110 protein-coding genes, 1 tRNA gene and 3 pseudogenes (1 of these 114 only partly in view) are annotated in these 112,233 nt (G+C 62.5%); 41 read left to right on the top strand and 73 right to left on the bottom strand.

Annotated elements, in window-relative coordinates:
• On the bottom strand, positions 1-748 hold a 748-nt coding region (locus tag ACT6VE_RS20545), incomplete at its 3' end, for a calcium-binding protein (protein ID WP_444800297.1).
• 631 nt (positions 749-1,379) lie between these two features.
• Here ACT6VE_RS20545 and ACT6VE_RS20550 point away from each other — a divergent pair.
• A complete protein-coding gene (locus ACT6VE_RS20550; protein ID WP_444800298.1) occupies positions 1,380-1,691 on the top strand; it encodes a hypothetical protein in 312 nt (103 codons plus the stop codon).
• A 96-nt stretch (positions 1,692-1,787) separates the two neighbouring features.
• Here the strand turns inward: ACT6VE_RS20550 and ACT6VE_RS20555 are convergent, their stop codons facing one another.
• Positions 1,788-2,030, bottom strand: a complete 243-nt coding sequence (locus ACT6VE_RS20555) for a hypothetical protein (RefSeq protein WP_444800299.1) — start codon at positions 2,028-2,030, stop codon at positions 1,788-1,790.
• A gap of 437 nt (positions 2,031-2,467) precedes the next feature.
• Here ACT6VE_RS20555 and ACT6VE_RS20560 point away from each other — a divergent pair, with 437 nt between their 5' ends.
• Positions 2,468-2,713 (top strand): hypothetical protein, encoded by a 246-nt coding sequence (locus ACT6VE_RS20560; protein ID WP_444800300.1) that lies wholly within the window; start codon positions 2,468-2,470, stop codon positions 2,711-2,713.
• 65 nt (positions 2,714-2,778) lie between these two features.
• On the opposite strand, the gene ACT6VE_RS20565 is transcribed toward ACT6VE_RS20560, so the two are convergent.
• On the bottom strand, positions 2,779-4,062 hold the full coding sequence (locus tag ACT6VE_RS20565; protein WP_444800301.1) for a hypothetical protein: 1,284 nt from the start codon (positions 4,060-4,062) through the stop codon (positions 2,779-2,781).
• Between the two features lie 722 nt (positions 4,063-4,784).
• Positions 4,785-4,874 (bottom strand) — tRNA-Ser (locus ACT6VE_RS20570).
• 303 nt (positions 4,875-5,177) lie between these two features.
• Between ACT6VE_RS20570 and ACT6VE_RS20575 the strand changes: the two genes are divergently transcribed.
• Positions 5,178-6,290: a calcium-binding protein gene (locus ACT6VE_RS20575; RefSeq protein ID WP_444800302.1), complete on the top strand. Its 1,113-nt coding sequence runs from the start codon at positions 5,178-5,180 to the stop codon at positions 6,288-6,290.
• 63 nt (positions 6,291-6,353) lie between these two features.
• On the opposite strand, the gene ACT6VE_RS20580 is transcribed toward ACT6VE_RS20575, so the two are convergent.
• Entirely contained in the window at positions 6,354-6,872 is a 519-nt protein-coding gene (locus ACT6VE_RS20580) for a MarR family winged helix-turn-helix transcriptional regulator (protein WP_444800303.1), read from the bottom strand.
• Between the two features lie 23 nt (positions 6,873-6,895).
• On the opposite strand from ACT6VE_RS20580, the gene ACT6VE_RS20585 reads away from it, so the two are divergent.
• Entirely contained in the window at positions 6,896-7,597 is a 702-nt protein-coding gene (locus ACT6VE_RS20585; RefSeq protein WP_444800304.1) for a glutathione S-transferase family protein, read from the top strand.
• Positions 7,598-7,670: 73 nt separating this feature from the next.
• Here the strand turns inward: ACT6VE_RS20585 and ACT6VE_RS20590 are convergent, their stop codons facing one another.
• Together ACT6VE_RS20590 and ACT6VE_RS20595 are read right to left on the bottom strand one after the other, a co-directional pair.
• Positions 7,671-11,015: a caspase family protein gene (locus ACT6VE_RS20590; protein ID WP_444800305.1), complete on the bottom strand. Its 3,345-nt coding sequence runs from the start codon at positions 11,013-11,015 to the stop codon at positions 7,671-7,673.
• Positions 11,016-11,112: 97 nt separating this feature from the next.
• Positions 11,113-12,234, bottom strand: a complete 1,122-nt coding sequence (locus tag ACT6VE_RS20595) for a Gfo/Idh/MocA family protein (RefSeq protein ID WP_444800306.1) — start codon at positions 12,232-12,234, stop codon at positions 11,113-11,115.
• Positions 12,235-12,433: 199 nt separating this feature from the next.
• Here ACT6VE_RS20595 and ACT6VE_RS20600 point away from each other — a divergent pair, with 199 nt between their 5' ends.
• The 5 genes from ACT6VE_RS20600 (at position 12,434) to iolB (ending at position 19,129) form a co-directional block, all read left to right on the top strand.
• Positions 12,434-13,291 carry a MurR/RpiR family transcriptional regulator gene (locus ACT6VE_RS20600; protein ID WP_444800307.1) on the top strand — a complete coding sequence of 286 codons (858 nt, stop codon included), beginning with the start codon at positions 12,434-12,436 and terminating at the stop codon, positions 13,289-13,291.
• A 120-nt stretch (positions 13,292-13,411) separates the two neighbouring features.
• Entirely contained in the window at positions 13,412-15,334 is a 1,923-nt protein-coding gene (locus tag ACT6VE_RS20605) for a bifunctional 5-dehydro-2-deoxygluconokinase/5-dehydro-2-deoxyphosphogluconate aldolase (RefSeq protein ID WP_444800308.1), read from the top strand.
• 74 nt (positions 15,335-15,408) lie between these two features.
• On the top strand, positions 15,409-17,259 hold the full coding sequence (gene iolD / locus ACT6VE_RS20610) for a 3D-(3,5/4)-trihydroxycyclohexane-1,2-dione acylhydrolase (decyclizing) (protein WP_444800309.1): 1,851 nt from the start codon (positions 15,409-15,411) through the stop codon (positions 17,257-17,259).
• A gap of 122 nt (positions 17,260-17,381) precedes the next feature.
• Positions 17,382-18,299 carry a myo-inosose-2 dehydratase gene (gene iolE, locus ACT6VE_RS20615; protein WP_444800310.1) on the top strand — a complete coding sequence of 306 codons (918 nt, stop codon included), beginning with the start codon at positions 17,382-17,384 and terminating at the stop codon, positions 18,297-18,299.
• A 35-nt stretch (positions 18,300-18,334) separates the two neighbouring features.
• The gene (gene iolB, locus ACT6VE_RS20620) at positions 18,335-19,129 is read left to right on the top strand and encodes a 5-deoxy-glucuronate isomerase (protein ID WP_444800311.1); all 795 of its coding nucleotides are present in this window, start codon (positions 18,335-18,337) and stop codon (positions 19,127-19,129) included.
• A gap of 206 nt (positions 19,130-19,335) precedes the next feature.
• On the opposite strand, the gene ACT6VE_RS20625 is transcribed toward iolB, so the two are convergent.
• Positions 19,336-20,364, bottom strand: a complete 1,029-nt coding sequence (locus ACT6VE_RS20625; RefSeq protein ID WP_444800312.1) for an extracellular catalytic domain type 1 short-chain-length polyhydroxyalkanoate depolymerase — start codon at positions 20,362-20,364, stop codon at positions 19,336-19,338.
• Positions 20,365-20,401: 37 nt separating this feature from the next.
• Positions 20,402-20,593, bottom strand: a complete 192-nt coding sequence (locus ACT6VE_RS20630) for a hypothetical protein (RefSeq protein ID WP_444800313.1) — start codon at positions 20,591-20,593, stop codon at positions 20,402-20,404.
• Here ACT6VE_RS20630 and ACT6VE_RS20635 point away from each other — a divergent pair.
• The 4 genes from ACT6VE_RS20635 (at position 20,592) to ACT6VE_RS20650 (ending at position 24,046) form a co-directional block, all read left to right on the top strand.
• Positions 20,592-21,815: an acyl-CoA dehydrogenase gene (locus ACT6VE_RS20635; protein ID WP_444800314.1), complete on the top strand. Its 1,224-nt coding sequence runs from the start codon at positions 20,592-20,594 to the stop codon at positions 21,813-21,815. The two genes, ACT6VE_RS20630 and ACT6VE_RS20635, sit on opposite strands and share 2 nt — an antisense overlap.
• A gap of 120 nt (positions 21,816-21,935) precedes the next feature.
• A complete protein-coding gene (locus ACT6VE_RS20640) occupies positions 21,936-22,292 on the top strand; it encodes a hypothetical protein (protein ID WP_444800315.1) in 357 nt (118 codons plus the stop codon).
• Between the two features lie 95 nt (positions 22,293-22,387).
• Positions 22,388-22,816: a PilZ domain-containing protein gene (locus ACT6VE_RS20645; protein WP_444800316.1), complete on the top strand. Its 429-nt coding sequence runs from the start codon at positions 22,388-22,390 to the stop codon at positions 22,814-22,816.
• A gap of 117 nt (positions 22,817-22,933) precedes the next feature.
• The gene (locus tag ACT6VE_RS20650; RefSeq protein WP_444800317.1) at positions 22,934-24,046 is read left to right on the top strand and encodes a pyridoxal phosphate-dependent aminotransferase; all 1,113 of its coding nucleotides are present in this window, start codon (positions 22,934-22,936) and stop codon (positions 24,044-24,046) included.
• A 104-nt stretch (positions 24,047-24,150) separates the two neighbouring features.
• Here the strand turns inward: ACT6VE_RS20650 and ACT6VE_RS20655 are convergent, their stop codons facing one another.
• Positions 24,151-24,420, bottom strand: coding sequence for an SEL1-like repeat protein (locus ACT6VE_RS20655; RefSeq protein ID WP_444800318.1), 270 nt, complete (start codon positions 24,418-24,420; stop codon positions 24,151-24,153).
• 468 nt (positions 24,421-24,888) lie between these two features.
• Between ACT6VE_RS20655 and ACT6VE_RS20660 the strand changes: the two genes are divergently transcribed.
• The 5 genes from ACT6VE_RS20660 to ACT6VE_RS20680 all read left to right on the top strand — a co-directional run bounded on the left by ACT6VE_RS20660 (position 24,889) and on the right by ACT6VE_RS20680 (position 27,744).
• Positions 24,889-25,227: a DUF2147 domain-containing protein gene (locus ACT6VE_RS20660; RefSeq protein ID WP_444800319.1), complete on the top strand. Its 339-nt coding sequence runs from the start codon at positions 24,889-24,891 to the stop codon at positions 25,225-25,227.
• Between the two features lie 196 nt (positions 25,228-25,423).
• Positions 25,424-25,588 (top strand): hypothetical protein, encoded by a 165-nt coding sequence (locus ACT6VE_RS20665; protein ID WP_171902357.1) that lies wholly within the window; start codon positions 25,424-25,426, stop codon positions 25,586-25,588.
• A gap of 26 nt (positions 25,589-25,614) precedes the next feature.
• Positions 25,615-25,791, top strand: a complete 177-nt coding sequence (locus ACT6VE_RS20670) for a hypothetical protein (protein WP_444800320.1) — start codon at positions 25,615-25,617, stop codon at positions 25,789-25,791.
• 69 nt (positions 25,792-25,860) lie between these two features.
• Positions 25,861-26,181 (top strand): YnfA family protein, encoded by a 321-nt coding sequence (locus ACT6VE_RS20675; protein ID WP_444800321.1) that lies wholly within the window; start codon positions 25,861-25,863, stop codon positions 26,179-26,181.
• Between the two features lie 60 nt (positions 26,182-26,241).
• Positions 26,242-27,744 carry an AMP nucleosidase gene (locus ACT6VE_RS20680; RefSeq protein WP_444800322.1) on the top strand — a complete coding sequence of 501 codons (1,503 nt, stop codon included), beginning with the start codon at positions 26,242-26,244 and terminating at the stop codon, positions 27,742-27,744.
• 55 nt (positions 27,745-27,799) lie between these two features.
• Here the strand turns inward: ACT6VE_RS20680 and ACT6VE_RS20685 are convergent, their stop codons facing one another.
• A complete protein-coding gene (locus tag ACT6VE_RS20685; protein WP_444800323.1) occupies positions 27,800-29,173 on the bottom strand; it encodes an aspartate aminotransferase family protein in 1,374 nt (457 codons plus the stop codon).
• 149 nt (positions 29,174-29,322) lie between these two features.
• On the opposite strand from ACT6VE_RS20685, the gene ACT6VE_RS20690 reads away from it, so the two are divergent.
• Entirely contained in the window at positions 29,323-30,681 is a 1,359-nt protein-coding gene (locus ACT6VE_RS20690; RefSeq protein WP_444800324.1) for a glutamine synthetase family protein, read from the top strand.
• A 6-nt stretch (positions 30,682-30,687) separates the two neighbouring features.
• Here ACT6VE_RS20690 and ACT6VE_RS20695 read toward each other — a convergent pair whose 3' ends face one another.
• Positions 30,688-31,626, bottom strand: coding sequence for a diacylglycerol/lipid kinase family protein (locus ACT6VE_RS20695; protein ID WP_444800325.1), 939 nt, complete (start codon positions 31,624-31,626; stop codon positions 30,688-30,690).
• A 371-nt stretch (positions 31,627-31,997) separates the two neighbouring features.
• Here ACT6VE_RS20695 and ACT6VE_RS20700 point away from each other — a divergent pair, with 371 nt between their 5' ends.
• Together ACT6VE_RS20700 and ACT6VE_RS20705 are read left to right on the top strand one after the other, a co-directional pair.
• Positions 31,998-33,221, top strand: a complete 1,224-nt coding sequence (locus ACT6VE_RS20700) for an MFS transporter (RefSeq protein ID WP_444800444.1) — start codon at positions 31,998-32,000, stop codon at positions 33,219-33,221.
• Positions 33,222-33,412: 191 nt separating this feature from the next.
• Positions 33,413-33,829, top strand: a complete 417-nt coding sequence (locus tag ACT6VE_RS20705) for a DoxX family protein (RefSeq protein WP_444800326.1) — start codon at positions 33,413-33,415, stop codon at positions 33,827-33,829.
• 112 nt (positions 33,830-33,941) lie between these two features.
• Here the strand turns inward: ACT6VE_RS20705 and ACT6VE_RS20710 are convergent, their stop codons facing one another.
• Positions 33,942-34,412, bottom strand: coding sequence for an Lrp/AsnC family transcriptional regulator (locus ACT6VE_RS20710; RefSeq protein ID WP_444800327.1), 471 nt, complete (start codon positions 34,410-34,412; stop codon positions 33,942-33,944).
• Between the two features lie 141 nt (positions 34,413-34,553).
• On the opposite strand from ACT6VE_RS20710, the gene ACT6VE_RS20715 reads away from it, so the two are divergent.
• A complete protein-coding gene (locus tag ACT6VE_RS20715) occupies positions 34,554-35,462 on the top strand; it encodes a DMT family transporter (RefSeq protein ID WP_444800328.1) in 909 nt (302 codons plus the stop codon).
• Between the two features lie 62 nt (positions 35,463-35,524).
• On the opposite strand, the gene ACT6VE_RS20720 is transcribed toward ACT6VE_RS20715, so the two are convergent.
• The 4 genes from ACT6VE_RS20720 to ACT6VE_RS20735 form a co-directional block, all read right to left on the bottom strand.
• A complete protein-coding gene (locus ACT6VE_RS20720; protein WP_444800329.1) occupies positions 35,525-36,412 on the bottom strand; it encodes an ABC transporter permease in 888 nt (295 codons plus the stop codon).
• A 164-nt stretch (positions 36,413-36,576) separates the two neighbouring features.
• On the bottom strand, positions 36,577-37,575 hold the full coding sequence (locus ACT6VE_RS20725; protein ID WP_444800330.1) for an ABC transporter substrate-binding protein: 999 nt from the start codon (positions 37,573-37,575) through the stop codon (positions 36,577-36,579).
• 359 nt (positions 37,576-37,934) lie between these two features.
• A complete protein-coding gene (locus tag ACT6VE_RS20730; protein ID WP_444800331.1) occupies positions 37,935-38,567 on the bottom strand; it encodes a L,D-transpeptidase family protein in 633 nt (210 codons plus the stop codon).
• A gap of 158 nt (positions 38,568-38,725) precedes the next feature.
• Positions 38,726-40,390 carry a 4Fe-4S dicluster domain-containing protein gene (locus ACT6VE_RS20735; protein ID WP_444800332.1) on the bottom strand — a complete coding sequence of 555 codons (1,665 nt, stop codon included), beginning with the start codon at positions 40,388-40,390 and terminating at the stop codon, positions 38,726-38,728.
• 263 nt (positions 40,391-40,653) lie between these two features.
• Between ACT6VE_RS20735 and ACT6VE_RS20740 the strand changes: the two genes are divergently transcribed.
• The 7 genes from ACT6VE_RS20740 to ACT6VE_RS20770 all read left to right on the top strand — a co-directional run bounded on the left by ACT6VE_RS20740 (position 40,654) and on the right by ACT6VE_RS20770 (position 47,449).
• Positions 40,654-42,057 (top strand): FAD-binding oxidoreductase, encoded by a 1,404-nt coding sequence (locus tag ACT6VE_RS20740; RefSeq protein WP_444800333.1) that lies wholly within the window; start codon positions 40,654-40,656, stop codon positions 42,055-42,057.
• Between the two features lie 24 nt (positions 42,058-42,081).
• Positions 42,082-42,870 carry an SDR family oxidoreductase gene (locus ACT6VE_RS20745; protein WP_444800334.1) on the top strand — a complete coding sequence of 263 codons (789 nt, stop codon included), beginning with the start codon at positions 42,082-42,084 and terminating at the stop codon, positions 42,868-42,870.
• Positions 42,871-43,012: 142 nt separating this feature from the next.
• Complete coding sequence (locus tag ACT6VE_RS20750; protein WP_444800335.1) at positions 43,013-44,305, top strand: Hsp70 family protein; 1,293 nt, start codon at positions 43,013-43,015, stop codon at positions 44,303-44,305.
• 55 nt (positions 44,306-44,360) lie between these two features.
• Positions 44,361-45,221 carry a uracil-DNA glycosylase gene (locus tag ACT6VE_RS20755; protein ID WP_444800336.1) on the top strand — a complete coding sequence of 287 codons (861 nt, stop codon included), beginning with the start codon at positions 44,361-44,363 and terminating at the stop codon, positions 45,219-45,221.
• A 212-nt stretch (positions 45,222-45,433) separates the two neighbouring features.
• Complete coding sequence (locus tag ACT6VE_RS20760; RefSeq protein ID WP_444800337.1) at positions 45,434-45,610, top strand: hypothetical protein; 177 nt, start codon at positions 45,434-45,436, stop codon at positions 45,608-45,610.
• A 29-nt stretch (positions 45,611-45,639) separates the two neighbouring features.
• The gene (locus tag ACT6VE_RS20765; protein ID WP_444800338.1) at positions 45,640-45,783 is read left to right on the top strand and encodes a hypothetical protein; all 144 of its coding nucleotides are present in this window, start codon (positions 45,640-45,642) and stop codon (positions 45,781-45,783) included.
• Positions 45,784-46,168: 385 nt separating this feature from the next.
• The gene (locus tag ACT6VE_RS20770; RefSeq protein ID WP_444800339.1) at positions 46,169-47,449 is read left to right on the top strand and encodes an MFS transporter; all 1,281 of its coding nucleotides are present in this window, start codon (positions 46,169-46,171) and stop codon (positions 47,447-47,449) included.
• Positions 47,450-47,492: 43 nt separating this feature from the next.
• Here ACT6VE_RS20770 and ACT6VE_RS20775 read toward each other — a convergent pair whose 3' ends face one another.
• On the bottom strand, positions 47,493-48,431 hold the full coding sequence (locus ACT6VE_RS20775; RefSeq protein WP_444800340.1) for a DMT family transporter: 939 nt from the start codon (positions 48,429-48,431) through the stop codon (positions 47,493-47,495).
• Between the two features lie 323 nt (positions 48,432-48,754).
• Between ACT6VE_RS20775 and pepN the strand changes: the two genes are divergently transcribed.
• Positions 48,755-51,403 carry an aminopeptidase N gene (pepN, locus tag ACT6VE_RS20780; protein WP_444800341.1) on the top strand — a complete coding sequence of 883 codons (2,649 nt, stop codon included), beginning with the start codon at positions 48,755-48,757 and terminating at the stop codon, positions 51,401-51,403.
• A 192-nt stretch (positions 51,404-51,595) separates the two neighbouring features.
• Positions 51,596-53,944, top strand: a complete 2,349-nt coding sequence (locus ACT6VE_RS20785) for a PAS domain-containing sensor histidine kinase (protein ID WP_444800342.1) — start codon at positions 51,596-51,598, stop codon at positions 53,942-53,944.
• A 238-nt stretch (positions 53,945-54,182) separates the two neighbouring features.
• On the opposite strand, the gene ACT6VE_RS20790 is transcribed toward ACT6VE_RS20785, so the two are convergent.
• The 24 genes from ACT6VE_RS20790 to ACT6VE_RS20905 all read right to left on the bottom strand — a co-directional run bounded on the left by ACT6VE_RS20790 (position 54,183) and on the right by ACT6VE_RS20905 (position 77,307).
• Positions 54,183-57,137 carry a bifunctional [glutamine synthetase] adenylyltransferase/[glutamine synthetase]-adenylyl-L-tyrosine phosphorylase gene (locus ACT6VE_RS20790; RefSeq protein WP_444800343.1) on the bottom strand — a complete coding sequence of 985 codons (2,955 nt, stop codon included), beginning with the start codon at positions 57,135-57,137 and terminating at the stop codon, positions 54,183-54,185.
• A 33-nt stretch (positions 57,138-57,170) separates the two neighbouring features.
• Positions 57,171-58,592 (bottom strand): ATP-binding protein, encoded by a 1,422-nt coding sequence (locus ACT6VE_RS20795; protein WP_444800344.1) that lies wholly within the window; start codon positions 58,590-58,592, stop codon positions 57,171-57,173.
• Between the two features lie 3 nt (positions 58,593-58,595).
• The gene (locus tag ACT6VE_RS20800) at positions 58,596-59,279 is read right to left on the bottom strand and encodes a response regulator transcription factor (protein WP_444800345.1); all 684 of its coding nucleotides are present in this window, start codon (positions 59,277-59,279) and stop codon (positions 58,596-58,598) included.
• Positions 59,280-59,396: 117 nt separating this feature from the next.
• Positions 59,397-60,962, bottom strand: coding sequence for a Do family serine endopeptidase (locus ACT6VE_RS20805; RefSeq protein ID WP_444800346.1), 1,566 nt, complete (start codon positions 60,960-60,962; stop codon positions 59,397-59,399).
• Between the two features lie 133 nt (positions 60,963-61,095).
• Complete coding sequence (locus tag ACT6VE_RS20810) at positions 61,096-61,554, bottom strand: cytochrome c-type biogenesis protein (protein WP_444800347.1); 459 nt, start codon at positions 61,552-61,554, stop codon at positions 61,096-61,098.
• The gene (locus ACT6VE_RS20815; protein ID WP_444800348.1) at positions 61,551-63,536 is read right to left on the bottom strand and encodes a heme lyase CcmF/NrfE family subunit; all 1,986 of its coding nucleotides are present in this window, start codon (positions 63,534-63,536) and stop codon (positions 61,551-61,553) included. Before ACT6VE_RS20815 ends, ACT6VE_RS20810 begins: the two co-directional genes overlap by 4 nt.
• On the bottom strand, positions 63,533-63,982 hold the full coding sequence (gene ccmE / locus ACT6VE_RS20820) for a cytochrome c maturation protein CcmE (RefSeq protein WP_069059390.1): 450 nt from the start codon (positions 63,980-63,982) through the stop codon (positions 63,533-63,535). The genes ACT6VE_RS20815 and ccmE overlap by 4 nt, the downstream gene beginning before the upstream one ends.
• Positions 63,979-65,118: a c-type cytochrome biogenesis protein CcmI gene (ccmI, locus tag ACT6VE_RS20825; RefSeq protein WP_444800349.1), complete on the bottom strand. Its 1,140-nt coding sequence runs from the start codon at positions 65,116-65,118 to the stop codon at positions 63,979-63,981. Before ccmI ends, ccmE begins: the two co-directional genes overlap by 4 nt.
• Positions 65,119-65,334: 216 nt before the next feature.
• On the bottom strand, positions 65,335-65,763 hold the full coding sequence (locus tag ACT6VE_RS20830; protein ID WP_444800445.1) for a hypothetical protein: 429 nt from the start codon (positions 65,761-65,763) through the stop codon (positions 65,335-65,337).
• A 109-nt stretch (positions 65,764-65,872) separates the two neighbouring features.
• Positions 65,873-67,291 carry an ATP-binding protein gene (locus ACT6VE_RS20835; protein WP_444800350.1) on the bottom strand — a complete coding sequence of 473 codons (1,419 nt, stop codon included), beginning with the start codon at positions 67,289-67,291 and terminating at the stop codon, positions 65,873-65,875.
• Complete coding sequence (locus ACT6VE_RS20840) at positions 67,281-67,952, bottom strand: response regulator transcription factor (protein WP_069059394.1); 672 nt, start codon at positions 67,950-67,952, stop codon at positions 67,281-67,283. Before ACT6VE_RS20840 ends, ACT6VE_RS20835 begins: the two co-directional genes overlap by 11 nt.
• A gap of 47 nt (positions 67,953-67,999) precedes the next feature.
• The gene (locus tag ACT6VE_RS20845; protein WP_444800351.1) at positions 68,000-68,251 is read right to left on the bottom strand and encodes a hypothetical protein; all 252 of its coding nucleotides are present in this window, start codon (positions 68,249-68,251) and stop codon (positions 68,000-68,002) included.
• An 81-nt stretch (positions 68,252-68,332) separates the two neighbouring features.
• A complete protein-coding gene (locus tag ACT6VE_RS20850) occupies positions 68,333-68,542 on the bottom strand; it encodes a hypothetical protein (RefSeq protein WP_444800352.1) in 210 nt (69 codons plus the stop codon).
• 15 nt (positions 68,543-68,557) lie between these two features.
• On the bottom strand, positions 68,558-72,394 hold the full coding sequence (locus ACT6VE_RS20855) for a baseplate multidomain protein megatron (protein WP_444800353.1): 3,837 nt from the start codon (positions 72,392-72,394) through the stop codon (positions 68,558-68,560).
• A gap of 3 nt (positions 72,395-72,397) precedes the next feature.
• On the bottom strand, positions 72,398-72,838 hold the full coding sequence (locus ACT6VE_RS20860; RefSeq protein WP_444800354.1) for an NlpC/P60 family protein: 441 nt from the start codon (positions 72,836-72,838) through the stop codon (positions 72,398-72,400).
• Positions 72,831-73,721 carry a DUF2163 domain-containing protein gene (locus ACT6VE_RS20865; protein ID WP_444800355.1) on the bottom strand — a complete coding sequence of 297 codons (891 nt, stop codon included), beginning with the start codon at positions 73,719-73,721 and terminating at the stop codon, positions 72,831-72,833. Before ACT6VE_RS20865 ends, ACT6VE_RS20860 begins: the two co-directional genes overlap by 8 nt.
• Positions 73,718-74,356 (bottom strand): phage distal tail protein, Rcc01695 family, encoded by a 639-nt coding sequence (locus tag ACT6VE_RS20870; protein ID WP_444800356.1) that lies wholly within the window; start codon positions 74,354-74,356, stop codon positions 73,718-73,720. The genes ACT6VE_RS20865 and ACT6VE_RS20870 overlap by 4 nt, the downstream gene beginning before the upstream one ends.
• A gap of 9 nt (positions 74,357-74,365) precedes the next feature.
• Entirely contained in the window at positions 74,366-75,001 is a 636-nt protein-coding gene (locus ACT6VE_RS20875; RefSeq protein WP_444800357.1) for a phage tail tape measure protein, read from the bottom strand.
• A 3-nt stretch (positions 75,002-75,004) separates the two neighbouring features.
• Positions 75,005-75,208, bottom strand: coding sequence for a rcc01693 family protein (locus tag ACT6VE_RS20880; RefSeq protein ID WP_444800358.1), 204 nt, complete (start codon positions 75,206-75,208; stop codon positions 75,005-75,007).
• Positions 75,205-75,567 carry a gene transfer agent family protein gene (locus ACT6VE_RS20885; protein WP_444800359.1) on the bottom strand — a complete coding sequence of 121 codons (363 nt, stop codon included), beginning with the start codon at positions 75,565-75,567 and terminating at the stop codon, positions 75,205-75,207. The genes ACT6VE_RS20880 and ACT6VE_RS20885 overlap by 4 nt, the downstream gene beginning before the upstream one ends.
• Entirely contained in the window at positions 75,567-75,974 is a 408-nt protein-coding gene (locus ACT6VE_RS20890) for a phage major tail protein, TP901-1 family (RefSeq protein ID WP_444800360.1), read from the bottom strand. The genes ACT6VE_RS20885 and ACT6VE_RS20890 overlap by 1 nt, the downstream gene beginning before the upstream one ends.
• A gap of 27 nt (positions 75,975-76,001) precedes the next feature.
• On the bottom strand, positions 76,002-76,409 hold the full coding sequence (locus tag ACT6VE_RS20895) for a DUF3168 domain-containing protein (protein ID WP_444800361.1): 408 nt from the start codon (positions 76,407-76,409) through the stop codon (positions 76,002-76,004).
• Positions 76,406-76,738 carry a phage head closure protein gene (locus ACT6VE_RS20900; protein WP_444800362.1) on the bottom strand — a complete coding sequence of 111 codons (333 nt, stop codon included), beginning with the start codon at positions 76,736-76,738 and terminating at the stop codon, positions 76,406-76,408. Before ACT6VE_RS20900 ends, ACT6VE_RS20895 begins: the two co-directional genes overlap by 4 nt.
• Positions 76,738-77,307, bottom strand: a complete 570-nt coding sequence (locus ACT6VE_RS20905; protein ID WP_444800363.1) for a head-tail connector protein — start codon at positions 77,305-77,307, stop codon at positions 76,738-76,740. The genes ACT6VE_RS20900 and ACT6VE_RS20905 overlap by 1 nt, the downstream gene beginning before the upstream one ends.
• Before the next feature lie 112 nt (positions 77,308-77,419).
• Here ACT6VE_RS20905 and ACT6VE_RS20910 point away from each other — a divergent pair.
• Positions 77,420-77,539 (top strand): annotated as a pseudogene (locus ACT6VE_RS20910) (endonuclease domain-containing protein); the annotation flags it as partial.
• Between the two features lie 29 nt (positions 77,540-77,568).
• Here ACT6VE_RS20910 and ACT6VE_RS20915 read toward each other — a convergent pair.
• From ACT6VE_RS20915 to ACT6VE_RS20960, 10 genes and pseudogenes are all read right to left on the bottom strand, one after another.
• Positions 77,569-78,819 carry a phage major capsid protein gene (locus tag ACT6VE_RS20915; RefSeq protein ID WP_444800364.1) on the bottom strand — a complete coding sequence of 417 codons (1,251 nt, stop codon included), beginning with the start codon at positions 78,817-78,819 and terminating at the stop codon, positions 77,569-77,571.
• A gap of 17 nt (positions 78,820-78,836) precedes the next feature.
• Positions 78,837-79,394: an HK97 family phage prohead protease gene (locus ACT6VE_RS20920; protein ID WP_444800365.1), complete on the bottom strand. Its 558-nt coding sequence runs from the start codon at positions 79,392-79,394 to the stop codon at positions 78,837-78,839.
• A gap of 40 nt (positions 79,395-79,434) precedes the next feature.
• Positions 79,435-79,743, bottom strand: coding sequence for a DUF6107 family protein (locus tag ACT6VE_RS20925; protein ID WP_444800366.1), 309 nt, complete (start codon positions 79,741-79,743; stop codon positions 79,435-79,437).
• 362 nt (positions 79,744-80,105) lie between these two features.
• Positions 80,106-81,269: a phage portal protein gene (locus tag ACT6VE_RS20930; RefSeq protein ID WP_444800367.1), complete on the bottom strand. Its 1,164-nt coding sequence runs from the start codon at positions 81,267-81,269 to the stop codon at positions 80,106-80,108.
• 101 nt (positions 81,270-81,370) lie between these two features.
• Positions 81,371-81,748 (bottom strand): hypothetical protein, encoded by a 378-nt coding sequence (locus ACT6VE_RS20935; protein ID WP_444800368.1) that lies wholly within the window; start codon positions 81,746-81,748, stop codon positions 81,371-81,373.
• Between the two features lie 2 nt (positions 81,749-81,750).
• Positions 81,751-82,374 (bottom strand): glycoside hydrolase family 19 protein, encoded by a 624-nt coding sequence (locus tag ACT6VE_RS20940; RefSeq protein ID WP_444800369.1) that lies wholly within the window; start codon positions 82,372-82,374, stop codon positions 81,751-81,753.
• A gap of 208 nt (positions 82,375-82,582) precedes the next feature.
• Positions 82,583-82,717, bottom strand: a pseudogene (locus tag ACT6VE_RS20945) (DNA-packaging protein); the annotation flags it as partial.
• Between the two features lie 10 nt (positions 82,718-82,727).
• Positions 82,728-83,834: a tyrosine-type recombinase/integrase gene (locus tag ACT6VE_RS20950; protein ID WP_444800370.1), complete on the bottom strand. Its 1,107-nt coding sequence runs from the start codon at positions 83,832-83,834 to the stop codon at positions 82,728-82,730.
• Positions 83,835-84,062: 228 nt separating this feature from the next.
• The gene (locus ACT6VE_RS20955; protein WP_444800371.1) at positions 84,063-84,323 is read right to left on the bottom strand and encodes a hypothetical protein; all 261 of its coding nucleotides are present in this window, start codon (positions 84,321-84,323) and stop codon (positions 84,063-84,065) included.
• A gap of 41 nt (positions 84,324-84,364) precedes the next feature.
• Entirely contained in the window at positions 84,365-84,559 is a 195-nt protein-coding gene (locus ACT6VE_RS20960) for an Arc family DNA-binding protein (protein WP_444800372.1), read from the bottom strand.
• Positions 84,560-84,677: 118 nt separating this feature from the next.
• Between ACT6VE_RS20960 and ACT6VE_RS20965 the strand changes: the two genes are divergently transcribed.
• Both ACT6VE_RS20965 and ACT6VE_RS20970 read left to right on the top strand, forming a co-directional pair.
• Entirely contained in the window at positions 84,678-85,511 is an 834-nt protein-coding gene (locus ACT6VE_RS20965) for an Arc family DNA-binding protein (protein ID WP_444800373.1), read from the top strand.
• Positions 85,512-85,513: 2 nt separating this feature from the next.
• A complete protein-coding gene (locus tag ACT6VE_RS20970) occupies positions 85,514-86,377 on the top strand; it encodes a hypothetical protein (protein ID WP_444800374.1) in 864 nt (287 codons plus the stop codon).
• Between the two features lie 197 nt (positions 86,378-86,574).
• Here ACT6VE_RS20970 and ACT6VE_RS20975 read toward each other — a convergent pair whose 3' ends face one another.
• From ACT6VE_RS20975 to ACT6VE_RS21025, 11 genes and pseudogenes are all read right to left on the bottom strand, one after another.
• Positions 86,575-87,045: a hypothetical protein gene (locus tag ACT6VE_RS20975; protein ID WP_444800375.1), complete on the bottom strand. Its 471-nt coding sequence runs from the start codon at positions 87,043-87,045 to the stop codon at positions 86,575-86,577.
• Between the two features lie 15 nt (positions 87,046-87,060).
• Complete coding sequence (locus ACT6VE_RS20980; RefSeq protein ID WP_444800376.1) at positions 87,061-87,390, bottom strand: STAS-like domain-containing protein; 330 nt, start codon at positions 87,388-87,390, stop codon at positions 87,061-87,063.
• Positions 87,377-88,447, bottom strand: coding sequence for a hypothetical protein (locus tag ACT6VE_RS20985; RefSeq protein ID WP_444800377.1), 1,071 nt, complete (start codon positions 88,445-88,447; stop codon positions 87,377-87,379). The genes ACT6VE_RS20980 and ACT6VE_RS20985 overlap by 14 nt, the downstream gene beginning before the upstream one ends.
• A gap of 83 nt (positions 88,448-88,530) precedes the next feature.
• Positions 88,531-90,798, bottom strand: coding sequence for a phage tail tape measure protein (locus ACT6VE_RS20990; RefSeq protein WP_444800378.1), 2,268 nt, complete (start codon positions 90,796-90,798; stop codon positions 88,531-88,533).
• Positions 90,798-91,127: a phage tail assembly protein gene (locus ACT6VE_RS20995; protein WP_444800379.1), complete on the bottom strand. Its 330-nt coding sequence runs from the start codon at positions 91,125-91,127 to the stop codon at positions 90,798-90,800. The genes ACT6VE_RS20990 and ACT6VE_RS20995 overlap by 1 nt, the downstream gene beginning before the upstream one ends.
• Positions 91,128-91,408: 281 nt before the next feature.
• Entirely contained in the window at positions 91,409-91,957 is a 549-nt protein-coding gene (locus tag ACT6VE_RS21000; RefSeq protein WP_444800380.1) for a hypothetical protein, read from the bottom strand.
• Complete coding sequence (locus ACT6VE_RS21005) at positions 91,954-92,349, bottom strand: hypothetical protein (RefSeq protein WP_444800381.1); 396 nt, start codon at positions 92,347-92,349, stop codon at positions 91,954-91,956. The genes ACT6VE_RS21000 and ACT6VE_RS21005 overlap by 4 nt, the downstream gene beginning before the upstream one ends.
• A gap of 166 nt (positions 92,350-92,515) precedes the next feature.
• Complete coding sequence (locus ACT6VE_RS21010) at positions 92,516-93,004, bottom strand: hypothetical protein (RefSeq protein WP_444800382.1); 489 nt, start codon at positions 93,002-93,004, stop codon at positions 92,516-92,518.
• A gap of 271 nt (positions 93,005-93,275) precedes the next feature.
• Entirely contained in the window at positions 93,276-93,746 is a 471-nt protein-coding gene (locus ACT6VE_RS21015; protein WP_444800383.1) for a hypothetical protein, read from the bottom strand.
• A 1,005-nt stretch (positions 93,747-94,751) separates the two neighbouring features.
• A pseudogene (locus ACT6VE_RS21020) lies at positions 94,752-95,861 on the bottom strand (DNA-packaging protein); the annotation flags it as partial.
• Positions 95,862-96,201: 340 nt separating this feature from the next.
• Entirely contained in the window at positions 96,202-96,750 is a 549-nt protein-coding gene (locus tag ACT6VE_RS21025) for a hypothetical protein (protein WP_444800384.1), read from the bottom strand.
• 204 nt (positions 96,751-96,954) lie between these two features.
• Here ACT6VE_RS21025 and ACT6VE_RS21030 point away from each other — a divergent pair, with 204 nt between their 5' ends.
• The gene (locus ACT6VE_RS21030; RefSeq protein ID WP_444800385.1) at positions 96,955-97,287 is read left to right on the top strand and encodes an MmcQ/YjbR family DNA-binding protein; all 333 of its coding nucleotides are present in this window, start codon (positions 96,955-96,957) and stop codon (positions 97,285-97,287) included.
• 7 nt (positions 97,288-97,294) lie between these two features.
• Here ACT6VE_RS21030 and ACT6VE_RS21035 read toward each other — a convergent pair whose 3' ends face one another.
• On the bottom strand, positions 97,295-97,777 hold the full coding sequence (locus tag ACT6VE_RS21035; protein WP_444800446.1) for a YcgN family cysteine cluster protein: 483 nt from the start codon (positions 97,775-97,777) through the stop codon (positions 97,295-97,297).
• Positions 97,778-97,956: 179 nt separating this feature from the next.
• Between ACT6VE_RS21035 and ACT6VE_RS21040 the strand changes: the two genes are divergently transcribed.
• Genes ACT6VE_RS21040 through ACT6VE_RS21050 form a run of 3 tightly spaced genes read left to right on the top strand, consistent with a single transcriptional unit; the run spans position 97,957 to position 101,299 of the window.
• A complete protein-coding gene (locus ACT6VE_RS21040) occupies positions 97,957-100,128 on the top strand; it encodes a transglycosylase domain-containing protein (protein WP_444800386.1) in 2,172 nt (723 codons plus the stop codon).
• A gap of 30 nt (positions 100,129-100,158) precedes the next feature.
• Positions 100,159-100,752, top strand: coding sequence for a DUF1214 domain-containing protein (locus ACT6VE_RS21045; protein WP_444800387.1), 594 nt, complete (start codon positions 100,159-100,161; stop codon positions 100,750-100,752).
• The gene (locus tag ACT6VE_RS21050; protein ID WP_444800388.1) at positions 100,745-101,299 is read left to right on the top strand and encodes a DUF1254 domain-containing protein; all 555 of its coding nucleotides are present in this window, start codon (positions 100,745-100,747) and stop codon (positions 101,297-101,299) included. The genes ACT6VE_RS21045 and ACT6VE_RS21050 overlap by 8 nt, the downstream gene beginning before the upstream one ends.
• A 114-nt stretch (positions 101,300-101,413) precedes the next feature.
• Here the strand turns inward: ACT6VE_RS21050 and ACT6VE_RS21055 are convergent, their stop codons facing one another.
• Positions 101,414-101,602: a hypothetical protein gene (locus ACT6VE_RS21055; protein WP_069059417.1), complete on the bottom strand. Its 189-nt coding sequence runs from the start codon at positions 101,600-101,602 to the stop codon at positions 101,414-101,416.
• A gap of 647 nt (positions 101,603-102,249) precedes the next feature.
• Between ACT6VE_RS21055 and ACT6VE_RS21060 the strand changes: the two genes are divergently transcribed.
• Positions 102,250-103,164, top strand: a complete 915-nt coding sequence (locus tag ACT6VE_RS21060; protein WP_444800389.1) for a DUF2336 domain-containing protein — start codon at positions 102,250-102,252, stop codon at positions 103,162-103,164.
• Positions 103,165-103,176: 12 nt separating this feature from the next.
• On the opposite strand, the gene ACT6VE_RS21065 is transcribed toward ACT6VE_RS21060, so the two are convergent.
• From ACT6VE_RS21065 to ACT6VE_RS21090, 6 genes are all read right to left on the bottom strand, one after another.
• Positions 103,177-103,308: a hypothetical protein gene (locus tag ACT6VE_RS21065; protein WP_276508797.1), complete on the bottom strand. Its 132-nt coding sequence runs from the start codon at positions 103,306-103,308 to the stop codon at positions 103,177-103,179.
• Positions 103,309-103,399: 91 nt separating this feature from the next.
• Positions 103,400-105,049: a hypothetical protein gene (locus ACT6VE_RS21070; RefSeq protein ID WP_444800390.1), complete on the bottom strand. Its 1,650-nt coding sequence runs from the start codon at positions 105,047-105,049 to the stop codon at positions 103,400-103,402.
• Between the two features lie 100 nt (positions 105,050-105,149).
• Entirely contained in the window at positions 105,150-105,521 is a 372-nt protein-coding gene (locus ACT6VE_RS21075) for a DUF1491 family protein (RefSeq protein ID WP_444800391.1), read from the bottom strand.
• Between the two features lie 44 nt (positions 105,522-105,565).
• Positions 105,566-107,008 (bottom strand): methyl-accepting chemotaxis protein, encoded by a 1,443-nt coding sequence (locus tag ACT6VE_RS21080; RefSeq protein WP_444800392.1) that lies wholly within the window; start codon positions 107,006-107,008, stop codon positions 105,566-105,568.
• A gap of 118 nt (positions 107,009-107,126) precedes the next feature.
• Complete coding sequence (locus tag ACT6VE_RS21085; RefSeq protein ID WP_444800393.1) at positions 107,127-107,855, bottom strand: peptidoglycan-binding domain-containing protein; 729 nt, start codon at positions 107,853-107,855, stop codon at positions 107,127-107,129.
• On the bottom strand, positions 107,827-109,356 hold the full coding sequence (locus tag ACT6VE_RS21090) for a sensor histidine kinase (RefSeq protein WP_444800394.1): 1,530 nt from the start codon (positions 109,354-109,356) through the stop codon (positions 107,827-107,829). The genes ACT6VE_RS21085 and ACT6VE_RS21090 overlap by 29 nt, the downstream gene beginning before the upstream one ends.
• Positions 109,357-109,860: 504 nt before the next feature.
• Here ACT6VE_RS21090 and ACT6VE_RS21095 point away from each other — a divergent pair.
• Complete coding sequence (locus ACT6VE_RS21095) at positions 109,861-110,286, top strand: DUF5330 domain-containing protein (protein WP_069059423.1); 426 nt, start codon at positions 109,861-109,863, stop codon at positions 110,284-110,286.
• A gap of 208 nt (positions 110,287-110,494) precedes the next feature.
• On the top strand, positions 110,495-110,914 hold the full coding sequence (locus ACT6VE_RS21100) for a SufE family protein (protein ID WP_444800395.1): 420 nt from the start codon (positions 110,495-110,497) through the stop codon (positions 110,912-110,914).
• A gap of 105 nt (positions 110,915-111,019) precedes the next feature.
• Here the strand turns inward: ACT6VE_RS21100 and ACT6VE_RS21105 are convergent, their stop codons facing one another.
• On the bottom strand, positions 111,020-112,102 hold the full coding sequence (locus tag ACT6VE_RS21105) for a hypothetical protein (protein WP_444800396.1): 1,083 nt from the start codon (positions 112,100-112,102) through the stop codon (positions 111,020-111,022).
• Between the two features lie 2 nt (positions 112,103-112,104).
• Positions 112,105-112,233, bottom strand: partial view of a cache domain-containing protein gene (locus ACT6VE_RS21110; protein WP_444800397.1) — the final stretch only. Its footprint extends 1,005 nt past the window's final position; only the last 129 of its 1,134 coding nucleotides appear in the window; its start codon lies beyond the right edge, outside the window — the gene reads right to left on this strand; it ends in the stop codon at positions 112,105-112,107.

A 112,233-nucleotide genomic window follows, 5' to 3' on the forward strand; every position in this document is an offset into this window, starting at 1 on the left:
AGGTATCATCACCTGCACCGCCATACATGGAGTCTCGACCTTTACGGCCATCCAGAGTGTTCGCTCCCGCGTTGCCATTCAAAACATTGTTGACGGCGTTGCCGATGCCGATGTCGTCCCCGGTTCCTGTCAAGTACAGCCTTTCAACGTTTTCCGGCAGTGTGTAGGAAATCGTACTGAAGACCTCATCCGTCCCTTCGCCGGAAAACTCCCAGACGACATCCCGGTAGTTGTCGACATAATAGGTGTCGTCTCCCGCCTCCCCCATCATGATGTCCCGGCCGACGCCGCCATCAAGATGGTCGTCGCCGAACCCGCCGATGACGGTGTCATTGCCATTGTAACCGAGGAGGAAATCGTCACCATTTCCGCCCTCTATCCTGTCGTTTCCGTCGAAAATTAGCGCAACGATCTGCGCCCCCGTCAGAGAACCGTCAAACTTGCTGATGTCTATGCTGAAATTGGAAATGCTGAACGATGACACGCGGGTCTCAATAAAATCCTCGAAATAGAATTCGAATTTGTTGACTGTTCCGACCAACGTTTCCAATTCCATCGTATCGGGATCGACAAAATATTCGAATGATCCGGAGAGCGTATACTCTCTGATCTGGAAGCTCATCTCTTCGGCATGGTGAATTTCACTCGTGATCGTTGTGCCCGGCTCCCATTCGGCGGCCGCCTTCCACTTCGCGAGAAAATCCAGCCCGGCGCTGCGCATATCGCCCGTACCCGAAAAAACAGCCATATCCTTACATCCTCCGTATAAAGCCTGGATGCTCGCATGACGTTCACAGCGCAGTCAATTCAATTTGAGGCTGGAGCATTTCCGCATTTCTTGAAATCGAATCCAGGGAGGATCATTTTGCGATGCGGTAAATGGCTGGAAGGGCGGCTTGCATTGGGTGGTCGACGCATTCTCCGGTGATCTTCGCCCGCCTGCCTTTGTGTGATTAAGACAGCGCCGTCCATCACCTCGAAGCCTTCGCCTACACAACTTGTGGATCCGCCTCCCGTGAAGAGACCAGGCGCCACCTGTGGCGGGACGCTTAGGGCGTGCCGCGAAGAGAACAGCGACGATGGCGACAACCAAGCTTGTGGTGCTGGCTTGAAACGTCTCTGCAAGCCCCTGTAGAATTGATTTCTGTATTAACGCGGCCTCCCTTCTGCGCTGGTATTATGCAGTATTGAAAGCACCGACATGACCTACCTTCTCGGCGTTCTTTTTATCATCATTTGTGGCCTCCTCGTTTTGCTCGCGCGGCATGTCACCACCGATTCCCTCCAGTGCTGAGGGAACTCGGCCTGTCGACGATCCTGTTTCAGGCGAGCTAACTGCCGGATGAAGATATTGTTTTATTATTACAAGGTGGAGAGGCATGGTAAATATCGAAGCAGGCAAGATCCTTGACGAGATAGACAAAGATAGTTTCATCCAAAATGCTCGAAGAATGATATTTAGCAATTCTGCTGCGCAGATTTTTATTGATAATCTCCGAACTTTCACCATCGACCCCACCAATATGAGGAGTGCTATTCTAGTTTTTTGGAGCCTTCCTTATTATGTCCTGCTCTATGAAGCGCGCTGCATAGAGAATGGAGCCGACCCCCAAAAATATCGAGATATAGTTGTCGCAGTGAACAATGCCGTAGACGGAAAAATTAAATTTATCGCTGAGAGCTTTGCCTGAAAGTCGTCCATCATCAGATGAAGGGCCTGCCGCGGCTCGGAAGGCGTTTCTGAAGGCGGCAAAAGAGGTTGGGGAGTTCGCTCGAATCGGAACCGCTCACCCCAGCCAAAACGTTCGATCCCAGACCGGAACGGCGCCAGCGATTTCTACGATGATGGTGCGGACACGCCGGACGACGTCAGGCGGAAGCCGGCCCCGGATAATAATCGCCTGCGGCTCGTAAGAGATATCGACTACATGTCGGCTGCACACTTCGTCATATGCGACCGCAGCGCTGATAGAAGCGCGCAGGCCATACCCTTGCGCGCCAAAGCCGCCGCCGAGAGACGCCTGGAACATCTCGATCTCCTTGTGTTCATTATTTCTTGAAACCAAAGATACGGTCGCGATGTTCCCTGCAGAGATACTGAAACCCTATAAATTCAACAGGGCGGAATGAACGCTCGGCTGCTCTGCTTCCTCTTCGCGCACATCCTCACCTTGCATGTAGGGATCCGCCCATCGATCGTCTTCACGATGCAGAGTTTGCCGTCGATGGCGGCGTCTCGTTGTCTTCGTAGTAGAGAGGCCACCCATCTACGATCATGCCCAGCGTATGCCTGCCCAACGGGCGGATCGCGGTCTACGCCGGTGAGGAACCTGAAAGGACCGTTCTTCCGATTTAGGCTATCGGCGACATTAAGTATGTGCACGGCCTGATTTTGCTATAGAAATGGGTAAGAGTTGCGACGTGCCGAGGTGCCTGAATCTCATCCGGCGAATGACTGGAGAATATTATGGCTTTCGATCCAATTGGCGCATTTTCAAAATACGCCGATGCTGAATGTTCCGTTCAGCTTTGGACGGCAGATCATGCAGTTGTGGTATTGCCCTCGTTGAAGGCCGCCGTAGTTTATGCTCGCGAGAATGGCGCCGGCTGGAAAGAGGTTGAGATCACTGTCCACATGCCGAGCGAAGACATCGTCTACGCGACAGGAAAAGTTCGGTCGTTAATCGAACTTTTGAGCAAATCAGGTGTCTGAGACGCAAAAGGCGCCTCTACCCCTGTGAAGGGACAGACCACTGCCAATCGCGCGCATTCCTAGGATCAGGTGATCGGCTTTCCACCAATCTCGATCTTGCTAATCACGCTCGGCGGTGTCGAAAAATCACAGCCGGGGACGGCGCTATTCTCGGCGATTGCCTGCCCCTTAACGTTAAGTTCATTCCCCTTGGCCCCGGGCTTAAGGCTCAGCGCATGCGCCTTGAGATGAACCAGCTTGCCACGCACGAGGCTGTCCCCTTCGCCGCCTTTGGTGCGGATGTCCTGTTCCACGATGATGGTTCCAAACGGCTTGAAGAGCTGCATCCCAATTGCGCCGTCGCCATTGGTTGTGATGCTCTGGAATTCGGCTTGTTTCAACGAGCCGTCATAGAGATTGAAGCCGCGTGCGCCCATCCCGTGAGTTTCGATCTGCGCCTGAACCTTCAGAGTGTCAATGTCCCCGAAGTTTACAAAACCGATGCCGCTGCTCCCGTGTGACGTGACCGTCGCCCGGGCAATCCATGAAGCGACCTTGCCCCAGTTGTCGAGCACCATATCATTGGGTCCATAGGTCGTGGTCGGGCCCTCGTTAACGACGCTTTGCGCGTGCACACCCGAGCCAATAAAAACACCCCCGGTGATGAGGTTGGACGTGCCTTGGGGAATGCCGCCATTCGCATGAATCTCACCCGTTGTCAGCAGCGTCAGCTCAATGGTGCCGCCCTCCTGCGTCGGGGCGGGCGCGTGCCCTGGGTCCGCATCGACCGGAATAAACCAGCCACCGAAGATGAACACTCCACTGCCAAGTAGCGGGTGGTCCTTACTGCCGCCCGACAGGTTGCGGGCGTCCAGCGTCCAGCGGCTACTTTTATCTTTCGAGAAATTGTAGACCGTGAGGCCCCCGATCAGGACTTCCACCCCGAAACCTGCGGGACGGTGAGCGGCCATCCGCGCATCCGCGCGTTCGACGTGGATGCCATCCAGTTTCAGGGCACCGCGTTTGGCTCGGCTGCCCTCCAGGTGGACGCGGCCAAGCGTTCTCACGTTACTGATCGTCAAAGTGCCGAGATCGTCTGCGTCATCGGCAAGGCCCAGGGCAATCTGGGTTTCATCGGTCACGAGACGCAAATTGGCAATCTGGTGATCAGCGCTGAGCAGTAGGCCGGGTAGCCCTTCCTTGAAGTGCAGTTCCACACCGGGACCCACGCCACGTAGGCGGGTTCCGGGGGAAAGTTTCAGGCTCGGGAGGTCTGTGATCCTCCCTGCCACCTCGATATGGGCGGCCTGCAGATAGACGGCCTCTTGGAGTGAGGCGCTATCTTTCACGAGGATTACGTTACCGGCCATAACAATCTCCCTGGTTCAGACCTTGGACATTAACCCGCTTCGCCCAGCGACGATGCCCCCTTGAACGGGCCAACCATTCGCTAAGAAGGTACTTGTTGTACATATCGTGATGAATCTGGTGGCTTTTGTGCCCGGCCCTTCACGACGGCGTGAGACAGTTCATCGCCCCTTCAAAAATCGTCTCTGCCGCTTCCGTCGCTATCTTCCAGTCGCAAATATCCCGATTAGCGCGACAATCCTGTACCTGACTTTTGCGGCAGATATCCCCTCGCAGCGCGGTCATGCGCAAGGTCCGGTTTCGAGCACTATCAGCGTCGTCGCGGATGGCCCAAGCGGGGTTGAGAGCGGACAATCATGAACAGGTAAAGGGATGCCGCCATTTGGCGTATAAGCTGCCGCATAGACGCTTCAACGGCTTGGAACGCGCTACTCGCGACAGGCGCAAGAAGGGCCTGATCAGTGTTGCAATGACCGATTCGGGCCGATACCAGCTCTTTTGAAGAGCAAGCGGACGGGCGCAGGACGTTCAAGCGAATCATTCAAGGATATGATCCGGTGACGGGATATCCTGTTGGGGGATGGGATTAGGTATCTCTGGCCCGCTATTGCGGAGGCTTTCCGCCCCTTCGGAAGCTGTTTTTTTGCGTTTCGTGCTTACGAACAAACTCTCAGGTTCTGACAACCAGAGATAAAAGCCAAAAAATGCAATAAAACAGGCAAACTGGCGGAGAAGATGGGATTCGAACCCACGATACCCTTCCGGGTATACTCCCTTAGCAGGGGAGCGCCTTCGACCACTCGGCCACCTCTCCGCTCGCCGCCCTGATACGGGCAAAGCCCTCGGTGATCAAGAGCTTTTTGGAGAAAAGGCTGAAAAGCGCTTTGGATATATACAGGTATGTTCGACCGGGAAGCGGCTCGACACGCGGAAACTGCCGGCAGAGGCGCAAATGGAGAGCCGAAAGAGACGTTGAAGCCGCTTCGCGGGACCCTGCCCGCAAAATTCCCCCGTTCCGCCTCGAAATCGCCGCCCGCAGCAACTCTGTTCAACAACTGTTCAGCTTGTCGGCGATAGATATCGTGCAACAGGTCGTTGATGCGGAAAGGAAACGGAAATGGTTGTGGTTGTTAGAGGTACGAACGGTGACGATCTCATCGTACAGAATTCCCGGGGCCCGATGGATGTCTTCGCCCTTGGCGGGGACGACGAAATCATATTGAACCGCATCGATAGCCGCGGCGGTGACAATTATGTCGAGGCCGGCAGCGGCAATGATATCGTTCGCAACAGTTTTGAGGGCAACAACGATATCTATCTCGGCTCAGGCAACGACATCTACATCCACAGCGGCGCAGCGAAGGCTGCAGGCGAGTATGACGTCGTCAGCGGCGGCGACGGCAATGACGTCTTCAAGGTGAAGACCTATCAGAGCGTCTATAACGGCGACGCCGGAAACGACACCTTCTACTCCGTCGGCTTCAAGAACACCTTCAACGGCGGCTCCGGCACCGACACGATCAATTATTCGCTGCAGGATTCGAGCAGCGAAAAGGGCCGCGGCATATATGTCGATCTTGACGGAGGCTTCGCGAAGGCCGTCACCGGCCGACTGGAAAAGCTGACAAGCATCGAGAACGTCGTCGGCACCGCTTACGCTGACACGCTGATCGGCACTTCGGGCAACAACCTCCTCAAGGGCGGCAGCGGCAACGACCAGCTCGAAGGGCTTGCCGGTAACGACCGGCTCTATGGCGGCAACGGCGTGGACATCATCTACGGCGACGACGGCAATGACGACCTCTATGGCGAGGCCGGCAACGACCGTCTGTATGGCGGCAACGGCAATGACGATCTCGTCGGCGGCTCCGGCAACGATCTCCTCGTTGGCGGTGCGGGCAACGACTTCCTCGTCGGCGGCACCGGCGCCGACACGTTCCGCTTCATGAAAACCTCCGACAGCCGCGTGGGCTCGCTGCGCGACGTCATCGACGACTTCAACCCGGACAGCCAGGGCGATGTCATCGACCTGCGCGACATAGACGCCAATACCGGTCGCAGTGGCAACCAGGCTTTTGACTTCATCGGCAAGGCTTCGTTCTCCGGCACGGCAGGCGAACTGCGCTACTCCGGCACGGTCATCTCGGGCGACATCAATGGCGACGGCCGGGCGGATTTTGAGATCAATGCCGGGCTGGCGAAGTACATCGCGGACGATTTCCTGCTCTGATCCAAAACAGGCACGCAGACACACAAACGCCGGGGCTTCTTGCTCCGGCGTTTGCTTTTGTGCTTACCCGCGAATCAGAAGTGCGAGCTTGTCCGCAAGCTGATCGGCATCCGAATCGGAAAGCTTTTCGCCGAGATGACGTTCTATGGAGGCGCCATAGACCGTCCATATGCGCTGCTGCATCGCGCGGCCCGTCTCGGTGACGAGCACCCAGCGGCCACGGCCGTCTTGCGGAAAAACGTCGCGGCGAACGAGGCCTGCCTCTTCCATCCGGTCGAGAAGCCGGGAGAGATTGTGCTGCGCAAGCAGCGTGTGCGCCTCGATTTCGAAGGGCCGCAGCCTCCCCTTTTCAGCGCGTACCAGTTCCCACAGCACGTCGTACCAGCCGAGCGGAGCCAGGTCCGCGGCTTTCAGATCCTGCTCGATGGCGGCCAGCAGCATGCGCTGCGTGCGCATAAGTGCGATCCAGAGCCGTGTCGTGGCGGCGGAGGGGGGGCGGGTTTGGTCGGGCGATGCGTCGGACATAGATGCAATTACATGCATCTTGACGGAGATGGCAAGGCTACATATATGCAATTGCATCCATCTCGAACCGGAGACACGCCATGCCCCACCCCGCTTCCCCGACTGGCGCTACGCTCACCCTGATCAGCCATCACCTCTGCCCCTATGTGCAGCGCGCCGCCATAGCACTTGCCGAAAAGGGCGTGGCCTTCGAACGCCGCACGATTGACCTTGCCGCAAAGCCCGACTGGTTTCTTGCCATGTCGCCCCTCGGCAAGGTGCCGCTCCTCGTCATCCGACGGGAGGATGGCAGCGAAGCGGTGTTGTTCGAAAGTGCGGTCATCTGCGAATATCTGGAAGATACGCAGACGGACAAACCGCTTCATCCGGCCGACCCGCTCGTGCGGGCACAGCATCGTGGGTGGATGGAGTTCGGCTCCTCCATCCTGTCGGATCTTTGGGGGTTCGAGACTGCCAGGGACGCTGAAACCTACGCGGTGAAACGTAAGGCTCTCATCGAAAAATTCACGCGGGTCGAAGCCGCTCTCGGCAGTGGTCCGTTCTTCGCGGGTGAAGGTTTTTGCCTCGTCGATGCCGTTTTCGCCCCGATCTACCGCTATTTTGACGTCTTCGACACGCTGACGCCCACCGGCGTTTTCGACAGGCTTGAAAAAGTCGCCGCCTGGCGGGCAGCCCTGATGCAACGCGCGAGCGTGCGCACGGCGGTGGCGCAGGATTATCCGGAACGGTTGAAGGACTTTCTGAAGGATCACGACGCCTGGCTGCTCAAATTGGCCGCCTGACCGAAGCCCAAAGAAAAGCCGCTGGAAACGACCTGTTTCCAGCGGCTTTTTGTTTCAATCCCGACCAGATGGTTCAGGTGCGGGCGGCGAGGCGATCGATCGCGTTCTGCGTCGAGGCACCGAAATCACCGTCGATCGGGCCGTTATAATACCCACGATCCTTGAGGATCTGCTGGAACTCCTTGCGGAACTGCGGCGTGAAATTCGCCGCCGATCCCTTGAGTTCCTGCAGCTTGCCCTGATCGCCGCCCTCGACGCTGGCGGCGGCCCAGCGGGCAGCCTCCTTGGCGTTGGCGCGCGTGCCGAGGCCCTGGTCGTAGAGGCGGGAGAGATTGCCCATGGCGTAGGTGTTGCCACCATTCGCCGCCTTTTCGTACCAGTCGCGGGCCACGTTATAGTCCTGCTTCACGCCGTTGCCGACGTCGTAGAGCCAGCCGATGGAGGCCATCGAATAGATGTCGTTCTGGGCGGCAGCCTTCTCATACCAGTTGCGCGCTTCGGCATAATCGACCGCCACGCCAAGACCGGACTGATAGGCATAGCCGACCGAGGACATGGCATTGATATCGCCGCCTTCCGCGCCCTTCTTGTACCAGTCGAGCGAGGCCGCATAGTCGCGCGTCGTGCCGAGGCCTTCGCGGTAGAACCAGCCCATCGTGGCCTGTGCATTGGCATAGCCCTGTTCGGCCGCCTTGCGGTACCACTTGATGGCCTCGTCATAGTCCTTGCGCGTGCCGTTATAGCCTTCGCGATAGAGCCAGCCGAGGGAGGCCTGGGCATAGGGGTTGCCGGCATTCGAGGCCTGCTCGAACATGCGGGTGCCCTTGGCCATGTCGACCGCACCGTCGGTACCGTAGATCGAGTACCAGGCGAGGTTGGTCAGTGCGTAGAGGTTCCCCTCGTCGGCAGCCTTCTGGTAGTGCTCGCGCGCCTTGGGGAAGTTCTTTGCGGCGTCATGAGCACGGCCCACCATGTTGCGGATCGAGTTGTCCGACGGATTGGCATTGAGTGCCGTTTCGCAGACGGAGATCGCGCGGCCATAGTCGATCTGCGCAAAGAGCTTGCCGAGGAAGCCCGGGCGCAGGTTCGGTTCACCGGCAAGTTCGTAGCACTGGTCGGCATCCGAACCGCTCAGCGTCAGCGTCGACTGGTCGGTCGTGGTGGTTGTCGTCGTGCTCGACAGCGAACTGCTGTCGTTGCGGCCGGCGGCGAGCTTGTCGATTGCCGCAAGCGTCGCGGCACCGAATTCGCCATCCGACGAACCGCTGTAGTAGCCGCGTTCCTTGAGAAGGTTCTGCAGCTCCTTGCGGAAGGCGACCGTGAAGTTGGCAGGGGTTTCCTTGAGTTCCTTCAGCTTGGCGGGATCGCCGCTTTCGACGCTGGCCGCTGCCCAGCGGACAGCCTCCTTGGCGTCTGCCGGTGTGCCGAGACCCTGGTCGTAGAGACGCGACAGGTTGCCCATGGCGTAAGCGCTACCGGAATTGGCGGCCTTTTCATACCAGTAGCGGGCTTCGACATAGTCCTGCTTCACGCCGTTGCCGACGTCATAGAGCCAGGCGAGCGAGGCCATCGAGTAGGAATCGCCGATATTGGCGGCCTTCTCGTACCAGACCTTGGCTTCCGCATAGTCCTGCGCCGTGCCGAGGCCGTTCTGGTAGGCCCAGCCGAGCGAGGACATGGCGTTGGCGTCGCCGGCATCCGCAGCCTTGCGATACCAGGTGAGCGACTGGACGTAATCCTGCGAAACGCCGAGGCCTTCGCGGTAGAACCAGCCCATCGTCGCCATGGCATTGGCGTAGCCCTGGTTGGCCGACTGCTGATACCACTTCACCGCTTCGTTATAGTCCTGGCGCGTGCCGCCATAACCTTCGCGGTAGAGCCAGCCGAGCGAGGCCTGGCCATAGGAATTGCCGGCGGTCGAAGCCCTCTCGAGCATCGAGAGGCCCTTCGGCACGTCGACCGGGCCATCCGTGCCGTAGATCGAGAACCAGGCAAGGTTGGTGAGTGCATACATGTTGCCGAGCTCGATCGCCTTTTCGTAGTTGCGACGGGCTTCGACATAGTTGCGGTCGGCGTCTTGCGCGCGGCCGAGAAGGTTCACCAGCATGCCGTCGGACGGGTTCTCGTTGACGGCCTGCGCGCAGGCGGAAAGCGCCCGCTTGGCATCGATCTTCAGGAAGTTGACGCCCAGGAAGCCGGGCAGCGACTGCGGTTCACCGGCAAGCAGGAAGCAATCCCGCGAGGCGGCCGTTTCCTTGGAGGCGAGATTGACGCTCAGGCCCTTTTTCGGCTCGAGTGCTGCGATCAGCTGCTCGGCGCTGCTGCGATGCTGGCTATCCGGATAGCGCTCGATGAAGCGCTGGAGGGCGGCCGCATCGGTCGATTCCTTCAGGGCGTCCCAGGCGATCGCGGCCGCATCCTGCCCATCGTTCTGGGTCGCCTCCTTGAGGCTGGCGAGCTTCTTTTCCGCCAGCATCTTGTAGACGGGATCCTTGCCATGCTTCGAGATGAAGGCATTGATCAGGTCTTCATCGGCGAGATCGCGGATGTTCTGCCAGTCAGCGGCGGCTTCGGACTGGCCGTTCGGCGAGACCTCCTGCGTGTTGCCGCTGTTGGAGATGTTGATGTTCACTTCCTTGATGTTCAGGAAGATCTGCGCACCGCCGAGCGAGCCGTAGACGAAGGGCTCCTGCTCGCGGTTGGTGGCTTCCACCACCTCGTCGCGCACCTTGCCGAGCGCGATGCGCACGTCGAGGCCGGGCTCCGTCAGGTATTTCGAGAGTGCCGTCGCGAACGGGCTGTTCATGCCCTCGCCATCGAGCGCCACCGTACCGGCCTTCGAAGCGAAGGCGATCAGCGTGTCGGCCGATTCGGGTTCTACGCGGGCAAGACCGCGCGTCACGGCACGGGTGCCGATCGAACGGGTCATCGACTGCGAGAACGGATTGTTGCGGCAAGCGTCGAGAATGAAGAGCTTCAGCTTCTTGGCGCCTTCCAGCGACCGCTGGACGCGGTCGATGGCCACGCTCTCGTCCTCGACGTCGCGGTCGCTCTTCAGCGCCGCATCGACGGGGATAAGGTAGTTGACCCCGTTCATCTCCATCGCGTGGCCGGAATAGTAGACCACCGCCATGTCCGCGTCAGCCGACTCGTCCTCGAACTCGCGCAACGCCTTCACCATGGCGGCGCGGTCGAGATCCAGGACCGTCTTGACGGAATCGAAACCCGCGGCCTCGAACGAGGCGCGCATCAGCTCCACATCGTTCGCAGGATTGTTGAGCTGGGCCGTCTCTTCGTATTTCTGATTGCCTATCAGCAGTGCAACACGTTTCGCCTCTGCGGCGTTCGCGTTGAACACGATGACAGCAATCGAGACGAAGAGGACCGGCGCCCAGCGTCTCTGCATTTGCTTGAACATGCCCATCCCTCCGGCATTATTGCCGAGAGTATTACGTATGGCCCGTGCTGTTTCAATGAGGAAGCGACCGGATTTTTTTGGCTCGGTCGCTGGAAACTCATTCGGCGGCGATTTCCACCCAGCGACCCTGCCGGAAAGATTCGGCCATGGCGTGCACGGACTGCTCGATGCGCAGGCCATGGTTGAAGTCGATGGAATGCGAAGCCGTGCCGGCAATGGCGGCGATAAGCTCACGGCATTCTATGACCTTGAGATCGTTGAAGCCGAGGCCGTGGCCGGGCGCCGGGATGAAACGATCGTAAGGCTTGTGGTGCGGTGCCGTTAGGATCGTGGAAAAGCCCTGCTCGGTGGCGCGGCCGTCCGTCGTATAGAGCTGGAATTCGTTCATGCGCTCCTGATCGTAGAGAATCGAACCCTTCGAACCATAGATCTGCAGCGCTATACGCCCCTTGCGGCCCCAGGCCGAGCGGTTGGCCATCAGCACGCCGGAAATGCCGCCGGGAAGGCGCATCAGGACGCTGGCGATATCGTGGTTTTCGACGTCGCGGCGGTTGCCGTCGTTCAGCGGGCGGTCGGCATAGGGCTTGGCGAGCGATGCGATAACCGCCTCGACATGGCCGAACAGGCTCCACAGCAGCGAGAGCGGATGCACGGCGAAATCGTCGAGTGCGCCGTAACCGGAGGTCGCTTCGCTCTTCCAGTAGAACAGCGCCTCCGGATCGGCCATGAAATCCTCGTCCATCTCGATGCGGACGTGATTGACCGTGCCGATGGCGCCTTCATCCAGCAGCGAGCGGATGTGCCGCATCACGGGGTTCTGGATGTAGTTATACCCCATGACCGCGATCTTGCCGGAGGACCGCTGCGCGGCGAGCATGCGTTCGGCATCGGCAAAGGCCGGCGCCATCGGCTTTTCGCACCAGACATGTTTGCCGGCTTCAAGCGCGGCGATGGCCATGTCGGCATGGAACTGGTTCGGCGTGGTGACGGAAATGACATCGACGTCAGGATCGGAGAGCAGGTCCCGCCAATTGGCCGTGGACTTGGCAAAACCGAACTCGCGGGCGCGGTTTGCCGCGAGATCCGCATTGGCTTCGGCGAGATGCACGAGGCGCGGGCGGTCGACATCGCCGAAGACCGTGCTGACATTGTTCCAGGCGAGCGCATGGCACTTGCCCATATAGCCCGTGCCGATCAATCCGATTCCCAAGGCCTTCATGACATTTCCTCCGCTGTGTCTCCGCGCAGTCCCAGACGCAAAACCGCTACGCAGTTTTGCTGGACTTGCTATATCTCGCCACAAGAGCGCTTCACATCATGCATAGCGGGAAAGATTTGGAACGAAAACTATCTTTTCTGGCAATATGGAATATTTATTTCATTCGTAGCAGAATGGCCGCACGAGGAGGACTTGATCCATGAACGACACCGAAGCGGCCCTGGCACGTGTACCGCGCGATTTCGACAGCCTGCGCAGCGTGATCATCGAGCGCAAGGCGACCATGCCGAAGCGACTGGCGCAGGTGGCGGCCTACGCGCTTTCCAACCCGGACGAAATGGCGTTTGGCACCGCGGCAAGCATCGCAACGGCGGCGGATGTGCAGCCCTCCACCCTGGTGCGGCTGGCCCATCACCTTGGCTATGAAGGCTTTTCAGACCTCCAGAACGTTTTTCGCGCCCGCCTGCGCGACCGTACATTGTCTTACGAAGAGCGCCTTCTCACCCTGGAAGCGGGACCGGCCGTCAACACTGATACGGAACTTCTCTCCGGCTTCCTGACGGCGGCAAGCCAGTCCGTTGCGCGGCTCGCCAGCACCATCGACGGCGAGACCTTTTCGAAATCCGTCGATCTACTCGCCCGCGCGGAAACCATCTATCTCGTCGCCAAGCGCCGTTCCTATCCGCTGACCGCCCATATCGCCTATGCCTTCGGCAAGCTCGCCATCCGCCACCAGATCATCGCCTCGCCGAATGGCATCGACCCCGAAATGACGCAGTTTGCGACAAACAAGGATGCGGTCATCGCGGCGAGCTTTGCGCCCTACGCCGCCGAAAGTCTGACGCAGGCGCAGGCACTTGCGGCACGCGGCGTGCCGATCGTTGCGATCACCGACTCGGTTTTCTCGCCGCTCGCCGCCTCCGCGACATACTGGTTCGAAGTCTCGGAAGCCGACTATGCCGGCTTCCGCTCGCTTTCCGCCTCCATGGCGCTTGCGATGGCGCTGCCCGTTGCAATTGCCGAAAAGCGACGCAGCCTGCGGCGCTCAACCAAATGAAATGCTGCGGAATAGAAACGGAATGAATATTCCGAATTGACAGAATAATGGAATTCATGTTTCATTTTCTCGACGTACCGCCGCAGTGAGATGGCGGCGCCGCAAGACCGGGAGGAAGACATGCCGCACACGGAACAAGACAGGACGCTCGACGTCATCACGATCGGCCGCTCGTCCGTCGACCTCTACGGCCAGCAGCTCGGCACGCGGCTCGAAGACACCGCCTCCTTCGCCAAATCCGTCGGTGGCTGCCCGGCCAACATCGCGATCGGCACCGCCCGCCTCGGTCTGAAGTCGGCGCTCATCACCCGTGTCGGCGACGAGCAGATGGGCCGTTTCATCCGCGAGCAATCCGCCCGCGAAGGCGTCAATGTCGAGGGCATCAAGACTGACAAGGACCGCCTGACGGCGCTGGTGTTGCTCGCCATCGAATCCGAAGGCGTCTCGCCGATGATTTTCGTGCGCACCGACTGTGCCGACATGGCGCTCGACGAGGGCGACGTGGACGAGGCCTTCGTGCGCTCATCCCGCGCCGTGCTGGTCTCCGGCACGCATTTTTCGCGACCCAACACCGAGGCCGCGCAGCGCAAGGCGATCCGCATCGCCAAGGAAAACGGCGGCAAGGTCATCTTCGACATCGACTACCGCCCGAACCTCTGGGGCCTTGCCGGCCATGCCGAGGGCTTCGAGCGCTATGTGAAGTCCGACCGTGTCTCCGCCATCATGAAATCCGTCCTGCCGGATTGCGATCTCATCGTCGGCACGGAAGAGGAGATCATGATCGCGTCCGGCGCCGATGACGTGCTTTCCTCGCTGAAGGCGATCCGTGTCCTCTCCTCCGCCACCATCGTGCTGAAGCGCGGCGCCATGGGCTGCATCGTCTATGACGGCCCGATCTCCGACGATCTGGAAGACGGCATTATCGGCCAGGGCTTCCCGATCGAAGTCTATAATGTGCTGGGTGCCGGCGATGCCTTCATGTCGGGCCTCCTGCGAGGCTGGCTGCGTGGCGAGGACCATGCGACCTCGGCGACCTGGGCCAATGCCTGCGGCGCCTTCGCCGTCTCCCGCCTGCTCTGCTCGCCGGAATATCCGAGCTGGGACGAGCTGGAGTTCTTCCTGAAGAACGGCAGCAAACACCGCGCGCTACGCAAGGACGAGGCGATCAATCACATCCATTGGGCGACCAACCGCAAGCAGGCCGACATTCCGCTTCTGATGGCGCTCGCCTGCGATCACCGTATGCAGCTCGTCGACGTCGCCGACGAACTGAAGGTACCGCACGAAAAGATTTCCGAGTTCAAGCGCCTGACCGTCAAGGCCGCCGCCCGTGTCGCCGATGGCCGGCCGGGTTACGGCATGCTGATCGACGAGCGTTTCGGCCGCGACGCCTTCTTCGATGCCGCCGCCCAGAATTTCTCCTGGCTCGGCCGCCCGGTCGAACTGCCGGGCTCCAAGCCGCTGCGCTTCGAGTTCAGCCAGGACATCGGCTCGCAGCTCGTGGAATGGCCGCTCGACCATTGCATCAAGTGCCTGTGCTTCTATCATCCGGACGATCCGGCAGCGCTCAAGAAGGAGCAGCAGGAAAAGCTGCGCACCCTGTTTGAGGCGGCGCGCCGGGTTGGCCGTGAACTGTTGGTCGAGATCATCGCCGGCAAGAACGGGCCGCTCAAGGATGATACGGTCTCGACGGCGCTTCAGGAACTCTACGATCTCGGCATCAAGCCGGACTGGTGGAAGCTGGAGCCGCAGGCATCGAGCGGGGCATGGGAAAACATCGAGGCGGTGATCGCCAAAAATGACGCCTATTGCCGTGGTATCGTGCTGCTCGGCCTGGAGGCGCCGACGGAGGAACTGGTCAAGGCGTTCGAGGCAACGAAGGTCGCACCGGCCGTCAAAGGCTTTGCCGTCGGCCGTACGATCTTTGTCGATGCCGCCCGCGCCTGGATGGCCGGCAAGATGGACGACGAGGCAGCGATATCGGACATGGCCGGCCGCTTCCGCGAACTGACCGACGCCTGGCTGCGCACGCGCGGTCTCTAAAGCAATCCCAGGAAAAGTATGGGCGGTTTTCCGCCCGGGATTGCGGCAAATGAAGAGAATTTGGGAGGAATACCATGGGCAAGACGATCCGGCTGACGATGGCGCAGGCCGTCACGCATTTCCTGAAGGCACAGATGACGGTCGTCGACGGCAAGAAACAGCCGATCTTCGCCGGCGTCTGGGGTATTTTCGGCCACGGCAACGTCGCGGGCATGGGGGAAGCGCTTTACCAGGTGCGCAATGACCTGCCGACGCTGCGCGCCCATAACGAACAGGGCATGGCGCATGCCGCCGTCGCCTTCGCCAAGGCGAGCTTTCGCCAGCGCTTCATGGCCTGCACGACCTCGATCGGCCCCGGCGCGCTGAACATGATCACCGCCGCAGGTGTGGCGCATGTCAACCGCCTGCCCGTCCTCTTCCTGCCCGGCGACGTCTTTGCCAACCGCATTCCCGACCCGGTTCTCCAGCAGATCGAGAACTTTGGCGATGGCACAGTCTCGGTGAACGACGCCTTCCGCTGCGTGTCGCGCTATTTCGATCGCATCACGCGGCCAGAACAGATCATCCCCGCCCTGAAGCGCACCATGCAGGTGCTGACCGATCCGGTCGATTGCGGCCCGGTGACGCTGTCGCTCTGCCAGGACGTCCAGGCCGAAGCCTACGACTACCCGGCAAGCCTGTTCGACGAGAAGGTCTGGACGCATCGCCGTCCGCGGCCGGACACGGAGGAGCTTGCGGCGGCCATCGCGACATTGCGCAAGGCGCAAAAGCCGCTGATCATCGCCGGCGGCGGCGTGCTCTATTCGCAGGCGACGGCGGAACTCAAGGCCTTTGCCGGCATGCATGGCATTCCGGTCGCCGTCACCCAGGCCGGCAAGTCGGCGCTGCCGGACGATCACCCGCTCTGCATGGGCTCGGTCGGCGTCACCGGCACCTCGGCCGCCAATGCCTTTGCCGAGGAAGCGGACGTCATCCTCGCCGTCGGCACCCGCATGCAGGACTTCACCACCGGCTCCTGGGCGCTGTTCAAGAATGACAGCGTCAGGATGATCGGCCTCAACACCGTGGCCTTCGACGCCGCGAAGCGCGACAGCCAGCCGCTCGTCGCCGATGCGCGCGAGGGCCTGACGCTGCTGTCGGAAGCGCTCGGCGGCTGGAAGGCGCCTGCTTCGTTTACGGAATCTGCCAAGCCCCGCAAGGAAGCCTGGATGGCAGCGGCCAATCGTGCGACCGCTCCGACCAATGCGGACCTGCCCTCCGATGCGCAGGTCATCGGCGCGGTGCAGCGCACGATCGGCGGCGAGAATTCGGTGATGGTCTGCGCCGCCGGCGGTCTGCCGGGCGAGCTGCACAAGCTATGGCAGGCTCACAAGCCGGGCGGCTACCACATGGAATACGGTTTTTCCTGCATGGGCTACGAGATTGCCGGCGGCCTTGGCGTGAAGCTGGCACGGCCGGAGGCCGATGTCGTTGTCATGGTCGGCGACGGCTCCTACATGATGATGAATTCCGAGCTCTCGACTTCGATCATGCTCGGCCAGAAGCTGACGATCGTCGTGCTGGATAACCGCGGCTACGGTTGCATCAACCGCCTGCAGATGGGCACCGGCGGCGCGAACTTCAACAACCTGCTCAAGGACTCGATGATCGAGATGATGCCGGATATCGACTTCCGGGCGCATGCCGAAAGCATGGGCGCGGTCGCCGTGAAGGTCTCTTCGATTGCCGATCTAGAAACGGCCATTCAGAACAGCAAGGGCAATGATCGCACATCGGTGATCGTCATCGACACCGACCCGCTGATCACCACCAAGGAGGGTGGCCACTGGTGGGATGTGGCAGTGCCGGAAGTGAGCCCGCGTGAAGAGGTCAACAAGGCGCGCGAAGCCTATGTGAAGGCGCTTGAGGCCCAGCGGATCGGTTAGAATAGATAACGTCCTTCTCCTCCCCTCCGTCATCCTCGGGCTTGACCCGAGGATGACGGAGGAACGGGTAGAGACAAGAACAGTGACAAGGGAGGCCGTAGCCTCCCGCCAAGGAGACGATAATGAAAGCCAAACTCGGCATGTCGCCCATCGCCTGGTGGAACGACGATCTTCCGGAACTCAGCGACGACGTATCCCTCGAAGAATGCCTGCGCCAGTCGCGCGGTGCCGGTTTTATCGGTATGGAGAAGGGCCGTCGCTTCCCGGAAGATCCCGCGGTGATGCTGCCCATCCTGCGCGCCGCCGACGTGACGCTGTGCGGCGGCTGGTTTTCCGGCACGCTGGTCGACGAGGAACTCGCCGCCAACAAGGACCGCATCGCGCCGATGATCGAGCTGTTCAAGGCGGTCAACGCGCCTTGCATCGTCTATGGCGAAGTCGGCCGCTCCATCCAGGGCGATCGCTCCAAGCCGCTCGCCACCAAGCCGCGCCTGTCGGACGATGAGATGAAGGCCTATGGCCGCCGCCTCACACAATTCGGTGAATGGTGCGCCGAACAGGGCATGCCGCTGTCCTATCACCACCACATGGCCGCCGTCGTCGAGACCGAACCGGAACTCGACGCCTTCATGCGCAATTCCGGCGAAGGCATTCCGCTCTTGCTCGATGCCGGGCACCTCGCCTTTGCCGGCGGCGATGTCCTGCGCGCCATCGACAACCATCACGCCCGCATCAACCACGTCCATGTCAAGGACATCCGCCAGTCGGTGGTCGATGGGCTCGATCGCAGCCGGCAGTCCTTCCTCGACGCGGTGGCGCTTGGCGCCTTCACCGTGCCGGGCGATGGCTCGCTCGATTTCGGCGCCATCGTAAAGCGCTTCGCGGATTATGGTTATGAAGGCTGGTTCGTCGTCGAGGCCGAACAGGACCCGCGCAAGGCACCGCCGCAGAAGATGGCCGAAGTCGGCTATGCGGAACTGATGCGCGTCATGACCGCCGCGGGTTATACCGTGGAGACGGAAGGCTTTCCGAAAGGATAAGCCTCAACCGTATGCCGAATGAAAGGACCAAGCCCATGCCGAAACTTCTCGTAAAGCCGGACGGCGCGCACGGTCGCGTCAGCCACGTCACGCCGGAAAGCGCCGGCTGGACCTATGTGGGGTTCGACGTGCACCGCATGAAGCCCGGCGAAATTCTCGCCGCGGAAACGGGAACCCGCGAGGTCTGCCTCGTCTGGATTTCCGGCAAGGGCAAGGCAACGGGGGCAGGCCAGGATTTCGGCGTTCTTGGCGAACGCATGAGCCCGTTCGAGGGTGCGCCGCATGCGCTTTATATACCGGCCGATTCCAACTGGTCGGTGACGGCGGAGACCGATCTGGAACTCGCCGTCTGCTCGGCACCGGGCGGCGGCGGCTACCAGGCCAAGGAAATTCCACCCGGCACGCACCCCAAGCTCAGCCGCGGCAAGGGTTCGAACGTCCGCCACGTCTACAATATCATGCCGGAAAACGACAATTCGGCCCATTCTCTGCTCGTCGTGGAGGTCATCACGCCGAGCGGCAACACTTCGTCCTACCCGTCGCACAAACACGACCAGGACGACCTGCCAAACGAGAGCTTTCTCGAAGAAACCTACTACCACCGCCTCAACCCGCCGCAGGGTTTTGCCTTCCAGCGCGTCTATACGGACGACCGCTCGCTCGACGAGGCCATGGCGGTGGAGGACCGCGACGTGACGCTGGTGCCGAAGGGCTATCACCCCTGCGCCACCATTCACGGCTATGATCTCTATTATCTCAACGTCATGGCCGGCCCGAAGCGGGTTTGGAAGTTCCACAACGCCAAGGAGCATGAATGGCTGCTGGCCTGAGCAGGGACTTCAGGGTGCCGCGAGCCGCCCGCATGCAACCACCCCACTGAAGTCATCCTCGGCCCTGAGCCGAGGATCCAGGCGGCGGGTGAGGTGTGGATGGTCGGGTCAGGCCCGACCATGACGGAGGAAAGGCCGACGGCTTTTTCGGATAGGCGTGCGCGGACTTTTCGGCAAGCCCGAGCGGGTTATCGGCGTGCCGGCCGCTACCGCTTCCACTTCCGTGTCAGTCCCCATTCCTTGGCGATTTCCAGCGTCGAGGAAAAACCTGCTTCCAGCATGAATGGCTCCACGGAGGCGGCATAGCCGCCGCCTTCACCGCGCAGAACCGGCGTGCCGTGGCCCATGCCGTCGATCTCGTGCAAGATGACGAGCGCCCTGCCCTCCTTGTCCGGCCAGATGCGCGTGCGCCGACCCTTCATGCGCTTTTCCACGAAGGCCTCTTTTGGCAGCCGATAGAGGTCGCGCCATTGCTCGGCGAGGGCAACGCCGTTCGATAGCGAAACGGTCTCGTCCGCCGTGCCGTGCCAGATCGAGATTGCGGGTTTGCGGGCAATGCGCGGGGAGACGGTGCGGATGAGATCGCTCCACTCGTCGGCGGTCCGCTCCGGCGCCGCCGCCATGGCATCGAAGGCGCGGCTCGCATCGCGCGCGGCGCCGAACGGCAGGCCGGCGATGATGGCGCCACCGGCAAAGAGGTCCGGATAGTTGGCGAGCATGGCGGCCGTCATTGCCCCACCGGCAGAAAGGCCGGTGATGAAGATGCGTTGCGGATCGCTTGCCACCCTTTCAGCCGTATGCGCCACCATCTGGCGGATCGACATCAGCTCGCCGCGGTCGCGTGTCACCTCGCTTGGACGAAACCAGGTGAAACAGAGCCGCGGATTGTTGGTCTCGCGCTGCTGGGCATAGACGACCGCAAAGCCGCGCTCTTGCGCGAGCGAGGCCCAGCCGGCGGCGCGGTCGTAGCTTTCCGCATCCTGCTGGCAGCCATGCAGCACCAGCACCAGCGGGCGACCGGCAGGCAGGCCTTCGGGGACATGCTCGAACATGCGCAGGCCGCCCGGATTGCTGCCGAACCCGACGACTTCGTGGAGAGGCGAAGAGCCCGCCGGCCGGCGCCGAACGGCGGGCGCCTTGCGCTCGGGATCACGGGAAAACGGCCAGAAGAGGTCGCCCAGGGGGGCATCGGTCGGCAGAAGCCGTTCGACCGATCGCTTGAAACGGTCGCGCATGCTTGGCCTCCTTGTGGGGGAATTGCTCATTGTCAGGTTACTTGCTCACACGGAGCGGCAGGATCAAGGCAAAAATGCTGAAATCGGCCAAAAGCTCATTCTCCAGGCTCATGAGGGCATTCATAAATAGCCAAAGCGTCGGCCTGCCCTTTTCGTTCCAGCCCTTTCGGAGACGGAGCGGCTGATGTAGCACTTCTGCAACGACAAAACGCGACAGGAGGGAATCCATGAGCGAGCACCACAGCGCCACCCCGGAACAGGCGCGCGCCAAGATGGCGCCTTTCGACTGGGCCGATCCCTTTCTCCTGGAAGACCAGCTGACCGAAGAAGAGCGCATGATCCGCGATACGGCGCGTGCCTATTGCCAGGACAAGCTCGCCACCCGCGTCACCGAAGCGAACCGCCACGAGATCTTCCACCGTGAGATCATGACCGAGATGGGCGAACTCGGCCTGCTCGGCCCGACCGTGCCGGAAGAATATGGCGGCGTCGGCGCCAATTACGTTTCCTACGGCCTCGTCGCCCGCGAAGTCGAGCGCGTCGATTCCGGCTACCGCTCGGCGATGTCCGTGCAGTCCTCGCTCGTCATGCACCCGATCTTCGCTTTCGGCACCGAAGAGACCCGCAAGAAGTACCTGCCCAAGCTCGCCTCCGGTGAGTGGGTCGGCTGCTTCGGCCTGACCGAGCCGGACCATGGCTCGGACCCCTCCTCCATGATCACCCGCGCCAAGAAGGTCGATGGCGGCTATCTCATCTCGGGCGCCAAGAACTGGATCACCAATTCGCCGATCGCCGATGTCGCGGTCGTCTGGGCGAAATCCGATGCGCATGACAACAAGATCAAGGGTTTTGTGCTTGAACGCGGCATGAAGGGTTTCGAGACACCGAAGATCGAGGGCAAGTTCTCGCTGCGCGCCTCCGTCACCGGCATGATCATGATGCAGGACGTCTTCGTTCCCGATGAAAACCTGCTGCCGGAAGTGTCCGGCCTTGCCGGCCCGTTCGGCTGCCTCAACCGCGCCCGCTACGGCATCGCCTGGGGCGCCATGGGGGCTGCCGAATTCTGCTGGCACGCCGCCCGCCAGTACACGCTCGACCGCAAGCAGTTCGGCAAGCCGCTTGCCGCCACCCAGCTCATCCAGAAGAAGCTCGCCGACATGGAGACCGAGATTTCGCTCGGCCTGCAGGGCGCACTGCGCCTCGGCCGCCTGTTCGACGAACATCGCGCGCCGGCCGAACTGATCTCGCTGATGAAGCGCAACAACTGCGGCAAGGCGCTCGACATTGCCCGTGTGGCGCGCGACATGCACGGCGGCAACGGCGTTTCCGACGAATACGGCGTCATCCGCCACGTCATGAACCTCGAAGCGGTCAACACCTACGAGGGCACGCATGACATCCATGCGCTGATCCTCGGCCGCGCGCAGACCGGCCTTCAGGCTTTCCAGTAAGCCAGGCTTGTCCTTACACACATTCGGCGGCCGCTCGTTCAAATGCGAGCGGCCGTTTTCACGTTTTGTCCATCCCGTTTCGATACAGTTCAAACCCAACACCAGAAGCGGGAGGGCACCATGCCCCTCGACGGCATCCACGAACAGCTTCACCTGCGCCACCCCAAGCGCAGCTTCGTCCAGTATCGCATCGACAGGCCCGGCTTCATCACGCCGATCGGCCATCATCTCAGCACGGCGATGCGCTACACCTGCCTCATCCGTAGCATTTCGAGCGCTGGCGCGGTGCTCTCCATCAACAAGACGCTGACTCTGCCGGAAAGCTTCTACCTGGAAATCCACGGCATCCGCGACGAGATCCCCTGCACGGAGTTCAAGCGCGACGGCGACGAGCTGGTGGTGCGCTTCAACATGTTCCTCGATACGGATTTCCTCAACCATGTGCTCGGCCGCGAGACCGAAACGCACGGCAATTAAATTTTTAAGTATTTGTTTCAACGAAACAAAATACTCACCTGCAAAACTCCCCCTCATCTCTACTGGACATGACGTCCCCATCGGGAGAATGGGCAATGGCTATTGGTGCAGACAAGCGATCTAGCAGCGGACTTTACGAACGCAAGTGGGAGCGCTTCACCGTCAACCGGCAGGGCATGCTGATGAGCGTCGGCCTGGACCTGGCAGCGCCCAAGATGCGCAGCTGCAAGCTGGTCGACATCTCGGTCGGGGGCGCAAGCTTCACTGTCACCACGACGATCGGCCTGCCGTTCCACTACTACCTTTCCATCGTCGGGGTAACCTCGCGCATCGGCTGTGCGGAAGTCTACCGCAACGACAACCGCATCGGCGTGCAGTTCATCAAGGAAATCGACGAGGAACTGCTGCACACGATCGTGCGCTCCGAGTACTTTACCGGTGGCATCGCCGCCAAGCCGAAGAAGGAAGAGCGGCGCTACATGGTCGGTGTGGAAAAGAGCGGCCGCAGCTCCGCCACCACCTGAGCATTTCTCCTTTGCGCTTTATTGGTTAGGGTGCCCCCGGAAGACTGATTCCGGCGGGCGCCTTTCGGCGTTCGGCCGGCGGCTTCCAGACCGATCCATCGATCTTCAGGCGTTTTCATGTCCGCATTCTCCCGCTTCACCGCCCTCGCCCAGACCCTGCCCACCACCGTTCCCTTCGTCGGGCCGGAAGCCATAGAGCGCAACCGCGGCCTTGCCGCAAAGGCCCGCATCGGCGCGAACGAGAGCGGTTTCGGCCCCGCCCCCTCCGTGCTGGAGGCGATGCACGCGGCTGCCGCGACGACCTGGATGTATAGCGATCCGGAGAATTTCGAACTGCGCGAAGCCCTCGCCCTGCATCACGGCGTTTCACGCGACAACATCGCGATCGGCGGCGGCATCGACGGGCTGCTGGGCGAGATCGCGCGCTTGATCATCGAGCCCGGCACGCCGGTCGTCACCTCGCTCGGCGGGTATCCCACCTTCAACTATCATGTGAATGGTTTTGGCGGACGGCTCGTCACCGTGCCCTATGCCGGCGACAGGGAACATCTGGAAGGCCTGCTGGAGGCCGTGCGCCAGGAAAATGCGCCACTCGTCTATTTTGCCAACCCGGATAATCCGATGGGAAGCTGGTGGGACGCCGACAGCGTCGTGTCCTTCGCGCGGGCGCTACCGGAAACGACGCTGCTCATTCTCGACGAAGCTTATGGGGAGACGGCACCGGCAGGCACGATCCCGTCGATCGATGCGCTGATCGGCCAGCCGAACATTTTGCGCATGCGCACCTTCTCGAAGGCCTACGGCCTTGCCGGCGCGCGGATCGGCTATGCGATCGGCACGCTCGGCAATGCGCAGGCCTTCGACAAGATCCGAAATCATTTCGGCATGGCCAGGGTTTCGGTTCAGGCGGCACTCGCCGCGCTGAAGGACCAGGCCTATCTTTCGGACGTCATCGCCCGCATTGCCGCATCCCGGGAGCGCATCTCCCGGCTCGCGCATGCCAACGGCTTGTCTCCACTCGCCTCCGCCACCAATTTCGTCACCATCGATTGCGGCCGGGACGGCACCCACGCCAAGGCCATTGTCGACGGGTTGATGGAACATGGCGTCTTCATCCGCATGCCGGGTATCGCCCCCCTCAACCGATGCATCCGCATCAGCGTCGGGCCGGATAACGATATGGCGTTGCTCGAGGAAGCTTTGCCGCGGGTCTTGAAGCAGCTGGCTTGAGCGATCGAGCATCTTGAGGTCAGCGGGGCGGATCCGGTTCTTGCGCCGTTTATCGCCCTGATGTCCGTGATGCTTTTCTGATCGCCGGCGCCAGCCGGCATTTCTCAGTGGATCGTCATCCACTCGCGGGCGGCGCGCAGCGCCAGAGCGAGGTCGGTCTTGGTCATCGTCGCCGCAAGGTCGGCGCGCAGTTCAGCGGCGCGATCACAACCCTTGATGGCGGCGATATTGAGCCACTTGTGGGCCTGCACCACGTCGATGTCGCAGCCTCTGCCCGTCGCATACATGAGGCCCATGTCGCAGAAGGTTTCGGCGCGGTTCTCGCCGCCCGTCATGGCGGCTGTTTCGGTATTCTGAAAATCAAAGCGTGCCATTGCGTTTTGTCCCTGTCTGACTGGTTTACTGCTTTAGTGCCCTGTTTTACCTGCCCTTTCGGGCCTCTCCCGGCGCCTGCCATCTTCTGTGGCATGGTCTTCCGTGAGAGTTTTTCCGGCCGGTTTTTCCGTGCTCGTCTTATGGCTCCACTATGCCGCGGGCCTTTCAAAATGCGCTTAAAATGCATGATTAACTGGAGGCAAACAAAATCCAAACGCTTGGTAAAATTGGGTTTTCGTTAAACATCGGACCCGCTGGAAACGAGCGGATTTGCTTCAAAATTTACGAATTGTTCAACCGGCGATTTCAACCCTTCGGTAACCACGCAAAACGGTCCGGTTTTTCCGGATGCCGGTTTTGCGCCTTCCCGGACACCCGAAACGGCCTGAGAAAATCGGATTTGCAGGATATTTACCTTTACGTTCGCGTAAGATATTCTGCGCTTCTCATTCTGGAGGAGGAAGAGAATGAAACTGAGGACATGGATTGCCGCCGCTCTTTTCGTCGTGCCGGGCGTTGCCCTTGCCGCCGAGCCGATCGAAGGCAACTGGAAGACCGCCAGCGGCGCAACCGCCGTGATCGCGAAATGCGGCGGCAGCTTCTGCATCACGCTGAAGACGGGCAAACATGCCGGCAAAAGCATCGGCAAGCTGGACGGCTCGGGTTCCGACTATTCGGGCTCGATCACCGATCCGGAGACCGACAAGACCTATAGCGGTTCGGGCGCGGTCAACGGAAAATCATTGAAGATGAAGGGCTGCGTGCTCGCGGTGCTCTGCAAGTCGCAGACCTGGTCGCGGCTCTGAGCGCAAACGCGCCCGAAGATCACAACGCTTTGTCAGACCCCAAGCCGGCGCCTTGCGCCGGCTTTTTCGTTTCAAGCCCAGACCAAAAAACGAATCACACCATTCCTGAACAGGAGATGAACTGCCCTCTCAGGGAGCGTTCAGTCCCGCAATGCGACAAGGGTCATATTGAACGATTTGAATGAGGGACAACACCATGGACATCCTCGCACGCCGCCTCACCATCATCACCCTGCTGATGGCTATCTTCGCGATCATGCTCGCTGCAGCCGTCGAGACCGACTACCGCCGCAGCACGCACAACACCACCGGCAAGCTGGTCGCCTGCTCGACCCCGGACATGTGCCGCGCCTCGCTCTGATAACTGACGACACCGGGAAAACCGAAATGACCATTGCCCTGTTCCACACCTCCGTCGTCGCGCTGCGCATCCTCGCCCTTTCGGCAATGATGATCGCGCCGGTCGGCGCACTCGCCTGGAGCAATGCAGGTGGTCTCGGCATCGAAAAGCAGGGGGCAGGCCTCGTGCTCTTCATCACCCTCCAGCGCCAGTCGATGAGCTAACCCAGGCTTTTCTTCACAAAAATCCGTGCTAGACCGGGCTGGCTTTTCGCCGCAAACCCGGAGCGCCGGATGAAATCCCTTCTCGTCTTTTCCGTCGCGGCGCTCGCCGAAATCGCCGGGTGTTTTGCCTTCTGGGCGTGGTGGCGGCTCGACAAATCCATCCTCTGGCTTCTCCCCGGCATGGCCTCGCTCGCCTTGTTCGGCTGGATGCTGACACAGGTGGACAGCGCCTTTGCCGGCCGTGCCTACGCCGCCTATGGCGGCGTCTATATTGCGGCGTCCCTGCTCTGGCTGTGGCTGGCCGAAGGCATGCGGCCGGACCGGTTCGATATGGTCGGCGCGAGCTTCGCGCTTGTCGGCGCCGGCATCATTCTCGCGGCCCCTCGATAAGCTTCGCTGGCGCGCCCAAGTTGTCGTTTGCTTGTAAAAAACAACACACTATAATCAACCATGAGCAAACGAATCTTCTCTCACAAGCCGCTTTCCTTCGCCACGCCGGCCCCGTACGAGCCGCAATCCTTCGATGATCCAGTGGCCGCGGTCGATGCCCTGCAAGAGCTTTACGAGCGCAATACGACCTTCCTGACCGACGCTTTCGTGGCGCTCGGCAAGTCCGGTTCACCCGACAAGCGGTTCCGCGCCTGCTATCCGCAGGTCTCAATCGAGACGACCAGCTTCGGCCATGTCGATTCCCGCCTGTCCTACGGTTATGTCGCCTCGCCCGGCGTTTACACGACGACCATCACCCGGCCAAAACTCTTCCGGCATTACCTCAAGGAACAACTCGGCCTCTTGATGCGCAATCACGGCATTCGCGTCATCGTGTCGGAATCGACGACACCGATCCCGCTGCACTTCGCCTTTGGCGAGGGCGCCTATGTCGAGGCGGAGATCGCCGAGGGTATCGAACTGCCGCTGCGCGATCTTTTCGATGCGCCCGACCTCACGACCACCGACGACGAAATCGCCAATGGCGCCTACGAGCCAGGCCCCGGCGAACCCTCACCGCTCGGGCCCTTCACCGCACAGCGCATCGATTATTCGCTCGCCCGCCTCAGCCACTACACGGCGACGAGCGCCAACCACTTCCAGAATTTCGTGCTCTTCACGAACTACCAGTTCTATGTCGACGAATTCTGCGCCTGGGCACGCCAGCAGATGGCCGAGGGCGGCAACGGCTACACCGCCTTCGTCGAGCCCGGCAACATCGCCACGCCCGCCGGCGCCGACAAGCCGGAGACCGACCTGACGCTCGCACGCCTGCCGCAAATGCCGGCCTATCACATCAAGAAGAAGGGCCATGGCGGCATTACGCTCGTCAATATCGGCGTCGGCCCCTCCAACGCCAAGACGATCACCGACCATATCGCCGTGCTGCGCCCGCATGCCTGGCTGATGCTTGGTCATTGCGCCGGCCTGCGCAACAGCCAGACGCTCGGCGACTATGTGCTGGCGCACGCCTATGTGCGCGAGGACCACGTGCTCGATGACGACCTGCCGGTCTGGGTGCCGATCCCCGCACTTGCCGAAGTGCAGGTGGCGCTGGAAAGCGCCGTGGAAGAGGTGACGGGCCTCGAAGGCTACGACCTGAAGCGCATCATGCGCACCGGCACCGTCGCCACCATCGACAACCGCAACTGGGAACTGCGCGACCAGCGCGGCCCGGTCAAGCGTCTCTCCCAGTCCCGCGCCATCGCGCTCGACATGGAATCCGCCACCATCGCCGCCAACGGCTTTCGCTTCCGCGTGCCCTACGGCACCCTGCTCTGCGTCTCAGACAAGCCGCTGCACGGCGAGCTGAAGCTACCGGGCATGGCGACGGCCTTCTACCGCACGCAGGTGAACCAGCATCTGCGCATCGGTATTCGGGCGCTGGAGAAGCTGGCGGGCATGCCGCCAGAGAAGCTGCATTCGCGCAAGCTCAGGAGCTTCTTCGAAACGGCGTTCCAGTAAACGGCGATAGAAGCCAAAGAAAAGGGGCGGTAAACCGCCCCTTTTTTGTTTCCAATCAGGCCGTCATCACCTTCCAGGCATGCTCAAGGCCCTTGCGCGTGATGTCGATCATCTGGTCGACCTCCGAATGGCTGATGACGAGCGGCGGGGAGAAGAGCATGCGGTCGCCGGTGGCGCGCAGCACCAGGCCGCTTTCCAGGCAATGGTTGCGCACGGTGACGCCGACCTTTTCCTTGTCCTCGAAGCGCTTGCGCGTTGCCTTGTCCTCGGCAAGCTGGACGGCGGCCATCAGGCCGACCTGCTGGACCTGACCGACGATCGGCAGGTCTTCCAGCGACTTGAGGCCGGCGGCGAGATAGGGGCCGATATCGTCGTGCACGCGCTCGACAAGCTTTTCGTCCTCGATGATACGCAGGTTTTCGAGGGCCGCGGCAGCGCAGACCGGGTGGCCGGAATAGGTGAAGCCGTGGTTGAAATCACCGACTTCTTCCACGAGCACATTGCCGACGCGATCGGAAACCATGACGCCGCCGATCGGCAGGTAGCCGGAGGACAGGCCCTTGGCGATCGGCGCCAGATCCGGCTCGACGCCAAAATGCTGGTGGCCGAACCAGTGGCCGGTGCGACCGAAGCCGCAGATCACTTCGTCGGCGACGAGCAGGATGTTGCGCGCCTTGCAGATGCGGGCGATTTCCGGCCAGTAGGTCGCCGGTGGCACGATGACGCCACCCGCGCCCTGGATCGGCTCGGCGACGAAGGCGGCGACATTGTCCTCGCCGAGTTCATCGATCTTCTCTTCCAGCTGGCGGGCCATCTTCAGGCCGAACTCATCGGACGTCAGATCGCCGCCCTCGGCGTACCAGAAGGGCTGGTCGATGTGGTGGATGCCGGCGATCGGGAGATCCCCCTGCTCATGCATCCACTTCATGCCGCCGAGCGAGGCGCCGGCGACGGTGGAGCCGTGATAGCCGTTCTTGCGGGCGATGATCGCCTTCTTGGTCGGCTTGCCCATGGCGCCCCAATAGACGCGGGCCATGCGGAACCAGGTGTCGTTGGCCTCCGAGCCGGAACCGGTGAAGAACACGCGGTTGATGTTCGGGCCGGCATGCGAGGTGATTTTCTGGGCGAGCAGCACGGCCGGCGGCGTCGTCGTGCCGAAGAAGGTGTTGTAGTAGGGCAACTCGTTCATCTGGCGCATCACCGCATCGGTGATTTCCTTGCGGCCATAGCCGACATTGACGCACCAGAGACCGGCAAAACCGTCGAGATAGCGCTTGCCGTGGTTGTCGAAGATGTAGCACCCTTCGCCGCGCTCGATGATGCGCGTGCCGGTCGCGTTCAACTTCTTCATGTCCGAAAAAGGATGAAGGTGATGGGCAGCATCGAGGGCACCGAGGTTGGATATGGCTGCTACATTGCTGTTCGACATTTTGAATACATCCTTAGGGGTAGGTTCCGCCTTATTGAACGGCGGGACAGAATGAGTTACGAAAATGCCCATACAACAAGCATTTGGCAAGTGATCGAGCGAAAGCAAAATTTCTTGTACAGGCTTCCCGCCAAACTGAAGCAGGCACCATGACAAATCACACCAAGGCAGCCGGTTCGCCGCCCGCCAATGCCCCGGCCCGTATCGAAATCCTTCTTGTCGGCATGAACGGCGACCTGCGCGGCAAGCAGGTTCCGCTCGAAGGCGAGAAGAAAATCTGGGACGGCTCGGTGCGCCTGCCCTCCTCCACCCAGTCGCTCGACATCTGGGGCGACGACAATGACGACATTACCGGCCTCTCCCTTTCCGTCGGCGACCCGGACGGCGTTTGCATCCCCGACCGCCGTTCGCTGACCGTGATGCCGTGGGCGCCGGAGGGTTCCCAGCAGGTGCTCGCCACCATGCACGAGTTCGACGGCACCGCGTCCTTCATGGATCCGCGCGCCATCCTCGCCCGCATGGTGAAGCGGTTTGAAGACCGTGGTTTGACACCGGTCGTCGCGACCGAACTCGAATTCTATCTGGTGGAGGACGACTGGCGCGAGACCGGCAAGCCGCGCCCGCCGGCAGCCCTGATGTACCGCGGCGAGCCGAACGGTTTTCAGCTCTACGACATGCGCGCGACCGACGCGCTCGACGACTATCTCCAGACGGTGCGCGCCTGGGCGAAGGCCATGGATCTGCCCGCTGATGCGACGACGGCGGAATTCGGGCCGGGCCAGTTCGAGATCAACCTGCTGCATCGGCCGGACGCACTCGCCGCCGCCGATGACTGCATCTACCTGAAGCGCATCGCCGAGCTGGCCGCACCGCGGTTCGGGCTCAAATCCACCTGCATGGCAAAGCCCTATGCGGAGCACGCGGGTTCGGGCCTGCATGTCCATTGCAGCGTCATCGACAAGGACGGCAAGAACATCCTCGACGCCAAGGGCGGCGAACCGAAGAAGCTGAAGTCGATCTGCGCCGGCATGCTCGCCACGATGCGCGACGCGCAGCTCGTGTTCGCGCCCTTTGCCAATTCCTATCGCCGCTTCCAGCCGGGCTCGTTTGCGCCGGTCGATCTCACCTGGGGTTTTGGCCATCGCGGCACCGCGATCCGCATTCCGGACAAGGACGGTCCGGCAGCACGCGTCGAGCACCGCGTGGCGGGTGCCGACGTGAACCCCTACCTGCTGCTGACGGCAATCCTCGGCGGCATCCTGCTTGGCCTCGACAACGAACTCGATCCAGGCCCGGTGACGGAACCCGGCAAGGATGCACCCGATGCCAAGCGGCTGACGCATGACTTCCTGACGGCTGTCGAGGAATTTTCCGTGTCACCCTTCATCGCCGATGCCTTCGGCGCGGAATACCAGAAGCTCTACGGCGATACGAAGCGCAAGGAAGCGATCATGTTCCTGCGCACGGTCTCGGATTTCGACTACCAGACCTATCTGCCGCGCATCTAACGCGGCTCAGGCGGCGGCCGGCTCGGTCGTCGCCATGATCTTTGCCTGGACCTTCGGCACCATCACCTTCAACTCACCCGGATGCAGGCGGATCGAGACGTCGCGGTCCATCGGCAAGAGTTCACCGTCGATCACGCAGTTGATCGCCCGGTCGACCTTCGGGAAATGCAGGTCGACCGCCGTGCCCGTCATTTCAATAACATCGGTGTTTTCCCGCAGCTTGCCGCGCAGGATATCGAAAGCGAGTTTGGCGACACCCGCCGGCTTCAGCGGCTTTGTCGTGTAGAAGCCGAGATGGCCGCCGGTGAGATCGTCGGCATAAAGCAGTCCATTCTCGCCGAAGCGGTTGTTGGAGACGTTGATGGCGGAGACATTGCGGTGTTCCTCGACGCCATCGACAGTGAACTCGACCTCGAATTCCGGCGGATCGAGAATCACGCCGAAGGCGGCACGGGTGTTGGCCGCAATCTTGCCGACGCGCGAACGATAGGTCATGGCATTGCGCAGGCGCACCATGCGGGCATGCAGGCCGGCGGCGAACTGGTGCACGAAGGCGCGGTCATCGGCCGTGCCGATGTCGGCGGCGGCGATATCTCCATCCGCCAACGCGTCGATCGCCTGCCAGATATCGAGCGGAATGTTCAGCGAGCGGGCAAAAAGGTTCATCGTGCCGGCCGGGACGATGCCAAGCGGCATCTTGCTCTGCCAGGCAAGGCCGGCCGCGGCCGAAACCGTGCCATCGCCGCCGCCCACCAACATGGCGTCGAGATCCGTACGGTCCGAACAGCGCTTCAGCGCCATCTCGATATCGGCCGCCTCGACGATATCGCAATCAAGGTGATGCCCGGCCGCGGCGAAAGCTTCTTCCGCATGCCGGGCAAACGCCTCCATGTCGGTGGTGCGGAACGTCCCCCCGTCCCTGTTAAATATCGCCTGAATTCTCATTCGTTTACTCCGCGTCTCAGCCGAGAACGCCTGAACGGTGATTGTCGATCCATTAGATAGTCGCGAAAACGGCGATTAACAGGCGATCGCGAAATACAGCGCAATAAATCGTGAGCACCGGCCCACCCGATCAAATCCACAAGAGGTCAAAAATCGCAGTAGGCAGGACGCTCGTCTCTGATATATTGCCGCACGGTCGCCTGCGTCGGGAGTGCGCTTGCCGGCCAGACTGTTTTCTTCCCTACCGTGGCCTTTTCGGCCAGACCATACCGCATCAGCAGCCAGGAGGAGTGGCCGCCCGTGCAGGGTCTGTCGCTGGATTTGCCGCGCATGGGCCACCCTTGCGGAGCCACCCCGTGTCCGAACATCCCATGCCGAATGTTGCCCTCTCCTCGGGGCCGCTGCCCGTTTCCTCGCTTACCGTCACGCTGATCATCCTTGCCCTCGCCGTCGGCAGCTTCGGCATCGGCACCGGCGAATTCGCCATCATGGGCCTGTTGCCTGACGTTGCCAGTACCTTCGGCGTGACGAACGCCGAGGCCGGCTACGTCATCAGCGCCTATGCCCTCGGCGTCGTGGTGGGTGCCCCGATCATCGCCGTCATCGGCGCCCGGTTCCGCAGGCGCGACCTTCTTTTGGTGCTGATGGGCGTCTTTGCCGCCGGCAACCTTGCCAGCGCCGTAGCTCCGACGTTCGAAAGCTTCATGCTGCTCCGTTTCCTTTCCGGCCTGCCGCACGGCGCCTATTTCGGCGTGGCCGCACTGGTCGCGGCCTCCATGGTGCCGGTCAACAAGCGCACGCAGGCGGTCGGCAAGGTCATGCTCGGCCTCACCCTCGCGACGCTGATCGGCACGCCGCTTGCCGCCTTCTTCGGGCAGCTGCTCGACTGGCAGTACATGTTCATCGCCGTCGGCATCACGGGGCTGCTGACCGTCGCGCTCATCGCCATCTTCCTGCCGCGCGACAAGGTGCCGAAGGGCATCAATGCGCTGACGGAACTGAGCGCGTTTAAGCGCAAGCAGGTCTGGCTGACGCTCGGCATCGCAGCCTCCGGCTTCTGCGGCATGTTCGCAGTGTTTACCTATATTTCGCCGATCGTCACCGAAGTCGCCGGCCTCAATGTCAGCATGGTGCCGGTCATCATGGCGATCTTTGGCTGCGGCATGATCGTCGGCAACATCTTTGGCGCCAAGCTTGCCGACCTGTCGCTGATGCGCACCATCGGCTGGTCGCTGGTGCTGTACTTCTTCGTGCTCATCGGCCTGTCGCTGACGGCGCATAACCCGATCCTGCTCGGCATCTGCTGCTTCCTGATCGGTTGCAGCTTCGTCGTCGGCCCTGCCCTCCAGACGCGCCTGATGGATGTCGCGGGTGACGCGCAGACGCTTGCCGCAGCACTCAACCATTCCGCCTTCAACGTCGCCAACGCGCTTGGCGCGCTCTTCGGCGGCTTGGCGATCAGCGGCGGTTATGGCTACGAATCGATGGGTTTCGTCGGCGCGGCAACCGCCGTCATCGGCTTTGGCGTGTTCCTCGTCTCCCTGTCGCTCGAAAAGATGGATCGCGCGGCAACGCCAGTCTGCCCTGCCGAGTAATCAACTGCCTCCAGGACAATCACAACGGCGCCCCATCGGGCGCCGTTTTCGTTTTTATGGACACGCGCCAACCCTGTTCCCAAGGTGACAGGGCCGCGCCCGGACTCTGCTAGACATAGGCCATCGCAGCCCGCCGAAACGACGCAAGAAACGACGGACCGCAAGCCCATGAATTCTATTGGAGATACTGAATGTCCGCCCTTATCGACAGCATCACCGGCAGCCGCGTCTTCGGCTTCCTGGCCCGCACCATCCTGACCTCGATGTTCTGGCTTTCCGGCATCGCGAAAATCGCCGATTTCAATGCCGGTGTCGCCGAGATGGCGCATTTCGGCCTGGAGCCGGCCATGGCCTTCAACATCGCCGTCGCCGTTACGCAACTGGTCGGCTCGGCTCTCATCATCGCCAACCGCTGGACCTGGCTCGGTGCCGGCATGCTCGCCGTCTTCACGGCGCTGACCATCCCGATCGCCCACAATTTCTGGACCATGCAGGAGCCGATCCGCACGATCGAATTCTATGTGGTGATGGAGCACATCACCGTCATCGGCGCTCTGATGGTCGTCGCCTGGAAATCCGCGAAAGCGCCTGTCGTCCCTGCGCATTGACGACAGGCCGGGCGCCGCCCTTCTCTCCGGAGGCGGCGTCCATGGAAGGACGGCCCTGCCTCTCCGGCCGTCCCCGCCGCCCCGACGCTGCCCGTCGGGGCGGTTTTCGTGGTTAGAGCGATGGCAGTTTCAGGGGGCCGCCGGTCTTGATGCTGCGGATTGCGAAGTTGGAGCGGATATCGGTCACGCCCGGCATGGTGAGCAGCGTTTCGGTCAGCAGCCTTTCATAGGCCGAGAGATCCTCCACCACCACTTCCGCCAGAAAGTCGGCATTGCCGGAAATCAGGAAGCAGGACACGACCTCGGGCACGGCGAGCAGCGCCTCCTGCTGGGCCATGGCGTTTTCCCGGCTGTGACGCCCCACCTTGATTTCGACGAAGACGGTGAGACCGAGCCCGACCTCCTTGCGGTCGATATCGGCACGGTAGCCGCGCAGTACGCCGGATTTTTCCAGGTTGCGGATGCGGCGCAGGCAAGGCGACGGCGAGAGGTTCACCCGCTCGGCGATCTCCACATTCGTCGCCCGCGCATCCTCCTGCAGCACCTTGAGGATGGCGATATCGAATTTATCAAGATTTGGCATATTCGGAAACTTATCTCGTCATTTTTGGCATGATCATGCGCAAGATACATCCATACGGGCACAACTCGCAAGGACATGCCTCGGCTGCCGGCGCTAGAATTTGGCCATGATTTACGCCTCAGCCGAGACAAGGACGTCGCCATGGCCATGCTATCGCTTTCTACCGACGAAAAATCCAATCCGCTGGCGGCCGGCTATTCCGGTGCGGTCGTCACCGTTCTGATATGGGCTGCCTGGGTGCTGGCGACGCGGCACACGGCCGCGACACCGCTCGGCACGATCGATATCGGCCTCATCCGCTACGGCGTGCCGGCCATCCTGCTTGCGCCGGTCTGGCTGAAAACTGGGCTTTTGCCGAAGGACGTGCCGCTGAAACTCGTTGTCGTCATGGTGGCGGGGGCCGGTGCCCTGTTCTTCCAGGTGACAGCTGCGGCGCTGCATGTGACGCCCGCAGCCCCGGGCGGCATTCTGCTCGGCGGCTCCATGCCGCTCGCCACCGCACTGATCGGCATCGCCCTCTTCGGCGAGCGGCCGGATCGGATGCGCCTGTTCGGACTTGCCGCGATCGTCGCCGGTGTCGTCATCTTGCTTGCCGCCAGTATGCAGAAGAGCGGTATGACGATGACCGGCTTCATGCTGTTGCCCATCGGCGCCACGCTCTGGGCGGGTTTCACCCATGCCTTCCGCCGCTCGGGCCTCACCGCACTGCAAGGTGCTGCCCTCATCGCCGTCTGGTCCTTATTGATCCATCTCGTGCTGGCCGCGCTCTATGGCACGCATCTGGCGGCGGCATCGTTTCCCGACCTGGCGCTCCAGGTGACAAGCCAGGGCATTCTTTCAGGCCTCATCGCCACCTTCGCCTACGGCACCGCGATCCGGGCGCTCGGCAGCAGCCAGGCCGCCGCCTTCACCGCCATCACGCCGGTTCTAGTGACGCTCGGAGGGGCGATTTTCCTCGGCGAACGTTTTGGCGCTGCCGAAATCACCGCAGCCATCGTCGTCGGCGCAGGTGTCGCGCTCTCCACGGGCGTCCTTTCGCCGAAGCGCTAATCGGAAAAAGAAGGGCGCCCGCGGCTCTCGCCGGGGCGCCCTTTTCCATGTCTGCGTTTGGATCAGCCGTGGATGATCTCGCGGTGTTTTTGCAGACGTTTGCCAAAGGCCTGGCTGACGCGGTCGAAGATGATCGCGATGCCGACGATGGCGAGGCCGTTGAAGATGCCGAGCGTGAAATACTGGTTGGAAATCGCCTTCAACACCGGCTGGCCGAGGCCCTGCACACCGATCATCGAGGCGATGACCACCATGGCGAGCGCCATCATGATCGTCTGGTTGATGCCGGCCATGATGGTGGGCAACGCCAGCGGCATCTGCACGTTCTTCAGCTTCTGCCAGCTCGACGAGCCGAAGGCGTCGGCAGCCTCCAGCACGTCCTTGTCGACGAGGCGGATGCCGAGATTGGTGAGGCGGATCATCGGCGGGATGGCGTAGATGACCACCGCGATGAGACCCGGCACCTTGCCGATGCCGAGCAGCATGACGACCGGGATCAGGTAGACGAAACTCGGCATCGTCTGCATGACGTCGAGGATCGGGTTGATCACGCTCTGCACGCGATCCGACCGCGACATGAGGATGCCGATCGGTATGCCGATGACGATGGATAGGACTGTGCAGACGAAGATCATCGAGACCGTCTTCATCGTATCGTCCCACATGTCGAAGTAGCCGATCAGGAGAAGCGTGCCGACGGCGCCGGCGACGATCTTCCAGTTGCGGCTGGCGAACCACGCGACGGCTGCGATCAGCAGAATGATGATCGGCCATGGCGTGCGCGTCATGAAACGCTCGGACCAGATGAGAAAGTGCTGCAAGGGCACAAAAATGGTTTCGATGCTGTCGCCATAGGCGCGGGTGAAGGCGCGAAAACCTTCATCGATCACCTTCTTGAGGTCGCGCAGCGAGCCCGCGTCCATTGTCGGAAATTTCGTGAACCATTCCATATCGATCCCCTTCCGGCTCCGGCCGGTCTTGCGCCGGTTTCATGAGCCAACCCTGAAGCATGCCGAGGGAGAGTGCGCGGCGATTTGCGCCAAAGGCATGCGCTAAAACGAAGGCAAAGGGCGGCGCGCCGATGACGCGCCGCCCGGTTTCATTGATCAGGCGATCAGAGAGCGGCCTTGATCTTTTCGGCAGCTTCCGGCGAGACCCAGTCCTTCCAGAGGGCTTCGTTCTCTTCCAGGAAATGCTTGGCGCCATCGTCGCCGCTTGCCTGGTTGTCGGTCATCCAGGCCATCAGCTTGTTGACCGTGTCGTTGCTCCAGGCGCGCTTGTTGAGGTAGCCCATGACGTCGGCACCGGCGCGTTCGGAGAACGGCTTGGTCACCAGTGTCTGGACCTTGTCCTTCGGCCAGTCGTTCTTCTTCGGATCCGCGCAATCGGCAACCGTGTTGCAGCGCTTCCACTCGGCGGCGTCGTAGGGCACGCCGTGCTCGAGCTTCACCATTTCGTATTTGCCCAGCAGCGCGGTCGGGGCCCAGTAGTAGCCGACCCAGCCTTCCTTGCGCTCGTAGGCCTTGGCGATCGAGCCGTCGAGGCCGGCAGCAGAACCGGTGTCGAGCAGCGTAAAGTTCGCCGCCTCGCCGCCATAAGCCTTGTAGAGCTGGCCGGTCACGACCGTGCCACCCCAGCCCTGCGGGCCGTTGTGCACGGAACCCTTTGCCTTGTCTTCCGGATCCGGGAACAGTTCCGGATGCTTCAGCGCATCCTCGATCGTCTTGATATCCGGGTTTGCATCGACGATGTATTTCGGGACCCACCAGCCCTGAACGGCGCCGTCAGAAAGCGCGACCGCCGCGCCGACCAGCTTGCCTTCCTCGATGCCGCGGTTGACGACGTCCGGCAGCAGATCGACCCAGCCTTCAGGCGCCAGGTCCGGCTCGCCCTTTTCAATCATCGAGGTGATGGTCGGCACCGTGTCGCCGACAATGACTTCGGCGTTGCAGCCGTAACCTTCGGTCAGGATGAACTTGTCGAGGGCTGCGAGCACCTCGGCACTCTGCCAGTTCATGCTGGCAATGGTTACGTCACCGCATTCGGCGCGCGCGGCACCGGTCATGGCGAAGAGGCCAGCGACGAGGCAGGTGGAAGCAAGAAGATGTTTCATATCCGTTCCCTCATTTCGGCGGTGTCATTATGCCGACAAGGGCCCGCTGCACCGCCGCCGGGCCCGTGATCCTCACGCGGATCGTTCTCGGACAGGGCCGTTCGAGGGCCATGCTTGTTCCGCGATACCGCATCTCGACTGTTGCAGCTACAAAGTCGAATGCCGGTACGAATGCGTCTGCCATTGGCCCCAATGCGTCATGGAGAGGTCAATTCTTCGAGACCCGCCCGACATTGTCCAAGCTCGGGACCGCGCAGGCAATGGTATGATACAATTCAGCTTTTTCAAACCGCAAAAACAAAAAAGCCGGCATGCGCCGGCCTTGCCTTTCTGCGACATTGGAGCAGACGCATGCGAAATCAGGCTTCGCGGCGACCCTGGATAACGTGGACGCGGCCGCCGGTTTTGACGCGCTCGTAAAGGTCGATCACGTCGTGGTTGAGCATGCGCACGCAACCACTCGACATGGCCTGGCCGATCGACCACGGCTGGTTGGTACCATGGATGCGGAACATGGTGTCGTTGCCACCCTGGTAGAGGTAGATGGCGCGCGCGCCGAGCGGGTTATTGAGGCCGCCCGGCACGCCGCCGGCATATTTCAGGTTCTTCTTCGGGTCGCGGCGGATCATGTTGGGCGTCGGCGTCCAGGTCGGCCACTCCGCCTTGCGGCCGATATAAGCGCTGCCCGCCAGCGAATAGCCCTGCCGGCCGACACCGATGCCGTAGCGCATCGCCCTGCCATTGCCGAGCACGTAGTAGAGCCGGCGTTCCGGCGTATCGACGACGACCGTTCCTGCCGCATGGGGGGTGACATAGGCGACTTCCTGGCGGCGAAGCTCGGGCTTGATCTTGTCGAGCGGCATCGCCTTCAGCGGGAATTTTTCCTCCATGCGATCGCTGTAATTGGCATGGTCGCTGGTGCCGTTCGTCGCGCAGCCTGCGAGCAATACGGCAGATGCGCCAAGCAGGAATCCGCGGCGGGAAATCGACATGGTTAAAGCCCTTTGAATATATGATCCTCAGGGCTGAAAATTATGTGGTTATGGTTAACCGATGGTTAAGCGGCGCGCTTTGGTTGCAGGACATATTAAGGTGCATGGCAATAAAAAGGCCGCCTCCAGGGCGGCCAATTCATTGCAGTGAGTGTCCCTCACATATTCGGATAGACCGGCCCTTCGCCGCCCTGTGGCGGTACCCAGTTGATGTTCTGGTTGGGGTCCTTGATGTCGCAGGTCTTGCAGTGCACGCAGTTCTGCGCGTTGATCACGAAGACGTCCTTGCCGTCCTTCTCCACCCATTCATAGACGCCGGCGGGACAGTAGCGGGTGGACGGGCCGGCATAGACGTCGAGTTCCGACGTTTTTTGCAGCTCCGGGTTCTTCACCTGAAGGTGGATCGGCTGGTCTTCCTCGTGGTTGGTGTTCGACAGGAACACCGAGGAGAGACGGTCGAAGGTGAGGACGCCGTCCGGTTTCGGATAGTCGATCTTGTTGTGCTTGGCCGCCGGCTCGAGGCTTTGTGCGTCCGTCTTGCCGTGCTTCAGCGTGCCGAAGATCGAGCCGCCGAACAACGTGTTCGTCCACATGTCGAGGCCGCCGAGCGCGACACCGAGCGCCGTGCCGAGCTTCGACCACAGCGGCTTGACGTTGCGGACCTTGCGCAGGTCCGAGCCGATGGCGCTGTCGCGCCAGCCCTGCTCGATCTCGATCGGCTCGTCATTTGCGCGGCCATGGGCGATGGCATCCGCCAGCTTTTCGGCGGCGAGGATGCCCGAAAGCACCGCATTATGGCTGCCCTTGATGCGCGGCACGTTGACGAAGCCGGCCGAGCAGCCGAGCAGCGCGCCGCCGGGGAACGACAGTTTCGGCACCGACTGGTAGCCGCCCTCGGTGATGGCGCGCGCGCCATAGGAGAGGCGCTTGCCGCCCTCGAACGTGCCGCGGATCGCCGGATGTGTCTTGAAGCGCTGGAACTCTTCGAAGGGAAAGAGATAGGGGTTCTTGTAGTTGAGGTGCACCACGAAGCCGACGGCGACGAGGTTGTCTTCCAGGTGATAGAGGAAGGAACCGCCGCCGGTCTTCATGCCGAGCGGCCAGCCGAAGGAGTGCTGCACCAGGCCGAGCTTGTGGTTTTCCGGCTTGACCTGCCAGAGTTCCTTCAGACCGATGCCGAATTTCTGGGGTTCGCGGCCCTCATCGAGCTTGAACTTGGAAATGAGCTGCTTGGCGAGTGAGCCGCGCACGCCTTCGCCAATCAGCGTGTATTTGCCGAGAAGTTCCATGCCGCGGGTGAAATTCGGGCCGGGCTCGCCATTGCGCTCGATGCCCATGTCGCCGGTCGCGACGCCGATGACGGCGCCCTCGTCATTGTAGAGCACTTCGGTGGCGGCAAAGCCCGGATAGATCTCGACGCCGAGTTCTTCCGCCTTCGTCGCCAGCCACCGACAGACATTGCCGAGCGAGACGATGTAGTTGCCGTGGTTACTCATCAGCGGCGGCATGGCGAAATTCGGCAGGCGCACGGAGCCGGCCGGGCCGAGCAGCAGGAAATGGTCGTCCGTCACTTCGGTCTTGAAAGGATGGCTATCGTCCGCGCGCCAATCGGGCAGCAGGCGGTCGATACCGATCGGATCGACGACGGCGCCGGAGAGGATATGCGCGCCGACTTCCGAGCCCTTTTCCAGCACGACGACGGTGAGGTCCGGATTGACCTGCTTCAGCCGGATCGCAGCCGATAGGCCCGCAGGACCAGCGCCGACGATCACGACGTCGAATTCCATGCTTTCGCGCTCGGGGAGTTCCATTGCTTCGCTCATTCGCCTCTCCACCCCGCAACCCCTCTAAAGCCGCGGAAAATCCCTCATGTTGGCCTGTCATGACAAATGCGGCCGGCCTTGTCGAGCCGTTCTGCGACAGAGTTTCCCCGCTTTTGCGCATGACTTCATGACAGCGCCGAAAGTTTATTGACTTTAACGTAAACGTCAACCGTTTGTCGGAGACGCAACGATCTGCTCGCTTGATTCCGCCCGCATGCAGGAATAGGCATTTGAGCTATCCAGCCGCCAGAGGATCACCAGCCATGTCCGAGATTATCCGATCGCTCCAGCGTGATTTGAACCATTTCGGCGAGGATCTTCACCTTATCGGAAGCGAGCGATTGGGTAACCGGCATCCCGGCGAGCACCGCGACAATTTTGGCGCCGGCGTCATGGCTGAGCCGGCAACGCCGGAAGCGGCGGCGGCCGTTGTGCGCTGGTGCCTCGAACACAATGTGCCCATCGTGCCGCAAGGCGGCCGCACCGGCCTCGTCGGTGGCGGCATCAGCCGGCCGGGCGACCTCATCCTCTCCACCGCCCGACTGAACCGCATCGAGGCGATCGATCCCCTCGCCCGTACGGTGACCGTTGGCGCGGGCGTCACGTTGCAAGCGCTTCAGGAGGCGACGGCTGAGGTTGGCCTTGTCCCCGGCATCGACCTTGCGGCACGCGGAAGTGCGACGATCGGCGGCATGATCGCCACCAATGCCGGCGGCATCCTCGCCTTCCGCAATGGCGTGATGCGCCACCAGGTTCTTGGCATCGAGGCGGTGATGCCGAACGGCACGCTGTTCAGCGATCTCACGCGCGTGCTGAAAGTAAGCGCCGGGCCGGATATCAAGCAGTTGCTCATCGGCTCGGAAGGCGCCTACGGCTTCGTTACCCGCGCCGTGCTGAAGCTCGAAAGTTTCAACCCGATGCGCGCCACAGCGCTCGTCGGCGTCCGGGATGCCACCTCGGCGCTTGCCCTCATCGCCCATTTCCGGGCGCAGCCGGCCTTGCAGCTCGAAGGCGCGGAGCTGATGTGGCAGCGCTATCTGCGTGACAGCGCGGCGGAAAAGGGGTTTGATGTCGACTGGCTGGAGGGCGATACGCCCGCAGTCCTGCTGATGGAGGTTTCCGCCGACAGCGAGGCGGAGGCGCGCGCAGCCCTGGAAGAAGGCCTCGCGGCGCTCTGGGAGGAACAGGGATTGTCGAGCGGCATCGTCGCCGCTTCGCTTGAACAGGCCCGCCGCTTCTGGGCGTTGCGCGAGGACAGCGACTTCATGTACCGGCATTTTCCGGCTGCCCCCTCCTTCGACGTCTCCGTGCCGCCCGGCGCGCTCGACGCCTATGTGACGGGTCTCAGGTCACGGCTGAAGGCGATAGACGTGAGCTTCGACGCTTATGTCTACGGCCATATCGCCGACGGCAATCTGCATATTTCCGTCATTGGCGATGGTGTCGCGGGTGCCGCATTCAAGGAACCGATCGAAGACGCCGTCTATTCCGGCGTTGCGGAACTCGGCGGCAGCTTTTCTGCCGAGCACGGGGTGGGCACGGAAAAGCGTCGTGCCTATCTTACCTATGGCAATCCTGCGCGCCGTGCCGTGGCGCGGGCCATCAAGGCGGCGCTCGACCCAAAAAACCTGTTCAATCCGGGCAAGGTGCCCTACTGCGCCGACTGAGCGCAACATAAGGACGACATCACTATGGATCTCGGCATTGCCGGCAAACGCGCCCTCATTCTCGCCTCTTCCCGCGGCCTCGGCAAAGGTATCGCGGTTGCCCTTGCCCGTGAGGGTGCGCAGGTGCTGCTCTGCGGCCGCAGTGCCGAGACGCTGCAAGCCAATTGTGATGCCATCAATGCGGAAGGGTTGGGCCGCGCCGACTGGGTACAGGCGGACCTCGGCGATGACGGCTTCGTCGAGACCCTCGTCAAGGCGGTCCAGGAAAAGCTTGGTGGCATCGATATCCTCGTCAACAATTCCGGCGGGCCGACGCCGGGCTCGACCGAGGACATGAGCGAGGAGAAGCTCGCCACCTATTTTCACTCCATGGTGCTCAGGATCATCACGCTGACCAACCGGCTGCTGCCCGGCATGAAGGCACAGGGTTGGGGTCGCATCCTGACCGTTGCCTCTTCCGGCGTCATCGAGCCGATCCCCGGCCTCGCGCTGTCCAACACGCTGCGCCCGGCACTGGCCGGCTGGTCGAAGACGCTGGCAACCGAAGTCGCGCAATATGGCGTCAACAGCAACATGCTGCTGCCCGGCAGCATCATGACCGACCGGCTGAAAAGCCTCGACGCTGCCGCAGCCGAGCGCAGCGGCGAGAGCGTGGACGAGGTCCGTGCGGCCTCGGAAAGGGCCATTCCGGCCCGGCGCTACGGCACCGTCGAGGAATTTGCGGCGACGGCCGCCTTCCTGTGCAGTGCGCCGGCGAGCTACGTCACGGGCAGCCTTGTCCGTTGCGACGGCGGGGCGGCGCGGTCGGTCTAAAAGCCGCCCTTCCCCTTGCCATTCTCCATGCCCTGTGCCATCTGGCGCGCTCTCAAATTTTCGGGTGCGCGCTAGCGCGCCCTTTCGCGCGGAGCCTCTCGCTCCGGTTCAACACATTTTGGCGATCACAAGGGGCACGGCGATGGCACGCGCACTCGGGCTCGATTTCGGCACGACGAACACGGTTATGGCGCTCGCGGCGGGCGGCAGCGAAACACAATCGATGCACTTCACCAGCAGCGTCGGCGAGACCGACACGATGCGCACGACGCTGTCCTTCATGAAGGATCCGCTCGTCGGCGCGCAGGCGCTGAAAGTCGAAGCGGGACAGGCGGCCATCCGCCAGTTCATCGACAATCCCGGCGACTGCCGCTTCCTGCAATCGATCAAGACCTTTGCGGCAAGTGCCCTCTTCCAGGGCACGCTGATCTATGCACGCCGGCACGCCTTCGACGACCTGATGGAAATTTTTCTGCGCCGTTTGAAGGCCTATGCCGGGGATGAATGGCCGGCAGACGTATCGCGGGTGATTGCCGGGCGACCGGTGCAGTTTGCCGGCGCAAGCCCCAACCCGGCGCTGGCGCTCGAGCGCTACAACGCGGCGCTGACACGGCTGGGCTTTCCGGAAATCCACTATGTCTACGAGCCCGTTGCGGCGGCCTACTATTTCGCCCAGACGCTGAAGAGCGACGCCACGGTGCTCGTTGCCGATTTCGGCGGCGGCACGACGGACTATTCGCTGATCCGTTTCGAGCGGCAGGCGGGCCGGCTGTCGGCGACACCGATCGGCCATTCGGGCGTCGGCATTGCCGGCGATCACTTCGATTCCCGCATGATCGAACATCTTGTCGCGCCGGAAATCGGCAAGGGGTCCCACTTCAAGAGCTTCGACAAGGTGCTGGAAGTGCCGTCAGGCTACTATGCCAATTTCGCCCGCTGGAACCAGCTGTCGATTTTCAAGACGACGCGCGAATTCACCGACCTCAAGTCGCTGGTGCGCTCGGCGCTGGAGCCGGAAAAGCTGGAACTCTTCATCGAGCTCGTCGAGCATGACGAGGGTTACCCGCTGTATCAGGCGATCTCGGCCGCCAAGATGGCGCTGTCGGCGACGGACGAGGCGGAGTTCAACTTCCCGCCGCTCGGAGCCGCCGGCCGCAAGATGGTCAAGCGCAGCGATTTCGAGCGCTGGATCGCGCCCGACCTCGCACGCATCGAGGGTGCGCTCGACGAGGTGCTGGAAAAGACCAACACGGCACCGGGCGAAATCGACAAGGTGTTCCTGACCGGCGGCACTTCCTTCGTGCCGGCAGTGCGCGACATCTTTTCCCGTCGTTTCGATGCAGGCAAGATCGAGAGCGGCGGGGAACTTCTTTCCATCGCGCACGGTCTTGCGCTCATCGGCGAAAGCGACGACGTCGCGACGTGGGCAGCGTGAGCGCTTGACGCAAAACGGCTTCGCACTTTTGCCGGGATTGTTCTAAGGTGCGATCATGAACGCCGCCAGAGACCTCCACCCCGAGCAGCTTCGTTCGCTTCTGCATTTCTATGCGGATGCGGGCGTGGAATGGCTGCTGGAGGAGGAACCGGTCGATCGCTTTGCCGAATTCGAGGCGATGCGTGCAGCACGGGGTGCGCCGGCGCAGCCGGAGACGGTCTCCGCTCCGCAGCAACCGGCGCGGCAGGCACCCGTGCGCCAGGAGCAGCCGCGCCCTGCGGCCCTTGCTCCCATGCCGAATGTCGCGATTCCGGATGGCCAGGCAGTGGCCGAGGCCGAGTTTGCGGCGAGCAGCGCGCGCTCGCTGGACGAATTGCGCACGGCGATGGAAGCCTTCAACGGCTGCAACCTCAAGACCAGCGCCCGCTGCCTCGTGTTTGCCGAGGGCAATGCAAAGCCGTCCATCATGGTCGTCGGCGCCATGCCGAATGCCGAGGACGACCGCGACGGCCAGCCCTTCTCCGGCCGGCAGGGTGCTATCCTCGACCGCATGCTTGGCGGTATCGGACTTGCCCGCACAGACCTGCTGATCACCAATGTCGTTCCATGGCGGCCGCCGGGCAATCGCCCGCCGTCGCAACGCGAGGCGGATATCTGCCGGCCCTTCATCGAGCGGCAGATCGCGCTTGCCGAGCCGAATCACCTTCTCGTTCTCGGCAATTTCGCCGCGCGATTCCTGTTCCGCTCGAACGATACGATCCATCAACTGCGCGGTGAATGGCGGGAAATCGATGTTTCCGGGCGTGCCATTCCGGCATTTGCGACCCTGCATCCGCAAGACCTGGTGACAGCGGCGATCAGCAAGCGTCTCGCCTGGCAGGACCTGCTTGCTTTTCGTGCAGGGCTCAAAGGCTAAGCGACCGGTCCATATTCAACGTTTTCAGGGACTTGGCTTTTACGGCGTGATTCCCTGAATTGGTTTCGCCGCAAACCTGCCTCAAGCATGAACAAATTGTTTCAACAGCCATGTGAATTGCACATATCTGCCGGGTAGAATGTCGCATTGCAAAATCAATGCTGCGGCGCAATATATGAAAACGGGAGGGATAGGATTTAAGGAATCGACCCATGACCGCCCGCTTTCGGCCCATTCATTCGAGCTTCGAGACGCTCCGCCACTCCGGTCTTCGCGCCGGGCACGGCTTCGGCAGCATCGCTGCCCGGGCCAACGAGCAGCTCACGGCCACGGGCTTTGCCCGTATCAGCCGCCCCGTTCAGCTCTTCTCCGAGTTCATCACGCGCTGAGCACGCGCCAACGATTCAAGGAGCAAGCCATGACCAAGATCCGTAAACTGATCTCTGACATTGCCGATATTCGCGCCGCCGTGAACGCGGCCCGGGAATATTCCGTGCTGGCCTCGCTGCCGCGCGATTCCGTCCAGCGCCGCGACCCGCTCAAGGCCTTCCTGCCGAACTGAGGTTCGGCCGCGGCTTTGAAACCGGCTACCGCCGTGATACTATCTTCATCGTGAGGAGGTGAGACGCCTTTCTCCGGTGGAGACCGGGCCGAAGCCCGATCTCCGTTTTGTTATCGGCTTACTGTCAGCGTCAGGCGCCAACCGAACAGTCTGACAATAACCGAAACCCGGATTCTCAAACGTCTCACCTCCTTTCGTTTTGTCGGGTCTACACCCGACATGCGTTCATATCACAACTTTTTCGGGAACTTCTCTCGTTCCCCTATTCTCTTGAAAAATCTTCTTGGTTACGCCAACCGCTGTCGCAGTAGACAGCGCGCCGCCGCCGCAATAGAGCGACACTCCGAAACAGAATGCGCAATCTGCGCCCTCTTCCGGAGCCTCCATGCTGGCGAGCCTTGTCTCCATCCTGAGCCTGATGTTGTCCACCCTATTGATGATGGTGGCGTTCGGCCTGCAGAGTTATGTCGTGCCGGTGCGGGCGGTGGCGGAAGGCTGGTCGACGCAGACGATCGCGATGATCGCGACGGGCTACACGATCGGGTTCACGCTTTCCTGCATCGTCACACCGAAATTCGTGCTGCTTGTCGGCCATGTGCGGGTCTTCGTGGCGCTGATCACGCTGCTTGCCATCGCGATCCTGCTTTGCGCGCTCGTCGTCGACTGGCGGGCCTGGATGCTGTTTCGCGCCATTTCCGGCTTCGCCATTTCCGGAAGTTACCTCATCATTGAAAGCTGGCTGAACGAACGCACGACCAATGAGAACCGTGGCTCGGTCTTCTCGATCTACCTGATAACAACGATGGTCGGCACGATAGGCGGGCAGTATCTCGTGCCGCTCGGCGATCCGTCCAACACCTCGCTGTTCATTCTTTGCGGCATCATCTTCTCCGTAGCACTTCTGCCGACCGCCCTCACCTCCTCGCCGCTCCCCGCCCCGCCGACGCAGGCGCGCTTCGACATTCCAAAACTCTATCGGCGATCGCCCGTCGCCGTCGTCGGCGCGTTTCTTGCCGGTGCGCTTTCCGGCGCCTGGCTCAATCTCGGCGGTGTGTTCACGCAGCGCACGGGCCTGTCGACCGCGGAAGGTGCCACGCTGCTCGCCTGCGTGCTGCTCGGCAGCGCGCTCTCGCAAATTCCGATCGGCCGCGCCTCTGACCGCATGGACCGTCGCCTCGTCATGGTCGTCTGCGGCATTGTCGGCACCGTTTCCTGCATCGTGATGGCGATGGTGGCCGGCGGGCCGCCGGTGCTGCTTTATGCGGGCGCGGCTTTCGTCGGTTCGGTCATCTTCCCGATCTACGCACTGAACGTGGCGCATGCGAACGACCGTGCCCAGCCGAACGAGTATGTCGAGGTCTCCTCGGGCATGATGATCGTCTATGGCTTCGGCACGATTTCCGGCCCGTTGATGGTCGGTCCCATCATGGATCGCTTCGGGCCTGGCTCGTTGTTTGCAGTACTGGCGGTTTATTTTGCGCTCTACGGCGCCTATGCCGCCTGGCGCATCAGCCGGCGCGAAGCCAATGACGGCCTCGTCAGCAAGACGGATTATCAGGCCATGTCGGCCCAGCCGCTCGGCGCCGATGCGGCGGCCGCCGCCCTCCAGCCGGATGCTGTGACGGACGAACGGGTCGAAGACACGACGACGCCGGAGTGGCGTTAATTCCAGGCGCAGAATCGCTTCGCACTTTTGCTGGGATAGCTTTTTACCCTTGCGGCAGCTTGTGTCGAAGCTCCGCGCGGCGCTTCAGGTTGAGCTGGTGCTCGCGGAAGATCACGAAGATGCCGGCGCTGACGACAATGGCGGTGCCGATCAGCATGGGGCCGGTGGGCACGTCGCCGAAGAGGAAATAGCCGATGATAAGGCCGAGCACGATCGACGTGTATTCGAACGGCGCGATGGTGGACACGTCGGCATAACGGTAGCTCGACGTCAGCAAGATCTGGGCGATGCCGCCGCAAAAGCCGGCAAGCACCATCAGGCCCAATGCCTGCCAGCTCAGAGCGATCCAGCCGAACGGCAGCGTGCCAAGCGAGAAGATCGAGGCGAACAGCGAGAAATAGAGCACGATCGTCGGTGTACGCTCGGTCTGCACCAGCTTGCGCACCAGCACCATCGCAAAGGAGCCGAGCACGGCAAAAGCCATCATGGCCAGCACGCCCATGGCCTCCGACGAGCCGAGGCCCCCGTTGCGCAAGAGCGTGAGACGCGGCCAGCTGATGATGGCAACGCCCAGCAAGCCGACAAGGACCGCCGACCAGCGATAGATGCCGACCTTTTCCTTGAGGAAGACCGCGGCGACGACCACGGTGACGAGCGGCAGGGCATAACCGAGCGCGATCGATTCCGGCAACGGCAGATGTATGAGGCCGTAGAAGCCGAAGCCCATGGAGAGAATGCCGATGAAGCCGCGCTTCAAATGCCCGAAGATGTCGTTGGTGCGGAAGGCATCGCGCAGCTGACCATGCATGCCGAGAAACACGAGGATCGGCACCATGGCGAAGGCAGAGCGCAGAAAGGTGATCTGCCCTGCCGGAAGATCCTTGCCGGCAGCCTTGATGAGCGCCGACATGCAGAGGAAGATCACCACCGAGGCGACCTTGAGAAAAATCCCCTTCATGGGATCGGAAGACTGCGTGTCCATGCGGAACTCATCATGGCCGGGAAGCCATGGCAACAGATTTCAGGGAGACCGGAGAACCGATTCAGAGAGCTGCAACTCTAGCGCGGTTGATGGCCGGATGGGATGAATTCTGGTGATGCATCGCGGATAATTTTGATCGGAGACGCGGGAGAGACGGCCGTGCCGACATGGCACAAATTTGTGATTTCCCGATCTCCACGGAAATGAGATGTTAAGCGAATACGCATATCTATTCGTGGAACTTGGGGGCAGACCGTCCCGGCGATCCATCGTTCCATGCACAAGGGGAACGGGAACCGGACGGCAAAGAGCAGGACACATCCATGCGGACTGAGAACGGCCAGATCATCCACCTGGCGGACTATCGCCAGACTGACTTCGTTCTCGAGCGCGTCGATCTGACCTTCGAACTGGACCCGACGGAGACCAAGGTCGAGGCCCGCCTGATCTTCCATCGCCGCGACGGCGTCGATCCCGCTGCCCCGCTCGTTCTCGACGGCGACGAACTGACGATGACGGGCCTGCTCTTCGACCAGTTGGAGCTGGATGCTGGCCGCTACGACGCCACGCCCGACAGCCTGACCATCCGCGACCTGCCGGCAAGCGAGCCCTTCGAGATCACCATCACCACGATGATCAATCCCGAGGCCAACACCCAGCTGATGGGCCTCTACCGCACGAACGGCGTCTACTGCACCCAGTGCGAGGCGGAAGGTTTTCGGCGCATCACCTATTTCCCGGACCGGCCGGACGTGCTGGCCGTCTACACGGTCAACATCATCGCCGACAAGGCGAGCTGCCCTCTCCTGCTGTCCAACGGCAACTTCCTCGGCGGCGCCGGTTATGGCGAAGGCAAACATTTTGCCGCCTGGTTCGATCCGCACCCGAAGCCGTCCTACCTGTTCGCGCTCGTCGCCGGTGATCTCGGCGTCGTGGAGGACACGTTCACGACGATGTCCGACCGCGAGGTCACGCTGAAGATCTATGTCGAGCACGGCAAGGAGCCGCGCGCGGCCTATGCGATGGACGCGCTGAAGCGCTCCATGAAATGGGACGAAGAGGTGTTCGGCCGCGAATACGATCTCGACATCTTCATGATCGTCGCCGTCTCCGACTTCAACATGGGCGCCATGGAGAACAAGGGGCTCAACGTCTTCAACGACAAATACGTGCTCGCCGACCCGGAAATCGCGACCGACCAGGACTACGCGAATATCGAGGCGATCATCGCGCATGAATATTTCCACAACTGGACCGGCAACCGCGTCACCTGCCGCGACTGGTTCCAGCTCTGCCTGAAGGAAGGCCTGACGGTCTATCGCGACCACGAATTTTCCGCCGACCAGCGCTCGCGCGCCGTCAAGCGCATCGCAGAAGTGCGGCACCTGAAGTCGGAGCAGTTTCCGGAGGATGCCGGCCCGCTCGCCCATCCGGTGCGCCCGACGAAATACCGCGAAATCAACAACTTCTATACGACGACCGTCTACGAAAAAGGCTCCGAGGTGACGCGCATGATCGCGACCATCGTCGGCCGCGACGGCTTCAAGAAGGGTATGGACCTCTATTTCGAACGGCACGATGGCGACGCCGCTACGATCGAGGATTTCGTAAAGTGCTTCGAAGAGGCGAACGGCGTCGATCTCGGCCAGTTCTCGCTCTGGTACCATCAGGCCGGCACGCCGCTCGTCAGCGTTTCGTCGAGCTATGACCAGGCGAAGGGTGAGTTCACACTGTCGCTCGAGCAGATGATCCCGCCAACGCCGGGCCAGAGCGCGAAGGAGCCGATGCACATCCCGCTGCGCTTCGGCCTGATCTCCGCCGACGGGTCCGAAGCCACGCCGAGCGCTATCAGCGGTGCGGATGTGACCGGCGATGTGCTGCATCTCAAGCAGCGCCGCCAGACGGTCACCTTCTCCGGCATCGCCTCGCGCCCGGTCGTTTCGCTCAACCGCAGTTTTTCGGCGCCAATCAACCTGCATTTCGAGCAGGCGCCCGCCGACCTCGCCCATATCGCCCGCTATGATGCCGACCTCTTCGCGCGCTGGCAGGCGCTCAACGATCTGGCGCTGCCGAACCTCGTCGCGGCAGCACGCAGCGCACGGGCTGGCGAGCCGGTCGAGACGAATGCGGTTCTTGCCGATACGCTGATCGCAATCGCCGGCGATGAGACGCTGGAGCCTGCCTTCCGGGCACAGGCGCTCGCCCTGCCCTCCGAATCCGACATTGCCCGCGAACTCGGCAGCAACAACGATCCCGACGCCATCCGCGCCGGGCGCGAAGAGGTGCTCGCCTTTGTGGCGAAGCGTGGTCCGGCCGTCTTCGCCACACTTTTCGAACGCCACCAGCTGCAAGGCGCCTTCACGCCGGATGCCGCTGGTGCTGGCCATCGCGCGCTGCGCAATGCGGCACTCGCCTATCTGGCCGTCGCCGACGGCACGCCGGCCCGCGCCGCGGAGGCCTTTGCTGCGGCCGACAACATGACCGATCTGAGTGCTGCACTGACCGTTCTCGCGCACCGCTTCCCGGATGCGCCGGAGACCGCAAGCGCGCTGGAAACCTTCCGTGCCCGCTTTGCCGACAATGCGCTGGTCATCGACAAGTGGTTCTCCATCCAGTCGACCATTCCGGGCGACGGGGCGCTGGCACGCGTCAAGGCGCTGATGACGAGCCCGCACTTCAACAAGTCGAACCCGAACCGCATGCGCGCCCTCGTCGGCACCTATGCCTTCTCGAACCCGACCGGCTTCAACCGGGCGGACGGCGAAGGCTACCGTTTCCTTGCCGACCAGATTATCGAGATCGACCCGAAGAACCCGCAGCTCGCCGCCCGTATCCTGACGTCCATGCGCTCCTGGCGTGCGCTTGAGGACGTGCGCTCGGATCACGCGCGCAATGCGTTGCGGACGATTGCGGCGGGTGAAAAACTCTCCTCCGACGTTTCGGATATTGTCGAGCGAATGCTAAAGGGCTGATATCCCGAAAATTCAATGATTCCGGGCGCTTCGGCGCCCGTTTTCGTTGCGGCATACAAGTTCGCACCGACGAGATATGGTTAAGAAAGTTTTACCTTTTCCTCTGGACAAGCCGAATCACAATTGATTCATTAGGGCAGATTCGGGCGAGCGGCGCGCCGAATCGCGAGAGGCTTACAAGGTTTGAAGATTATGGCGGACGCGCAACGAGGACGCGCAGCCGGCGGGTGGACTCGTCTCAAATTTCCGGGAATGGCGGCCTGGGGACAAGAGGCGACGGGGCAGGCGAAGATTTTCGCCGGGCCTGCCGCGCGGCATTTGACACGGGCCGAGCCCGTGCTCAAGCGATCGATACCGATCCTGATCATTGCCTTCCTGTTCGTGGTGGCCATCTCGCGGATGGTCGGCATCATGGTCGAGCACGACCGGATGGACACGAGCGTCAAGGACACGACCTCGCTGACGGCCATGGCCGTTGGCGCCGTTTTCTCCGGCACTATGGCGGACAGCCTTACCAAGTCCGACCGCATGGCGGTCGAGGCAGCGCTGTCCCTCAACATTCCGCAGGATCGCCTGCAGCCGGGCGGGCTGGTGCTGTTCGTCGAGGAGAAGGGGCACGTTTTCGGTGCCTCGCTGGCGGCGGCGCGCTATGTCGGCCAGTCCCTTGCACGCTTCTCGCCGGAACTCGCGGCAACGCAATATTTCGGTGAACCGGCAGGCGTCTTCCGCACCCGCATCGGCGGGCAGGACTATTATGCATCGCTCGTTCAGATGCCCAAGAAAGGTGGCTTCGTCATCGTCGCCAATCCGCTCGGCCAGCTTGCCGTGTTCTGGCGCGACGAGGTGGCATTGAACGTCACGCTGTTTGCCGGCATCTCGGCGATCCTGCTGGTCATTCTCTATGCCTATTACATCCAGGCGAAGCGGGCGCGCGATGCGGACGCGATCTTCGCGGAATCAAACCTGCGCGTGGAAACGGCGCTGGCCCGCGGCCGTTGCGGCCTCTGGGACTTCGATCTCTCGAGCCGCCGGCTGTTCTGGTCGCGCTCCATGTATGAAATGCTCGGCATGCCGCCGCGCGACAGCGTGCTGTCCTTCGGCGATGCAGCGCGTCTGATGCATCCCGATGACGACGGCATCTATCAGGTGGCCCGTGCGGTTGCCCGCGGCGAAGCCAAGCAGGTGGAACAGGTCTTCCGCATGCGTCATGCCGATGGCCATTATGTCTGGCTGCGTGCCCGTGCGCAGGTCATCCGCATGGCCTCCGGCCGCATGCACATCATCGGCATCGCGATGGACGTGACGGAGCAGCACCGGCTTGCCCAGCGCTACCAGGAGGCCGACCAGCGCCTTGCGGACGCCATCGAATGCACCTCCGAGGCCTTCGTGCTGTGGGACAAGAACGACCGTCTCGTCATGTGCAATGCGCACTACCAGCAGGCCTACGGTCTTCCCGACGACGTGCTCGTGCCCGGCACCGATCGCGCGACGGTGCATGCCGCCGCCGCCCGCCCGGTCATCGAGCGGCGCATCGCGGATGCGGATGGCGCGGGCATGTCGCAGACGAGCGAAGTCCAGCTTGCCGACGAGCGCTGGCTGCAGATCAACGAACGGCGCACCCGCGACGGCGGCCTTGTTTCCGTCGGCACCGACATCACGATGATGAAGCGCCACCAGGTGCGGCTGCGCGAATCCGAACGCCGACTGATGGCAACCATCGGCGATCTTTCGGCGTCCCGCGCCAAGCTGGAGCGGCAGAAGGCTGAACTTTCCGTGGCCAACGCGAACTACCAGGCGGAGAAGGACCGCGCCGAGGCGGCAAACCGCGCCAAATCGGAATTCCTCGCCAACATGTCGCATGAGCTGCGCACACCGCTCAACGCCATCCTCGGCTTCTCCGAGATCCTGCAGAACCAGATGTTCGGCCCAATCGGCTCGGACAAATATCGCGAATACTCCTGCGACATCCACGAGAGCGGCAAACATCTGCTCAACGTCATCAGCGACATTCTCGACATGTCGAAGATCGAGGCCGGCCATATGCGCATCAGCTGCGAAACCGTCGATCTGGCACCGCTGATCGAGGAGACGCTGCGCCTCACCATGCTGCAAGCGGAGAAGAAGTTCATCCGGGTGCAGCAAATCTGCCCACAGAATTTGCTCACCATCGCGGACCGCCGCGCGATGAAGCAGATCCTGCTGAACCTGCTGTCAAACGCCATGAAGTTCACCAATGCCGGCGGCAAGGTGGAGGTGCGGGCGCGCAAAGTGGACGGCGCCGTCACGCTGACGATCGCCGATACCGGCATTGGCATTCCGAAATCGGCACTCCAGAAGATCGGCCAGCCCTTCGAGCAGGTGCAGAGCCAATATGCCAAGAGCAAGGGCGGCTCCGGCCTCGGGCTCGCCATCTCCCGCTCGCTGGCCCATCTGCATGGCGGCGCAATGCGCATTCGCTCCGTCGAAGGCAAGGGCACGATCATCTCCGTACGTATCCCCGACCGGGAACGGCTTGCCGCACTGCATCTGGCGGCGGCCTGACGGATCTTGCGCGATGAAAGCCGGGGCATCCGTCCTCGGCTTTTGCGTTACAGTAGCCTGTGCGTTCGCCGCATGGATGAGCTATCGCCAGGGTCGAGACGTCAGCGAGGTACTCCCCGTACCCCCGTCATGATGAGACCTGCCAACTCAATTGCTCAGACGTGCAAGAGGTCCCACGCCAAGGCATTGTACGTGGCTTCGCGAGACAACGGTCGCAGTTAAAGGACACCGGGGCCGATTACGACTTTGCGACGAGGGCTTGAAATATCTTGCGCACCGCCTTCGCCCGCTGCTTGAGGTCTGCCTCGAGCGCCCGGATATCCGGGCTGTCCCCGGCCCGGCAGACGAGGTCGATAAGGCCCGCCGGCGCCTCTTTCGGATCGAAGCCGCCATCGACGCATAGGCGCACGATCTGTGAAATCTCCGTATAGAGGGAGAGCGCCTTCTGCACCGTTTCGAGGTCGTTCGGATCCATCATCGCCCCGCCGAGCACGGCGAGCGCCTCCCCTGTCGGCATCGCCCGCTTCGGCTGTGGCACGCCGCGCGCCGGGGCCAGCAGCGCGAGGAACTGCGCGATGAATTCGATGTCGATCAGCCCACCCGGGATGAGTTTTAGGTCCCAGACATCCTTCGGCGGCTTTTCCTGGTCGATCAGGCTGCGCATCTCCGCGACGTCCTTGGCAATCTTCGCCGGCTCGCGCTTTCGGCGCAGAACCGCACGGAAAATGTCGTCGGCCTCCTTCATGAGGCTCTCGTCGCCGCAGAGCACGCGGGCACGCGTCAAGGCCATGTGCTCCCACGTCCAGGCCTCTTCCGTCTGGTACTTGGCAAACGACGTGATGCGCGTTGCGACCGGCCCCTTGTTGCCGGAGGGGCGCAGACGCATGTCCACCTCATAGAGCACGCCTTCCGCCGTCGGCGCCGAAAGCGCGGCGATCAGGCGCTGGGTGATGCGGGTAAAGTATTTCATGTTGTCGAGCGGCTTGGGACCATCCGATTCAAAGGCGTCGCTGTCGTGGTCGTAGAGCAGGATCAGGTCGATGTCCGAGCCGGCGGTCAGTTCGAAGCTGCCGAGCTTGCCCATGCCGACCAGCACCACGCACCCGCCCGGGAATTTTCCATGCGCGGTCTCGATTTCCTCCAGCACGGCCTTGAGTGCCGCGGCGACGATGAGGTCGGCGACATGCGTCAGTGCGCGCGCGGCCTGCTTGCCGGTGATCGCACCGGTCAGCAGGCGAATGCCGATGAGGAAGCGCTGTTCGGCGGCGATGATGCGCAGGCGGTCGAGGATTTCCTCATAGTGCCGGGCGCCGGAGACGAAGCCCTCGATGCGTTCGGAGAGATAGGCGCGCGTCGGCAGTTCGGCGAGCAGGCCGGGATCCAGCATGCCGTCGAAGACATGGGGCTTTGCCGCAATCACCTCGGCGAGGCGCGGCGCCGATGACATGATGTTGACGATGAGGGAAAGCAGCGCCGGATTGTTGCCGAGCAGCGAGAAGAGCTGGATGCCCGCCGGCAGGCCGGAAATGAAGCTGTCGAAGCGCAGCAGCGCCTCGTCGGCCCGCTTGCTCTCGCCGAAGACGCGCAGCAATTGCGGCGTCAGCTCCGTCAGCCGCTCGCGTGCTTCGACGGATTGCGTGGCGCGGTAGCGACCGTAGTGCCAGGTGCGGATCGTGCGGGAAATGTCTGCGGGACGCTCGAAACCGAGGCGCTTCAGCGTTTCCAGCGTGTCCGGATCGTCCTTCTGGCCGGTAAAGACGAGATTGCCGGTCTCGGAGGAGAGCTTCGCCTCCTGCTCGAAGAGCGCCGCATAACGGCGCTCGACGGTCTTCAGCACGGAAACGAGTTTTGCAGAAAAGCCGGCCGTATCCTCGAAGCCCATCATGAAGGCGATACGCTTCAGCTCGGCCTCGGTTTCCGGCAACAAATGGGTCTGTTCGTCACGCACCATCTGGATACGATGCTCGACGTCGCGCAGGAACCAGTAGGCCTCGGTCAGTTCCCTGGCCGTGCCCTTGTCGATCCAGTTCGCCTTTGCAAGTTCCTGCAGCATCGGCTCGGTGGCGCGCAGGCGCAGTGCCGGCACGCGGCCGCCGGCAATGAGCTGCTGCGTCTGCACGAAGAACTCGATCTCGCGGATGCCGCCGCGACCGAGCTTGACGTTGTGTCCCTTGACGGCGATCTCGCCATGCCCCTTGTGCACATGGATCTGGCGCTTGATCGAATGAATGTCGGCGATCGCCGCATAGTCGAGATATTTGCGGAAGACGAAGGGCGTCAGGCCCTTGAGGAACGCCGCGCCGGCCGCGAGATCACCGGCAATCGGCTTGGCCTTGATGAAGGCGGCGCGCTCCCAGTTCTGCCCGCGGCTCTCATAGTAGAGCATGGCCGAATCGAAGGAGATGGCGAGCGGCGTGGCGCCCGGATCGGGCCGCAGGCGCAGATCCGTGCGGAAGACGTAGCCGTCTGCCGTGCGCTCCTGCATGATGCGGATCAGTCGGCGCACCAGGCGGGAAAACGTCTCGACCGCTTCCATCGGATCGACCGCGATATCCGCCATCGGATCGAAGAAGACGACGAGATCGATGTCGGAGGAATAGTTGAGCTCCGCCGCCCCAAGCTTGCCCATGCCGAGCACGATGAGGCCCGACTTTTCGCTGGGATGTGCCGGGTCCGGCAGTTTCAGCTTGCCGCTTTCATGCGTCGACAGCAGCAGATAGTCGAAAGCGGCCGAGGTCGCCGCCTCGGCGAGGTCGGTGAGAAGTGCCGTGGTTTTCCGTGCGTCAAATATGCGGGCAAGGTCGGCGAGCGCTGTGAGGAAGGCGACCTCACGCTTGGCGACGCGCAGGCGGGTCATCAGCACCGCCTCCGTCACCTCGCCGCCCTCCGTCTTCCAGGCGTTGCGGGCGCGCGCGATCGCGTCCTCGATCATCGGCAGGATCGGCGCTTCGAGCGCGCGGGCAAGCAGGCCGGGATCGATGCGCGCGGTATCACGCAGATAGGGAGAGAGCGAAAACGCCGCGACCAGGAAGTCCTTGAGGGGTTCGTTCCCGCCGAGCAGTTTGGCAATGGCGGGCTGTTCCTTGCCCCAGTCCTTGAGGTCGGACAGGACCGATTTGACTTCCGTCTGGCTCAGGGGCCGGATCGGAGAGGTCGAAAGATCGGAAAACCGCGTCGTTTCCGTCACGCTCATGATGCCTCCTCGCCTTTTTGAGGACGAGGTGTATCAGTCCGGAAGGACGGGGAAAACCATTCTGACCGTCAGCCCCCGATTGTTTTCCCGCTCGGGATGCGTCGCATCCAGTTCCAGCCGGCCGTGATGCATTTCCATGACGGCGCCAACGAGCGACAGGCCAAGGCCGGTGCCGGGCTTGGAGCGGCTGGCATCGAGCCGCACGAAGCGTTTGACGACCTCGTCGTGCTTGTCGTCCGGCACGCCGGCCCCACTATCGGCGACCGATAGGACGACATCGCCATCCCGCCGCACGAGCGACACGCGAATCTCCGGGTCATCACTGCCTTCGGCATATTTGATCGCATTGTCGATGAGGTTGCCGAGCGCCTGGCCGACGAGCTCACGGTTGCCCTTGATTTCGACCCCATCGGCGATCTCGGTCAGGAGCTTCAGGCCGCAATCCTCGGCAACCGGTTCATAGAGCTCGGCGCCATCATGGGCGATGCCGCTGATATCGATCGCGCTCATCTCCGCCGGCGCCTGCCCCGCTTCGACGCGGGAGATCATCAGAAGCGCATTGAAGGTGCGGATAAGCTGGTCGGATTCGCCGATCATCTCCTCCAGCGCGATGCGGTAATCGGCCTTTTCATTGCCGGCAAGGGCTGCCTCCGCCTTGTTGCGCAGGCGCGTCAGCGGTGTCTTCAGGTCATGTGCAATATTGTCGGAAACCTGCTTCAGACCCTCGTTCAGCTTCTCGATGCGCCCGAGCATCGTGTTCAGCGATTCCGACAGCCGGTCGAACTCGTCACCCGAACCGCTTGTCGGCAGACGCTGCGAGAGATCGCCGGCCATGATGCGCTGGCTGGCGTCGGACATGCGATCCATGCGCTTCAAGGCATTGCGGCCGATCAGATACCATATGGCGAGCGCGCCGATGCCCATGACGCCGAGCGCCACCATCAGCGCCTGGCGCACCAGCTTGCGAAAGTTCTCCGGCTCACCGAGATCGCGGCCGACCAGCACGCGCAGGCCATTGGACAGCACCGTCACCTGCGCATAGGCCATCGGACGGTTGTTGCCGCGCGTTTCTTCCTGGTAGCGCTGGTAGCGGAACGGTGTCTCCGTCCAGCCCTCATTGTCCAGAACGCCGGGCTGGATCGAAGCGACGTTGCCGGCCAGCACTTCGCCAGTCGGGCTTGCGATAATGTAGAGATTGGCGCCTGGCTGACGGGTGCGCCGCTCCAGCGTACGCAACAGGCCGTTCATGCCGTTGTTGTCGAAGACGCGTTCGATCTGCTCGGTTTCCTGCGCCACCGCTTCGCGCATCTGCTGCTTGAGCAAGCCCTCCGACATGGAGGAAACGTAGAAAACGAGAAAAGCCGCGCAAGCGGCGAAGAGCAGGAGATAGATCGCGGAAAGGCGTACCGCCGTGGTGCGGTAGAGGGCAGTCAGCCGGCCGAGCAGTCGCTGCATGGATCAGCCCGCCGCCTCTTCCTTCATCATATATCCCGCGCCGCGCACGGTGCGCAGCAGCGGCTGGTCGAAATCCTTCTCGATCTTCGAACGCAGCCGCGAGACATGGACGTCGATGACATTGGTCTGCGGGTCGAAATGGTAGTCCCAGACGTTTTCGAGCAGCATGGTGCGGGTCACCACCTGCCCGGCATTCTTCATCAGATACTCCAGCAGGCGGAACTCACGCGGCTGGAGGAGGATTTCCCTGCCGGCGCGCCTGACGGTGTGGGAGAGCCGGTCGAGTTCCAGATCGCCGACCCGGTAGACCATGTCCTGCTCCGGGGTGCCCTTGCGGCGGCCCAGCACTTCGACACGGGCCAGAAGCTCGCTGAAGGCATAGGGTTTTGGCAGATAGTCGTCGCCACCGGCACGCAGGCCCGTCACGCGGTCATCGACCTGGCCGAGGGCGGAGAGGATGAGCACGGGCGTGTGGATGTTGCGGCGGCGCAATTCCGAAATCAGCGACAGGCCATCGCGGCGCGGCAGCATGCGGTCGATGACCAGCACGTCGTAGCTGTTTTCCGTCGCGAGGAAGAGGCCGCTTTCGCCGTCGCTCGCATGGTCGAGCACGATGCCCGCCTCACGAAAGGCCTTCGAGAGATAGGCGGCCGCCTCCAGATCGTCTTCCACAATCAATATCTTCATCGTACGGACCTTACAGCATGTTCGGCGAGCGTTGGCTAGCAGCGCCCTATCCGGATATGGCAGCGCCGCGAAACCTTGCGATCTCGCGGCGCCGTGGGTAGGCAATGCCGGAGCCGATCAGCCCTGGTCGATCGGCAGCGCCAGGAAGCGGCTACCGTCATTGGTCTCGATCTGGAACAGCGCCTTGGAACGGCCGTCCTTGCGGGCGTTGTCGATAACCTTCACCACGTCGTCGGCAGACTTCACAGCCTGGTTGTTGACCGAGGTGATGCGATCGCCTTCCTTGAGGCCGCGATCGCTGGCGTCGGAGTCCGGATCGACGGAGGAGACCGTCAGGCCGTCATCGCCGGGCGTAACCGAGATGCCAAGATCGGCAAGCGCCTGTTCGCTGGCGGGAGCTTCCGGCTCGACTTCCTCGGCGCCCGTTGCGGCCTGGATCTGCTCGCCAGCAAGCGTGCCGATCTCGACGGAGACGTTCTGAGACTTGCCATCACGCCAGACCGAAAGATCAACCTTCTTGCCGGGGGCAATATCGGCGACACGGCGGGCGAGATCACGCGGGTCCTTGATCGGATCACCATCGAGCGCCGTGATCACGTCACCCTTCTTGATGCCGGCCTTGGCACCGGGCGAGTCGGCCTGCGGCTCTACGACGAGGGCACCGGCAGCATCCGCAAGGCCGAGCGAGTCGGCGATGTCGCGGCTTACCGGCTGGATCTGAACGCCGAGCCAACCGCGATCGACCTTGCCGTCCTTCATCAGGTCGGCGACGACGCCCTTGGCGACGGAGGCGGGAATTGCAAAAGCAATGCCGACATTGCCGCCCGACGGCGAGAAGATCGCGGTGTTGATGCCGACAACCTGACCATTCAGGTTGAAGGTCGGGCCACCGGAGTTGCCGCGGTTCACGGCAGCGTCCACCTGGAGGTAGTCGTCATAGGGGCCGGAGCCGATGTCACGACCGCGGGCCGAGATGATGCCGGCCGTCACCGTACCGCCGAGGCCGAACGGGTTGCCGACAGCGACGACCCAGTCGCCGACGCGGATCTGGCTGTCATCGGCGAAGCTCACATAGGTGAACTTGCGCTTGTCCTTTTCCTCGACCTTCAACACGGCGAGGTCCGTGCGGGTATCCTTGCCGACGAGCTTGGCATCGAGTTCCGTGCCGTCATTCATGACGACCGTGAAGGCCGAACCATCGTTGACGACGTGGTTGTTGGTGACAATGTAGCCATCTTCCGAGATGAAGAAGCCGGAACCCTGCGACGTCGGGCGCAGATGCGGCTTGCGGTCGGGGCCACGACGATCGCTGAACTGGCGATCCTTGCCACGGTCGCCGTGAGACTGATCCGGGCCGCCGAATTCACGGAAGAAGCGCTTCAGCGGGTGATCGTCGGGAAGTTCATCGAGGCTGCGGCCGCCGAAGTTGAACGAGAAGTTGCTCTCGTCATTGGCCGGCTTGATATCGGACTGGACACGGACGGAAACGACGGCCGGGGAGACGGCCGAGACGACGTCGGCGAAGCTCGCAACCTGCGGCGCCTGGACGGAAACGGCTTCGGCAAAACTTTCGCTAACACGGGCGGGAATGCCGGTCGCCAGCATAACGGCCGCAAGTCCGGCGACGGTCGTCGTCTTCAGTACGGTCTTGAGGCCCGGACGGAATGCGGAAATCTTGGACATTCTTTGCACCTTTTCTCTCATTCATGGCTGCGCTCAGCAGCCGATGGAAGAAGAGATAGGCCTGCACACATTACGGCGCACTATCCGCCGCATGAATTTTTCGTAATGTTGGAGAATTTCGGGGGAAGCGGGTCTATTCGCGCGTCAGCGCGCGCTCCAGCTCGGCTTTTTCAGCCTCCGAGAGCGGTGTTCCCGTCGGTTTTCCGCCGCGCTTGCGCACGAAGAGCACCATGGCCGTGGCACCGGCAAGGAAAAGCACGATCGGCGCGCCCCACAACAGCAGGGTTTCACCACGCAGGCGCGGATTGAGCAGCACGAACTCGCCATAACGCGAAACGACATAGGCGATCACCGCCTCGTCGCTGTCGCCATTCTTCAGGCGCTCGCGCACGAGAAGACGCAGGTCGCGCGCAAGTTCCGCATTCGAATCGTCGATCGACTGGTTCTGGCAGACCATGCAGCGAAGCTGGGAAGAGAGGGTTCGCGCGCGCGCCTCCAGGGCGGGATCGGCCAACACCTCATCCGGATTGACGGCGAAAGCGGGAAAGGCCGTGAGAATAAAGGCAAAAGCCAGAATGAGGCGGCGCATCATTCGGCCGCCTCCAGCACAGGCTTCACCTTGCGCGCCTTCTGTGGCGCCCCGACACGCAGACGCCGGTCGAAGAGCGAAACGACGCCGCCCGCCATCATGATCAGCGCGCCGATCCAGATGCAGAGGATCATCGGCTTCCACCAGACGCGAACGACGATACCGCCATCCGCCATCGCGTCACCCAGCGACACATAGAGTTGGCTGAAGCCGAAGGTGCGGATGCCGGCCTCGGTCGTCGGCATGCGGCGCGCCGTATACATCCGCTTCGAAGACCAGATGTCCGTCACCGTCACCCCGCCCCGCGCCACCGTGAAGTGACCGGACTCTTCTGAATAGTTCGGCCCCTGGCCGCGGCGCATGCCATCGAAGGTGAGCGTAAAGCCGCCCGCCTCCACCTGCATGCCCGGCTTCATTTCCACCACATGCTCGGTCTCGAACGCTGTTACAGCGATGACGCCGATAACCATCACGCCGACGCCGATATGGGCCAGCGCCGTGCCGAAGGCCGAGCCAGGCAGGCCGATGAAACGGCGGAAGGCGACATTGCCGGTTACCTTGCCGATGCCGGCGCGCAGCGACAGATCGGTGATCGATCCCGCGATCATGTAGAAGCCGATGGCGATGCCGAAATAGGCAAGCAACGGCCCGCCGCCCTGCGCATAGATGACTGTCGCCGCCGCGACCAGGCCAACGCCGACCGCAGCAAACAGGCGCTGCCCGGCGGCAAAAACATCGCCGCGCTTCCAGGCAAGCAGCGGCCCGAACGGCACCGCAAGCAGAAGCGGCAGCATCAGAAGGCCGAAGGTCAGGTTGAAGAAGGGCGGGCCAACGGAAATCTTTTCACCGGTCAGCGCTTCCAGCACAAGCGGGTAGAGCGTGCCGGTCAGCACGGTCGCCGCCGCCGTCGTGAGGATCAGGTTGTTGAGGACCAGCGCGCCTTCGCGCGAGATCGGCGCAAACAGGCCGCCGGCCTTCAGCGTCGCGGCCCGGAAGGCAAAGAGCGAGAGCGCGCCGCCGATGAAGATGACGAGGATGGCGAGGATGAAGACGCCGCGCGTCGGATCGGTCGCGAAGGCATGCACCGAGGTCAGGACGCCGGAGCGCACGAGGAACGTGCCGAGCAGCGACATGGAGAAGGTGAGGATTGCCAGCAGCACCGTCCAGATCTTCAGCGCCTCGCGCTTTTCCATGACCAGTGCGGAATGCAACAGCGCCGTACCGGCAAGCCACGGAATGAAGGAGGCGTTCTCCACCGGATCCCAGAACCACCAGCCGCCCCAGCCGAGTTCGTAATAGGCCCAGTAGGACCCCATGGCGATGCCGGCGGTCAGAAAGCTCCAGGCGGCAAGCGCCCACGGCCGCACCCAGCGCGCCCAGGCCGCATCGATCCGCCCGTCGATGAGTGCTGCGATGGCGAAGGAGAAACAGACGGAGAAGCCGACATAGCCGAGATAGAGCAGCGGCGGATGGATCGCGAGGCCGATATCCTGCAGGACCGGATTGAGGTCCTTGCCCTCGGCCGGCGCCGGCGAAAGGCGCAGGAACGGGTTCGAGGTCAACAGCACGAAGAGCGCGAAGGCGGTCGAGATAAGGCCCTGCACCGCCAGCACGTTGGCGCGCAGCCGTTCCGGCAGGTTGCTGCCGAAGGTCGCGACCAGCGCGCTGAAGAAGACGAGGATAAGGAGCCAGAGCAGCATCGAGCCCTCGTGGTTCCCCCACACACCGGAGATCTTGTAGATCATCGGCTTCAGCGAATGCGAGTTCTCCCAGACATTGGCGACCGAAAAGTCGGAAACGACATAGGCGAAGGTCAGCACCGAGAAGGAGAAAAGCACCAGCAGGAAACCGGCAAGGGCGGCGGCGGGTGCTACCGCCATCAGCGAGCGGTCGTTGCGGATCGTGCCGACCAGCGGCAGGATCGACTGGACGATCACCGTCGCGAGCGCGAGAACCAGAGCATAGTGTCCAAGCTCGATGATCATTTGATCGTTTCCTTGCCGGAGAGTTCGACGCCCTGCGCCTTCAGGCGGTCGGCCACGTCCTTGGGCATGTAGGTCTCGTCATGTTTGGCGAGCACCGTATCGGCGACGAACAGCCCGCCCGTGCCGAAAGCGCCTTCCGCCACGACGCCCTGCCCTTCGCGGAAAAGGTCCGGAAGAATGCCGGTATAGGTCACCGGCACCGTCGCGAGCGTATCCGTCACCGTGAAGGTGATCGTCGATCCCTCACCGCGTTTGAGCGTGCCGGTTTCGACGAGGCCACCGAGGCGGATGCGCGTGCCCGGCGGCACATTGGCCTTGGCAATATCGCCCGGCACATAGAAGTAGGCGATCGACTGGCTGAAGGCGAACATCACGAGCAGCACCGCCGCCACGAGGAAAGCGACGCCGCCGCCGATCACTGCCAGACGTTTCTGCTTGCGTGTCATTGTCCGCCGCCCTCAGCCGAAATCGATAGGTCCCGGGCCAGTGCCAGAAGCTGTTTGCCGTTCTCGCTGTCCGCCGGGAAGGTTTTCAGCGCGGTCTGTAGCGCGGCCTCGGCCTTCGACCTTTGATCCAGCACAACATAGGAACGGATGATACGCGTCCATCCTTCGAAATTGTTCGGATCGTCCTGCAGTTTCGTCGCAAGGCTTTCCACCATGCCGGCGATCATCTGCTGGCGATCACCCGTCGACATGTCCTGCGCCGCGGCCACGTCATCCGCCGTCGGGTTGCCGAGCTGGCCGGCGGTCTCGCTGCCCTGCCCTTCGGCAAGCGTCGCGATATGCCGGTTGACGAGCGGCAGCCAGGGCGCACCGGCCGGCGCTTCCTTGGCGATCGCCTCGAAGGCGGCGCGTGCCTCTGCCCGCTTGCCGTCCTGTTCCAGCGCCAGCGCCAGGTAATATTTCGCACGCGGGTTGTCGGCCTTGAGCTTCAGCGACTGTTCAAGCTGCTTGCGCGCCTCGGCCGTGACGATGCCGCTGGAAAGCGCAATCAGCGTTTCCGCATGGCCGTCCAGCCGCTCGGTGCTCGGCCCGAGCAGGCGGATCGCCTGGGAAAACGCGTTCGCCGAATCTTCCATCCGGCCGCTTCGGTAATAGATCGGCGCCAGCAGATCCCAGCCGGCTCCGTCGTCCGGATTGCGCGCCAGATGGTTTTCCGCCCGGGCGATCAGGATGCTGATGTCGTTGCCCGGATTTGCAAGGCGCTCTGCGAGCGGCTGGGCCGGAAGATCCGGCCGGCCGGTCGCCAAGTAAAGACAGAGGCCGATAGCAGGCAGGAGGAGAATGACAAAGGCCTGCGCCAGCCGGTTGCGGCGGTCCGCGGGGTCGGCCTTACCCTTTGCCCCGTCCTTGCTCGCGGCAATCAGCCGCCGCGCGACTTCGGCGCGGGCAAGCTCCGCCTCGCTTGAGCCGATGAGGCCCGTCGCCTCATCCCGCTTCAACTCTTCGAGCTGGTCGCGGTAGACTTCGATGTCATGACTGGCATCGCCCGCCGCCGCCACAGGACGTCGCAGGAGAGGGAGAAGCAGAACGGCGGCAACGGCGGCCGTCAGGATGGCGACAAGAATCCAGAAAAACATGACAATCAATTACTGGAACGCCGGGACGTTTCCAATTCCCAAGGGAACGATGACGCAAAATTGAGGCGTTTCGCCGCAACGGTCAAACGATCACGCAACGGGAACCGGCCGATTCCAGAGAAATTCCGATGAAATCCGGTTCACCGGAGCTGCTCTAGGAGATTGTTTTATCGCTTTATCCCATGCCGAAGCGATGCCGCTTCGGCTGGAAATGCTCTAGGAAAGCGGTGCCCAGGCCCCGTCTGCGTTGCGGCAGGCAGCACCTCGCGTCGACGTCCCGCGGCCTTCGATGGTGAGTGTATGGCTATACTGCCGGCAGTTCTGTGAGCCGACCTGGTAGGGCGCAGCCGCCACGACCGAGCCGCTGATACCGCTGCCCTGCCAGACGACCGGCTGGCCGCCGGGAGCGGCTTCCAGTGCACGATACTCGGCCTCCAGCGCGCGCTGCATATCGGCCTTGGAGAGTTGCGTCGCCGTGTTACGGCTGACGAGCCCGCCCTGCAGCGCGGTAATGTAGACCCCCGCGCCAGCCGAAACCGCACCCCCGCCAGCCGGAACCTTGCCGCCTGACGTAGTCGTGCATCCCGATACCGTCGCTGTTGCCAGAAGGAGGGGAAAAAAGGCGCCGCGCAAACCCGTCTTCATCCGGTGGAACCGTCTCTCTTCACGCATGGGGCGGCGAACCGCCCGGCAAATCGTCCATCCCGCGATCCTCATATTCGCGAGCCCCTCCCTTGTTGCATTGTCCGCCGCCTCAAGCAACATCCTTTGTGACCGCCGGCAAAACCAGTCGCGCCAGCAAGCCGCCGCCTGAACCCCGGGAAAGTCCGAAGGTTCCCTGGTATTCCGACGTGATCTCGCTGACGATGGACAAGCCCAGCCCGGTGCCCGGCTTGCTCTCGTCGAGCCGCTTGCCGCGCTTCATCGCTTCGCGGATCTGGTCCGGCTCAAGGCCCGGCCCATCGTCCTCGACTTCGATCACGATCCAGCTTTTGCGCGCATCGTCACTGCCGCGAATATCGTCCGGCGCGACGAAGGCGCGGATGGCCACCTCGGTGCGAGCATATCGCGCGGCGTTTTCCAGGAGGTTGCCGACCGTCTCCTCGACGTCCTGCTGCTCCATCGCGAGAACCAGGCCGGGCGGATCGACTTTCAGCGGAAATTGCGTGTCGGCATTGAGGCGGCGCATCACGCGCACCAGCCGCTCCAGCACGGGCTGTGTCTCGGTGCGAGCCAGCACCGATTCGCGTTGCGCGGCGATACGGGCGCGGTTGAGGTAGGATTGCACCTGGCTTTGCATCGCTTCCGCCTGGGAGCGCACGAGATCGCCCTGGGGCGCTGCCAGCAACCGGGATTCGTTGAGCAGCACGGCAATCGGCGTCTTCAGCGAATGCGCGAGATTGCCGACCTGCATGCGCGCCCGCTCGACGATGCGCCGGTTGCTGTCGATCAGCGCGTTCACTTCGCTCGCCAGCGGCAGGATTTCCCGCGGGAAATCGCCGTCGAGCTGTTCGCTCTCCCCGGCCCTGATCTTTTCCAACGCCTTGCGCGCGCGGACAAGCGGCTTGAGGCCGATCAGGATCGCCGCCGCGTTGAGCAGCAAGCTGCCGAAACCGAAGCCGGCTAGCGCAAGATAGAGACTGCCGGAAAAGTCACCGATATCCGCTTCCAGCACATCGCGATTGCCGACGACACGAAAGCGCGCCGTACGCCCCTCATCGTCGAGCACCACTTCCGTCTCGCCGACTTCCACCTCGTTCCCGAAGGAATCGATGGTCGTGTAGAAGCGTTCATAACGCGTGTCGAAGGGAATGCTGTCCGTGTCGGCAATCGGTATGCTACCCGTCCCCAGCGAGGATGAGGTCAACGTCTCGCTTGCCAGCGCCCCGCCGATCGGCTCGACAATCCAGTACCAGCCCGATTTCGGCTGGAAGAAGCGCAGATCGCCGAGCTGTGGATTGCCGGAAAGCCGCGTATCCTCGCCCGTCGAAACAGAATTGATGACGTTGTAGAGCTGCGCCCGCAAAAGGTCGCGAAAACTCTTCTCCGCGCTTTGGCGATAGAGCGTCGAGATGACAACGGCGATCACGATGAGGGCGACGGCCGCCCACAGCGAGGCGAGAAGAAGAACGCGGAAGGTAAGCGAGCGGGAGCGTCTGGCGTTATTTGCCATTGGCCGGGGCTTGCATCCGGTAGCCGAGGCCACGCACGGTCTCGATCAGATCGACGCCGATCTTCTTGCGCAGGCGCCCGACAAAAACCTCGATCGTGTTGGAATCGCGGTCGAAATCCTGATCATACATGTGTTCGACCAGTTCGGTGCGCGACACCACCTCGCCCATATGATGCATCAGATAGGAAAGCAGTCGATACTCGTGCGAGGTGAGCTTCAGCGTCTCGCCATTGACGGTCGCCTTAGAGCCCTTCGTATCGAGCCGCACCGGCCCACAAACGATATCGGGGCTCGCATGGCCGGCCGCACGGCGGATCAGCGCTCGGATACGGGCCAGGACTTCCTCGACATGGAAGGGCTTTGCCACATAGTCGTCGGCACCAGCGTCGATGCCCGCCACCTTGTCGCTCCAGCGATCGCGGGCCGTGAGGATGAGGACCGGCATCGTCTTGCCGTCGGCGCGCCACTTTTCGAGCGCGGTGATGCCGTCCATTTCCGGCAGGCCGATATCCAGGATGATGGCGTCATAGGGCTCGGTATCGCCGAGATAGTGACCTTCCTCGCCATCGAAGGCCTGGTCCACTACATAGCCTGATTCCTTCAAGGCCTCGCTGAGCTGCCGGCTCAGATTGACGTCGTCCTCGACCACCAGGATGCGCATTCGCCCTCTTTCTGCTTCTTTCTTCCCGCCTCAAAGACCCGGAAGTGCTATATCGGCACGCGCACGGTCACCTTGCGCGGCCGGGCATTGCCCTTGCCGGGCACCAGCACGGTCACCACGCAGGTATCACCCTTCGGCTGCGCCGAAAGCAGTTCGCCACCGGTTTGAGCCAACACCTGCGCGGCCGCGTCGCTGCAATCGCCTGCAATCAGCGCGACATTGCTGCCGGCGCCCGTCGTGACAGGACCCGGCAGGATCAGGCTGGCCGCAAGTGCGGTTATGAGAAGTGGCGAGGCCATGAACATACTTTCAGGTGCGGATCATTCTGATGCAAGCAATAAACGATCCAGGCTGAATGGCAAATGAATGGCCGTCCATGTTCACCCCACCCGCCGGCGCGCCGAAATCCGCCCGTAGAGCGCCAGGATCCCGCCGATCGTGCCCACCGCCGCGACGATGAGATCGGCAAATTCCCCTTCGTCGCCGGCCGTCACCTCGACACCGGCCGCATTGGCGAGCGAGGCGAGAATCGCGATCAGCGCACCCCAGACGGTGCGCGACTGATACCAGGCCTTCAGGTCGTCATTCATCGATTTTCCTTTCGTTCAAAGGGTGATCGTCGCGCGCGCCGGCAGACCGAGCGGTACCGCCCGGCCAAGCTGGCGCACGCAAATGGAGAGTGTTGTCTGCGGCGCACCAAAATCCGCAAGCTCAGATGCCGTGGGATAAGTGAAGGCGGCCATCGTCGTATCCACGCTCCGCAGCACCGTCTCGCCGGTGAGAATGTCGAGGCGATAGGCCTCCGACGGTTCCTCGAGCGGAACATCGGCCGCCGCCCAATTGTCCGAATCGATTCGCCCGCGCCGAACCCAGGAAAATCGCACCGCGCCGTCCGTGCCGCGCTTCCCGCGAAGATGCACCGGCGAAAACGGCGTCAATGCCCGTTCGCCGCCAGCAAAGGCAAAGGGCCCCTCTTTTCCTTGCCCCGCCCCGACCGGCTCGACGATCCAGTTGGAAAGCCGGCCCATCTCCTCCACATCGAGACCGAGCGGCCGGACGGCATCGTCGAGCAAAACCACCTGCGCGCCGGCCACATGACCGGCCAGCATGGCGTCATCCGTACCATTCAGGGCACGCAACAGGCCCGTCAGCCGCCAGCGCTCCGGCGCGATCTCGCTCGCCCCGGTAAAGCCGACGATCTCCCACGCCCCGTTTGCGGCCTTGACGGCAAGACGGTTGGCGCCGTTCAGCACCGCAAGCCTTGATACCGAGGCAAGCCCGCCGGACATCATGTCCAGCACGATCGTCCTGCCCGGATCGAACCGTCCGACAACACCGGGAGCAAGCGGTTCGACCAGCCAGCCGATGCGCGCCGGCCGCTCCAGCCGGGCGCGGGCGCGAAACCCTTCGCTCGTCAGGGAATTCGACACGACCATAGCCCGCCACGGCCGCGCATAGGCGGCAACACGCGCAAAATCCAGAGCATCGCCGGCGCCATAGATCGGCAGGTCGAGCAACGCGATTTCCGGCGAAAAGGCATCCGCCGCACCGGCACCGCGCGCCAGATTGCGCCGGCCGTCCGGCAGCACCGGCGCGGGATTCTCTCCCGCCGCGATCGCCCGCGCCTCCACCTCGCGCACCAGCCCGTCGGTGATGCCGGTGATCAGAAACCGCCCCTCGGGCCCACCGACCAGCCGCACGACATCACCCGGCGTGGCCCCAAGCACGGTCGGCGGCAGGCGGAACGTCAATCGCTGCCGCCCCGCACGCTGGTCGCGCAGGGCCGTTTCGACGCTCGTTGCAGCAGCGCCCGCATGCAGGACCGCCGGAAGCGCCAGCCGCAGGACGCGGTCGTTGCCGCCCCCCATGCGGCGCGAGCGGGCCGCCACGCGCACATAGCCACCCGCATCATCGAAATGGTCGAGGATCGCCTCGCCGGCAAAGTCGCTCGCGTGCCCGCGGCTCTCCTCGAACAGGGCCTCGTCCGGACGCTCGGCAAACACGTCGATCTCGACCGGCGGCAAGGCCGATCTCTGTCGTGAACGGAAGACGAGCCTGCCATCCGCCTCCAGCGCATCGATCTGGAAGGCTTCCATCAACGGCTCGATCAGGGTGCGCGCCGAGGTCTGCTCTGCCTGCACGAAGCCTGGGAGATCGCCCGCAACGCCCGAGACCTCGAAATCCGAAAACCCGTGGTCCTTCAGGATGGCGGCAATGACATCCGCGGTGGTGCCAGCGCCAAGCCGCGCATTGAGCCAGTGCCCGCGCTGCCAGTTGAGCCCGTCCGACCAGAGCGCCGTGTCCTCCGGAAAGGCCGGAAAGGGCCGTGCATCCCAGGTCCAGAGGAAGATATGGTCGGCATCGACCATGCCCTCTTCCGGCTCGCTTCCCTGCCACCAGCCGTGATGCGCATCGAGAAAACGCCGCTGCACCGCGTCGTTGCGCGCACTGCCCGAATGATAGGGCAGCGCATTCTCCGAGCTTTTGGGATCGACGAAGACGTTCGGCTGGTTCGGCCCCTTGTCGATGGCCGAGCACCCAAGCTCGGTAAACCAGATCGGCTTGGAACGCGGCACCCAGGCCGTGTGCGTGGGCAGTTCCGCACCACCGGCAGCCCTCTCGTAATGGTGGTTGCCCCACCAGTTTTCCAGGTCCTTGTAGCGGAAGACCCAGGGCTTTCCCGCCATGCCATCGGTGATCGATGTGCGGACACGCGCCCGGCGCGCCGCCATATCGGCATAATACCAGTCAAAACCCTCGCCACGCGCAACCATGCCCCGCATCGCCGCAGCGTCTTCTGAATGCCGGAACCCATCCGGGTTACCGCTGAGCGTATCGCCGTCCTGCCAGTCGGAAAGCGGCATGTAATTGTCGATGCCGATCGCGTCGATCGCCGGCGAGGCCCAGAGCGGATCGAGATGAAACCGCACCTCGCCGCTGCCCGCCGGCTGATAGCCGAAATATTCTGTCCAGTCCGCCGCATAGGTGAGCTTCGTGGATAGTCCAAGGATCGCCCGGACATCCGCCGCGAGCGCCGTCAGCGCCTCGACGAAAGGAAATTGCCCCGCCCCGTCGCGCAACCAGGTCAGGCCACGCAGCTCCGATCCCACAATAAAGCCATCGACACCACCAGCGGCCTGCGCCAGCAACGCATAATGCAGAATCAGCCGGCGAAACCCTTCGTCCCCCGCAGGCCCGTTGACGATCTCGCCCGAAACGGAAAAATCCCCCGCCTCAGCATTTCCGACAAAAGCCTCGACCTGCGCGCGCGCCGCACTGGTGCCGTTTGCGGATGGCGGATGGCAGGTGATGCGCCCGCGCCAGGGATAGGGCGCCTGACGGGGACCGCCATAGGGATCGGGCAGCGCATTGTCCGCCGGCACATCCATCATCAGGAAAGGATAGAGATAGACCTTGAGGCCGCGCGCCTTCAGGTCCTTGATCGCCGCGACCACGCTGGCATCGGACGGCGTACCGCCATAGGATGGCCCACCGCCGCTCTGGCTCACAAGCGTGGCCGTGGCGCGCGTCAGGCCCGAAACCCGCCACGGCCGGCTCTCGGCCTCGCGCGCCGCAATCTCGACGCCCGGCACGATCCTGCAATGACCGGCGCGAAGGTCCGTCCCGAACCACGAGACGACAAGCCCCACCCGCTCCAGGTTCGGGCACAGCGCCTGCAATTCGTCGATCGAGGCTTCCCAGTCGGTCGCCGCAGTCAGCGTGTTGCGGTTGATGTTGCGCCCCTTGCCGGCCCCGAGCTTTTCGGTGACCAGCTGCGGATCATAGCCATGCTCGCTCGACCCGGGAATGAGCGTGACCGCACGCACCTTGCCCTCCAGCGAACCAACCGGCTTCAAAACCTCGAACTGCATGACAGGCACGCGGTTGCCGAACGTATCGAGCGGCAACCGCTCGAAGACGGCATAGGCAAGCCCGCGATAGGCCGGCACATTGCCCGCCCCCTGCTTCGCCTCGATCAGCGGATCTGGCAGCTGCGTGGCGGTCCCGCGATGCAGACGCATCTCGATCGACGTCAGGTCGAGTTCGCGCCCGTCCGCCCAGACCCGGCGGATGCTGGCGATAGGCCCCTCGCAAATCCCCACCGCAAAATTCGCGAAGTATCGAAACGTCTCCACGCGCGGCCCACTCGCCTTGCCGCCGGCCCGCTCGATGATCACCTCCTCCTCGAAGCGCGTCGCCCAGATCAGCGTGCCGCCAACACGAGCCGTGCCATAGACGCGGCTCACCGCCGTGCCCTCCTCCGCGCCCGGCACGCGCCCGTCGTTCAGCCGCGCTCCGGAAATGGTGTTGCCGCCATTGATGAGCGCACGGTCGACCATCGAGCCGGCCAGCGCACCCGCCGCCCGCCCAAGGATTGCGCCGAACGGGCCGAAGACGCTGCCGAGCGCGGCACCGGCCGCCTGGAAAAGAAGGGTGGCCATGGGTCAGAAAGGCTCCGGAAAACGGAAGACGCCGGCGATACGCCGGCGCCAGGAGGGCACGAGCGGCGATTCGATGACCGCCGCCTGTTCGTAGGCATGGATGAAGCGTTCCTCGGGCGCGGCGATGCCGGCATGTTTTGCCGCCACCCCCGCCCGCCAGCGGAAGATAAGGACATCCCCCGGCCGCAACTGGGACAGCGGCAGCATCGCCCCGCAATGGCGCGCCGCGGCATCGAGCAGCCGCTCCTCGCCCGCCCGCTCCGCCCAGTCCATCGCATAGGGCGCCGGCACTTCGGGCTCGACGCCGTAAAGCTCCCGCCACACGCCGCGAATCAACCCGAGACAATCGCAGCCGACGCCCTTCAGCGCCCCCTGATGGCGATAGGGCGTGCCCACGAACCCGCGCGCAACGGCAACGACGCGATCGGCAAAGACCTCACTCATAGAGCGGCCTCCCATCATGCGAGGTCTCGCCATCGGCATAGCCATAGGTGAAGTCGCTGCCCGGCATATGCGGAAAGCCACGGAAACTCAGCCCGTTGGCGAACTTCGTCCGGCAGGTCGAGAAACGCTTGTCGCATCCCGCCGTCACCAGCATCGTATCGCCGACGGCAACACCGGCCGGCACCGGCAGCCAGAAGGTCAGTTCGTCCGCCCCGCCTGCCTTGCGCTGGTCCTCGATATCCACCGTCAGCCCATTCGCCGCGCCGCTCATGAAGAGCAGCACGCCATGGCGAAAAAACCGTTCGGCAAAAGCCGAAAGCCCGCTGACGCGAATGTGCATGTCGTCCAGCACCGTGCTCACCGTCGCCGTCCCGCGAAAATCCGGCGAGGCGATGTTCACGCCGCACCGGGTGTCGCCCAGCACCGCATCACAGCGGTGGCCGTAAATCCGCCCGCGCACCTGGTCCAGCGCATGGGTCAACCGCCGCAGTTCCGCGCGGAAAAGCCCGCCTTCGCGCCGCACTTCGCCAAGCTCCGCCGTGCGCAACAGCAGCCGCTGCGACGGGTCCTGCCAGTTGACGGTATAGACCTCGACCTTCGCCCCGTCGTAGCGCCCGGCCGAAAGATCCTCCATGCGGATCGCCTCGGCGGAAAAACCGCCGGACACGTCACCGCCCTCGGCGGAAAGCCCGCCCGTATCCTCCACCTCGCTTCCCTCGAAGCCGCTCGCCGCCAGATAGTCCACGCCGCCGAAGGAGAGCGTGCGGTCGTGATCGGTAAAGCCCATCACCGCGCCATCCCGCCGCGTCACTTTCCAGGCGTGGCAGAGCGTCGTCACTCCGCCGTCGAGATGGGCCTGCAACCCGGCCGGTATGGTCCTCATGGCTTGATCTCCACCAGCGGAATGGACGGGATGCGCCCGGCATTGAACTGCGCCAGGTCGATATCGATCCGGTCGGTGTCGAAGCGCACCGGCACGTCGAACTCGAACCCGGCGCGGATGGTACCCGAGGTGGGTATCTTGCCCGGCTTGAAGGTCACGGTTCCAAGCACGGGATCCACCGAGAAATCCGCTGCCGGCACCGCACTCCCGGCGACCGAGACGACCACCGTCCCCGCCACCGGCTTCTCGATCACCCGCACGGTCTCACCACCGGCATCCGCATAGCGCTTCACCAGCTGGAACGTCGCCGTCACGCCGTTTCCCGTGCCGATGACCTGGTCGCCGGCACCAACGGCAGCATTCGGCGCACAGGACTTGTGATCCACCGGATCGCGAAAGCGGAATCCGTAAAACTGCCCCGCGCGCGTCTCGAAAAAGGCGAGCACGGCGTACAGGTCCTCGACCGAGCGTACGCCGGAGCCGGCGTCATAACGCCGCCGCGCATCCTGCCAGCGCCGGTTGCGGTTTTCCCGCCCGTTGGAAAGGCTGACGATATCCGTCCGTCGTACCGGCCCGCCGCTCGTGCCGAGCGCCACGCGCAGCGGAAACCGCACCTCGTGAAATCCTGCCGTCATGTCTGGTCCTCACAAGCTGCGCTGCCCGCGCCCGACGGCACGGGTCAGCATGGCGGCGATCTGGCCTTCCGACTTGCGGAAGCTTGCCGCGTCCTGCGCCGTCACGTTGAAGACGATGCGCGGCCCGCTACCGCCATCCGCCGCCGCCACGCCGAGCGCGCCGTCCGGCCCACGCTGCAACGGCAGGATCGCCTCCGCCCCCGCCTCGCCCATCAACCCGATGCCACCACCGCTGCCGAAATAGGTCGGCGCTGCGACCACGCCGCCCTTGGCGAAGGGCGTCACGCCGCTTCCGGCAAACAGCGAAAGACCACCCGTGGCGACAGACAGACCGCCGCCAGCAGTGGCGCCAGTGGCATCGCCGGAAAAGATGGATGTGGCACCGCCGAGCAACCCGGAAATACCGGAGGTCAAAAGCCCCTGAAGCGGCTTCAATCCCACCGAAAGCGCAATATCGCTCATGCGCAGCGCAAGACCGCGCAACACGCCGTCCAGCCCCTTGCCGTCCACGACCGCGCCCTTGAGCGCGTTCGTCAGCGCAGCACCAAAGGAGCGCGAGCGCAGGTCCAGGTCATCGAGGATCGTCGAAAGCTGTTCGGCATCCTGCAGCGTTCCGGAGAGAGGTTTGTCACCCGCATCCGCCATGGTTCACTCCTTGTCATCGGGGAAGGCGCGCATCAGCGCGTCGAAGGTTTTGCGCGCCGGCACCGCCGGAGACGGCCGGATCAGCCCCAGCGAGAAGCCGAGTTCGCGCGGCGTCAGCGCCCAGAAATCGTTTGCAGGAAGCCGCATGCGGCAGAGGCCGGCATGAAGCGCCGCTTCCCAGGGGAAGGCCGGCGCTTCGCCGCTCACACCGGATGCGGCAGCGGAGGGTTTTGCGTATCCGCCTCGCTGCCCGCGCCGAAGGTTGCCTCAAGCAGTGCGGCTGCGATCCGTGCAAAACCCGCCAGCCCATCGGCCACCGCCATGCCTGCAACCTCCTCGTCGGTCAGCAGGTTGCCACCGCCGCGCAACCCTGCACCGATGATGCGGATCAGGTCGTCGGCCTTCAACCGGCCGACGGAAAATCGCTCGGCGAGCCCCGCCAGGCTGTCGACGGCAAAGGCCGTCTCCAGTTCGGCAAGCGCGCCGAGCGTCAGGCACAGCACCCGCCGCTCGCCGTCGAGCACGCCCTCGATCTCGCCGCGGTGCCGGTTCGCCCGCGCGCCCATCACAGGGCCTCGAAGGCGAGTTGCCCGGCCGATTCCAGCGCGATCTCGAACACGACCTCGCCGTCATGGGCACCGGAATATTCGAGCGCCGCGATCTGGAACGGCCCGAATACCGTGCCGAAATTCGGAATGACGAGTTGCCAGTCAACGATCGTGCCTGCGAAGAACAGCGAACGCACCAGCGTATCGGAGGCCTGGTTCTTGAAAATCCCGGTGCCGCTCACCGCCGCGCGCTGCACGCCGGCGCCGCCGAGCAATTCCCGCCAGCGCCCCGCCGAATCCCCGTCCGTCACGTCGACGAGCTGGGCATTGAACGACAGCCGCTTCGACCGCAGCCCCGCAACCGTCGTAAAGCTCGCTCCGTTGTCGACCTTGAGCAGCAGGTCACGCCCCTTCTGTGCCACCATGGCGAAATCCTTTCCATGAGATTGAGGTTAGCTGTCCGGCTCCGTCACCGCCCGGAACCGCATTTCCGCCCGGTGGAAGCGGGATTTCCCGTCGCGCCGAAGCTGGGTGTCGCTATGAAAGAGCAGCACGAGGTGGTGGCCGGGAAGCGTGAGCGCCGCATCATGCAACGCCGACCGCACCGCCGCAGCGATCGCCTGCACCTGCCTGTGCCCCGCCGCCTCGGACCAAGCCTCCAGCGTCACGGTGTGCTCCTCGCCCGGCTCGCTCGCCGTCGAATGGTCCAGGCTGTCGATGCCCGCGATCACCACCAGCGGCGCAGCCGGTTCGGTGAGCCGACGGTCCGTGACGCCGCTGGCGCCGACAAGCGCCGTCAACGCCGCATCCCCCGAAAGCCGGGCAAAGATTGCCTTCTGCAGGGCGGAAGCCGCGCTCATGATTTGATCTCCTCGCAGTCGCAGAGCGCGTAACGCCCCGCCTCATCCGGATCGCGAAAGGCACGGATCGCGAAAAGGCGCGTGCCCTTGCGCAGCCGCATGCCGCCGGCCAGATCATCCCGCCAGCGCAGCCAGATGCGGTGCGTCACCGTCACCGGCAAGGCGCCCGCCGCCTCGTCCGCCTTTGCGACGACCGGCTCGATGCGCGCCCACAGCGTCGCCAGCGCGGAAAAGCTCCGCGTGACGCCGCCCTGCCCGTCCGGCGTTTCTGCCGGCCGCTCCAGCACGAGCCGCGCCGAAAGCCTGCCGGGATCGATGATCCGCGCCATCAGAGCCTCCGCATGCAATGGGGGGCGATCAGCCGGTGGTAACCCTGCGGCACCGCGCCCGGCTGCTCGTCAAGGGCAAGCACACCCCGCAGTTCGAACATCGCTGCGACATGCAGCAGCAGCGCCCGCTTCAACGTATCCGGCACATCCGCGCCGCTCTCGCCGAAGCCGGCCGTGAAGTCGATCTCGATACCGTTGAGCGCCCGCATCGTCGCCGGCCGCTCCGGCAGCACCAGCCGCGCCGGCGGCGCCGCGCCGTCCAGCAGGTATCCGGCCACATCCGCCTCGACGGGATCGCCGAGTGCATCGTAAACCGTCACCATTTCAATGGTTTGCACCGGCCCCCTGGCAATCTGAATCACCTTGTTCTCGGGCCAGTCGTCGAGATAGAGCCGCAGCGGTCGCACGATCAGGCAAAGCCCCGTCTGCCCTTCCAGGTGTTCACGCGCCGCGCGGATCAGCGCCGCCAGCAGCGCATCCTCGTCACTCGTCTCAAGGCGCAAATGGGCCTTCGCCTCGGCAAGCGTGATCGGCTCCGCCAGCGGCGGCAACAGTTCGGCGATGGTCATGATCATCCTGTCCGATGGAGAAAGGGGTGCGGGCGCGGCCGGGAGGAAAACCGCGCCCGCGGCACCAGCGACAGGGAACGACCGCCGGTGCGAGGGGAAACTCAATGGAAGAGGTGCCCCCTCATCCGACCCTTCGGGCCACCTTCTCCCCGGCGGGGAGAAGGGAAACGAGAGGCCGCCGATCTTCCCCTTCTCCCCTCGGGGAGAAGGTGCCGGCAGGCGGATGAGGGGGGAACGTCCGTCGCGGGGAAAGCCGTTGCCTCAGCTCGCCGCGAACTTCACCAGCTTGATCGCCTCAAAATTCTGCACCCCACCGCCGACGCGCTTGGTCGTGTAGAACAGCACGTAGGGCTTGGCGGAATACGGGTCGCGCAGCACGCGCACGCCCGTGCGGTCGACGACGAGATAGCCGGAGCGGAAGTCGCCGAAGGCGATCGAAAAACTGTCCGCTGCCACGTCCGGCATGTCCTCGGCTTCCGCGATGGCAAAGCCGAGCAGCGAGGCCGACTGGCCGACTGAAGCCGGCGGGCGCCACAGGTAGTTGCCGTCCGCATCCTTGAACTTGCGGATCGCGCCCTGCGTCTTGCGGTTCATCACGAAGGTGCCGTTCTGCCGGTGCCCGGCCTTCAGCGCATAGATCGTGTCGAACAGCGTGTCGGATGGATTGCTCGCCTTGAAGGCGCCAGCGGCGCGCGTCGCGATGTAGCCGATATTGCCCCAGCTCCAGCTTGCCTCGGCAACGTTGGTGTAGCTGAGGAAGCCCTTCGGCTTGTTGGTGCCGTCACCGGAAACGAAGGCCGTGCCCTCCTGCTCGCCGAAGACGATGTCGATTTCCGAAGAAATCCAGCTTTCGACATCCACCGCCGCATCGTCGAGCAGTGCCGGGGTGGCGGCCGGCATGGCATAGAGTTCCATAGTCGGGAAAGAAAGTTCGGCAAGCTGCGCATTGCCGGTCTGCGGGCGTGCGGCGGTTTCCGCCACCCAGCCCGCCGCCATGCCGGTCGTCGCAAACGGCTTCTTCAGCACCGTGCCGGACACCTGGCGCACGGTCGCAAGCGCACGGATCGGCGAGGCGGCGGACAGCCGGCGGCCGATGTCGGTATCCGTTTCCGGCGGCACGAGGTAGCCGCCGTCAGCCGCCGAGCCGACCGACATGGCCTTGCTCTCCAGCGCCCGGAGTGCTGCGTCGTCGCCGCGGCGCATATAGGCGGAGAAGGCCGCCTTGTGCTCGGCCACCTCGAGATTGCCCTCGCCGCTGCCGCCGAGCGCCGGGCGCGCTCTCTTCAGCGCCAGCTGGTCGAGCACGCGCTTCTGCTCGTCCATCGCGCGGTTGATGCGGTCCACCTTGTCGCGCGTCACCACGTCGGCGGTCATCTTCTGCTCGATTTCACCGAGCCGGCGGTCGTTCGTCTCCTTGAAGACCTCGAAGGCCTCCATGAAGTCGTCGAAGGCAGCGGTCATGGTTTCCGGCACGGCCTTGATTTCCGGCGCGGTCTTCTGGATCTCCGTCATGTCTTCCTCTTCGGTTGTTAGCGTTTCATCATCCGGGCTGCCCGGCGCATGGTGCGCACGAGCTCCGTTTCCCGGTCGCGGAACCACCGCGCATTCTTCACGTTCGACACCCGCGCCGAGGGCAGCATGGGAAAGGTGACGACCGAGATTTCCCAGAGATCCGCCTCCAGGATGCGGCGCACGCCGCTCGCCCGGTCGGTCTTCGAGCGCACCGTCTGGAAGCCGATCGAAAGCCCGTCGAGCGCGCCGGACTTCATGAGGTTCAGCACCTCGCGGGCTCGCGCCACGCCGGGCGAAAGCACGCCCTCGACATAGAGGCCGCGCGCGTCCTCGCGGATCGCCCGCCAGCGGCCGATCGGCTCGGCCGGATCATGCTGGAAGAGCATGCGCACGCCGGCGGCCCCGCGCCTTTCCAGCGAGCGGACAAAGGCGCCGGGCGCGATCGCGTCCTTGCCGAGATCCACCTCGCCGAACAGGCTGGCATAGCCGGAAAACACCCCGTCACTGGCGACGCCGGACAGCGTCAGATCGGCATATTTCTTCGTCCGCCAGACCGGCAGGTCGTCGGTTGTCATGGAAGTCTCCGATGTGAATTGAGGAATTGCGCGGTCGCGGCTACTGCCGCATCCGGTCCGCCACCCGCGCCAGAACGCCGAGCCCCCACCAGGCCGAAAGGCTCGCCGCCGCCGATCCCGTCAGCAGCATCTCCGCCGGCCCGAGATAGCTGGCAATGCCGAGCCTGACCGCGATCCAGAGCCCTGCCGGGCCGCCGAAGACGAGACCGCAGGCCAGACCAGTCAGGAACCGGCAGGCCGCCTCGCGGCGGCTTTTCGGCAGGAGATAGATGAGCGAGACGGCAGCGCCCGCGGACGCGCCAAGCAATCGGGCCGTCCACAGCCCGCCATCGTTTCCGAAGTCAGCCATTGTTAAGCCTTTCAGTTTATTATGGAAATTCAGGTTTCCCGGCCACGGGCACCCAAAACTGCCGCCTCGCGCAGAGTCGGGCAGCGGCAATCTGCCTGTCTTTTGAATCGCTTGCGCCCTTCTGTTCAAAGACAGAGTCAGCCTCTTCACAAACCGATTCCGAAGATCGGCGCGATGATTCAGCGACACCTCACAGAGCGCTGTTCTTTCAGTCTTTTTTAACCGGTCCAGCCTGAAGCCGAGATCGTCCCTGACTATTTCGCGACTGTGACTTGACGCATCGACAGTGGTAAAAATAGGTGGTGCAACCGTCATGATGACGGCCAGCAGTCCGCTGCCGTCTAGGCTCGGGCTGCGTCCTGTCAGTAGCCGACGGCTCGCCGCTTCTCCTCATCGTTGAGAAACGCCGCCGCCCCCAACCGCGCCCACAGTTCGGACCGCTCCGCCTGGAGCCCGCTCACCTGATCGAGGTCCGGCACCAGACGCAGCGCCGTTTGCCCCTCCTCGGAAAGCCAGGTCGCAAAGGACGCCGCCGTGCGGGTCACCAGCGGCAGCACGGTCAACCGCCAGAAGGCCCGGTTGGCCTCCTGGTAATTGGCATAGGTCGCATCACCCGGAATGCCAATCAGCATGGGCGGCACGCCGAAGGCGAGCGCGATGTCGCGCGCTGCGCCATTCTTCGCCTCGACGAAGTCCATTTCGCGGGGCGACAGCCCCATTGCCTTCCAGTCCAGTCCGCCTTCGAGCAGCATCGGCCGCCCGGCCCGCACCGCGCCGGAATAGCCCTCCTCCAGCTCCGCCTTCAGGCGATCGTATTGGTCGGGCGTCAGGTTGCCGCCCTCCTTCGGCTGGTAGACCAGCGCACCTGAAGGCCGCGCCGAGTTGTCGAGCAGCGCCTTGTTCCAGATCGCCGCCGCGTTGGAGAGGTCGAGCGCCATCGAGGCGGCTTCGAGCGGCGCAAAACCCAGCCGGTCGTCGAGCGGATGAAACAGCCGCAGATGCAGCACCGCCTGCCCTTCGCCCCCGGCCCCGTCGCCGACGACATGCCGGCGCACATGATTGCCCGTGCGATATTCATAGGCCTCCGGCCAGCCATCCCGCCCCTCGACGATGCGCACCCGGTCGGGCCGCAGCAGATGTAGCTCCCGCAGGTCCTCCCCCACCCGCACCCCTTCGACGAAGGCATTGCCGGATAGCAGGAGGTGCCCATACAGCGTCTCGAAAAAATCCATGCCCGCCATGCGCCCGTTCGGCCGGGCGAGAAGTGCCAGCCGGAAATCCTCCGGCCGCTCTGTCTCGCCCTCATAGGCAAGCCAGGGCACCGAGCCGGCAGCCTCCGCGATCATGCGCACCGCACGGTGCGCCACCGGGTTCTTCATGAACCCTTCGCGGGCAAGCGACGCGTAGGCGCGGCTCGACCAGTGCGCCCGGCCCTCGGCCGCCAGCGTGAGCACACCCGATGCCTTGGTTTCGGGCACGGCAGAAACCCCGGCGCGCCGCCAGGGCAGGAAAGATGAAAATCGCATAAGTGCATCCTGTTTCAGCCCACCGTCGCGTCAGGCGCCGGTGGGCGGGGAAAGGTCAGGCCGTGAATGTTTGTGACACGCCGAAAACAGGCACTTGCCCGTCATCCGCCCTCGGCTTCGCAGGTCCCGACCATCGAGCCGAGGCCTTCTGCGTGGAAGACGCTACCGTGCACGACGCCGGACACAGGCTCATTTCCGGCTTCCTTGAACTCCAGCTTGAAGATCCGGTATGGGGCGTCGTCCCATTGTCCCTTGGCTTCGCTCATGACGAGCGATCCCTCGACACAGCCCGAGCCCCGGCAGAAGGTGCCGTGCTTGGCCGTGAAATCCAGCCGCAGGTCCGCCGGCATGGTGTTTTGCTCACAGTCGCGCGTGCAGTCATAGATGACCTGCGCGCGGCAATTCAGGATTGCCGGTCCATCGGCAGCGGAGGCCGCACCTGCTGCCAGCCCGGCGAGAACAAGAAGAAACCCACGCATCCTCAACCCCCAATTGTGTAGCTGATGGCGCCATAGTAGCTCTTGGCATAGCTGGCGACGAGATCCGCCCTTTCGAGCCCGTTTATGATTTTCCGCGCATTTCTCCATTCTTCCTTCGTGGGGGAAAAAAAGTCACCGAGCTTTTTCCCGGTGAAGCTGCCCTTCCTCATGCCTTTGAGCATGATCTTGACGGCAGTCTGGAGATCCATCGCCAGCGTCGGATCGGCCACAAGATCGATGCCGAGTTCCGTCGACATCTTCTCGTAGTTCGATTTGTGGGTCAGTTGCACCAATCCGCGCCCAAGCCAGCTTCTGCCCCTGCTGTCCTTGTGCCAGTAGGGTGTCGAAACCCATGGCAGCCTGCCCGCGTTGAAGGCCCTGTCCAGAATGGCGATGGCCTTGTCATCGGTGCTGGCGAAGGTTTCGCGTACAGCCTGCATGGTACGACCGGTTTCGTGATGCGCAGTGCCCAGCATATAGGCGAGCCAGCGATCATCCGCGTCCGGCATTTCAGCTTCCCACTTGTCGAGGATAGCCGTCAGCCCATCGACCTGGGACTGCCTCAGGCTTCCATCGAAGAGTACGGCCCGCGCCTGATTGAAGAAAAACGTCCTGTTGATTCCCATTTCACCCTCCCCTGGCCTGCTTGAGGCCACGACACAGCTATCGGTGACGCCTGATGGCGTACCGGTCGGAAACTTCCTGAACTGCCTGCGGATGCCTGGAACAGCCGAAGTGAATACCGCACTTCAGCATTCGCGTACTCAACCACGGAATGCCCAAAAATGCATCCAGAAAATGCAATCGGGCATCGAATCCAACCCTCGGCGGCCCTCAAATCCCCCGCACCCGCGGTTCGCCCTGCCGGTCGAGCACAAGCGCCGTCAGCGCCCAGACGAGCGCGTCGAGCCGATCCGGCGAGCGGCCGGCGGAGAGCCCGTCCGGCCCGAAGTCGCACATTTCATCTTCTTCACCCTAACTATTTGATATCGTTCAATTTAGGATTTGCAGTTTTCCGGCGTTTTACAGTTTTGGCGTTTCGCTCGTTGCGCAGGAGCGTTGCCAGAGCCGCTTTGCCGCTTTGCTTACGGTCGGCAAAACGGCAGTATCGCTCTATCGTTGCGAGCGACATTCCGACGATATCGCCAATCTGCCCGATCTCCAGACCGGCCCTCCGGAGGCGTATGACGGCCGTGCAGCGCAGGCCGTGAAGCGTCACACCTGCCAGTTCGGGTATTGTGTCGCGGATGTCTTTGAAGTGCCGGGAGAAGAGCTTCCGCGTATACGGCTTGCCTGCGCCCCGTCCCTCCTCCTGCTTAAGGAACGGTCCCGGCGCGGCCATGTCCCACGTCTGCATCTCCTTCGCCAGCTCTGGAAGTATCGGACAATAGATGTCCCTGCCCTTCTTGAGGGTCGTCAGGGAGAAGCCCTCGTCGTCGATATGCTCCGGTCCCACCCTCACCGCATCGCTGCCACGCATGCCGGTATGCTGATAGAGGATCACACCGCGCCGGATGACGCCGGTCAATTTCTTGTCGGCCGCTTCAAGCTGCTCTGGCGTCCACGGCTTGTGCCCGCCTTCCGTTTTTCGTGGGGAGATCCCCTCTGTGAGATTGATGGCTATGAATTCGTTCAGCTTCGCCCATTTCGAGAAACTACGCATGGTCGACAGAAAATTGTTTGCAGCAGCTGGACGATCGGCCATCCCATTTATAATGGCCTGCACATGGACCGGCTTCAGACCACGAGGCGAAAGGCTTCCCCAAGCGGATCTGGCGATCCGAGAGGACTGCTCATAGAAGGTAATTGTGGTTGCGGTCACCTCGTCGGCCGCACGCAACTGCATAAGCCATTCGTCAAGCACGGAAATGAACGTATCGGCTGGCACCGCAACGGAAGACCCGCGATGCTGATGAATCGCAGCCCAGAACTGAGGGCTATGCGGATCTCGTGGCAAAGGAAGACGCGGGCCAGGGCTTTGTGAACCCCGGCCCGTCTGGAAGTAGAAGTATTCCCGGCCTCGCGCCACGACACGGTGCACGTTCTTCGGAAGGCTAACGCTAGCCTTTTCGCGCCGACGTCGCATGGACAGCCCCCACCATGTAAGGATCGTCAGTCGCGGCGGCCAGGCTGTCGGCAACGCCCCCAAGTGCACGCTGGATGTCACCCCAGCGCCAGCGAACCGAGGAACCGAGCCTTATCGGTTTCGGCAGAATGCCGCGATCCACCATTTCTCGGATCGTTGATTCCGAGAGATCCAATTCCCGCGCCAGCGAGGCGCAGGAAAGATATGACGGCGGCCGAGAATGAACGATTATTCCAGACATACCCGCCCCTCCTCCCCGCGCGCTCCCTGTACAGCGGCAATATAATTCAGCGCCTCGACGAGGCAGTCGGAGCCACTGTTCAACACGCAAATGAAGGCGTTGGCGTCATCTTTGGCGAGCGTTTCGGCCGCGATCTCCACGAGCCGGAAATAGTTCTGCGCCATGTCGATGCTGGCGGCTGCGTTGGACAGCCCCGCGAAGGCAGCACTTGCATGTACGGCCGGTTCTGGTTTATGCTTTTTCTGCATTTTGATACCTTTCAGGTGCAGAAAAAGCCGACGCTGGTTTACTAGGCCCGTGCGTCGGCTTTTTTCGTTTCATCGACGCCATAGGCGCGGTTTAGCTGAAAAACGATCTCAGCGTTCATCGAACGGCAATGATGCGCCGCCTCCCTTTTGATCCGATCACGCATCCCGTCCGGAAGGCGCACGATGTACTGTTCCTGTCGACCGCTCGGATAGCGCTCCCGCTTCGCCTGACTCATGTTATCCGTCCTCTAAGAATCATAGTTGCGACTTGCACCCATGAAATTTGACATACGCGAGCAATGGGTGCAAGTCGCAACCATTGAAAAAATAGGTGCGACTTGCAATCACTTGAGAATGGATCACGAAAACAGGTACCCAAGCCAGTTAGCCGAGCGTTTTCAAATTCGCCTTCCAGACGGAATGCGTGATGAGATCCGCATTGCCGCCGACCTGAGCGGACGCTCGATGAACGCCGAAATCATCCAGCGGCTGAAGAGCACGCTCGAATCGCCTCCGATGAACAGGCTGTATCTCGATCTTCCTGACGAGCTGGAAAAAGAAATGTCACTCGACGCGCTTGCCCGTCACGTCGACATGGGCGACCGCGCAATCGAGATCCTTTCCAACGCCTATAGCGCCGCGCCGCAAGGGTTTGCTCAGAAACTCAATAGGCTGGAAGACGAGATCGTCAGAAACGCCGATCTCACCGAACTGGCGTCGGACCTGAAGAAACAGCTAGAGCGGGATTTTGTGCTCTATTACGGCAAGGTCACGCAAATCAGCCAGTTCATCAACCACTTGCTCGCATCGGCCGGCGACACCCTCCCCGCCGATCTCCGCAAATCCGCACAGGATCTTCAGGCCCTGAGCGAGGCAGAATTGAGTACCCTTCGCCACCGGTATGAAGACGGCCTCTTTTGGGTTCAGCGCCGCGAAAATGAAGCGCGAAACGCGCGGGACATCGCCGCAACCGACTCTTCGCAGCCCGCCTGGGACGATATTGCACGCAACGCGCACGACCTGGCACACCAGCTGAGCCAAGTGCACGCCAGCAAGGCGGCCGGCGTGGATCTCGATGCAGCGGCACTCCATAAAATTGCACGCATGGCTTCTGACCTCGTTACGGAAATGAATGCATTCAACGGGACGGAAGCCGCGCCCGAGTCGAGAGCCAGAGGGCAGAAGTAACTATGGAAGACAAAAATGTAATCGAAGAGGAGGCCGCAAGCGAACTTACGCTAAGGGAATTCCTTGAGGGGGTACATCCTTCGATTAGGAAAACAGCCACCAATGTTTGGACGAATACTACAAGGAACGGGCGCCCAACCGGCATACGAAGATTGAAGTGGCCCGCCCTACGACTGCATTGTCAAACATGCTCGGGTGAGAGGACCTTCCGCTCCAGCAATCTGACTTCCGTCCAAAGCGACCAAGAAAAAGTAAACGCGCACCCAGAATTTACTTGCGGAGACTGCAAAGAAGAAACAAAGATATTTTCCCTGCATATAGTCCTTGAAAAATCCTACAGCGGACAAGTGTATAAGTATGGAGAAATCCCTCCTTTCGGCATTCCTGTGGCGAATAGAGTGATCCGTCTATTCGGCGGAACAGACGCGAAACTTTTCCTTAAAGGAAGACAGTGCGAAAATCTTGGATATGGGATAGCCGCTTATGCTTATTATCGTCGAGTAGTAGAAAACCACAAGAATGATCTATTCAAAGAGATCATTAAAGTTTGCGAGACCGTCAACGCCGACGGCAACATCATTGTTGAACTCAAAGCGGCTATGGACGAAATATCCTTCAGCAAATCACTGGATCTTATAAAGACGGCGCTGCCGCAGGGCTTGCTGATAAACGGACACAACCCTCTGTCGGCTCTGCACGGCGCACTTAGCATTGGCCTCCATTCTGAAAGTGATGAGGATTGCCTTGCAGCCGCCGCTGCCGTTAGATTGGTCTTGACTGATCTGGTCGAGAAAATCGCGTTGCTGAAGCAGGATAATCGGGAGCTCAATAGCGCCGTTCAACTCTTGCTCTCCAAGAGAGCCTAGGCCGCATCGCGACAAATGTTTCACGTTTTACCAATGCTGTAACAGCCTGAAAAACCTTCGTTATATTTTGTCGCGGAGGGACGCTAACGGTCCCCTTCGGGGCCCGTTTTTGCCGGGATCAAGCCGCCCTGCGGGCTCGCCATCGCCCAAAAAATCGTTTCTGCTGAAAACATTTTCGCTAATAATCTTTTTGGCGATCAAGCGAGCCACGGCCGCCTGGTCTTGCGGCGACCAGCTTTTGCTTGATGCACCAATCCGTGAACTGCAATAAATATCTCAGTCAGGCGCCCGGGTTCGGCCTCGCGATCTGGCTCGCCAAAATCTCCACCAGTCGCCGCCGTAAACAGGTAGTGGACCTTTACGTCGCAGTCCCATTTGATTTGGCCGGTGAATAGCGTCGACACCAGTTCAGCGATGTTGTGCTGTTGGGCGATCATCTGGGAGCGGAGAATTTGATCCTCCACCCCCAAATCTTCAGCACTCTTGACCCAGAAACGTTCGGATAGCTCGCCCAGGGAACGAGCCGCCGCGATCAGATCTAGAACATCTGCATCGCGTTGTTCTTCCGCCGTTTTGCTCCGCTGAAACAACGTTTCAACGTACTTGGAACCAAAATTGGCTATGAATGCGCCGATGCCGGCAAGCAAAATCGTCCAAACGGCTTCCATCTAACCACGCACGAATTAGTGAGTCACAGTTGCCGGTTTCGTCGCATCAACGAACTTCCAGATCATACCCTCGTAGGTCTTGAAGGCACCATTTGCCTTGAACTTCAAAAGTTGGCGCAGCTGATCCTGACGGAATCCACGGCGCACAAGCCCTCCGAATGCCTCTTCCAAGAAGGACGAGGAGTATCCGGCCGTACCGTCGAGCACGATCTCAAGCTGCTCCTGCTTCTCTATCGCGGGCACAAGATAATCGTCGCGGAATTCTTCGCCGCTTCCTTTTCCGTGCTTTCGATAGCGCCCACCGGGGTACTTCGTAAAATCGTCAGCGATGCTAATGGTCTTCATCGTGATCTTCCTGACTACGGAACACGTCTGCGCTGACATTCCATTCAATGAGGGTACCTCCGATCGAACGGTCATGATCGCGCGCTTCAATGGTTTCATCGGCATGATACACTATTTCTCCTCGGCCGCTCAAGATTCGGAGATAGCCATCCGGCGAACCGGTTACCACTTCACTCATGCGCTGGAGACCTAACCCCCTATGGTCCTCGCCTGTCCGCGTTCGCCCGACCTCCAGTGCCGCTTTCAGCATGACTGAATCATTGGGAAACATGTCACCGAATGCTGACGATATACGGGCTCTCACATGCTCGTAAAAGGTCGCGGACGGCAAAGTGTGAGGAATGCCCGCGCCCTGATCGAACACGAAAAAGCGTAAAGCTGCCCGCTTCATATCCAAACAGCCAGCGGCCCACCAGCGATGCCCCGCGAACGCATGTCGCGGGACATAGTCCGCTGGATATGCATGAGCAATCGCGTTCTCTGCCGCTTCCATAAGGCCAGCAAACATCTCCGGATTATTCGTAAACCCATCCAGAACGCTGCGAAACCTCTCCTGGACCATCGCAATTTTCTCACCGTCGGTTGTTTGCCCGGACATCAGGCGAGCGAGGGTAAAATTATCCTCGCCAATCTCGTCAGTAACCGGCTTGATATCCAGCAGCTCAAAAACACCCAAATCCGACAGAAGGTTCCGTACGGTCGGAGCCCATAAATGCGATTCTCTTACTCTAAGCCCCACGTTCCTCATGAGTTTCCAACGATGGAACTCCGCCGCCAGTACGATGGCGACGGGCACCGACAGAGTTTTGATCGGTTTTAGATCGATATAGAGACGTTGAAGTCGCGAGCGGCGCACAAGCACCGCGTCTCTGAACTCGTCAAGGAACGCGACAGTAGGTCCAAAAGCCTGCTGGAAACTCAGAACCTCCGGAGCAGAAACGCGGATTTCTTCGCCTGGTGGTTGGCGCACCCTTCCCTTACGCCGAAGACGCCGCTTCCAACGTTTCTTCCCAACTGCGACAATCCTTGCAAATCTCGACGGCGCAACTCGCTTCATTTTTCAACTTTTTGCCAAACACCCTCGGGTGACTAAACTCTAGCGAGTTCTCGGGTGTCTATGCAAGAGAGTCGGAAAATGTGTCAGGCATCGGCCCAACTGATGTCAGCCTGGATGCCTGACATTTCTGATTTCACCCGATCCCGTATAACGTTGGCTACCTGCCGACCAATTTCATGCGGGTCCGCATTCGTGGTCGCATGAACGACGACATTGATGGGGGCGAGGATCGGCGTCGGGTTCATCACCTTCACGCTCTGCACGCCAGACGGCAGGGTGGTGACGGAACCGAGGATCTTCACCTCTTTCGGCGTGAGATCCACCGGAGCCGATTTATCTAGGCCGTCGAGAATCCCCCTGCCGCTACCCTTCATCGCTTCGGGTGTGGCGCTTTTCTCGGATGTTCCAGAAGGGCGAAGATCGATTCCATTATGCTCCCTGAAGGAAAAGCCATCATCCGCAGCCTTTCCGAACAAGAATTGTAGCCAATCAATAGGAGGGGCACGGTAGTCGCTCACCTCTTCCTGAATGCTCTTCTGAAGTTCAACAAGAGAACGCTGACGCATCATGTCAACCAGCTCGTCTGTCGCCATCGCACGACCTTGGCCATAATTGGCGAGGTCTTTGTAGCGCCAACCGAGATCTCGATTTTCCCTTGTGGGTTTGCCCTCAGGTATCGGGACGTTGCTGGTGAGTTTAGGGAACCCTTTCCTAGTAGGCCTACCTTTCTCATCGACAAGCTGCCCTGTCGGGTCGATAGCGTCCGGAAACTTCGACACACCAAGACGCCCCATATTTTGGCGTCCTGTCGATGTCTTTGCACGCCCCTCGCTGTACTGCTCCCAAAGATTGAGAGCACGCTCCATCTGGTTGAGCCTGTCATACACGGTGCGGAACTTCCCTTCGCCGAGGGATTGCGTGTCTTCCTTGAACATCCCATCGGAGACGATATCGCCGTGGCTCAGCTTACTCTGTAGCTCGTCTTCCGAGAGGTTCCTGTTCTCTGGTTTTCGACGAAGGATCGCACGATATCGACGCCGATGCTCCTCACGATTGCTCTCCAGGAACTCACCCTGCATTCGCCGCCCCTCGGCGCGTGCCTGCGCCGCAGTGATTGTTCGAGTGACATCTTCAAGAACGGGATTTACAGCGTCCGCAACGCCCGCCCCTACCTGCGTGGTGAACTGGCCCCATAGCGTAGAAAGCCGTTGGATCTTCGCCGCAGAATCCTCTGCGATCTGATTGAAATCCTTCAACGCCGATCCCTCGACGTTGCCGAGAGCGCGCGTGAACTGCTCCATTTGCCCACGCCCCATCATGAGCGCGCGAATGCCCTTCTGCATCTCGGCATCCGTGAAGAGCTGTGTCAGCTTCGACAGGTCACCCTTGGTCGCGACGGTGGTCATGTCGAGGAAGACGTCCAGCACGTCGCGCCCTTCGCGCTTCGCCTTGTCGAGGGCCTTGGGCAGGTCCACCCCGAACTTCTTGAACTTTTTGGCCGTCTCCTCCGAATACATTTTCTGAAAGACGTTGCCGAGATAGGTCGCAGCCTCGGCGCTACTACCCGCCTGGTTGCGCACGACCTGCAGCATGGCAACGATCTTCTGCATGCCCTCCGTGCCCTCATAACCGAGTGCGGAGAACGCCGGCAGCAACGACGGCAGGTACTGCGCCATGTCCTTCAGCTCGAATTTGCCCGCCTTTCCGCCTGCAACGAGGATGTCGAAAGCCCGCTGCATGTCCGATGCGCCGATCTTCATCGATCCGGCAAGCGCATCGGCCGACAAGGCAATATCCGAGATCGCCGCGCCGGAGGCCTGTGCCGTCATAGCGACGGAAGGCAGGAACGCCATCGAATCGTCGAGGCTTCGACCGGACGCCACCAGCGTCTCAAGCCCGCTCGACACGTCCTCGAAGCTCATGGCCGTATCCTGCGCGACATTCTGCAGCTTCACGATCGTCGGCCCGACAATGCTCGCGCTCTTGTCGGCGTTAAGGGCAATCCTCCCGATCTGTCGCTCCACCCCGGCAAACTCGGAATAGCTTTTCGCGGCGGCATAGCCGAGTGCCGTCGTCGCGATAGCTGCGCCATTCAGTGCCATGCTCATGGATCTATGCCGGCGATCCGCAAGCGCCTGGCGCTCGTGCTCCAGCTGCATGGCTTCGCGGTCGCGGGCCAACTGTAAGGCGTCTTCAGCTTTATCGACACGAGACAGACGGGAATTGCGGCGGGCAAGCGCCAGATTACGCTCCGCACGCTCGATCTCCGTAAGGGAGCGCTTCACGCCGCGCGCGCCGGCCGAAGTGTCGTCTTTGAGCGAAACGACAAGGTTTGCTGAGAGCTTTCCCATCAGGCATCAATCCCCTTTTCGATGAAAGGAGGAAGGACATCCCGAAAGACCTGGTGGACGGCTGCACTGTCAATCCACTTCAGCGCCTTGATTTCCGCATGACTGAGGCGTGTCAGCCGCGCCAGCAGATCACGCAACGTCGGTAGGGTGCCGGACACATAGTCATCAATGTCGCCCGTATCGGGAAGATGAATGGTTACAACGCGCAGCCATTTGCCGTTGACCTTGAAAGGATAGGCCAGCGTCACATGCCGGTTTCCCGGCGCGTTCGCAGGGCGCTCTTCAATTCGCGGCGCACTCGACTCCATAGATGCTTCCAATCTGCTCATAGCGGATCCTCACTTATCGCCAGCGGCTGCGCGGCGTGTTGCGAAAGCGGATTTCGCAATGGCATCCCAGGTCTTGGTCCCTGCAGTGTTTTTCACCAACTGGCGGCCCGGCCTCTCTTCGATGATGGCGACAGCGTCATAAATCGACGGAGCTGGGAGCGCCTTACCGCCGCGACGTTCGTTAAGCACATGCGCCGCCAGCCTCTCAAAGCCCTTCCCATCACGCGCGTTGAACCTTGCCTTCGCCAGAAGCTGGCGACGAATGAGCCGAGGGTTTTCCGTCATGGTAGAACCTTATCGTGAGCGAGCACTGCGCGAGGATCGGCGGCGGCGCGGCGCTGGATTGGGAAATTGGCGGCCTCTGCTGCTCGAATGAGGCTTTCCTCGGCAAGTTCGATGTCGAGGATATCGCGATCGAACGCTCTCAGACGCTCCTCACGTTCGCTTTCGGTCAACCCAACAGCGTTGGCGTGCGCCTCTTTGATACCACTCGCCATTCGCTCCCGGATGAGGTCATCGAGATAGGCAAAAGCGATATCGCTATAACCGGCGTTTGGTTCGCGGTAAGACGGTGGGGACTGCATAAACGCCTTCGGCCCCGGCGCCCGCTCGCCTGCCAATCTCGTCAAACGATCCAGGTATTTGTCGAGCCTCTGGAGCGATGTCTCGATATCTACAGGCGCGTTTGACGCAGCACGCCGCCGCTCCTGCACCTCCAGCAACTGCGAACGGATCTCTTCGACGCCTCTGGCGATATCACGGGCGGCGGATCGCGCCGATGCCAGCGAGGTTGCCACCTTCTGTTTTAGGTTGGCACTATTCGCACTCATTCAAGTACCTCCGCGATGAAGTTCTTGCACCGATGATAGAGGCCGTTTGCAGCTGTGCCGACCTCCTGAGCCTTGCTTTGGGCGGCAAGGTTGTCGGCAAGGCTTTGCTCGACTTCTCTGAGCTCAACGCTTAAAGCCCTTTCTTCCTCCCGCTGCTGCGTAGTCATTTCCGGCGTACGCCCCCCGCCTGCCGGCGTCGAGACGCCGTCGCCAAATCCAAGCGGCCGCTGGCGATCCTGCACGTTGCGCAGTACATGCTGAAGATTCTCCTTTTTTCGAGAAAGGTCCAAGTGCTCACGGCTCAGTCGCTGCGCATCGGCAATCGCCGTCTTCAGAACCTGATCGAGAACCTTCATGCGGCTTAAATCCATCGTATGAGGCATGTCCAACATCAGCTTTCCCTCTTGAGAGCGCGGGCTCCCCGTCAGCAAGAGCCCGCGCCTGTACGACGGGTAGTCATCCCATCGTTTTGAACTGCTCCCCCAAGGAGAACGGGAGCGCAGGATCAAGGCTCTCCTGCCGAAAGGGAAATTCAAAGGCCTCTTGAATTTCCCGACATCACTCGGAGAGTATTTTTGCGAACATTTTCGCGCCTGGTATCGAAACTCCGAGCGTCAGGACCCGCCACCAAGTGGCCGCTGGTTCAGCGGCCGGTGCGCTCGGCGCATCGCTTTCGCGGGGCCACCGGGTTGTTGTGTACCGCTTCGCACTCATCGCCATGATCGCACCGGCTGCGGTTGGCGACAGGTTCTGCCAGTCTAGCGATGTCTGGTGCAGTCTCCGCAGAAGCATGTTGCGCCGATCGAGGCGGTCGGCTTTTTCGGCCGGCACCCCGCCCCACGCCTTCAGCCCAAGCGACTTGTCGAGTGACCGGCACCCAAAATCCAGCCAGTCTTCAATGCCATCTGCGATGAGTGCTGCAGCGTCCGGGGATATCGCCTTCCCATCTCGCAAGTGTGCATGGAGCTGGCGAAGCGCTGCGACGGGTGAAATACGCTGATCCCGCGCCAGCGCTTTCTCCGCAGTCTTGCATCGAGCATTCGTCATGCCGAGCCCAACGACCCGGGCAAATGCCTGCGGAGATCTTGAAAGACGAAGCGTTTCACCAACCCGACAAGAAAAGAAACCAACCAAGCCAGGGTTGTCAACCGCGTCAACCCCGTCAACTGCAGCGTCAACCGCGTCAACCGCGTCAACCCAATATTTTCGCCCCAAAATCCGACGGGATCTCGGGCCGTTCTACGCCCGAAGGCGCTGAAAGCGGGGTACGGTCCCTTGACCCCGGGGGGGTGGGCCGGCATCAGGTGAGGCTGCGCGATCATTGAGCGTCCTCACCCCAATACCGCGCCGCGATGTCATTGAACCAGATGATCTGTTTCGCCGTCATCGTGAATCGTGAGCCATCACTCTCAGCTTGCGCAGTGATGTTTTCGATGAAGTTTCGCTCTTTGGCGCTTAAGCGCACGCAATCGAGAATGGTGTTGCCCTGCGAAAGGATCTCTGGCGCGCACATAGGCTTGCGCTCAGTGATCTCAGGCACCACGGGCGGATCGCGATAGACGATCTTTTCTTGGACAACGACGCGGTCGCGATAAACCACTTTCTCGACAATGCGGATTTCAGGTGCCAGACCGAGAGCCGCCCCAAGTTCGTGGAATGAGCATCCAGCGTGTTCCAGCGTGCGACGAATGGCGCCTGCAGCAGCCAACACCTCGCCGGCTTTATCACTCGAAAGCAAAAGCAGGAGTTTCCGCAGCCTTATCAGATCACTTGCACGTAGCTTGGACATAGGCGTGAACTCGTCGCAGGCCTACCTCTGTCCCGGCGCTGATCGGCGCAACCAGTCCGTCCAAGTCTCTCCGAAACGTGGACGGCGAGCACTACCGCTGCGTGCATGCGCTCTGTCGCCGGCCCCACACTCCCTTTCAAAAGCCGATTTTTCCGTTTCCCCACCCTCAAACAGAGAGGTTTTTATCGGAGTCTCTGAAGTGCTCAAACGTTTGAACCCTATGGCGCGAAGTATCCAGTCTCGCCAAACGCTAGAAATGATCTTGAAGATGTTGGTGAGGTTTTTGCCCGAGTTCTGCGGCCGCTCACGAACCGAAATATGAGCAAGCGACCTCGCCTTGCGGATCGCATTCTGAACCGACGTGCGTTTGACGCCGGCAATCTTCGCGATCTCCGAAAGGCACAGGTCACAGAAACCTCGCTGCTTACACCTGTCTGCGATGACAGATAGAGCAGCGCGTTCCGCCTCCGTGTAGCAGTTCCGAATATCAGCGGGCATACTGCCCGAGCCGCCCCAATTGCGGCGGCGGGAAACCTCATTCGCGCGTTCCTCTGGCGTCGGTCTGGGCCGTACCCGGTTGACGAGGCGCTTTAAGGCGCTGGTCGTAGCGTGATTTTTATGCGGTGGCCTCGCCGGCATTGTCGCCTTGCCGGTCTCGTATCGCTCGTCGGATGAACGCGCTGAGCGCGCCACAACCCGACTGCGAAGCAACGCGTCGGATACAGGGATGCTCGTCATTTGGAGCACTCCGCGTGGCGGAGCTTCGCAAGTCGGAGCGCCTCAGAGGCGGAAACGTCATCGAGATTGTAGGCCTGCCTGAGGTAGGGGATGATGGGGCGGGGGCAGTCGCCAAGATGTGTAGTGAGCCACTCGACCGCCCTTTCAAATGGCGACCTATCCGTTTTGCAGTCGCCTACGATGTTCTGGCGATGTTCACGGTTTCCCGACCTCACATTGGAAAACGCAAGTAGCTGTTTTCGCAACATATACCCGCGTTGCGATAGTTTCGCACATCTGGTCTTCCAGTTCAGGAAAGGCGCTCGCATGCCCCACCCGCCCCTGCTCGTAGAGCGCGGCAACCGGCTCGGCGCGCAAAAATTTGCCGCGCGTTGCCCGCACCGTCGAAACCGGCAGGTTGGCATCGACGCTTTTCAGCATCGCCGTCACCATGTCGCCGCCCTGGTTCACCTCGGCGACCACCCGGTCGGCATCGAACCGCCTGAACGCGCGCACCACCGCGCCCGCCCAGCCCGCCGGGCTGGCACCCGTCACCGAGCAATCGGCCAAAACCACACCGCGCCCCGTCCCGTCCATGCCCGCCACGACGATGCCGCAGACCGAAGCCGCGGATGCCGTCGCTGGCGGATCGACCGCCACGACGATGCGTGACAGCGGCCCCGGGTTTTTCAGCCGGACCGCCTCCAGCCGCGCCCGGTTCCATAGTGCATCCTCGCGGTCGGCGATAAGCTCGCCGTCCAGTTCCTGCCGACCCAGCCGCGTGCCGCCGTAGCGGTCGGCCATGGCGGTCAGGAAGCCCGGCGACAGGTTTTTCGCATTGTCCTGCGTGCTGATGCGCCGCACCTGCGTCCGCGGATCGTCCGACAGCGCCCGCAGCAGCGGCACCGGCCGCGGCGTCGTCGTCACCAGCACGCGCGGATCGTCACCCAGGCGCAGGCCGAACTGCAGCATGTCCCAGGTCTCCTGCGCATGTTTCCATTTGCCGACTTCGTCGCACCAGGCGAGATGGAACTGTGGTCCGCGCAGGCTTTCCGGATCCTCCGACGAAAAGATCTGCCCGATCGATCCGTTCGGCCAGACGAGCCTTCGGCGCGACGCCTCGAATTCCGGCCGCACTCGCCCCGCAATCCGGCAGATGCCGGAAACGCCGTCGATCATGACCTCACGCCCGTCGCCCAGCGTTTCCGCCACGAGCGCGATGCGAATATCCGGCTGCGCCAAAGCCATCGCATGCACCCATTCCGCCCCGGCCCGCGTCTTGCCGGAACCGCGCCCACCCATCAGCAGCCACACCCGCCAGTCGCCAGGCGGCGGCATCTGCGCCAGCCGGCTTTGAAATTTCCAGCGGTTGAGGCCGGCCCGGCGGGTCGGCAACACCCTCGCCGCCGTCTCCGGCCGGCCGCCTGCCGATTGGTTCCCAGCATCTACCGCCACGCATGGCCGCCCCCCCTCCCCATCGATCGACGTCGAGGGTGTTTCGGCCGTTTCCACGTCCCCCTTTTCCCCGCCTTCGGAAAGAAGGTCCCGGCAGGGGGATGAGGGGCAGTTTCCATCGGCAAGACCGACATTCCGACTATCGATCCCGGCTTCCAGCGCATCGGCTTTCTCTCGCAACTCCTGCCAGCCCCGCTTTTCGTCGATCATTGTGAAGCCCGCGGCCGCTGTTGCAGCAATCTTCTTGATCTTCCGGTCAAGCGCCTTGCCCAACCGCCGATCGTTACGGCCCACTTTCTGCGCGCGCGGCAGCATCGCCACCAGGCCCGCTTTCCCGCATCCAGTCTTCCTTGGCGGCATGCAACCGTTCCTTCACCCGCGCCTCGACAAGCCGCTCGAACTCGTCCGCCAGCGCCGCCTCGTCATCCGGCTCGCCGCGCGCCGCTTCCGCCTCGACGCGTTCGTTGATCAGCGTACGCTGCAGACTGTCGATCTTTTCCAGCGTGCGCACGATCAGCGAAACCGCCTCGATCGCCGCCTTGGCGTCGGTCTGCGCAAGCTTGCGCGCCGCATCGTCCTCGGCCCCGTCGGCATCCCGCTCGGCCGCCACCTTCTGGCTCTGGAAGCGCTGGAACCGCTCGCGCAGCTCCTTCGTCATTTCGAGCAGCATCGCCTGCATGTCGAGAAACGGGTCAAGCGGCGCCTGCGCCTTGGTGTCGAGCACCAGCGCAGCACCGCCCGCAAACATCTCCCGCCGCCCCGCCAGCCCATCATAAACCGCCGGCTCCGGCGAGACGCCGAAAAGCCCGATATCGATCGTCATCGCATCCATGGCAAAACCCGCAAATGAAAAGGCGCCCGGTCCGAGGAGCCGCGCGCCTGTCAATAAATTCCTATCAATCGACCACCACTGAGCCAACCGCCCGCAGCTTTCCGACTATGCCATAACCCTATCAAACCACCGTGACGCCGTCAAGGATTATTTTCCTATTTCGCCAAAACTTTTATACCGACCGGAAAAATGCTATCGTAGGGAATGAAATCAGACGATCTCATCACAATTGCGCTCGGCATGCCGGAAGCGCAGGAGAGTGCGCATTTCGGCAAGCGCGACTTCCGGGTGGGCGAGAAGATTTTCATGTCGCTGCCGCAGTCGGGCCGCGCAGTGTTGAAGCTGACGCCGGGCCAGCAGGCGATGGTCGTCGAAACCGATCCGGGGCTGTGCGCGCCGGTGCCGGGCGGCTGGGGCCTCAAGGGCTGGACGTCGGTCTATTTCGACAGCGCGGACGGCGAGCGCGTGCGCGACCTGATCGGCACCGCCTGGCGCAACGTGGCGCCGAAGAAACTTGTCGCCGCCAGCCTGCACTGACGCCGCCCTATTTGCCCTCGCCCACCTCCATGGGCCAGGTCACGAGATAGTCCTCGTAGTCGTCGGTATCGATGCCCTCTTCGCTGATCGTGCGCCCACGGGCCGAAATGCCGGCCTGGTGCACGGTGTCCGGGTCACCGGAAACCAGCGGGTGCCACCAGTAGAGGTCGTGGCCGTCGCGCACGAGGCGGTAGCCGCAGGTCGGCGGCAGCCAGCTGATCGTATCGACGCTCTCCACCGTCAGCCGGATACAGTCGGGCACGGTCGCCTGGCGGTTTTCGTAGTCCGAGCAGCGACAGCTCTCGCCGTCGAGCAGCACGCAGCGGATCGACGTCCAGGCGATTTCGCCGGTGTCCCAGTCTTCCAGCTTGTTGAGACAACAGAGCCCGCAGCCATCGCACAGGCTTTCCCACTCCGTGTCGTTCATTTCGGCAAGCGACTTCGTCTTCCAGAAAGGCAGATCGCCGGGCTTTTCCGCATTGTTGCTCATCATGTCCGACCCCTGAACCCCTCGGGGCCAAAGGTCAAGGGCTGTGGCCGCTAACCGTTTCCCGCAAATTCCGTTCTGTCGCCTTCAAAAGACTGATATCGTCCCTGAATAAACCGGTGGTGAGAGGACGTTAACCGAATACGGGCAGGTTGTGACCGCCCGCCAAGAGGTCCGCGATCGTGGAAGACGACAGCCAGAAACCGACAAAACCCCGCCGCCGCAAGCGGCACTTTCTTCTGCGCATCGATTCCTGGATCGACTCCACGGTCTGGAACGCCGGTTTTCGCCTGGCCGAAATCTGGGAAGAGATCACCATCTTCTCCCGCCGCTTCCACGTCAAAGGCTGGAAAAAGGCCGTCTTCGAGGTCGCCGGCGAAGGCATGAATCTCGGCACCGCCGGCTTCGTGCTGCTGCTTGCCCTGGCGCTTCCCGCCTTCGAGGAAACCACGGGCAACTGGCGCGCGCAGAGCGATTTCGCCGTCACCTTCCTCGATCGCTACGGCAACGAGATCGGCCACCGCGGCATCATCCACGAGGATTCCGCGCCGATCGATGAATTGCCGGACCATCTCATCAAGGCGGTACTCGCGACGGAAGACCGCCGCTTCTTCAGCCATTTCGGCATCGATTTCCTCGGCCTCGCCCGCGCCATGAACGAAAATGCCCGCGCCGGCGGCGTCGTGCAGGGCGGTTCCACCCTCACCCAGCAGCTCGCGAAAAACCTGTTCCTGTCGAACGAGCGCACCATCGAGCGCAAGGTCAAGGAGGCCTTCCTTGCCCTCTGGCTGGAGGCGAACCTCTCCAAGAAGGAGATCCTGCGTCTCTATCTCGACCGCGCCTATATGGGCGGCGGCACCTTTGGTGCGGCGGCGGCGGCGCAGTTCTATTTCGGCAAGAACGTCACCGACGTGAACCTCGCCGAATCCGCCATGCTCGCCGGCCTGTTCAAGGCGCCGGCGCGCTACGCGCCCCACGTCAACCTGCCGGCCGCCCGCGCCCGCGCCAACGAGGTCTTGACCAACCTCGTGCAGGGCGGGCTGATGACCGAGGGCCAGGTGATCGCCGCCCGGCGCAACCCCGCCACCATCATCGACCGCAACGAGAAGACGGCGCCGGACTTCTTCCTCGACTGGGCCTTCGAGGAGGTGCAGCGCATCGCAAAACCCTTCGCCCAGCATTCGCTCATCGTGCGCACGACGATCGACATGGGCCTGCAGGCCGCCGCCGAGGAAGCCGTGGAAAGCGGCCTGCGCCAGTATGGCGAGAGCTACCGCGTCAAGCAGGGCGCGCTGGCGATGGTGGAAAATGGCGGCGCCGTACGCGCCATGGTCGGCGGGCGCGATTATGGCGAGAGCCAGTTCAACCGCGCGACAAGGGCGCTGCGCCAGCCGGGTTCGTCCTTCAAGGCCTATACCTATGCCGCCGCCATGGAATCCGGCATGACGCCCGAGACGACCATCGTCGATGCGCCGATCAGCTGGAACGGCTGGTCGCCGCAGAACTACGGCCGCAGTTTTGCCGGCCGCGTGACGCTGATGACGGCGATGGCGAAATCCATCAACACCGTGCCGGTCCGCCTCGCCAAGGACAAGCTCGGCACCAAGCGCATCGCGGAAATCGCCAAGGAAATGGGCGTCGAAACGCCGCTGCGCACCGACAAGACCATGCCGCTCGGCACCTCGGAAGTGACTGTGCTCGACCAGGCGACGGCCTATGCCGTCTTCCCTGCTGGCGGTCTGCAGTCGCGCCGCCACGGCATCAGCCAGATGCTCAACTACGACGGCGACATTCTCTACGATTTCGGCCGCGACGAACCGCCGGCCAAGCGCATCCTGTCCGAACAGGCGGATTCGTCGATGAACCGTATCTTCGTCACCATTCCGGTGAGCGGCACGGCGCGGCGCGGCGCGCTCGATCGCGGCATCGTCTCGGGCGGCAAGACGGGCACGACCCAGGCCTATCGCGACGCCTGGTATGTCGGCTTCACCGGCAACTACACCACCGCCGTCTGGTTCGGTAATGACGACTATACCTCGACGAACAACATGACCGGCGGCTCGCTGCCGGCCATGACCTTCAAGCGCCTGATGGATTATGCCCATCAGGGCATCGAGCTGAAACCCATTCCCGGCATCGAGAACCCCTTGCCGGACGGCACGAAGGCGACCGAAGTGGCTGCGACGACCGGCGACGAAAACCCGTTGCCGGCGCTTGTCCGCCCCCGCTCGCTCTCGGCCGATGTCACGAGGCTGTTGAAAGACATCACCCGCCAGTTCAACGAGGCGAAACCCCTGAAGGCGCTCGGCCGCGTGGCCGCGCTTGACGGGGCTCAACCAAACCGAACAGAGTAACCAGAAGCTGATTCCAACGGTCGATTGCCCTTGTTCCGTACACCCCTCGTCATCGCTACAGCGCTCGCCGTCGCCTTCGGCCTCGGCATCCTGAGTTCGATCTATGCGCTCAGGGCGACGGTCGGCTTCGGCGCCATTGCGCTCGGACCGTGGACCGCCTTCCCGGCCGCCCAGACGACCGACGCCGACCCCTACGCGAAGGCCCACCGCGCACGCGACGGCAAGCTTTTGCTTGGTAGCGCCGAGGGGCTAACCTTCACCGCCGCAAAGGACAGCGAGAACCGCACGCTTGTCGAAAACTGCCGCTATGAAATCCAGGGCATCACGCCGCCTGCCCGCCTCTGGACGCTGCATGCGGCCGACCGCAACGGCAACCCTCTGCCGGGCACGCTGCCCGGCCTGCCGACCGGCCTCAACGCCTGGTCGGTGCTGCGCAGCGCCGACAGCAGTTTTTCGATCCGCATCGCCGCGTCCGCCACGCCCGGCAACTGGCTTGCCGTGCCGCAAGGCAAGGCGCCGTTCCTGCTGGTCATGACCCTGCTCGACACGCCGACGGCCGGCAGTTCCGGTGTCATCGACCTCGCTATGCCCGGCATCACCCGGCTGGACTGCGCCGATGCGTAGCCTCCTCTATGCCATCGCCGTCGGCCTCGTCGGCGCCGCACTCCTGCACATCGTCATCATCCTCTCCCTGCCGAGCTTTACCGGCCGCGACGCCTATACGCGCGTGCAGAGCTTCGGCGAGGCGAACCGTTTCTTCCCACTGGCAAATGCCGGCGACACGCTGGCGCCGATCAACGACGATCCGGCCATGAAGACGGCCGTCTGCACCTTCTCGGTGGAAAACGGTCCGATCCGCCTTTTTGCGGCAAGCGACGTGCCCTTCTGGTCGCTCGTCGTCTATGACGAAGCCTCCAACGAGGTCTTCAGCATGAACGACCGCACCTCCGTCAGCGGCGCGCTCGACACGCTGATCGCCACGCCGATCCAGCTCATCGGCATCCGCAAGGCCGTGCCGCAGGAGCTGGAACAGTCGATCCTGGTCGAAATGCGCGGCGAGGAAGGTTACGCCGTGCTGCGCACCTTCGTGCCCACGCGAAGCCGCGAGGACGCGGCAAATGCCTTTCTGACGGATGCCAGCTGTGAGCCGTTTCCGGCAGAACAACAGTAAGGAAGTAGCTCGCCTGGAGCTCGAAGAGCAGGTTTTCCCTGCGATCGTACATGCGCCGCGGCCATCAGCGCGCAAATCCAAACGCTGCAACCGCAGCGATCGGCGAAATCGTCATCAGGGCCGGCGGGCTGTATCCGGGGCCGTCGTCTTCGCGGCCTTGCTGCGCGCGGCAAGCATGGCCGGGGTAAGGCGCTCATAGCGCACGCCGGTGAACAGAAGCACCTGGGCCGGGGCCTCGCGGCGAATGGTGTCGCGTCTCGTGGTTCGCGCGAGCCATTCCTTCAATCGTACTACGTCTGCCATTCTCGCCTCCAAAAGAAGAATCGAGACGGATGAAGTACTCCTACAATCTCACCCTGCCCGTTTCCGGGCCGGTGCATCCGGTTCCGTCGTCACCCGGCTGCGACATGAGCTGATGTCATCCCAGTCGCATACAGGTGGAAAACGGCGATACGGGTCCAAAAGTTTCCCATTCACGAGAAATTGTCTGGGACCGTCCGGTATCCGGACCATCGCACCTTTCCCATCGAACCAGCGGCGCCCTTTGGCGGACCGCCGTTCCAACACCGAATCATACCACGTCCATCGAATTAGACGAGCCGATCCATGTCCCTAAAACTAACGACTATCGGGTTAACATGCTGTTAAGACTAGCGCGAAGATCGCACGCGCGCAGTTCCCTATGGCACAGGCGCTGGCCGGATAGGCGTCCTGATGCGGCACGCCGACAGCGAAGGCACGGCCTGCAACTCCTGCGGCAGCGCTTTGTAAACATTGCCGTTTCCGCGCGAGCAAGGTTAACGGCTCGCTAACGCTTTTCCTCTATTTTTCATGAACGACAATGGGGATCGGCAAGGGGCTGCCTTTCCGGGGATGACGGGTGTTTTGTGGCGGACAGGTTTCGCGAATTGGAGAGACCGCAGGCGGGGCGGCCGAAGGACATCGTGTTGATGGCCACGGTTTCCAGCTTCGAGAGCCTGCGTTTTCCGTCCAGGTCGGATCTTTATCAGTTCGGCGAACTGTTCGCGCCGCTCTATGACGCCTCCACCGAGGAAGCGCGCCGGCAGGCCGTCGCCGCCCTGTCGCGCTGCCCGCAGATCCCCGACGACACCGCCCTCTTCATCGCCCGCCAGCCGATCGGCATCGCCGCCATATTTCTCATGGGCTCGAAGGCCATCCCCGATGCGACGCTGATGCGCATCCTGCGCGCGTCCGGTCCCGAGCACGCCCACGCCATCGGCCGGCGGGACGACCTTTCACCCGCCATCATCGAGGCGCTGGTCGGCACGCATCAGGACCATGCAAGCCGCCGCACCGGTGAAGACCGGGAGCTGGCTCTTGCGGAAGCGGCAAGGCTGGAGCGGGAAGAACAGATGCGCGAGGAGCTGCGCGCCCTCGTTCGTGCCGCAACGCCTGCGGCCGAAGCGCCGGCCGGGCTCGAACCGGCAACAGAAATGCATCAGGTGCTGTTCGTGCGCTTTGCGCGCGGTGGGGAAATCGGGATGCTGGCGGTGACGCTCGCCGATGCGCTCGCCTCGAGCCAATGGCTTTCGGAGCGCATCCTGCTCGATGTTTCCGGGCGGCAGCTTGCCGAAACGCTGGTGGCGCTCGACCTGCCCGAAGCAGACAGCGCATTCATTCTGGAAAAGATCTACCCGCATCTTGCCGCGGGCGGCGCGGAAGCGCTGCTGTCGACGCTAGACCCCGCCGAGGCGATCCTCAGGGTCGAAAGCTGGCAGAGGGCGGACAGCTACACGAACGGCAACGGCCTGCCGAAGGCGGCCAATGGCGACGACGCGCAGGCGAATGGGCAGGATCACCATGACAGGTCCTCCTTGACGACACGGCAACGCGCCGCCGGTTGAAATCCAGTTCTGTTAGAAAATCCGGCGCTTGGCCGGCAGGCGAACCGTCGCGCCTTCGTTGCGCTCGGCGGAGAGCGCGGCCAGCATGGTCACGACGAACATTCCCGAAATCAGCAGTGCAAGGGCAGGCAGCACGATAAACATGGGCGTTTCTCCAGGGCTTCACAGGCCGTTGCCTGTGCCTCCCTTTTCCCATGTCGGCCGCCTGCCGGCTGTTCCCGCAGGAACACGACGGTCAGAACAGGAAGTCGCCCTTCGAAAGATCGGAGAGATCGACGTGCTTCAGCGTCAGCACATCGTTGCCGGCGCGGATCAGCACGTCGTCGCCGCTCTGCACCGCATGGTTCTTCACGAGGTCGGTAAAGCTGGTGATGTCCGCAAGGCCGGAGAAATCGACGCGGTCCGTGCCCGGCGCAAAATCCGTCACGCTGTCCTTGCCCGAGCCCTTGGAAAAGATGAAGACATCGGCGCCGCTGCCGCCAATCAGCGTGTCGTCGCCCTTGCGGCCGTCGAGGATATCGTTGCCGGCCCCACCGGCGAGCGTGTTGCCACCGCTGTTGCCGATGATCACGTTGTCCAGGCCATTGCCGGTGCCACTCATGCCGGCGGTGCCGAGCAGGATGAGTTTTTCGAGATTGGTGCCGAGCTTGTAGCTCACCGACGACTGCACCGTGTCGATCCCCTCGCCCGCCTTCTCGACGAGTTTCAGGGCCGCATCGGCGACGAGATAGGTGTCGTTGCCCTTGCCGCCCGCCACCGAGCCGATCACCTTGCCACCGCGCGTGTCAAAGATGTCGTTGCCGGCACCGAGATCGACATTGCCGCGGATCGTGCCGTTGTTGGTAATGGCCTCGACGCCATTGCCGCCCTTCAGCGCAAGGCTGTCGGCGGTCAGCGAGCCGTTGTTGGAAAAGATGTTCTTGCCGCTGCCCAGCAGGGACACCGCAGCACCCGATGTCGCCGTCACGGCGCTGTTGTTGGTCAGCGTCGCATTCGCACCGTCGATGAAGATGCCGGATGCACCCTTCAGGATACCGTTGTTGGTGATTCGTGCGCCGGCACCACCGACGTCGATGCCGTCACCCATAGTCGAGGTGATCGTCTTGTGGTTGGCGAAATTGGCATTTGCACCATCCAGCCGCACGGCATCCCGGGCCGCTGTGATCGTGCCGTTGTTCGACATGACGAGGTTGGCGCCCGTCACGACGATGCCTTCGTCGCCGCGCGAGAGGACCTTGCCGTTGTTGGTGATGATGGCGTTCGCGCCGGTGACCGTGATTGCGTCGAGCTTGGCATCGACCGTGCCGCTGTTGGTCACGGTGGCCTTCAGGCCGGCGCTGCGAATACCGTCATCCGCCGTCGACCGGATGAGCCCGTAATTGGTGACGATCGTCTTCACGCCCGATGCGATCACCGCATCGCCGGCGCTCTTCACCGTGCCATGGTTGGTGACGAGCGCACCATCGCCGCTCGCCTTGACGCCGGCGGCGCTGGACAACACGGATCCGCGGTTGGTGAAATTCAGGCCTTCGCCGGTAAAGACGCCGGCATAGGTGCCGCCGGACAGCGTGCCGTGATTGGTAAGGACCAGATCCGCCCCGCTCGCCGTCAGGCCGATCAGCTTGGCGGAGACAACGCCGTTCGCCTTGATGGTGACATCGCCGGCATTCGCCTTGATGGCGGTGGAACCCAGCACCACACCATTGCCGGCGGAAGACGTCACCTTGCCGTCGAACACCAGAGAGCGGCCGGTATAGGCGCCGGCGGCATCGACAGCCGTGCCCTTGGTGGCGATCGAAACGCCGGGCGCAACAATCCACTGGCTGTTTGCCTGCCTGGCGAGGAGCGTCGACGTCATGTCGACCTGGATGTAATACTTGGTCATTCCTGTCAGGCGTCCATCATTGACGTGGCCACGTCTTAAAATCCTATCGGCAAAGAATCCGTTTCAAATGCGGCCGGTGCCGCCGAATTTCTCAAAGCGGTTAACGGCGAAAGAACCCGTCATCCTTCGGTTCGGCCACGCCGAAATCGATCAGGTCACCGAGATCGTCCGTCTCGACCGTCACCACCCAGAGGTCGCTATCGAAGCGCCGCTCCCGGTCGATCGCTGCAGAAACCGCCGCTGCGTCCACTCCGCTCAGCCGCGTCTCGAACAGCCGCTGGCCGCTCTCCTCCGCGTCGAAGAAACTCTGCGGCGCCGGGGCATAGAGGGTCTCCGAGCCGTCGCGAAAAACCTGCCGGACGAATACCGCCCCTGCCTCCTCCGCGCCCTTCGCCTCGACAGCCGCAAAATCGCCGCGGGAAAAAACGCGGCGCATCAGGGCGGAGACAAAGATATCGGTGCGAAGACGCATGGTCGCGGCATACACCGCGCCGGGTGCCGGGGCAATCACCAGAACTACAAGCGGATCGCCAGCCGCAGCCCGCCCCAGTGCCGGCCATTGACGGTGATGGGCGCGGAAATGTCCTTCATCAGCACGAACTGCCCGCCGCCCATGTCGCGACGATAGGTCTGGAGGAGGAACGGCTGTGTGTTGCGGCCGGCAGCCAGCCCCACCCGATCGTTGAAGATGCGGCGGTTGCGGCAGTTCGCAGTGTTCCAGGCAGGATCGCCTGGCCGCTGCGGCTCGGAGAATTTGCGGTTGTGCGTCGGCAGGTAGCCATTTTCGTCCACCGCCGCGCAGAAGGCGATGCGCTGGTCGCGCGTGGCGGCCGGCTCCTGAATTGCCGGCAGCACGCGATCGGTAAAGTCGGTGAACCGCGTCATCATCTGCACCGGATCGCTGCCCGGGATCGGTCGGTATTGCCGGTCGAACAGCGCCTCCATGCCGATCTCGCCGCTCAGCACCGCACCGGCAAAACGTGCCGAAACCTCGTCGGCCAACGCCTGAACCAGGCGGATATAGGGACTGTCCGGCGTCTCGATCCCAGCGCTCGCCGTCGCCTGGATGATGCGCTCGGAAATGGTCACCACCTCGCCGACCTTGCCGGATGCCTTCTGCAGCACCTCGTTGGAGCGGATGATCTCCGTCGAGGCTGCACCGATCGACCGGGCGAACTCGCTGCATTCCTTGTCGACGGCACCCGTCGTGGCGGCGAGTGAGGACGCACTGTCGAGGATTTTCGACATGACCGCCTCCACGCCGGCAAACGAGCCCTGCACCTGCGACGCCGTCACCTTCACACCTTCTGCCGATACGCGTGCGCCCTCGCCCGCCGCTTCCAGCCGGTCGATGCGCGCGCGCAGCTCCTGCAATGTCTTCTGGATCGAGGCCGTCGTGCTGGAGGTTTCCAGCGACAATGTGCGCACCTCCGCGGCGACCACCGCAAACCCCTTGCCCGCCTCGCCCGCACGCGCCGCCTCGATGGCGGCGTTAAGCGCCAAGAGGTTGGTCTGCCGCGCGATGGTACCGATCGCATCGGCCAGCCGGCCGACATCCGCCAGCGCCCGGGAGAAGGCGGAAATCTCCGTGCCGATCTCGTTGGAGGCCGTCACCATGTGGTCGATGGCCGCAATGGAGCCGTCGAGCTGCACCGCCTGTTCGCCCAGCACCTTGCGAGCACTCGCGGCCAGCTGGTCGGTTTCTCCAAGCGTGCGGGCAATGTCGCCATTGGTGCTGGCAATGGCCGTTGCCGACTGGGTCAGCCGGGTGAAGAGGCCGGCATGTTCGCGCGATTGCGCGGCCGTGTCCTGAATGGAACCCGCAATATCGACGAGATGCAGGCCGAGATCCGAAGCCTCGGCGGCCAGCCCGCCCACGACCCGGCGCAGCGCCCCGGCATCGGCCGGTGCGTCATCTTCAAAAGTATCCGCAGTCTCACGCAAGGCAGCGTTGGACATGGCTCGACAATCCTCCCGGCAATCGGAAGATTATCCGGCAGGCATGGTTAATGCTTCCTTTAAAAACAACCGGTAGATGTGTGCGTTGCAGTCGTACGACTTTGGTCGCATGTGCGCATTACAGCGCGCCGATGTCTTTCAGCTTGGCGAGCACCTGCGTGTTCGGCTCGCCTGTCACCGGGAGACGGTAATGCTTCTCGAAATGGCGGATCGCCAGGCGGGTCTTTTCGCCGATCAGGCCATCCACGGCGATATCCGTATAGGCGATGTTGCTGAGCCCCTTCTGGATCTTCATCACCAGGTCGCTCGGTGCAGGCTTTGCCACGGCGGAGGTGACCGCCGGATCGGCCTCGGCCTCCATGATCGCCGCGGCGACCGGGTCGGCCTCGTCCTGTGTGGTCTCGCTTACCGGCGCCGGCCGTTTCTCGATGACCTTGGCCACCTCGTCGAAGGGTCGCTCGCCGGGCATCACGTCGGTGACTTCAGGCAGTTCCTCGCCCTCTTCCAGCCGTTCGATGACGAAGGTCGTCTGGTCATGCGGCTCGGGCTTGGTCGCGGTGAAGCCGAGCGAATTGTCCGCCGCGCGCATCTTGAGGAAAGGTGCGGGATGGCCGCCCGGCTGGTACCACAGCGCGTTGGCCGCCACGAAGGAGAACACGACGAGAAAGGCGCAGGTGCCGCCGACGGTGCCGGGATTGCGCGCGGCGAGGCCTCCGAGCGCGACAAGCCCGGTGATGACAACGTTTTGCCGACGCGGCGGCGGCGCGGCCGCGCGCTTGCCGGAACCGCCCTTGCGGGCCTGGCCTTGCGGCCGCCGCTCAGGCTGTTTTCTGACGTGCGCGTTCATGGGTCGTGTCCTTGCCATCGAGCGACGGCTCGTAAACGGTCTCACTGCCCGCTGCAAGGCGCGGCGGGAAATCAACGGTGGATGCGGTGGTCAGCCGGTGGTCGTCCTCGTGCATCACGCCGGACCCGTCCGCTGGCACGCGGATGGTGATGACGGTGCCCTCGCCCGGCCGGCTCTGGATGACAAAGCTGCCGCCATGCAGCGCCACGAGACCCTTGACCAGCGACAGGCCGAGGCCGGTGCCTTCGTACTTGCGGGTATATTCGTTCTGCACCTGCATGAAGGGCTGGCCGATCAGCGCAAGCTTGTCGGCCGGGATGCCGATGCCGGTATCGCTGACGGTCAAAAGCAGGTCCTTGCCCTCGCGCGCCGCATCGATGGTGACGACGCCGCCGCGGTCGGTGAACTTGATCGCGTTGCCGACGAGGTTGATCAGGATCTGCTGGATCGCCCGCTGGTCGGCCACCGCTTCGCCGATGGCACGCGGCACGCGGCTCGTCAGCTTAATGCCCTTGTCGCGCGCCTGGAGGCCGAGCATCTGCTCGCAGGCCCGAACGCTGTCGGCGACGATGAAAGGCTCGGTCAAAAGTTCGTAGCGCCCGGCCTCGATCTTCGAGACGTCCAGCATCGTGTTGACCACCGACAGCAGGTGCGAACCCGACTGGTGGATCAGGGCGACATATTCGCGCTGGCGATCGTTTTCGAGCTTGCCGAAATACTCACCGGTCAAAATGTCGGAGAAACCGAGAATGGCGTTCAGCGGCGTGCGCAGCTCATGGCTGACAGCGGCGAGGAAGCGCGTCTTGGCGTCGTTGGCCGATTCGGCTTCCGCCGTCTTGCGCGCACCTTCGCTCTTCAGCCGCGCCTCTTCCGACATGTCGCGCGACTGGGCGACGACGGCGGCAAGCGTGCCATCTGCACCGTGCAGCGCCGTCATTTCCACGCGCATATGCATGAACTGCTCGGCATCCGCTTCCAGGCGCGGGCGGTCGATGCGGATGTCCACCGTCTCGCGCACGCCACCCTGGCGCAGGTTGTCGATCGCGGCGAGGAAGCCGAGCCGGTCGGAAATGTGGATCTGGTCGAGATAGCCCCGCGCCATCGGGTCACGCATCCAGGCGAGCATGTCGGCCCGGTCGCGGCCGTGCACGGCGGTCACGAAACCACGCGCATCGTGCAGCGTCACGAGGCCGGCAAACAGATCGTATGGAGAGGTCTGCACCGGCGCGCTGGCGGCCAGCTCTTCGGCAAAGGTCTTCGGCTTCATCGGCTTGGGCTGGCGCACGGAGGTCGCGGCGGCGGCAAGCAGCGCACCGGCGCCGACGACAGCGACACCGGTGGGCAGTGCGGCCGAGGCGGGCATGATGGCGGACAGAGCAAGCGGCAGGCCGGGAATGGCGGCAAGAAGGGCCAGCGTCGTGGCACGCAGTGACGCGGACGGGCGCTCATCCGTGGCGTCCACGCCCGCAACGCCCGCAACGGCGCCCAGGCGGGCTGCCATTCTGTCAGCGATGGTGGTCAATTGGCGCAACGCAAAACCCTGCCGTTTATGTTCTTTTGTGTGAGCCCAAAATCGCATCGGCGACTTAAGGAAAGAATAAACGACGGGGCCCGAAACCGGCCCAAAAAGCCTCAAAAGTCCCATTTCGGGGCAATCCACCGGCCATTCGTCCGGCGTGGTTAACGGGGTGTAAGCGCCTCATTTTGCGGCATTTTTCTGTTCATGTTAACCTCTGGGGCAAGCCGCCCCAAATGCACCTCCCGGCGTTCCGGCGCCTTGGGTCCGGTGGCCACGCCTTCATCCTTAACGGCAATCGCTAAAATCTGCCTCAAATGCCGGTAAAGTCGGAGATAGGTCGCATTTTACTTAAATCTGGGCAAAACCTGAGTGATTCTTGAAAAGGGGAATTTCCTTCCGGCTCCTATTCTCGCATCAACGGTTCGCCAAGGACCAGCAAGCCGAAGGCCGCAAAGAGCTGAGGCCCGATAACAAGGATGGCAAGCGATGTGGTTTCTGATCAAGGGAACGTTCTGGTTCTCCATGGTTCTCGTCCTGCTCCCGTTCCTCGACGCGGAATCCTCCGCGAAGCTGGAGAAGGGGCCGAACGTCGAACTCGGCGATACCTTCACCGCCGCAAGCGAGGCGTTCGGTTACGTCACCGCGATGTGCCTGGAGAAGCCTGACGTCTGCCAGAAGGGTGCGGAAACCTTCGTTGCCCTCGGCCACCGGGCCCGTGAGGGCGCGCGCATCGCCTACCAGTTCCTCGATACACAGTTTGCCGAAGACGGTGCTGCCGTCGCCAAGGCCGATCCGGCGAAGGACGAAGCGCTCGACCAGCCGCTTCCGGATGTCGCCGCAATCGATGCCGACGACGAGGTCATCACCGGCACCGTCGCCATCCCGACCCGCCGCCCCGACCACAAGGGCTAAGACTTTCCGAAATACTGCCTGCCTGACTCGTTGCCCCTGCAACCGCCGTATGGATCCGTTCCGTACGGCGTTTCTTTTTGTGGCGAAGGATTCCGGTTCAAATTCCCGACGCCCTCGCCTATATGAAGACCGTAATCCCTTAGAGTGACGCAACTCCGGACGCGAAACCGCGTCGCACTTTCACCGGAATTGCTCAGGACGGAATGCCATGGCCACGCTTCAGCAGATCATCGACGACTTCGCCTATCTCGAAGAATGGGAAGACCGCTACCGCTATGTCATCGAACTCGGCAAGGCGCTGCCGGACCTGCCGGAAGACAAGCGCATAGCGGCCAACAAGGTGCAGGGCTGCGCCAGCCAGGTCTGGCTCGTCAGCCACATTGAGGGCGGCGCCGATCCGGTGATGACCTTCGACGGCGATTCGGATGCCCATATCGTGCGCGGCCTCGTCGCCATTGTGCTCGCCATCTATTCGGGCAAACACGCCTCCGAGATCGCCGCGCTCGATGCCATCGACACGTTCAACGAAATCGGCCTCGTCGAACACCTCTCCTCCCAGCGCGCCAACGGCCTGCGCTCGATGGTCAAGCGCATCCGCGAAGAGGCGGCCATGCGCGTGGCGGCCTGAACCGCGCACCAAGAATGGATCGCAGGTTGCCCCTCCTTCCCCTTCTCCCCAGCGGGGAGAAGGGGTTTGTGGCACCGCTGTAATCCCTCGTGATTGCCCTGCGCCTCAGACATAAGCGGCCAGCATGAAGGCGGCTGCCAGGACCAGGATCAGCGTCGGGATCGTCCACATCAGCGTCACATAGGCCTGCTCCTGCACATAGGGGCCGAACAGGCGCGCGATGACATTGAAGCGTGAGAACACGATGTTGACGAACAGCGCCGAGGCAAGCCCGATATAGTTGAGGGCAAACAGCCGGTTCACCGTGTTGTCACCGACCGACAGGACGGTATAGCTGCTGTAGACCGTAAAGTTCAGCGCGATCACCGCAAAGAGGCCGCCGATGATGATGTTGACCATCTCGTAGGTATCCACCTGAAAGACGCCGTCTTCCATGCTGTTCAGCCAGATCGCCAGCAGCGGGATGAGCAGCGAGGCCAGCAGCGGAATGAAGATCGAGGCGACCACGAGTCCCGGCTGCCGCTTGATATCCAGCGCGGCGACGATGCGCGCGTGGCTTCCGTTGTACCAGCCCGGCAGTGGCGCGCTCTTCAGGTCAATGAGGCCGATGCTCCAGCCGGCAAGCTCGGCATTGGCGGAGGGACGACTGAAGTCGATATCCGACTGGTCGAAGCGCAATTGCATCTCGGCGGTCGTCAGCGTGTCGGCGGCAATCTCGATGGTCAGTTTCTGGCGATCGAAGGGAAAGCGCTGCACGTCGACGCCGACGGTGAAATCGGCCGTCACGCGGTGCAGCAGCTCGGCGCGGCCGGAGGGATAGATCCGGAGCCCATATTCCGAGCGCAACGCCTCGCCCGTCTGGTTGGCGATCCGGATCGGCGGGATCCAGATGTCCTTCATGCGGGCTTCGGCCGCAGCACCCCGCAGCGTTTCCGGCGGCGCGCCACCCGCGTCGGCGGGCGCGGCAAGACGCGAATCATTCCAGCGCAAACGCAGGTCCACGGTCGCCCGAAGTGTTCCTGTGTTTTCGTCGAAACTCTCGATCGACAAAACCGAGGCGCCGGCCTGCACGGCGATCGGCAGCCCCTTGTCGCGCGGTAGCGGCGAAGCGGCCGAACCTGCCGTCGTAAAGGCGAAGAGCGCAAGCAGCGAGGCAAGCCAGACAAGGAGAGGGCGAAGCGAAACCATCCTCAAGCCTTTTCCGGCTCGGTGCGGCGGCTGCGGATACGGTCGTAGAGCGAGACCAGCGGCTGCATTTCCGCCGGAAATTTCTCCGTTCCCACAATCGGCGTCAGCGGCGTGCCCGCACCCACAGCCTC

Origin of the sequence: Shinella sp. (genome assembly GCF_052438155.1) — a bacterium.
Taxonomy (GTDB): Bacteria; Pseudomonadota; Alphaproteobacteria; order Rhizobiales; family Rhizobiaceae; genus Shinella.

Coding starts and splice junctions, on each gene's coding strand:
- ACT6VE_RS20950 (WP_444800370.1), bottom strand. CDS start 83,834: ATGCGACGTCGGCGCGAAAAGGCTAGCGTTAGCCTTCCGAAGAACGTG.
- ACT6VE_RS20555 (WP_444800299.1), bottom strand. CDS start 2,030: ATGTTCCAGGCGTCTCTCGGCGGCGGCTTTGGCGCGCAAGGGTATGGC.
- ACT6VE_RS20940 (WP_444800369.1), bottom strand. CDS start 82,374: ATGGGAATCAACAGGACGTTTTTCTTCAATCAGGCGCGGGCCGTACTC.
- ACT6VE_RS21050 (WP_444800388.1), top strand. CDS start 100,745: ATGCGTAGCCTCCTCTATGCCATCGCCGTCGGCCTCGTCGGCGCCGCA.
- ACT6VE_RS20815 (WP_444800348.1), bottom strand. CDS start 63,536: ATGATCATCGAGCTTGGACACTATGCTCTGGTTCTCGCGCTCGCGACG.
- ACT6VE_RS20855 (WP_444800353.1), bottom strand. CDS start 72,394: ATGGCCACCCTTCTTTTCCAGGCGGCCGGTGCCGCGCTCGGCAGCGTC.
- ACT6VE_RS21090 (WP_444800394.1), bottom strand. CDS start 109,356: ATGGCAGCCCGCCTGGGCGCCGTTGCGGGCGTTGCGGGCGTGGACGCC.
- ACT6VE_RS20645 (WP_444800316.1), top strand. CDS start 22,388: ATGGCTATTGGTGCAGACAAGCGATCTAGCAGCGGACTTTACGAACGC.
- ccmI (WP_444800349.1), bottom strand. CDS start 65,118: ATGTTTTTCTGGATTCTTGTCGCCATCCTGACGGCCGCCGTTGCCGCC.
- ACT6VE_RS20790 (WP_444800343.1), bottom strand. CDS start 57,137: ATGAGCGTGACGGAAACGACGCGGTTTTCCGATCTTTCGACCTCTCCG.
- ACT6VE_RS20680 (WP_444800322.1), top strand. CDS start 26,242: ATGAGCAAACGAATCTTCTCTCACAAGCCGCTTTCCTTCGCCACGCCG.
- ACT6VE_RS20605 (WP_444800308.1), top strand. CDS start 13,412: ATGCCGCACACGGAACAAGACAGGACGCTCGACGTCATCACGATCGGC.
- ACT6VE_RS20775 (WP_444800340.1), bottom strand. CDS start 48,431: ATGGACACGCAGTCTTCCGATCCCATGAAGGGGATTTTTCTCAAGGTC.
- ACT6VE_RS20755 (WP_444800336.1), top strand. CDS start 44,361: ATGAACGCCGCCAGAGACCTCCACCCCGAGCAGCTTCGTTCGCTTCTG.
- ACT6VE_RS20710 (WP_444800327.1), bottom strand. CDS start 34,412: ATGCCAAATCTTGATAAATTCGATATCGCCATCCTCAAGGTGCTGCAG.
- ACT6VE_RS20805 (WP_444800346.1), bottom strand. CDS start 60,962: ATGTCCAAGATTTCCGCATTCCGTCCGGGCCTCAAGACCGTACTGAAG.
- ACT6VE_RS21085 (WP_444800393.1), bottom strand. CDS start 107,855: ATGAACGCGCACGTCAGAAAACAGCCTGAGCGGCGGCCGCAAGGCCAG.
- ACT6VE_RS20920 (WP_444800365.1), bottom strand. CDS start 79,394: ATGACAACCGACGACCTGCCGGTCTGGCGGACGAAGAAATATGCCGAT.
- ACT6VE_RS20870 (WP_444800356.1), bottom strand. CDS start 74,356: ATGACGGCAGGATTTCACGAGGTGCGGTTTCCGCTGCGCGTGGCGCTC.
- iolE (WP_444800310.1), top strand. CDS start 17,382: ATGAAAGCCAAACTCGGCATGTCGCCCATCGCCTGGTGGAACGACGAT.
- ACT6VE_RS20935 (WP_444800368.1), bottom strand. CDS start 81,748: ATGCGTGGGTTTCTTCTTGTTCTCGCCGGGCTGGCAGCAGGTGCGGCC.
- ACT6VE_RS20665 (WP_171902357.1), top strand. CDS start 25,424: ATGGACATCCTCGCACGCCGCCTCACCATCATCACCCTGCTGATGGCT.
- ACT6VE_RS20890 (WP_444800360.1), bottom strand. CDS start 75,974: ATGGTGGCACAGAAGGGGCGTGACCTGCTGCTCAAGGTCGACAACGGA.
- ACT6VE_RS20800 (WP_444800345.1), bottom strand. CDS start 59,279: ATGAAGATATTGATTGTGGAAGACGATCTGGAGGCGGCCGCCTATCTC.
- ACT6VE_RS20670 (WP_444800320.1), top strand. CDS start 25,615: ATGACCATTGCCCTGTTCCACACCTCCGTCGTCGCGCTGCGCATCCTC.
- ACT6VE_RS21105 (WP_444800396.1), bottom strand. CDS start 112,102: ATGGTTTCGCTTCGCCCTCTCCTTGTCTGGCTTGCCTCGCTGCTTGCG.
- ACT6VE_RS20770 (WP_444800339.1), top strand. CDS start 46,169: ATGCTGGCGAGCCTTGTCTCCATCCTGAGCCTGATGTTGTCCACCCTA.
- ACT6VE_RS20745 (WP_444800334.1), top strand. CDS start 42,082: ATGGATCTCGGCATTGCCGGCAAACGCGCCCTCATTCTCGCCTCTTCC.
- ACT6VE_RS20650 (WP_444800317.1), top strand. CDS start 22,934: ATGTCCGCATTCTCCCGCTTCACCGCCCTCGCCCAGACCCTGCCCACC.
- ACT6VE_RS20860 (WP_444800354.1), bottom strand. CDS start 72,838: ATGAGTGAGGTCTTTGCCGATCGCGTCGTTGCCGTTGCGCGCGGGTTC.
- ACT6VE_RS20995 (WP_444800379.1), bottom strand. CDS start 91,127: ATGAGCAGATTGGAAGCATCTATGGAGTCGAGTGCGCCGCGAATTGAA.
- ACT6VE_RS20655 (WP_444800318.1), bottom strand. CDS start 24,420: ATGGCACGCTTTGATTTTCAGAATACCGAAACAGCCGCCATGACGGGC.
- ACT6VE_RS21070 (WP_444800390.1), bottom strand. CDS start 105,049: ATGACCAAGTATTACATCCAGGTCGACATGACGTCGACGCTCCTCGCC.
- ACT6VE_RS20695 (WP_444800325.1), bottom strand. CDS start 31,626: ATGAGAATTCAGGCGATATTTAACAGGGACGGGGGGACGTTCCGCACC.
- ACT6VE_RS20970 (WP_444800374.1), top strand. CDS start 85,514: ATGGAAGACAAAAATGTAATCGAAGAGGAGGCCGCAAGCGAACTTACG.
- ACT6VE_RS20835 (WP_444800350.1), bottom strand. CDS start 67,291: ATGGCAAATAACGCCAGACGCTCCCGCTCGCTTACCTTCCGCGTTCTT.
- ACT6VE_RS20905 (WP_444800363.1), bottom strand. CDS start 77,307: ATGACCATCGCCGAACTGTTGCCGCCGCTGGCGGAGCCGATCACGCTT.
- ACT6VE_RS20985 (WP_444800377.1), bottom strand. CDS start 88,447: ATGAAGCGAGTTGCGCCGTCGAGATTTGCAAGGATTGTCGCAGTTGGG.
- iolB (WP_444800311.1), top strand. CDS start 18,335: ATGCCGAAACTTCTCGTAAAGCCGGACGGCGCGCACGGTCGCGTCAGC.
- ACT6VE_RS20715 (WP_444800328.1), top strand. CDS start 34,554: ATGGCCATGCTATCGCTTTCTACCGACGAAAAATCCAATCCGCTGGCG.
- ACT6VE_RS20575 (WP_444800302.1), top strand. CDS start 5,178: ATGGTTGTGGTTGTTAGAGGTACGAACGGTGACGATCTCATCGTACAG.
- ACT6VE_RS20965 (WP_444800373.1), top strand. CDS start 84,678: ATGGATCACGAAAACAGGTACCCAAGCCAGTTAGCCGAGCGTTTTCAA.
- ACT6VE_RS21035 (WP_444800446.1), bottom strand. CDS start 97,777: ATGAGCAACAATGCGGAAAAGCCCGGCGATCTGCCTTTCTGGAAGACG.
- ACT6VE_RS20690 (WP_444800324.1), top strand. CDS start 29,323: ATGACAAATCACACCAAGGCAGCCGGTTCGCCGCCCGCCAATGCCCCG.
- ACT6VE_RS21030 (WP_444800385.1), top strand. CDS start 96,955: ATGAAATCAGACGATCTCATCACAATTGCGCTCGGCATGCCGGAAGCG.
- ACT6VE_RS20765 (WP_444800338.1), top strand. CDS start 45,640: ATGACCAAGATCCGTAAACTGATCTCTGACATTGCCGATATTCGCGCC.
- ACT6VE_RS20850 (WP_444800352.1), bottom strand. CDS start 68,542: ATGAATGACGACCTGAAGGCCTGGTATCAGTCGCGCACCGTCTGGGGT.
- ACT6VE_RS20845 (WP_444800351.1), bottom strand. CDS start 68,251: ATGGCCTCGCCACTTCTCATAACCGCACTTGCGGCCAGCCTGATCCTG.
- ACT6VE_RS20930 (WP_444800367.1), bottom strand. CDS start 81,269: ATGCGATTTTCATCTTTCCTGCCCTGGCGGCGCGCCGGGGTTTCTGCC.
- pepN (WP_444800341.1), top strand. CDS start 48,755: ATGCGGACTGAGAACGGCCAGATCATCCACCTGGCGGACTATCGCCAG.
- ACT6VE_RS20600 (WP_444800307.1), top strand. CDS start 12,434: ATGAACGACACCGAAGCGGCCCTGGCACGTGTACCGCGCGATTTCGAC.
- ACT6VE_RS20830 (WP_444800445.1), bottom strand. CDS start 65,763: ATGAAGACGGGTTTGCGCGGCGCCTTTTTTCCCCTCCTTCTGGCAACA.
- ccmE (WP_069059390.1), bottom strand. CDS start 63,982: ATGACACGCAAGCAGAAACGTCTGGCAGTGATCGGCGGCGGCGTCGCT.
- ACT6VE_RS20630 (WP_444800313.1), bottom strand. CDS start 20,593: ATGGATTCCCTCCTGTCGCGTTTTGTCGTTGCAGAAGTGCTACATCAG.
- ACT6VE_RS20625 (WP_444800312.1), bottom strand. CDS start 20,364: ATGCGCGACCGTTTCAAGCGATCGGTCGAACGGCTTCTGCCGACCGAT.
- ACT6VE_RS20735 (WP_444800332.1), bottom strand. CDS start 40,390: ATGAGCGAAGCAATGGAACTCCCCGAGCGCGAAAGCATGGAATTCGAC.
- ACT6VE_RS20925 (WP_444800366.1), bottom strand. CDS start 79,743: ATGGCTGACTTCGGAAACGATGGCGGGCTGTGGACGGCCCGATTGCTT.
- ACT6VE_RS21055 (WP_069059417.1), bottom strand. CDS start 101,602: ATGGCAGACGTAGTACGATTGAAGGAATGGCTCGCGCGAACCACGAGA.
- ACT6VE_RS20550 (WP_444800298.1), top strand. CDS start 1,380: ATGGTAAATATCGAAGCAGGCAAGATCCTTGACGAGATAGACAAAGAT.
- ACT6VE_RS21065 (WP_276508797.1), bottom strand. CDS start 103,308: ATGTTTATCGTGCTGCCTGCCCTTGCACTGCTGATTTCGGGAATGTTC.
- ACT6VE_RS20955 (WP_444800371.1), bottom strand. CDS start 84,323: ATGCAGAAAAAGCATAAACCAGAACCGGCCGTACATGCAAGTGCTGCC.
- iolD (WP_444800309.1), top strand. CDS start 15,409: ATGGGCAAGACGATCCGGCTGACGATGGCGCAGGCCGTCACGCATTTC.
- ACT6VE_RS21005 (WP_444800381.1), bottom strand. CDS start 92,349: ATGTTGGACATGCCTCATACGATGGATTTAAGCCGCATGAAGGTTCTC.
- ACT6VE_RS21000 (WP_444800380.1), bottom strand. CDS start 91,957: ATGAGTGCGAATAGTGCCAACCTAAAACAGAAGGTGGCAACCTCGCTG.
- ACT6VE_RS20705 (WP_444800326.1), top strand. CDS start 33,413: ATGTCCGCCCTTATCGACAGCATCACCGGCAGCCGCGTCTTCGGCTTC.
- ACT6VE_RS20685 (WP_444800323.1), bottom strand. CDS start 29,173: ATGTCGAACAGCAATGTAGCAGCCATATCCAACCTCGGTGCCCTCGAT.
- ACT6VE_RS20700 (WP_444800444.1), top strand. CDS start 31,998: ATGCCGAATGTTGCCCTCTCCTCGGGGCCGCTGCCCGTTTCCTCGCTT.
- ACT6VE_RS20565 (WP_444800301.1), bottom strand. CDS start 4,062: ATGGCCGGTAACGTAATCCTCGTGAAAGATAGCGCCTCACTCCAAGAG.
- ACT6VE_RS20865 (WP_444800355.1), bottom strand. CDS start 73,721: ATGAGGACCATACCGGCCGGGTTGCAGGCCCATCTCGACGGCGGAGTG.
- ACT6VE_RS20725 (WP_444800330.1), bottom strand. CDS start 37,575: ATGAAACATCTTCTTGCTTCCACCTGCCTCGTCGCTGGCCTCTTCGCC.
- ACT6VE_RS20730 (WP_444800331.1), bottom strand. CDS start 38,567: ATGTCGATTTCCCGCCGCGGATTCCTGCTTGGCGCATCTGCCGTATTG.
- ACT6VE_RS21080 (WP_444800392.1), bottom strand. CDS start 107,008: ATGTCCAACGCTGCCTTGCGTGAGACTGCGGATACTTTTGAAGATGAC.
- ACT6VE_RS20980 (WP_444800376.1), bottom strand. CDS start 87,390: ATGAAGACCATTAGCATCGCTGACGATTTTACGAAGTACCCCGGTGGG.
- ACT6VE_RS21010 (WP_444800382.1), bottom strand. CDS start 93,004: ATGACGAATGCTCGATGCAAGACTGCGGAGAAAGCGCTGGCGCGGGAT.
- ACT6VE_RS20595 (WP_444800306.1), bottom strand. CDS start 12,234: ATGAAGGCCTTGGGAATCGGATTGATCGGCACGGGCTATATGGGCAAG.
- ACT6VE_RS20580 (WP_444800303.1), bottom strand. CDS start 6,872: ATGCAATTGCATATATGTAGCCTTGCCATCTCCGTCAAGATGCATGTA.
- ACT6VE_RS20585 (WP_444800304.1), top strand. CDS start 6,896: ATGCCCCACCCCGCTTCCCCGACTGGCGCTACGCTCACCCTGATCAGC.
- ACT6VE_RS21075 (WP_444800391.1), bottom strand. CDS start 105,521: ATGCGTCTTCGCACCGATATCTTTGTCTCCGCCCTGATGCGCCGCGTT.
- ACT6VE_RS20660 (WP_444800319.1), top strand. CDS start 24,889: ATGAAACTGAGGACATGGATTGCCGCCGCTCTTTTCGTCGTGCCGGGC.
- ACT6VE_RS20960 (WP_444800372.1), bottom strand. CDS start 84,559: ATGAGTCAGGCGAAGCGGGAGCGCTATCCGAGCGGTCGACAGGAACAG.
- ACT6VE_RS20875 (WP_444800357.1), bottom strand. CDS start 75,001: ATGGCGGATGCGGGTGACAAACCTCTCTCCGGAACGCTGCAGGATGCC.
- ACT6VE_RS21015 (WP_444800383.1), bottom strand. CDS start 93,746: ATGTCCAAGCTACGTGCAAGTGATCTGATAAGGCTGCGGAAACTCCTG.
- ACT6VE_RS20740 (WP_444800333.1), top strand. CDS start 40,654: ATGTCCGAGATTATCCGATCGCTCCAGCGTGATTTGAACCATTTCGGC.
- ACT6VE_RS20640 (WP_444800315.1), top strand. CDS start 21,936: ATGCCCCTCGACGGCATCCACGAACAGCTTCACCTGCGCCACCCCAAG.
- ACT6VE_RS21025 (WP_444800384.1), bottom strand. CDS start 96,750: ATGGATGCGATGACGATCGATATCGGGCTTTTCGGCGTCTCGCCGGAG.
- ACT6VE_RS20560 (WP_444800300.1), top strand. CDS start 2,468: ATGGCTTTCGATCCAATTGGCGCATTTTCAAAATACGCCGATGCTGAA.
- ACT6VE_RS20720 (WP_444800329.1), bottom strand. CDS start 36,412: ATGGAATGGTTCACGAAATTTCCGACAATGGACGCGGGCTCGCTGCGC.
- ACT6VE_RS20990 (WP_444800378.1), bottom strand. CDS start 90,798: ATGGGAAAGCTCTCAGCAAACCTTGTCGTTTCGCTCAAAGACGACACT.
- ACT6VE_RS20975 (WP_444800375.1), bottom strand. CDS start 87,045: ATGGAAGCCGTTTGGACGATTTTGCTTGCCGGCATCGGCGCATTCATA.
- ACT6VE_RS20785 (WP_444800342.1), top strand. CDS start 51,596: ATGGCGGACGCGCAACGAGGACGCGCAGCCGGCGGGTGGACTCGTCTC.
- ACT6VE_RS20895 (WP_444800361.1), bottom strand. CDS start 76,409: ATGAGCGCGGCTTCCGCCCTGCAGAAGGCAATCTTTGCCCGGCTTTCG.
- ACT6VE_RS20885 (WP_444800359.1), bottom strand. CDS start 75,567: ATGGGCGCGCGGGCGAACCGGCACCGCGGCGAGATCGAGGGCGTGCTC.
- ACT6VE_RS20750 (WP_444800335.1), top strand. CDS start 43,013: ATGGCACGCGCACTCGGGCTCGATTTCGGCACGACGAACACGGTTATG.
- ACT6VE_RS20915 (WP_444800364.1), bottom strand. CDS start 78,819: ATGACGGAGATCCAGAAGACCGCGCCGGAAATCAAGGCCGTGCCGGAA.
- ACT6VE_RS20760 (WP_444800337.1), top strand. CDS start 45,434: ATGACCGCCCGCTTTCGGCCCATTCATTCGAGCTTCGAGACGCTCCGC.
- ACT6VE_RS20900 (WP_444800362.1), bottom strand. CDS start 76,738: ATGGCGCGGATCATCGATCCCGGCAGGCTTTCGGCGCGGCTCGTGCTG.
- ACT6VE_RS21095 (WP_069059423.1), top strand. CDS start 109,861: ATGTGGTTTCTGATCAAGGGAACGTTCTGGTTCTCCATGGTTCTCGTC.
- ACT6VE_RS21060 (WP_444800389.1), top strand. CDS start 102,250: ATGGCCACGGTTTCCAGCTTCGAGAGCCTGCGTTTTCCGTCCAGGTCG.
- ACT6VE_RS20840 (WP_069059394.1), bottom strand. CDS start 67,952: ATGCGCATCCTGGTGGTCGAGGACGACGTCAATCTGAGCCGGCAGCTC.
- ACT6VE_RS20635 (WP_444800314.1), top strand. CDS start 20,592: ATGAGCGAGCACCACAGCGCCACCCCGGAACAGGCGCGCGCCAAGATG.
- ACT6VE_RS20675 (WP_444800321.1), top strand. CDS start 25,861: ATGAAATCCCTTCTCGTCTTTTCCGTCGCGGCGCTCGCCGAAATCGCC.
- ACT6VE_RS20810 (WP_444800347.1), bottom strand. CDS start 61,554: ATGATGCGCCGCCTCATTCTGGCTTTTGCCTTTATTCTCACGGCCTTT.
- ACT6VE_RS21100 (WP_444800395.1), top strand. CDS start 110,495: ATGGCCACGCTTCAGCAGATCATCGACGACTTCGCCTATCTCGAAGAA.
- ACT6VE_RS20590 (WP_444800305.1), bottom strand. CDS start 11,015: ATGTTCAAGCAAATGCAGAGACGCTGGGCGCCGGTCCTCTTCGTCTCG.
- ACT6VE_RS20795 (WP_444800344.1), bottom strand. CDS start 58,592: ATGCAGCGACTGCTCGGCCGGCTGACTGCCCTCTACCGCACCACGGCG.